General features: G+C 70.5%; 95 protein-coding genes and 7 pseudogenes (2 of these 102 running past the window's edge). 55 read left to right on the plus strand and 47 right to left on the minus strand.

Annotation, left to right across the window (positions count from 1 at the left end):
* The 4 genes in view from OG588_RS48785 to OG588_RS48800 are tightly spaced (each overlapping or abutting the next) and all read left to right on the plus strand, a layout consistent with a single transcriptional unit that may run on beyond the window.
* On the plus strand, window positions 1–789 hold the 3' portion of the coding sequence (locus OG588_RS48785) for an aspartate aminotransferase family protein (RefSeq protein ID WP_405952958.1). 468 nt of this gene lie to the left of the window's left edge; the window shows 789 of its 1,257 coding nt (coding positions 469–1,257); its start codon lies off the left edge, out of view; it ends in the stop codon at window positions 787–789.
* A complete protein-coding gene (locus OG588_RS48790; RefSeq protein WP_405952959.1) occupies window positions 786–3,671 on the plus strand; it encodes an FAD-binding and (Fe-S)-binding domain-containing protein in 2,886 nt (961 codons plus the stop codon). Before OG588_RS48785 ends, OG588_RS48790 begins: the two co-directional genes overlap by 4 nt.
* Window positions 3,671–5,185: an NAD-dependent succinate-semialdehyde dehydrogenase gene (locus OG588_RS48795; protein WP_405952960.1), complete on the plus strand. Its 1,515-nt coding sequence runs from the start codon at window positions 3,671–3,673 to the stop codon at window positions 5,183–5,185. Before OG588_RS48790 ends, OG588_RS48795 begins: the two co-directional genes overlap by 1 nt.
* Window positions 5,178–6,167 (plus strand): D-2-hydroxyacid dehydrogenase, encoded by a 990-nt coding sequence (locus OG588_RS48800; RefSeq protein ID WP_405952961.1) that lies wholly within the window; start codon window positions 5,178–5,180, stop codon window positions 6,165–6,167. The genes OG588_RS48795 and OG588_RS48800 overlap by 8 nt, the downstream gene beginning before the upstream one ends.
* Before the next feature lie 29 nt (window positions 6,168–6,196).
* Here the strand turns inward: OG588_RS48800 and OG588_RS48805 are convergent, their stop codons facing one another.
* Window positions 6,197–6,943 (minus strand): IclR family transcriptional regulator, encoded by a 747-nt coding sequence (locus tag OG588_RS48805; RefSeq protein ID WP_405953408.1) that lies wholly within the window; start codon window positions 6,941–6,943, stop codon window positions 6,197–6,199.
* Window positions 6,944–7,085: 142 nt separating this feature from the next.
* On the opposite strand from OG588_RS48805, the gene solA reads away from it, so the two are divergent.
* From solA to OG588_RS48870, 13 genes are all read left to right on the plus strand, one after another.
* Complete coding sequence (gene solA / locus OG588_RS48810) at window positions 7,086–8,219, plus strand: N-methyl-L-tryptophan oxidase (RefSeq protein ID WP_405952962.1); 1,134 nt, start codon at window positions 7,086–7,088, stop codon at window positions 8,217–8,219.
* A 5-nt stretch (window positions 8,220–8,224) separates the two neighbouring features.
* Window positions 8,225–9,220, plus strand: a complete 996-nt coding sequence (locus OG588_RS48815) for a succinylglutamate desuccinylase/aspartoacylase family protein (protein ID WP_405953409.1) — start codon at window positions 8,225–8,227, stop codon at window positions 9,218–9,220.
* Between the two features lie 272 nt (window positions 9,221–9,492).
* On the plus strand, window positions 9,493–10,593 hold the full coding sequence (locus OG588_RS48820; protein WP_405952963.1) for an ABC transporter substrate-binding protein: 1,101 nt from the start codon (window positions 9,493–9,495) through the stop codon (window positions 10,591–10,593).
* Entirely contained in the window at window positions 10,586–11,752 is a 1,167-nt protein-coding gene (locus tag OG588_RS48825; protein ID WP_405952964.1) for an ABC transporter ATP-binding protein, read from the plus strand. The genes OG588_RS48820 and OG588_RS48825 overlap by 8 nt, the downstream gene beginning before the upstream one ends.
* A 2-nt stretch (window positions 11,753–11,754) precedes the next feature.
* Window positions 11,755–12,687, plus strand: a complete 933-nt coding sequence (locus tag OG588_RS48830) for an ABC transporter permease (RefSeq protein ID WP_405952965.1) — start codon at window positions 11,755–11,757, stop codon at window positions 12,685–12,687.
* Window positions 12,684–13,547, plus strand: coding sequence for an ABC transporter permease (locus OG588_RS48835; RefSeq protein ID WP_405952966.1), 864 nt, complete (start codon window positions 12,684–12,686; stop codon window positions 13,545–13,547). Before OG588_RS48830 ends, OG588_RS48835 begins: the two co-directional genes overlap by 4 nt.
* The gene (locus OG588_RS48840; RefSeq protein ID WP_405952967.1) at window positions 13,547–14,941 is read left to right on the plus strand and encodes an aminotransferase class III-fold pyridoxal phosphate-dependent enzyme; all 1,395 of its coding nucleotides are present in this window, start codon (window positions 13,547–13,549) and stop codon (window positions 14,939–14,941) included. The genes OG588_RS48835 and OG588_RS48840 overlap by 1 nt, the downstream gene beginning before the upstream one ends.
* 26 nt (window positions 14,942–14,967) lie before the next feature.
* Window positions 14,968–15,921: a succinylglutamate desuccinylase/aspartoacylase family protein gene (locus OG588_RS48845; RefSeq protein WP_405952968.1), complete on the plus strand. Its 954-nt coding sequence runs from the start codon at window positions 14,968–14,970 to the stop codon at window positions 15,919–15,921.
* Window positions 15,918–17,390: an aldehyde dehydrogenase family protein gene (locus OG588_RS48850; protein ID WP_405952969.1), complete on the plus strand. Its 1,473-nt coding sequence runs from the start codon at window positions 15,918–15,920 to the stop codon at window positions 17,388–17,390. The genes OG588_RS48845 and OG588_RS48850 overlap by 4 nt, the downstream gene beginning before the upstream one ends.
* Window positions 17,387–18,331: an aldo/keto reductase gene (locus OG588_RS48855; RefSeq protein ID WP_405952970.1), complete on the plus strand. Its 945-nt coding sequence runs from the start codon at window positions 17,387–17,389 to the stop codon at window positions 18,329–18,331. Before OG588_RS48850 ends, OG588_RS48855 begins: the two co-directional genes overlap by 4 nt.
* 76 nt (window positions 18,332–18,407) lie before the next feature.
* Window positions 18,408–19,073, plus strand: coding sequence for a haloacid dehalogenase type II (locus OG588_RS48860; RefSeq protein ID WP_405952971.1), 666 nt, complete (start codon window positions 18,408–18,410; stop codon window positions 19,071–19,073).
* Between the two features lie 14 nt (window positions 19,074–19,087).
* Window positions 19,088–20,371: an NAD(P)/FAD-dependent oxidoreductase gene (locus tag OG588_RS48865; protein ID WP_405952972.1), complete on the plus strand. Its 1,284-nt coding sequence runs from the start codon at window positions 19,088–19,090 to the stop codon at window positions 20,369–20,371.
* A gap of 143 nt (window positions 20,372–20,514) precedes the next feature.
* Window positions 20,515–20,958: a DUF3592 domain-containing protein gene (locus OG588_RS48870; RefSeq protein ID WP_405952973.1), complete on the plus strand. Its 444-nt coding sequence runs from the start codon at window positions 20,515–20,517 to the stop codon at window positions 20,956–20,958.
* 44 nt (window positions 20,959–21,002) lie between these two features.
* Here OG588_RS48870 and OG588_RS48875 read toward each other — a convergent pair whose 3' ends face one another.
* The gene (locus OG588_RS48875) at window positions 21,003–23,939 is read right to left on the minus strand and encodes a SpoIIE family protein phosphatase (RefSeq protein ID WP_405952974.1); all 2,937 of its coding nucleotides are present in this window, start codon (window positions 23,937–23,939) and stop codon (window positions 21,003–21,005) included.
* A gap of 261 nt (window positions 23,940–24,200) precedes the next feature.
* On the opposite strand from OG588_RS48875, the gene rutA reads away from it, so the two are divergent.
* From rutA to OG588_RS48890, 3 genes are read left to right on the plus strand one after another with little or no spacing between them, the layout of a single operon-like run.
* Entirely contained in the window at window positions 24,201–25,274 is a 1,074-nt protein-coding gene (gene rutA, locus OG588_RS48880; RefSeq protein ID WP_405952975.1) for a pyrimidine utilization protein A, read from the plus strand.
* A gap of 31 nt (window positions 25,275–25,305) precedes the next feature.
* Complete coding sequence (locus OG588_RS48885) at window positions 25,306–26,817, plus strand: MFS transporter (protein WP_405952976.1); 1,512 nt, start codon at window positions 25,306–25,308, stop codon at window positions 26,815–26,817.
* Complete coding sequence (locus OG588_RS48890) at window positions 26,814–27,443, plus strand: isochorismatase family protein (protein ID WP_405952977.1); 630 nt, start codon at window positions 26,814–26,816, stop codon at window positions 27,441–27,443. The genes OG588_RS48885 and OG588_RS48890 overlap by 4 nt, the downstream gene beginning before the upstream one ends.
* A 57-nt stretch (window positions 27,444–27,500) precedes the next feature.
* On the opposite strand, the gene OG588_RS48895 is transcribed toward OG588_RS48890, so the two are convergent.
* The 5 genes from OG588_RS48895 to OG588_RS48915 all read right to left on the minus strand — a co-directional run bounded on the left by OG588_RS48895 (window position 27,501) and on the right by OG588_RS48915 (window position 32,910).
* Window positions 27,501–29,519: an ATP-binding protein gene (locus OG588_RS48895; protein ID WP_405952978.1), complete on the minus strand. Its 2,019-nt coding sequence runs from the start codon at window positions 29,517–29,519 to the stop codon at window positions 27,501–27,503.
* Window positions 29,520–29,820: 301 nt separating this feature from the next.
* Complete coding sequence (locus tag OG588_RS48900; RefSeq protein ID WP_405952979.1) at window positions 29,821–30,753, minus strand: 2,3-dihydroxyphenylpropionate 1,2-dioxygenase; 933 nt, start codon at window positions 30,751–30,753, stop codon at window positions 29,821–29,823.
* Window positions 30,750–31,628 carry an alpha/beta fold hydrolase gene (locus OG588_RS48905; RefSeq protein WP_405952980.1) on the minus strand — a complete coding sequence of 293 codons (879 nt, stop codon included), beginning with the start codon at window positions 31,626–31,628 and terminating at the stop codon, window positions 30,750–30,752. The genes OG588_RS48900 and OG588_RS48905 overlap by 4 nt, the downstream gene beginning before the upstream one ends.
* Complete coding sequence (locus OG588_RS48910; protein ID WP_405952981.1) at window positions 31,625–32,128, minus strand: cupin domain-containing protein; 504 nt, start codon at window positions 32,126–32,128, stop codon at window positions 31,625–31,627. The genes OG588_RS48905 and OG588_RS48910 overlap by 4 nt, the downstream gene beginning before the upstream one ends.
* Complete coding sequence (locus OG588_RS48915; protein WP_405952982.1) at window positions 32,128–32,910, minus strand: SDR family oxidoreductase; 783 nt, start codon at window positions 32,908–32,910, stop codon at window positions 32,128–32,130. The genes OG588_RS48910 and OG588_RS48915 overlap by 1 nt, the downstream gene beginning before the upstream one ends.
* Before the next feature lie 98 nt (window positions 32,911–33,008).
* Here OG588_RS48915 and OG588_RS48920 point away from each other — a divergent pair, with 98 nt between their 5' ends.
* From OG588_RS48920 to OG588_RS48930, 3 genes are all read left to right on the plus strand, one after another.
* Entirely contained in the window at window positions 33,009–33,794 is a 786-nt protein-coding gene (locus tag OG588_RS48920; protein WP_405952983.1) for an IclR family transcriptional regulator, read from the plus strand.
* A gap of 324 nt (window positions 33,795–34,118) precedes the next feature.
* The gene (locus tag OG588_RS48925; protein ID WP_405952984.1) at window positions 34,119–34,583 is read left to right on the plus strand and encodes a cupin domain-containing protein; all 465 of its coding nucleotides are present in this window, start codon (window positions 34,119–34,121) and stop codon (window positions 34,581–34,583) included.
* A 2-nt stretch (window positions 34,584–34,585) separates the two neighbouring features.
* Complete coding sequence (locus OG588_RS48930; protein WP_405952985.1) at window positions 34,586–36,181, plus strand: flavin-containing monooxygenase; 1,596 nt, start codon at window positions 34,586–34,588, stop codon at window positions 36,179–36,181.
* A 6-nt stretch (window positions 36,182–36,187) separates the two neighbouring features.
* Here OG588_RS48930 and OG588_RS48935 read toward each other — a convergent pair whose 3' ends face one another.
* From OG588_RS48935 to OG588_RS48965, 7 genes and pseudogenes are all read right to left on the minus strand, one after another.
* The gene (locus OG588_RS48935) at window positions 36,188–39,397 is read right to left on the minus strand and encodes a TIM-barrel domain-containing protein (protein ID WP_405953410.1); all 3,210 of its coding nucleotides are present in this window, start codon (window positions 39,395–39,397) and stop codon (window positions 36,188–36,190) included.
* A gap of 261 nt (window positions 39,398–39,658) precedes the next feature.
* Window positions 39,659–41,146 (minus strand): MFS transporter, encoded by a 1,488-nt coding sequence (locus OG588_RS48940; protein ID WP_405952986.1) that lies wholly within the window; start codon window positions 41,144–41,146, stop codon window positions 39,659–39,661.
* Window positions 41,147–41,352: 206 nt separating this feature from the next.
* Entirely contained in the window at window positions 41,353–42,099 is a 747-nt protein-coding gene (locus OG588_RS48945; protein WP_405952987.1) for an MBL fold metallo-hydrolase, read from the minus strand.
* A 46-nt stretch (window positions 42,100–42,145) separates the two neighbouring features.
* Entirely contained in the window at window positions 42,146–42,952 is an 807-nt protein-coding gene (locus OG588_RS48950; protein ID WP_405952988.1) for an alpha/beta fold hydrolase, read from the minus strand.
* 79 nt (window positions 42,953–43,031) lie between these two features.
* Window positions 43,032–43,490 carry a cupin domain-containing protein gene (locus OG588_RS48955; protein ID WP_405953411.1) on the minus strand — a complete coding sequence of 153 codons (459 nt, stop codon included), beginning with the start codon at window positions 43,488–43,490 and terminating at the stop codon, window positions 43,032–43,034.
* Window positions 43,491–43,660: 170 nt separating this feature from the next.
* Window positions 43,661–44,038, minus strand: a complete 378-nt coding sequence (locus OG588_RS48960) for an SDR family NAD(P)-dependent oxidoreductase (RefSeq protein ID WP_405952989.1) — start codon at window positions 44,036–44,038, stop codon at window positions 43,661–43,663.
* A gap of 58 nt (window positions 44,039–44,096) precedes the next feature.
* Window positions 44,097–44,438: pseudogene (locus OG588_RS48965) on the minus strand (SDR family NAD(P)-dependent oxidoreductase); the annotation flags it as partial.
* A gap of 262 nt (window positions 44,439–44,700) precedes the next feature.
* On the opposite strand from OG588_RS48965, the gene OG588_RS48970 reads away from it, so the two are divergent.
* Complete coding sequence (locus tag OG588_RS48970; RefSeq protein WP_405952990.1) at window positions 44,701–45,714, plus strand: helix-turn-helix domain-containing protein; 1,014 nt, start codon at window positions 44,701–44,703, stop codon at window positions 45,712–45,714.
* A gap of 37 nt (window positions 45,715–45,751) precedes the next feature.
* Here OG588_RS48970 and OG588_RS48975 read toward each other — a convergent pair whose 3' ends face one another.
* The 10 genes from OG588_RS48975 to OG588_RS49020 form a co-directional block, all read right to left on the minus strand.
* Window positions 45,752–46,897: a Gfo/Idh/MocA family protein gene (locus tag OG588_RS48975; RefSeq protein WP_405953412.1), complete on the minus strand. Its 1,146-nt coding sequence runs from the start codon at window positions 46,895–46,897 to the stop codon at window positions 45,752–45,754.
* A 77-nt stretch (window positions 46,898–46,974) separates the two neighbouring features.
* Window positions 46,975–48,117, minus strand: coding sequence for a Gfo/Idh/MocA family protein (locus OG588_RS48980; protein ID WP_405952991.1), 1,143 nt, complete (start codon window positions 48,115–48,117; stop codon window positions 46,975–46,977).
* Window positions 48,114–48,947 (minus strand): ThuA domain-containing protein, encoded by an 834-nt coding sequence (locus tag OG588_RS48985; RefSeq protein ID WP_405952992.1) that lies wholly within the window; start codon window positions 48,945–48,947, stop codon window positions 48,114–48,116. Before OG588_RS48985 ends, OG588_RS48980 begins: the two co-directional genes overlap by 4 nt.
* Window positions 48,944–49,810 (minus strand): carbohydrate ABC transporter permease, encoded by an 867-nt coding sequence (locus OG588_RS48990; RefSeq protein ID WP_405952993.1) that lies wholly within the window; start codon window positions 49,808–49,810, stop codon window positions 48,944–48,946. The genes OG588_RS48985 and OG588_RS48990 overlap by 4 nt, the downstream gene beginning before the upstream one ends.
* A gap of 7 nt (window positions 49,811–49,817) precedes the next feature.
* The gene (locus tag OG588_RS48995; protein WP_405952994.1) at window positions 49,818–50,798 is read right to left on the minus strand and encodes a carbohydrate ABC transporter permease; all 981 of its coding nucleotides are present in this window, start codon (window positions 50,796–50,798) and stop codon (window positions 49,818–49,820) included.
* The gene (locus tag OG588_RS49000; protein ID WP_405952995.1) at window positions 50,791–52,020 is read right to left on the minus strand and encodes an extracellular solute-binding protein; all 1,230 of its coding nucleotides are present in this window, start codon (window positions 52,018–52,020) and stop codon (window positions 50,791–50,793) included. Before OG588_RS49000 ends, OG588_RS48995 begins: the two co-directional genes overlap by 8 nt.
* 106 nt (window positions 52,021–52,126) lie before the next feature.
* Complete coding sequence (locus OG588_RS49005; protein WP_405952996.1) at window positions 52,127–53,152, minus strand: LacI family DNA-binding transcriptional regulator; 1,026 nt, start codon at window positions 53,150–53,152, stop codon at window positions 52,127–52,129.
* A 339-nt stretch (window positions 53,153–53,491) separates the two neighbouring features.
* Window positions 53,492–55,297 (minus strand): RecQ family ATP-dependent DNA helicase, encoded by a 1,806-nt coding sequence (locus tag OG588_RS49010; protein WP_405952997.1) that lies wholly within the window; start codon window positions 55,295–55,297, stop codon window positions 53,492–53,494.
* Between the two features lie 154 nt (window positions 55,298–55,451).
* Window positions 55,452–56,048: an NADPH-dependent F420 reductase gene (locus OG588_RS49015; protein ID WP_405952998.1), complete on the minus strand. Its 597-nt coding sequence runs from the start codon at window positions 56,046–56,048 to the stop codon at window positions 55,452–55,454.
* 86 nt (window positions 56,049–56,134) lie between these two features.
* Entirely contained in the window at window positions 56,135–56,974 is an 840-nt protein-coding gene (locus OG588_RS49020; RefSeq protein WP_405952999.1) for an inositol monophosphatase family protein, read from the minus strand.
* Between the two features lie 134 nt (window positions 56,975–57,108).
* Between OG588_RS49020 and OG588_RS49025 the strand changes: the two genes are divergently transcribed.
* Entirely contained in the window at window positions 57,109–58,032 is a 924-nt protein-coding gene (locus OG588_RS49025) for a LysR family transcriptional regulator (protein ID WP_405953000.1), read from the plus strand.
* Window positions 58,033–58,312: 280 nt separating this feature from the next.
* Here the strand turns inward: OG588_RS49025 and OG588_RS49030 are convergent, their stop codons facing one another.
* From OG588_RS49030 to OG588_RS49040, 3 genes are all read right to left on the minus strand, one after another.
* A complete protein-coding gene (locus OG588_RS49030; protein ID WP_405953001.1) occupies window positions 58,313–59,935 on the minus strand; it encodes a cellulose binding domain-containing protein in 1,623 nt (540 codons plus the stop codon).
* Between the two features lie 257 nt (window positions 59,936–60,192).
* Window positions 60,193–60,612, minus strand: coding sequence for a hypothetical protein (locus OG588_RS49035; RefSeq protein ID WP_405953002.1), 420 nt, complete (start codon window positions 60,610–60,612; stop codon window positions 60,193–60,195).
* A gap of 52 nt (window positions 60,613–60,664) precedes the next feature.
* A complete protein-coding gene (locus OG588_RS49040) occupies window positions 60,665–60,832 on the minus strand; it encodes a hypothetical protein (RefSeq protein WP_405953003.1) in 168 nt (55 codons plus the stop codon).
* On the opposite strand from OG588_RS49040, the gene OG588_RS49045 reads away from it, so the two are divergent.
* On the plus strand, window positions 60,831–61,919 hold the full coding sequence (locus OG588_RS49045; RefSeq protein ID WP_405953004.1) for a ricin-type beta-trefoil lectin domain protein: 1,089 nt from the start codon (window positions 60,831–60,833) through the stop codon (window positions 61,917–61,919). The genes OG588_RS49040 and OG588_RS49045 overlap by 2 nt on opposite strands.
* 243 nt (window positions 61,920–62,162) lie before the next feature.
* Here OG588_RS49045 and OG588_RS49050 read toward each other — a convergent pair whose 3' ends face one another.
* The 4 genes from OG588_RS49050 to OG588_RS49065 all read right to left on the minus strand — a co-directional run bounded on the left by OG588_RS49050 (window position 62,163) and on the right by OG588_RS49065 (window position 68,107).
* Complete coding sequence (locus tag OG588_RS49050) at window positions 62,163–63,176, minus strand: NAD(P)H-dependent flavin oxidoreductase (RefSeq protein WP_405953005.1); 1,014 nt, start codon at window positions 63,174–63,176, stop codon at window positions 62,163–62,165.
* Between the two features lie 52 nt (window positions 63,177–63,228).
* Complete coding sequence (locus OG588_RS49055; RefSeq protein ID WP_405953006.1) at window positions 63,229–64,383, minus strand: acyl-CoA dehydrogenase family protein; 1,155 nt, start codon at window positions 64,381–64,383, stop codon at window positions 63,229–63,231.
* Window positions 64,367–66,490, minus strand: coding sequence for an acetate--CoA ligase family protein (locus OG588_RS49060; RefSeq protein ID WP_405953007.1), 2,124 nt, complete (start codon window positions 66,488–66,490; stop codon window positions 64,367–64,369). The genes OG588_RS49055 and OG588_RS49060 overlap by 17 nt, the downstream gene beginning before the upstream one ends.
* A gap of 78 nt (window positions 66,491–66,568) precedes the next feature.
* Window positions 66,569–68,107 carry an APC family permease gene (locus OG588_RS49065; protein ID WP_405953008.1) on the minus strand — a complete coding sequence of 513 codons (1,539 nt, stop codon included), beginning with the start codon at window positions 68,105–68,107 and terminating at the stop codon, window positions 66,569–66,571.
* Between the two features lie 158 nt (window positions 68,108–68,265).
* On the opposite strand from OG588_RS49065, the gene OG588_RS49070 reads away from it, so the two are divergent.
* Together OG588_RS49070 and OG588_RS49075 are read left to right on the plus strand one after the other, a co-directional pair.
* Window positions 68,266–69,660 (plus strand): flavin monoamine oxidase family protein, encoded by a 1,395-nt coding sequence (locus tag OG588_RS49070; protein ID WP_405953009.1) that lies wholly within the window; start codon window positions 68,266–68,268, stop codon window positions 69,658–69,660.
* A 29-nt stretch (window positions 69,661–69,689) separates the two neighbouring features.
* Window positions 69,690–70,577, plus strand: coding sequence for a TetR family transcriptional regulator C-terminal domain-containing protein (locus tag OG588_RS49075; RefSeq protein ID WP_405953010.1), 888 nt, complete (start codon window positions 69,690–69,692; stop codon window positions 70,575–70,577).
* A 68-nt stretch (window positions 70,578–70,645) separates the two neighbouring features.
* Here OG588_RS49075 and OG588_RS49080 read toward each other — a convergent pair whose 3' ends face one another.
* Window positions 70,646–71,761 carry a serine hydrolase domain-containing protein gene (locus tag OG588_RS49080; RefSeq protein WP_405953011.1) on the minus strand — a complete coding sequence of 372 codons (1,116 nt, stop codon included), beginning with the start codon at window positions 71,759–71,761 and terminating at the stop codon, window positions 70,646–70,648.
* A gap of 171 nt (window positions 71,762–71,932) precedes the next feature.
* On the opposite strand from OG588_RS49080, the gene OG588_RS49085 reads away from it, so the two are divergent.
* The 5 genes from OG588_RS49085 (at window position 71,933) to OG588_RS49105 (ending at window position 78,249) form a co-directional block, all read left to right on the plus strand.
* The gene (locus OG588_RS49085) at window positions 71,933–72,814 is read left to right on the plus strand and encodes a GyrI-like domain-containing protein (protein WP_405953012.1); all 882 of its coding nucleotides are present in this window, start codon (window positions 71,933–71,935) and stop codon (window positions 72,812–72,814) included.
* 220 nt (window positions 72,815–73,034) lie between these two features.
* Window positions 73,035–74,264: an MFS transporter gene (locus tag OG588_RS49090; protein WP_405953013.1), complete on the plus strand. Its 1,230-nt coding sequence runs from the start codon at window positions 73,035–73,037 to the stop codon at window positions 74,262–74,264.
* Between the two features lie 1,014 nt (window positions 74,265–75,278).
* The gene (locus OG588_RS49095) at window positions 75,279–76,688 is read left to right on the plus strand and encodes a diacylglycerol/lipid kinase family protein (RefSeq protein WP_405953014.1); all 1,410 of its coding nucleotides are present in this window, start codon (window positions 75,279–75,281) and stop codon (window positions 76,686–76,688) included.
* Window positions 76,681–77,307, plus strand: coding sequence for a phosphatase PAP2 family protein (locus OG588_RS49100; RefSeq protein WP_405953015.1), 627 nt, complete (start codon window positions 76,681–76,683; stop codon window positions 77,305–77,307). The genes OG588_RS49095 and OG588_RS49100 overlap by 8 nt, the downstream gene beginning before the upstream one ends.
* 147 nt (window positions 77,308–77,454) lie before the next feature.
* On the plus strand, window positions 77,455–78,249 hold the full coding sequence (locus OG588_RS49105) for a transglutaminase domain-containing protein (protein WP_405953016.1): 795 nt from the start codon (window positions 77,455–77,457) through the stop codon (window positions 78,247–78,249).
* A 38-nt stretch (window positions 78,250–78,287) separates the two neighbouring features.
* Here the strand turns inward: OG588_RS49105 and OG588_RS49110 are convergent.
* Window positions 78,288–78,632: pseudogene (locus tag OG588_RS49110) on the minus strand (transposase); the annotation flags it as partial.
* A 72-nt stretch (window positions 78,633–78,704) separates the two neighbouring features.
* Between OG588_RS49110 and OG588_RS49115 the strand changes: the two are divergent.
* Window positions 78,705–78,866: pseudogene (locus tag OG588_RS49115) on the plus strand (IS5/IS1182 family transposase); the annotation flags it as partial.
* A 79-nt stretch (window positions 78,867–78,945) separates the two neighbouring features.
* Here the strand turns inward: OG588_RS49115 and OG588_RS49120 are convergent.
* The gene (locus OG588_RS49120) at window positions 78,946–79,491 is read right to left on the minus strand and encodes a LuxR family transcriptional regulator (protein ID WP_405953017.1); all 546 of its coding nucleotides are present in this window, start codon (window positions 79,489–79,491) and stop codon (window positions 78,946–78,948) included.
* 947 nt (window positions 79,492–80,438) lie between these two features.
* Window positions 80,439–81,338, minus strand: coding sequence for an alpha/beta fold hydrolase (locus OG588_RS49125; RefSeq protein WP_405953018.1), 900 nt, complete (start codon window positions 81,336–81,338; stop codon window positions 80,439–80,441).
* Between the two features lie 56 nt (window positions 81,339–81,394).
* Between OG588_RS49125 and OG588_RS49130 the strand changes: the two genes are divergently transcribed.
* Window positions 81,395–82,003 carry a TetR/AcrR family transcriptional regulator gene (locus OG588_RS49130; protein WP_405953019.1) on the plus strand — a complete coding sequence of 203 codons (609 nt, stop codon included), beginning with the start codon at window positions 81,395–81,397 and terminating at the stop codon, window positions 82,001–82,003.
* Between the two features lie 80 nt (window positions 82,004–82,083).
* Here OG588_RS49130 and OG588_RS49135 read toward each other — a convergent pair.
* From OG588_RS49135 to OG588_RS49155, 5 genes and pseudogenes are all read right to left on the minus strand, one after another.
* A pseudogene (locus OG588_RS49135) lies at window positions 82,084–82,507 on the minus strand (transposase); the annotation flags it as partial.
* 21 nt (window positions 82,508–82,528) lie between these two features.
* Window positions 82,529–83,395: an FkbM family methyltransferase gene (locus OG588_RS49140; RefSeq protein ID WP_405953020.1), complete on the minus strand. Its 867-nt coding sequence runs from the start codon at window positions 83,393–83,395 to the stop codon at window positions 82,529–82,531.
* Window positions 83,396–84,290: 895 nt separating this feature from the next.
* Entirely contained in the window at window positions 84,291–85,583 is a 1,293-nt protein-coding gene (locus OG588_RS49145) for an IS256 family transposase (RefSeq protein WP_405953021.1), read from the minus strand.
* Window positions 85,584–86,462: 879 nt separating this feature from the next.
* The gene (locus OG588_RS49150; protein WP_405953022.1) at window positions 86,463–87,491 is read right to left on the minus strand and encodes an aminoglycoside phosphotransferase family protein; all 1,029 of its coding nucleotides are present in this window, start codon (window positions 87,489–87,491) and stop codon (window positions 86,463–86,465) included.
* Between the two features lie 576 nt (window positions 87,492–88,067).
* Window positions 88,068–88,237, minus strand: a pseudogene (locus OG588_RS49155) (dihydrofolate reductase); the annotation flags it as partial.
* A gap of 21 nt (window positions 88,238–88,258) precedes the next feature.
* Between OG588_RS49155 and OG588_RS49160 the strand changes: the two are divergent.
* The gene (locus OG588_RS49160; RefSeq protein WP_405953023.1) at window positions 88,259–88,477 is read left to right on the plus strand and encodes an ABC-2 family transporter protein; all 219 of its coding nucleotides are present in this window, start codon (window positions 88,259–88,261) and stop codon (window positions 88,475–88,477) included.
* Here the strand turns inward: OG588_RS49160 and OG588_RS49165 are convergent.
* Window positions 88,424–89,455, minus strand: coding sequence for an ArsR family transcriptional regulator (locus tag OG588_RS49165; RefSeq protein ID WP_405953024.1), 1,032 nt, complete (start codon window positions 89,453–89,455; stop codon window positions 88,424–88,426). The two genes, OG588_RS49160 and OG588_RS49165, sit on opposite strands and share 54 nt — an antisense overlap.
* A 108-nt stretch (window positions 89,456–89,563) precedes the next feature.
* Between OG588_RS49165 and OG588_RS49170 the strand changes: the two genes are divergently transcribed.
* Both OG588_RS49170 and OG588_RS49175 read left to right on the plus strand, forming a co-directional pair.
* On the plus strand, window positions 89,564–90,082 hold the full coding sequence (locus OG588_RS49170) for a peptidoglycan-binding protein (protein ID WP_405953025.1): 519 nt from the start codon (window positions 89,564–89,566) through the stop codon (window positions 90,080–90,082).
* 146 nt (window positions 90,083–90,228) lie between these two features.
* Window positions 90,229–90,621 (plus strand): annotated as a pseudogene (locus OG588_RS49175) (cation:proton antiporter); the annotation flags it as partial.
* 1,039 nt (window positions 90,622–91,660) lie between these two features.
* Here OG588_RS49175 and OG588_RS49180 read toward each other — a convergent pair.
* Together OG588_RS49180 and OG588_RS49185 are read right to left on the minus strand one after the other, a co-directional pair.
* On the minus strand, window positions 91,661–93,268 hold the full coding sequence (locus OG588_RS49180; RefSeq protein ID WP_405945466.1) for a cation acetate symporter: 1,608 nt from the start codon (window positions 93,266–93,268) through the stop codon (window positions 91,661–91,663).
* On the minus strand, window positions 93,265–93,663 hold the full coding sequence (locus OG588_RS49185) for a DUF485 domain-containing protein (RefSeq protein WP_405945465.1): 399 nt from the start codon (window positions 93,661–93,663) through the stop codon (window positions 93,265–93,267). Before OG588_RS49185 ends, OG588_RS49180 begins: the two co-directional genes overlap by 4 nt.
* 1,747 nt (window positions 93,664–95,410) lie before the next feature.
* Between OG588_RS49185 and OG588_RS49190 the strand changes: the two genes are divergently transcribed.
* Both OG588_RS49190 and OG588_RS49195 read left to right on the plus strand, forming a co-directional pair.
* Window positions 95,411–96,673, plus strand: a complete 1,263-nt coding sequence (locus OG588_RS49190; RefSeq protein ID WP_405945464.1) for a glycine cleavage T C-terminal barrel domain-containing protein — start codon at window positions 95,411–95,413, stop codon at window positions 96,671–96,673.
* A 1,390-nt stretch (window positions 96,674–98,063) separates the two neighbouring features.
* Complete coding sequence (locus OG588_RS49195) at window positions 98,064–98,405, plus strand: chorismate mutase (protein ID WP_405945463.1); 342 nt, start codon at window positions 98,064–98,066, stop codon at window positions 98,403–98,405.
* Here OG588_RS49195 and OG588_RS49200 read toward each other — a convergent pair.
* A complete protein-coding gene (locus tag OG588_RS49200) occupies window positions 98,398–98,547 on the minus strand; it encodes a hypothetical protein (protein WP_405945462.1) in 150 nt (49 codons plus the stop codon). The two genes, OG588_RS49195 and OG588_RS49200, sit on opposite strands and share 8 nt — an antisense overlap.
* Between OG588_RS49200 and OG588_RS49205 the strand changes: the two genes are divergently transcribed.
* From OG588_RS49205 to OG588_RS49240, 8 genes are all read left to right on the plus strand, one after another.
* Window positions 98,537–99,382, plus strand: a complete 846-nt coding sequence (locus tag OG588_RS49205; RefSeq protein WP_405945461.1) for a menaquinone biosynthesis protein — start codon at window positions 98,537–98,539, stop codon at window positions 99,380–99,382. The two genes, OG588_RS49200 and OG588_RS49205, sit on opposite strands and share 11 nt — an antisense overlap.
* Window positions 99,379–99,672: a Dabb family protein gene (locus OG588_RS49210; RefSeq protein WP_405945460.1), complete on the plus strand. Its 294-nt coding sequence runs from the start codon at window positions 99,379–99,381 to the stop codon at window positions 99,670–99,672. The genes OG588_RS49205 and OG588_RS49210 overlap by 4 nt, the downstream gene beginning before the upstream one ends.
* Window positions 99,673–99,758: 86 nt before the next feature.
* Window positions 99,759–100,175 carry a DUF2000 domain-containing protein gene (locus tag OG588_RS49215; protein WP_398842500.1) on the plus strand — a complete coding sequence of 139 codons (417 nt, stop codon included), beginning with the start codon at window positions 99,759–99,761 and terminating at the stop codon, window positions 100,173–100,175.
* Window positions 100,176–100,516: 341 nt separating this feature from the next.
* Window positions 100,517–101,941: a phenylacetate--CoA ligase family protein gene (locus tag OG588_RS49220; protein WP_405945459.1), complete on the plus strand. Its 1,425-nt coding sequence runs from the start codon at window positions 100,517–100,519 to the stop codon at window positions 101,939–101,941.
* Window positions 101,938–102,936, plus strand: coding sequence for a branched-chain amino acid transaminase (locus OG588_RS49225; RefSeq protein ID WP_405945458.1), 999 nt, complete (start codon window positions 101,938–101,940; stop codon window positions 102,934–102,936). The genes OG588_RS49220 and OG588_RS49225 overlap by 4 nt, the downstream gene beginning before the upstream one ends.
* Window positions 102,937–102,997: 61 nt before the next feature.
* A complete protein-coding gene (locus OG588_RS49230; protein WP_405945457.1) occupies window positions 102,998–103,591 on the plus strand; it encodes a prephenate dehydratase domain-containing protein in 594 nt (197 codons plus the stop codon).
* Window positions 103,592–103,750: 159 nt separating this feature from the next.
* Window positions 103,751–104,737, plus strand: coding sequence for an ornithine cyclodeaminase family protein (locus tag OG588_RS49235; RefSeq protein ID WP_405945456.1), 987 nt, complete (start codon window positions 103,751–103,753; stop codon window positions 104,735–104,737).
* Between the two features lie 27 nt (window positions 104,738–104,764).
* Window positions 104,765–105,958 (plus strand): histidinol-phosphate transaminase, encoded by a 1,194-nt coding sequence (locus tag OG588_RS49240; protein WP_405945455.1) that lies wholly within the window; start codon window positions 104,765–104,767, stop codon window positions 105,956–105,958.
* Window positions 105,959–105,985: 27 nt separating this feature from the next.
* Here OG588_RS49240 and OG588_RS49245 read toward each other — a convergent pair whose 3' ends face one another.
* Window positions 105,986–106,438, minus strand: a complete 453-nt coding sequence (locus OG588_RS49245; protein WP_366095571.1) for an Lrp/AsnC family transcriptional regulator — start codon at window positions 106,436–106,438, stop codon at window positions 105,986–105,988.
* A gap of 160 nt (window positions 106,439–106,598) precedes the next feature.
* Here OG588_RS49245 and OG588_RS49250 point away from each other — a divergent pair, with 160 nt between their 5' ends.
* Window positions 106,599–107,636: a DMT family transporter gene (locus tag OG588_RS49250; RefSeq protein WP_405945454.1), complete on the plus strand. Its 1,038-nt coding sequence runs from the start codon at window positions 106,599–106,601 to the stop codon at window positions 107,634–107,636.
* A gap of 294 nt (window positions 107,637–107,930) precedes the next feature.
* Here OG588_RS49250 and OG588_RS49255 read toward each other — a convergent pair whose 3' ends face one another.
* The gene (locus tag OG588_RS49255; RefSeq protein WP_405945453.1) at window positions 107,931–108,788 is read right to left on the minus strand and encodes a TniQ family protein; all 858 of its coding nucleotides are present in this window, start codon (window positions 108,786–108,788) and stop codon (window positions 107,931–107,933) included.
* Window positions 108,789–108,847: 59 nt separating this feature from the next.
* A pseudogene (locus OG588_RS49260) lies at window positions 108,848–109,261 on the minus strand (ATP/GTP-binding protein); the annotation flags it as partial.
* A 1,231-nt stretch (window positions 109,262–110,492) separates the two neighbouring features.
* Here OG588_RS49260 and OG588_RS49265 point away from each other — a divergent pair.
* The 6 genes from OG588_RS49265 to tap form a co-directional block, all read left to right on the plus strand.
* The gene (locus OG588_RS49265) at window positions 110,493–111,218 is read left to right on the plus strand and encodes an AAA family ATPase (RefSeq protein WP_405945452.1); all 726 of its coding nucleotides are present in this window, start codon (window positions 110,493–110,495) and stop codon (window positions 111,216–111,218) included.
* Window positions 111,219–111,321: 103 nt separating this feature from the next.
* The gene (locus OG588_RS49270) at window positions 111,322–112,980 is read left to right on the plus strand and encodes a Mu transposase C-terminal domain-containing protein (protein ID WP_405953027.1); all 1,659 of its coding nucleotides are present in this window, start codon (window positions 111,322–111,324) and stop codon (window positions 112,978–112,980) included.
* The gene (locus tag OG588_RS49275) at window positions 112,977–113,729 is read left to right on the plus strand and encodes an ATP-binding protein (RefSeq protein WP_317775403.1); all 753 of its coding nucleotides are present in this window, start codon (window positions 112,977–112,979) and stop codon (window positions 113,727–113,729) included. Before OG588_RS49270 ends, OG588_RS49275 begins: the two co-directional genes overlap by 4 nt.
* 75 nt (window positions 113,730–113,804) lie before the next feature.
* Window positions 113,805–114,416 (plus strand): hypothetical protein, encoded by a 612-nt coding sequence (locus OG588_RS49280; protein ID WP_405945451.1) that lies wholly within the window; start codon window positions 113,805–113,807, stop codon window positions 114,414–114,416.
* Between the two features lie 148 nt (window positions 114,417–114,564).
* Window positions 114,565–114,951, plus strand: coding sequence for a hypothetical protein (locus OG588_RS49285; RefSeq protein ID WP_405945450.1), 387 nt, complete (start codon window positions 114,565–114,567; stop codon window positions 114,949–114,951).
* A gap of 17 nt (window positions 114,952–114,968) precedes the next feature.
* Window positions 114,969–115,029, plus strand: the beginning of a protein-coding gene (gene tap / locus OG588_RS49290) for a telomere-associated protein Tap (protein WP_405945449.1). Its footprint extends 2,210 nt past the window's final position; only the first 61 of its 2,271 coding nucleotides appear in the window; the start codon lies at window positions 114,969–114,971; its stop codon lies beyond the right edge, outside the window.

Raw genomic sequence — 115,029 nt, forward strand, 5'->3', positions numbered from 1 at the left:
ACACCGTTCCCGCACGCGTTCTACTACGGCTGGGACGAGGAGACGGCGACCCGGTTCGCGCTGCGCGAGTTCGACCAGCTCCTCCAGACCGTCTCCGACCCGGACGACACCGCCGCGATCTTCGTCGAGCCGGTCCTCGGCGAGGGCGGCTACGTCCCCGCCAACTCGGCCTTCCTGCAAGGACTCCGGGAACGCGCCGACCGGCACGGCATCCTGCTCGTCCTCGACGAGATCCAGACCGGCGTCGGCCGCACCGGCCGCTTCTGGGGTCACGACCACTTCGACGTCCGCCCCGACATCCTCATCACCGCCAAGGGCCTGGCCAGCGGCTTCCCGCTGTCGGCCATCGCCGCCTCCGAAGAGCTGATGCGGAAGGCACGCCCCGGCTCGCAGGGCGGAACGTACGGCGGGAACGCGGTCGCCTGCGCCGCGGCCGTCGCCACCCTCGACGTCGTCGAGGAGGAGAACCTGGTCGCGAACGCCGCCGCCATGGGCACCCGGCTGCGGGCAGGGCTCGACGAGGTCGCCGCCAAGAATCCCGCGATCGGTGACGTGCGCGGTCTCGGCCTGATGCTGGCGAGCGAGTTCGTGACGGAGACGGGCGAGCCCGACCCGGGGACGGCAACTCGCGTGATGCGGGCGGCCGTTGACGAGGGGCTGCTCCTGCTGCCCTGCGGCCCGTGGGGCAACGTCGTTCGTATGATCCCGCCGCTGATCGTCGACGCGGGCGCGATCGACGAGGGGCTGCGCGCCTGGTCGGCCGCCGTCGCGGTGGGCACGGCCGGATGATCGACGCCCGCTCCCTGGTCGACCTGCTGGCCCGGACGGCTCCGGGCCTGGAGGTCGACACGGGGGAGGGGCAGCGCGCCGCGTACGCGTACGACGCGTCCAACTACCGGGTGCCGCCCCTCGCCGTCGCCTTCCCGCGCTCCGCCGAGGACGTGGCCGCGCTCGTACGGGCCTGCCGCGACCTGCGCATCCCGCTCACCGCGCGCGGGGCGGGCACCAGCATGGCCGGCAACGCGATCGGACCCGGCGTGGTCCTCGACTTCTCCCGCCACCTCAACAAGGTCATCGCCGTCGACCCCGACACCCGCACCGCCGTCGTCGAACCCGGCGTCGTCCTCGACGACCTCCAGCGCGCCGCCGCACCGCACGGCCTGTTCTTCGGCCCCGACCCGTCCTCCCACAGCCGCTGCACCCTCGGCGGCATGATCGGGAACGACGCGTGCGGCAACCACTCGGTGCGCTACGGCCGGACGGTCGAGCACGTCGAGGAGCTGGAGATCGTCACGGCCACGGGCGTACGCGCGGTGGCCGGAGCCGGCGGACTACGCGCGGTCGAGCCCGAGAACGCGGCCGAAATCACGGCCCTGGACTCCGAGTTGACCCGACTCGTCGATGCCAACCTCGCCGCCCTGCGCACCGAACTCGGCCGCATCCCCCGCCAGGTATCCGGCTACCAGCTCCACCACCTCCTGCCGGAACACGGCAAGCACACCGCCCGCGCCCTGGTCGGCACCGAGGGCACCTGCGCGATCGTCACCCGCGCGACCGTACGACTGCACCCCGTGCCCGCCGCCACCACACTGCTTGCGCTCGGCTACCAGGACGTCGTGGACGCGGCGGCGGACGTCCCGGCGATCCTGCGCCACCGGCCCACCGCCGTCGAGGGCATGGACGAGGCCATCGTCGCGACCCTCCGCCACCGACGCGGCCCGCACGCCGTCACCGGTCTGCCCGAGGGCGCCGCCTGGCTCTACGTCGAACTCGACGGCACCGACCAGACCGACGCCGACACGCGAGCCTCCGAGGTCCTCGCCGAACTCCGCGCCGGGGAACGGATAATGGCGGGCCGCGTCATCGACGACCCCGCCGAACGCCGCTCCCTGTGGCGCGTACGCGAGGACGGCGCGGGACTCGCCGCCCGCCTCGTCGACGGCGGCACATCCTGGCCGGGCTGGGAGGACGCGGCCGTAGACCCGCACCAACTAGCCGACTACCTAAGGGACTTCCGCACCCTCCTCGCCAAGCACGACTTCACCGGCGTGCTCTACGGCCACTTCGGCGCGGGCTGCGTCCACGTCCGCATCGACTTCGACCCGGCGACGCCGGAGGGTGCTGCGGCTATGCGCGCCTTCCTGGAGGAAGCCGCCGCGCTCGTCGTCTCGCACGGCGGCACCCTGTCCGGCGAACACGGCGACGGCCGCGCCCGCAGCGAACTCCTCGCCACCATGTACACCCCGCGCATGCGGGCCGCGTTCGCCTCCTACAAGCGGTTGTACGACCCCGACGGCATCCTCAACCCGGGGGTGATCGTCGATCCGGCGGCCGTCGACGCCGCCCTCGCGCTGTATCCGATCAACTCGCGTGCGCCGGTCAACTCCCGTGTGCAGCACGGTGGTTTCACCTTCCCCGACGACCCGGGCGGCCTCGCCGAAGCCGCGAGTCGGTGCATCGGTGTGGGGCGTTGCCGCAGCGACACCGGCGGGGCCATGTGCCCCAGCTATCGCGCCACCCACGACGAACGCGACTCCACGCGAGGCCGCGCCCGGCTGTTGCAGGAGATGCTGCGCGACGGCCCCGGCACCGTCATCACCGACGGCAGCCGCTCGACGGAGGTACGGGACGCCCTCGACCTCTGCCTGTCCTGCAAGGCCTGCGCCGCCGACTGCCCGGTCGGCGTCGACATGGCGACGTACAAGTCGGAGTTCCTGCACCGGCATTACCGGCGCCGACTGCGCCCGCTCAGCCACTACAGCCTGGGCTGGCTGCCCTGGTGGGCGGCGCTGGCCCGCTGGTTCGCCCGCCCCGTGAACGCCGTACTCGGTGGACCGTTGGGCCGACTGGTCGCACGGCTCGGCGGAGTGACCACCGAGCGCACCCTGCCACGCTTCGCCCGACGCCGTGACCTGCAAGCACAGCTGCCTCCGCAACCGGCGACTCCGGCCGCCGTACTACTCGTCGACTCCTTCACCCGCGCCTTCCGCCCCGACGTCGCCGGAGCCGCCGCCCGCGTCCTGGCCGACGCCGGTGTCCCCGCGACCGCGCGCGAGGGGCTGTGCTGTGGGCTCACCTGGATCAGCACCGGCCAACTGGGCATCGCACGCCGCGTGTTGACCCGTACCGTCGAACAACTCGACGCCGAGGGCGATGGGGAGTTGCCCATCGTGGTCCCCGAACCGAGTTGCGCAGCCGCACTCCGCCACGACGCACCCGCCCTCCTCGGCACGGACTCCGCTCGCCGGGTCGCCGCCCGCGTCCACACCTTCTCCGGCGCGCTGACCGAACTCGCCGACCCCGACTGGAAACCCGCGGCCGTCCCCGACCGCGTCACCCTCCAGACCCACTGCCACGAGTACGCCGTCTTCGGCGAGACCACCCAGAGCACGCTGCTGCGCCGCCTCGGCGTCGGAGAGGTCGACGAGGCGAACGGCTGCTGCGGCCTGGCCGGCAACTTCGGCTTCGAGGCCGAGCGTTACGACACCTCGATGGCTGTCGGTGCCCTCTCGCTCGCTCCGAAACTCGCCGCACTCGACCCCGACGCCAAAGTCCTTGCCGACGGCTTCAGTTGCCGTACCCAGGCAGCCCATCTCACCGGGCCCGACGGCCCGCAGGCCCGGCACCTGGCCCAACTGCTCGACCCGAACCCGCCCGGAGGCACCCGCTGATGACCACCACCACGTCTGCGTCCACGTCTGTCGTCGACACCGTGTCCGTCGTCGAGACCGTCCCCAAGCAGCTCTTCATCGACGGGAGTTGGCAGGACGCGAGCGACGGTGGCCGTTTCGCCGTGGACGACCCGGCGACCGGCGAGCGGCTGTGCGAGGTCGCCGACGCCTCGCCGGCTGACGGTCAACTAGCCCTGGATGCCGCGGTGGCGGCACAGGTGGCCTGGGCCGCCACCGCACCCCGTGCCCGGAGCGAGATCCTGCGCCGCGCCTACGAGATCATCCTCGAACGGCGGGAAGAACTCGCCCTGTTGATGACCCTGGAGATGGGCAAGCCCCTCGCGGAGGCGCGCGGCGAGGTCGGTTACGCGGCGGAGTTCTTTCGCTGGTTCTCCGAGGAGGCGGTACGGATCGAGGGCGGGTTCACCCGGACCCCCGACGGCGCCAACCGCGTCCTGGTCATGCGGCAGCCAGTGGGCCCCTGCCTCCTCATCACCCCGTGGAACTTCCCCCTTGCCATGGGCACCCGCAAGATCGGACCCGCGATCGCGGCCGGCTGCACGATGGTTCTCAAACCGGCCCCGCAGACCCCGCTCTCCAGCCTGGCCCTCGCCGGAATCCTCACCGAGGCGGGACTGCCCGAGGGCGTCCTCAACGTCGTGACCACGACGGACGCCGCCGGAGTGATCGAGCCGCTGCTGCGCGGCGGGGGCGTGCGCAAGCTGTCCTTCACCGGGTCGACTCAGGTCGGGCGGCTGCTCCTTGCCCAGTGCGCCGACACCGTCGTCCGCACCTCGATGGAGCTGGGCGGCAACGCGCCCTTCATCGTCTTCGAGGACGCCGACCTCGACCGGGCCGTCGAGGGTGCCATGGTCGCGAAGATGCGGAACATGGGCGAAGCCTGCACCGCCGCCAACCGCTTCTTCGTGCACCGCGCGGTCGCGGACGCGTTCGCCGCGCGGCTCGCCGAGCGCATGTCCGCCCTCGCCGTCGGTCCCGGCACCCAACCCGCCTCCCAAGTGGGCCCGTTGATCGACGCCGCCGGACGTGCCAAGGCCGACGGTCTCGTCCAGGACGCCGTGACACGCGGCGCCAAGGTGCTGACCGGCGGTGAAGTCCCGGACGGGCCGGGCCACTTCTACCCGCCGACGGTCATCACCGAGGTCCGCCCGGACTCCGAACTGATGCGGGCCGAGATCTTCGGCCCGGTCGCCGCGATCCTCACCTTCGACAGCGAGGAGGAGGTCGTCCACGCCGCCAACGACACCGAATGGGGCCTGGTCGGCTACCTGTTCACCCGCGACCTCGACCGTGCCCTGCGCGTGGGGGAGCGGCTGGAAACCGGCATGGTCGGCATCAACACCGGCCTGGTCTCCAACCCGGCCGCGCCCTTCGGCGGCGTCAAGCAGTCGGGGCTGGGCCGTGAGGGCGGACGGGTCGGCATCGACGAGTTCCTGGAGTACAAGTACCTCGCCATTCCCGTGGTTTCCGTAGCGGCGGACGGCCGTGGCTGACCGGCTCGTCGTCCTGCACCAGGGCACCCTGCCGCCGAACGCCGAGCACATCGAAGCGCTCGCGGACACGGTGTACGCCACCGAGGAGGAACTCCCGCTCCTCCTGCCCGGCGCGGACATGCTCCTCTGCTGGCACTCCATCACCCCTGCGGTCGCGGCGAGTTGGCCGAAGGACCCGGCCCTGGCCCCCGCCTGGGTCCATGTGGCCGCCGCCGGAGTGGACTCGCTGCTCTTCCCGGCGCTGGTCGACCACCCGGACGTGGTGCTGACCAACTCACGGGGCGTCTACGACCGGGCCATCGCCGAGTACGTCCTCGGCCTGATCCTCGCCCTGGCCAAGGACTTCCCCGGCAGCTGGGAGCATCAGCGTCGCCGCGAGTGGCGGCCGCGAGACAGCGAGCGCATCGGCGGCCGTACGGCACTGGTGTGGGGGACCGGGCCCATCGGCCGTGCCGTCGCCCGGATGCTGTGCGCCGTCGGCATGCGGGTGTGCGGCGCCGGGCGCACCGCACGCGCCGACGACCCGGACTTCGGCACGGTGCACGAGGGCGCGAGCCTGCGGACCGCGCTGGCCGAGGCGGACTACGTGATCCTCGCGGCCCCGCTCACCCCGGCCACCCGCTGCATGGTCGACGCGTCCGTCCTCGGCGCCATGAAACCCGGAGCCCGGCTGGTCAACGTCGGCCGGGGAGGCCTCGTGGACGAAGAGGCACTCGTCAAGCACCTCGCGGACGGGCGCCTGGCCGGAGCCGCTCTGGACGTCTTCGCGCAGGAGCCGCTGCCCGCCGTCTCACCGCTGTGGGACATGCCCGGGGTGATCGTCTCCCCGCACACGGCCGGCGAAGTGACCGGCTGGCGCGCCGAGTTGGCGGACCTGTTCCTGGAGAACCTCACCCGCAGGGCGGAGGGCCGGCCATTGCGGAACGTGGTCGACAAGGCGAAGGGCTACGTGAGGGACGGAACTGCCATGGAACCGTGCTGAGTTCGCGCGCCGGCGGTCACCGCGGGGGCTCACGTCCCCATGCGCCGCCCGGCGATCTCCGCGGCCGTGTCCGCCACCAACTGCCCCAACTCGGGAAGCCGTTCGGCGTCGTAGCGCGAGTCCGGCATGGACACGGCCACGGCGGCGAGGGGGGTGCCGTTCTCGTCGAGGATCGCGGCGGCCACCGCGCACACGTCCGGCCGGTACTGGTTGCGGTTGACCGCGTAGCCGTCGGCTCGCACGCGCTCCAACTCGGCCCGCAGCAGGTCGGGTTCGGCCGGAGTGGACTCGCTGTAGCTCTCCAGCCCGCGGTCGATCAGCTCGTCCACGTCGGCCCTCGGCAGATGGGCGAGGATCGCACGGCCCGTGGCGGTGGCGTGCAGCGGTGAGGTGTCGCCGATGGTGTGGAACGTCCGTACCGCGTGATCGCAGTCCACCCGGTCCACGACCACCATGCACTGCAGCGCGTCCGGGACCGAGAGGTGAATGGTCTCGTTGACCGCGTCCCGCAGCCGGATCATGGGTTCCCTTGCTGCCGCGAACAGGCTCGATCCCTGGAGCGCCGCCGGCCGTACGGCCAGCACCCGGGCGCCGATCTCCCAGCGCGTGGTGTCCTTGCGGTTGGCCCGCAGCCACCCCGCCTCGTTCAGCGTGACCAGCGTGCGCTGCACCGTCGACTTGGGCAGTCCGAAGAGCTTGGTCAGTTCCCCCACCGTCACCGGCTGGTGCTGGGCCACCGCCTCCAGGATGCGCAGTGACCTGGTCACGCTCTTCATTTCCATCTGGTTTCCCCCTGTTAATCCTGCGAATGGTCTGACGGCAACCTCTTGACCCCCGTCAGCGACACTGCCATTCTCGTGCCAGATTCTAGCACAGCATGCCACATTGTGGCACGGTCTCCAGGGAGAGGAAGCCCTCGTGTCAGCCAGCAAGCGCGTCGCCGTCGTCGGCGTCGGAACGATGGGCAGCCAGACCGCCTGGCGCCTGGCGGCCCGCGGAGCCGAGGTCGTCGGGTACGACCGCTTCGCCCCGGGCCACGACCGCAGCGCGGCCGGCGGTGACACCCGGATCTTCCGCAGCGCCCACTTCGAGGACTCCCGCTACGTCCCGCTGCTCAAGCACGCCGACACTCTGTGGGAGTCACTCCAGCGGGAGACCGGCCGCGAACTGCGCCGCCTCACCGGCTGCCTGCTGATGGGCCCCACGGAACACCAGCAGATGGCGACCGTCCTGGAGTCCATCGCCGAGCACGGCCTCGACCACGAGGTCCTCGACACCGAGACGCTCGCCAAACGCTTCCCGCAGTTCCGCATCGAGGACGGCGACGCGGCCGTACTGGACCGCCACGCGGGCTTCATCCGGCCCGAGTTGACGGTCCTGAGCGCCGCCCGCCGCGCGGAGGAACTCGGCGCCCGCATCCACCGCTACACCCCGGTCCGCGAGATCGTGCCGGTCGCGAACGGCGTGGAGATCCGCACCGACACCGGCGCCGAACGCTTCGACACGGCCGTGGTCACCGTCGGCCCATGGGTGAACGACCTGCTGCCGGACCTGCCGTGGGAGGTGGACATCAGGCGGCTCATCAACGCCTGGTACGTGCCCACCGCCGACGACTGGTCCGGCCAGGAGCGCCCGGCCTTCATCCGTACGGCACCCACCCACTGCTACGGCCTGCCCTCCCCGGACGGCGTCTCCGTCAAGCTCGGCCTGTCCCGCGCCCTGCACCGCCCGGCCGGCGACCCGAACCGGCTCGAACGGACCGTGGAACCGGGTGAGTTGGACATCTTCACCGAACTGCTGAGCCGCTACATGCCCGGCCTGCACCCCGACCCGATCCGCCTCTCCGTCTACATGGAGGGCTACACCGAGAGCAGCCGCCCGCTCGTCGGCCCGCTGCCGGGCCACGACAACGTGGTGCTGCTCGCCGGGTTCTCCGGCCACGGCTTCAAACTCTCGCCCGCCATGGGCGACATCGCCGCGGACCTCGCGCTCGACGGCGCCTCGCCGCGGCCCATCGACTTCATCTCCACCCTCGACCGAGCGGAGGCGTGAGCGCCATGACCGACGACCTGCTGACCGTGGGCACGCTGAGCGCGGCACCCGGCACCAAGACCCGCGGCACCGTCCCCGCCGACCTGGGCGCCCTCACCGTGGACATCCCGCTGACCCTGGTCAACGGCGCCCGCCCCGGCCCGCGCGTCCTGATCACCGCGGGAGTCCACGGCGGCGAGTTCACCGGCATCGAGGCCGCCACCCGGCTCGCGTCACTCCTCGAACCCTCCCAGGTCCACGGCCAGGTGATCATCTGCCCCGTCGCCAACCCCCCGGCCGTCTACCAGGGACGCCTCGGCATCTCCCCGCTCGACGGCGTCAACATCAACCGCGTCTTCCCCGGCGACCCCGACGGCGGCCCCACCGAACGCCTGGCCGCCTGGCTCTTCGCCCACCTGCTGGACGGCGCCGACGCCTACGCCGACCTGCACGCCGGTGGCATCGACGAGGTCCTGCGGAACTTCGTCGGCTACCGCCTCACCGGCGACGCCCCACACGACGCCAAGACCGCCGACATGGCCCGCTCGCTCGGCATCGAGGACATCGTCATCGGCCTCGACACCAAGGGCGGCAACAGCCAGGCGGCCGCAGCCCGCGCCGGCATCCCGGCGATCCTCGTCGAGACCGGCCAACTCGGCGAACGCGACCCGGCCGCCGCCCGACACCTGGTCGACGGCCTGCACGGCCTGCTCCGCGCGCTCAAGGTCCTCACCCCCGACGCCACAACGGCCGCCCCCGTACGCGAATGGGTCTGGGCCGCCGGCATCGCCTCCGAACAAACCGGCCTGTGGTACCCGGAGTTCACCGCAGGCGACGACGTGACCGAGGGCCAGATCATCGGCCGCGTCATAGCCCCCGCCGACGGCCAGGAACACAAGGTCCACACCCCGTCCGGCGGACGCGTCTTCTACGGCATGCACGGCCTGACGGTAGCCCCCGGCACAGAACTGGCAGCCATCGCCATCCCCCGCCCGCGCGCTGACACCCGGGCTCCTTCCTAGTCCCCGCCAACCGCCACCCCGTAAGGGGCGCGGGGAACGGCGCGACAAGCCCCCACCGGCCCGCACGGAAGAGAACGCCCCAGCTCCCACCCGCACACCGGGCCCTCCCGGTCCCCGCCAAACCCCAACTCCGCAGGGGGCGCGGGGAACGACGCGACAAGCCCCCACCGGCCCGCACCCAAGAGACCCACCCCAGCCACCCCACCCGCACCGAAGCGAGCCCCACCCGCAGACCGCCCCTCATCACGCACCGCACCACCAGGAGGCCCCCGGTGAGAGAAGCCCGGATAGACCGCAGAGTGTTCCTGCGCGGAGTAGGCGGCGTGGCCGCAGGCATCGCAGCCACTTCCCTCACCGCCTGCGGCACCGGCACCAGCCGGTCCGTCGACAGCGGCGGCAAGAACTCCAAGACACTCGTCGTCCGCGACAGCGGCGGCACCTACGGCGACGCCAACCAGAAGGCGGTCTACGAGCCGTTCACCAAGGAGACCGGCATCCAGGTCAAGGTGGTGAACATCGAGTACGCCCAGATGCTCGCCCAGATCAAGCAGGGCCGCCCCCAGTTCGACGTCATCGACGACTCCATGGCCGACTTCGTGCTCTTCAAGCAGCAGGGCGCCACCCAGGCCCTGGACTACGACCATCTGAAGAACTCCAAGAACGCCGGCATCGCCAAGTCCCTGCTCACCACCCACGCGATCGGCAAGAACTACTGGGCCAGCGTGATGGCGTACCGCACGGACGCCTTCGGCGGGAAGAAGCCGACCTCGTGGGCCGACTTCTGGGACACCAGGACGTTCCCCGGCAGCCGCGCGCTCCAGGCCCTGGACGCCGACCTGCCCGAGCTGGAGTTCGCCCTCCTCGCCGACGGAGTGGACCCGGACAAGCTGTACCCCCTCGACGTGGACCGCGCCTTCAAGTCCCTCGACGCGATCAAGTCACACGTCAAGAAGTTCTGGGACACCGGCGCCCTGCCCGGCGTACTCCTCGGCCGTGAGGAGGTCGTCGCCTCCAGCGTCTGGCACGGCCGCCTCGACGCCCTCATCAAACAGGGCTCCCCGCTTGCCTACCAGTGGAACGGCGCCCGCCGCCAGAGCAACGGCCTCGCCATCCCCAAGGGCACCGACAACCTCGATGCCGCCTACCAGCTCATCGACTTCTCGCTGCGCCCCGAAGTGCAGGCCGCCTACGCCGAGTTGTACCCGATGGCCCCGACCGTGCCCGCCGCCTACAAGAAGCTCTCCACGACCACCGCCGCCAACTTGGCGGGCTCGGCGGCCCACTTGGAGTCCGGCTTCGACCTGGACGTCGAGTGGTGGATCAAGAACCAGGACGCCGTCTCCAAGCGCTGGCAGGAGTGGTCGCATGCCTGAACTGGACGTGAAGGCCCCGACGATCACCCAGCCACCGGACACTGGCGCCGGCACTGGAAAACCCTTGTCCGTGACGGGACTTCGCAAGACGTACGGCGGTGTCACCGCCGTCGACGAGGTCTCCATGGAGATCGCGGCGGGCGAGTTCGTCACCTTCCTGGGGTCCTCCGGCTCCGGCAAGACCACCACCCTGATGATGATCGCCGGGTTCTGCGAACCCGACTCCGGCAGCATCGTCGTCGGCGGCCGTGACGTGACCCGGCTGGCCCCGCAGAAACGCGGCCTGGGCTTCGTCTTCCAGCAGTACCTGCTCTTCCCGCACATGACGGTCTGGGACAACGTCGCCTTCCCGCTCCAACTGCGCGGCACACCCAAGGCGGAGCTGCGCCGCCGGGTCGGCGAGACCCTGGAGATGGCCGGGCTCAGCGGCATGACCCGCCGCCGCCCGCGTGAACTGTCCGGCGGCCAGCAGCAGCGCGTCGCCCTGTGCCGGGCCCTGGTCTACCGCCCGCCGGTGATCCTCATGGACGAACCGCTCGGCGCCCTCGACAAGAAACTCCGCGACCAGCTCCAGACCGAGATCAAGCGCATCCAGCGCGAACTCGGCCTCACCGTCATCTATGTGACGCACGATCAGGAAGAGGCCCTCGTCCTCTCCGACCGGATCGCGGTCATGCGGGACGGCCGGATCGACCAGTTCGACACCCCGCGGGAACTCTTCGAGGTCCCGCGCACCCCGTTCGTCGCGGACTTCCTCGGCGCCGCCAACTTCCTTGCCGGCAGCGTCGAGGAGCGCACCGCGGAGCACACCCGCGTACGGCTCGACACCGGCGGTCTGCTGACGGCCCGCCCCCTCGCGCACGGTGACGGCGGCCGGGTCCGGGCCGCGGTCCAGCCCGGCCGGATCGGACTCTGTCCCGCCGACACCGGCTTCTGTACCGGGACCGTGGAGACGGTCACCTACGTCGGAACCCTGGTGCGCGTCACGGTCCGCCCGGTCGGCGGCGCCGAAACCGACGTCGTACGCCTGGAGCTGCCGGCCGGACGGGCACCGGCTCCCGGTGAACGCGTGGGCCTGACCGCCGAGTTCGCCGACGTCAGCGTGTTCCCCGACACGGATGACACCCCCGTGTTCCCCGACGCGGAACACGGGGAATGAGCATGGCCGGAACCGTCCTCGCCACGCAGCCGCAGCCCGCGCCCACCGCGACACCCGGCCGCATGAACCGTCTGCGCCGTGCGCTGGCCGAACGTCGCACCCGCTACGGCCTGTTGAACGCCGCGCCGGTCGTCGTCTACCTCCTGATCCTCTTCGTCTACCCGATCTTCAGCACCCTCCTCCTGAGCCTCAAGGGCGAGGAAGGCGGCTGGACCCTGCACTGGTACGCCGACGCGTTCCAGGGCGCGAACCTGGAGATCCTGCTCACCACCCTGCGCATCTCCGCCGAGACCTCCCTGCTCAGCCTCGTCATCGGCTTCCTGCTCGCCAACGCGGTGACCCGGCTGAAGCCCCTGTGGGCCGGCCTGGTGATGCTGGTCGTGATCGTTCCGCACTTCATCAGCGCGCTGGTGCGCACCTACGGCTGGATCATCCTGCTCGGCGAACACGGCGTCGTGAACAACGTCCTGACGGACCTTCACATCCCGGGCGCTCCCTTTCAGTTGCTCTACAACGAGATCGGCGTCGTCATCGGCACCACCTCCGTGATGCTCCCGTACACCGTCCTCCTCCTGTACGCCGTGATGCGCGCAGTCGACCGCAGGCTGCTCGCCGCGGCGGCCAGCATGGGCGCCGGACGGATCACCATCTTCCGCCGTGTGTACCTGCCGCTGGTCGCTCCCGGACTGGTCAACGCCGGGGTGCTGTGCTTCATCCTCTGCCTCGGCTACTACCTCACCCCGGCCCTGATGGGCGGCCCGAAGCAGACCATGGTGGCCTCGCTCATCGACGACCAGGTCATGAAGCAGAACCAGTGGAACGGCGCCTCCGCACTCGGCATCATCCTGCTGCTGCTCACTTTCGCGGGCCTCCTGCTCCTCCGCCTCCTCAAGTCGGCGGGCGAGGCGTACCGGAAGCGGGGTACGGCATCATGATCGGCCTCCGTCCCACCCTCGCCGGACGCGTCAGCCTGGCCGCCTTCGCCACGCTGATCCTGCTCTTCCTGGCCCTGCCGATCGTCGTCATCGTCGTCACCTCCTTCGGCAACGACGCCTTCGGCTCCTTCCCACCCCACTCCTGGACCCTCGGCTGGTACAGGCACCTGTTCGCCGACGGCAGCAAATGGCCGGCCGCCCTCTCCCTGAGCGCCCTGGTCGCCGCCATGACCACGGTGTTCTCACTCATCCTCGGCGTGACCGCGGCGACCGCGCTGGTCCGCAGCGAACTCCCCCTGCGCACCGCGGTCTACGGCCTGGTCCTCGCACCCCTGGTGATTCCCCAAGTCGTCATCGCGCTGGGCCTGTTCCTGCTCTTCGAGCCCGCCTCGATGCTCGGCAGCCCGATCGCCATCGCGCTCGGCCACACCGTGCTGGCCTCACCCATCGCCGTGATGATCCTCATGGCCACGCTGAAGGGCATCGACGAACGGCTGGAGGACGCCGCGGCCAGCATGGGCGCCGGCCGCCTCACCGTGGCCCGGCGCATCACCTTCCCGCTGGCCATGCCCGGCCTGGTCGCCGCCGCCGTCTTCTCCTTCATCACCAGCTTCGACGAGTTCTTCGTCTCCCAGTTCCTGTCCTCCGTGGACACCGTGACCCTGCCGGTCCAGGTGTTCAACGTCCTTCAGTACGACGTCGATCCGTCCGTGACGGCCGTCAGCGCGCTGCTCATCGCGGTCGCCGTCGTCGCCCTCGCACTGGTCGGCGTGGTCCGTCGGCTCGGCGGCTCCGGCCGGCAGGACGGTCTGCTGCCGACGGAGACCACCGTGGGCCTACCCGCCGGAAACGAGACCTGATGACCACCAGCACCACCCGCACCTCGGCAGGCGAGCTGTCGGCCTCCGCGTCCCGGCACCTGCTGCTGAACATGACCCCGAACGGCTCGGTCGGCACCGACGGCGACAACCTCTTCGTCGTACAGCGAGGTGAGGGTCCCTACGTCGACGACGCGGACGGCAGACGCTACATCGACGGCCTCTCCGGCCTGTACTGCTGCCAGCTCGGCTACTCCTACGCGGCCGAATTCGCCGAGGCAGCCGACCGACAGCTCCGCGAACTCTGCTTCAGCCCGCTCTGGTCCGCCTCCGCCCACCCCACGGCCATCGAACTCGCCGAACGGCTGTCCCGGATCGCGCCCGTCGACATCGAGCACACCTTCTTCTCCGGCGGCGGCGCCGAAGCCGTCGAGGCCGCCTGGAAGATCGCCCGCAAGTACCACGCCCTGCGCGGCGACACGGCCCGCACGAAGGCGATCGCCCGCCGCGGCGCCTACCACGGCCTGACCGTCGGCACCCTGTCGTTCACCGACGACCCCGGCCTGAAGGAGCCCTACGGCCCGCCCGCGATCGAGACCCGGTTCGTGTCCCACACCAACCGCTTCGGGCTGCCGGGGGAGTTGGCGGACGACGCCGCCTTCACCGCCCACCTGCTGCGGGAGTTGGAGGACGCGATCATCGCCGAGGGCCCGGAGACGATCGCCATGCTGATCGCCGAGCCGGTGCAGAACCGCGGCGGCTGCATCACCCCGCCCGAGGGTTACTGGCCCGGCCTCAGAACGCTCGCCGACCGCTACGGCTTCCTGCTCGTCGCCGACGAGGTGATCACCGCGTTCGGCCGCCTCGGCGAGTGGTTCGGCGGCGACCGCTACGGCGCCCGCCCCGACATCGTCACCGTCGCCAAGGGCATCACCGCCGGCTACGCCCCCATGGGCGCCACCCTCGTCGGCACCAAGGTCACCGAGGTCCTCAACCGTCCCGGCGCGATCCTCAACCACGGCTACACCTTCGGCGGACACCCGCTGAGCGCGGCCATCGCCCTGCGCAGCCTCGACATCATGGAACGCGATCGGATCCTGGACAACGTCCGTGCCCTCCAGGATCACCTCGCCACCCGCATGACCTCCCTCAAGACCCTGCCCATCGTCGGCGACATCCGAGGCGCCGGCTTCTTCTACGCCTGCGAACTCGTCGGCGACCTGGACGACGGCGGCTTCAGCGACACCGCCCGCGCCGCACTCGTCGCCGACCTCATCCCGCGCAGGCTGCGCGAGGCCGGCCTCCTGGCCCGCGTCTACAACCGCGCCGCCCCGCTGGTCCAGATAGCGCCCCCGCTGATCAGCGACCGCCGGCTCCTCGACCGTATCGCCGACATCATCGCGGACACCCTCGGCGAAGCGTCCGCCCGACTGTGACCCCCGCATCCGAAAGGCAGCAACTCATGTACTCCATCGGTCCGTTGACCGTCGCCCCCGGCGAGCGCGCCCAGGGCCTGATCCCGGTCGGCACCAGCACCTACGGTGTGGAACTCGGCATCCCGCTGATCGTCGTCAACGGCACCGAGCCCGGCCCGGTGCTCTGCGTCGACGCGGGCGTCCACGGCGACGAGTACGACGGCCAGGAGGCCATCCGCCGCGTCCTCGCCGAGACCGACCCGGCAGGTCTGCGCGGCACGCTCGTCGGCATCCCCTGCATGAACACCCCCGCCTTCGAGGCCGCCGCCCGCAGCAGCGGCCTCGACCACCTCAACCTCAACCGCATCTTCCCCGGCGACGCCGAGGGCTCGTACTCCCTGCGGCTGGCCGCGACCTTCGTCGAGCAAGTCGTCCCGGCCATCGACGCCCTCGTCGACCTGCACACCGGCGGCACCTTCGGCGAGATCGCCCCGCTGGTCATCGTCCAGGGCGGCTACGAGGACCTGGCCACCGGTATCGGTCTGGCCGCCGGACACCAACTCGTCTGGAAGGGCGGCAAGTGGGGCGGCACGGTCCGCCACCCCACGCTCGCCGCGGGCAAGCCCGCCATCACCATCGAGGCGGGCGGCGGGACGTACCGAGAGTCGACCGTCGAGCTGCACATGAACTCCGTCCGCAACATCATGCGCCAACTCGGCATGACCGACGGCGAGCCCGAACTGCGCGACACCTACACGGCGGTCACCGGAACCTTCGCGCGCTCCGCGGCCGGCGGCTTCTTCGTCGGACACGCCGACCCGGGGGAGAGCTGCAAGGAAGGCGACCTGATCGCCCATGTCGTGGACCACTACGGCAACACGCTGGAGGAGGTCCGCGCCCCGCAGGACGGCATCGTGCTCTGGGTCCGCCGGATCCGCACGGTCCACCCCGGCGACGAGGTCGTCATCTTCGGCACGGTGGAGGGGGAGATCCGGCCATGACATCGGAAGCGAGTGGCGAACTGCCCCTGCGCGAGCTGCTGTTGGACGGCAAGCAGGTGCCCGCCGCCGACGGCCGCACCTTCACCGTCCTCGACCCGTCGAACGGAACGGCCCTGGCCCAGGTGGCGTTGGCCGGTGCGGCCGACGTGGACCAGGCGGTGGCCGCGGCCCGCGCCGCCTTCACGGCACCCGAGTGGGCCCGGATGCGCGCCGCCGACCGGGGACGCCTGCTCAACCGCATCGCCCAGGCGATCCGAGCCGAGGCCGAGCAACTGGCCCACCTGGAGAGCCGCGACGTCGGCAAACCGCTCGGCCAGGCGAAGGCCGATGTCGAGGCAGCCGCCCGCTACTTCGAGTTCTACGCGGGCGTGGCCGACAAGCTCGGCGGCTCCACCATCCCGCTCGGCCCCGGTCTCCTCGACTACACCGTCCGCGAACCGATCGGCGTCTCCGGGCAGATCATCCCCTTCAACTACCCGCTCCAGAACACCGCGAGGGGCTCGGCCCCGGCACTGGCCGCAGGCTGCACCGTCGTCCTCAAGCCCTCACCCGAAGCACCCCTCACCCCACTGGAGATCGGCCGCATCGCCCTCGAATGCGGCCTCCCGCCAGGGGTGTTGAACGTCCTCCCCGGCGACGGCGAGACCGGCGCCGCCCTCGCCGGACACCCGGACATCGACCAGGTCACGTTCACCGGCTCGGTGCCGACCGGCATCAAGGTCGCACAGGCCGCCGCGGCCAACGTGGTGCCCTCGGTGGTGGAGTTGGGCGGCAAGTCACCCGTCATCGTCTTCGCCGACGCGGACTTCGACCTGGCCGTGGGCGCCGTCGCGGGCTCCGCCTTCGGCAACGCCGGACAGACCTGCTCGGCCGGCACCCGCATCCTGCTCCAACGCGGCGCCGAGGAGTTCCTGGACAAGCTGATCGCCCATGCCGCCTCGCTGAAACTGGGCCCCGGCCTGACCGACCCCGACATCGGCCCCCTGGTCGCCGCCCGCCAACGCGACCGCGTGCAGGGCTACGTGGACCTCGCCCGGCAGGAGGGCGCCGACGTGCGCACCGGCGGCGGCGCCCCCACCGACCCCGCGCTCGCCGACGGCTACTACATCGAGCCGACTGTCCTCACCGGCTTGACGAACCAGTCCCGTTGCGCTCGCGAGGAGATATTCGGCCCCGTCGTCACCGTCATCGCCTTCGACGACCCCGAGGAGGCCCTCGCGATCGCCAACGACACGCCGTACGGCCTCAGTTCGTACGTCTGGACCCGCGACCTCGACAAGGCGCTGCGCATGGCCGAAGGCATCAGGGCGGGCCAGGTCTACGTCAACGCCACCGGCGTCGGCACCGGCATCGAGCTGCCCTTCGGCGGCTACAAGCACAGCGGTTGGGGCCGCGAGAAGGGCCTGGAGGCACTGGCGAGCTACACCCAGACCAAGAACGTCTGCATCGGATTCGGGAACGGATCATGAGGTACCGCACGCTGGGGGAGCGCGGGCCGACCGTCTCGGTGGTCGGTCTCGGCGGCAACAACTTCGGCTCCCGGCTCGACGAGGGGGCCACAACAGCCGTCGTCCACGCGGCACTTGACGCCGGGATCACCCTGTTCGACACGGCCGACATGTACGGCGGCTCCGGCGAGCGCGGGGGAGTGCGCGGCGACGGCGAACGGCTCCTCGGCGCCGCCCTCAAGGGCCACCGCGACGACATCGTCCTCGCCACCAAGTTCGGCATGGAGATGACCCCCGACGCGGAAGCCGCCCGGCTCGGCCCGCGCGGTTCCCGCCCCTACATCCGTCACGCCGTCGAAGCATCCCTGCGACGCCTGGGCACCGACCGGATCGACCTGTACCAGTACCACGAGCCCGACGGCGTCACCCCGCTCGACGACACCATCGAAGCCCTGCGCGAACTCGTCGCCGAAGGGAAGATCCGCCACCTCGGCTGCTCCAACCTCCCCGCCGCCCAGCTCACCGCCCCTTTCGTCAGCACCCAGGCCCGCTACCACCTCCTCGACCGCAGCGCGGAGACCGACCTGATCCCCGCCTGTCTGCGCACCGGCGTAGGCCTGCTGCCGTACTATCCGCTGGCCAACGGCCTGCTCAGCGGCAAGTACCGGCGCGGCGAACGGCCCCCGCCCGGCAGCCGCCTGTCCTGGCGTCAGGGCTGGCTCACCGACGCGGCCCTCGATCGCGTCGAGGCACTCACCGCGTACGGCACCGCGCGCGGACTGACCCTGCTGGAGGTGGCCGTCGGCGGACTCGCCGCGCTGCCGGCCGTCGGGTCGGTCATCTGCGGCGCGATGACCCCTGAACAGGTCATCGCCAACGCGGCGGCGGCCGACTGGATCCCCGACGCGACCGACCTCACGGCACTCGACGAGATCGTGCGCCCCGGCGAACAGGTCGTCTGACGCCGGGAGTTCGACCACCAAAGCCCGTTCCCCCCAATGTGCGTCCCCCAACTGCCCAGAAACGAGGCTGAACTTCATGCGAGAGATCGTCACCTTCGACGCCTACGGCACCCTGGTCGACTTCCAGCTCGGCCCGACCACCCTCAAGGTCCTGGCCGACCGGCTCGACCTGGACGGCCTTGACGTCGACGAGTTCCTCGACGACTTCCGCGTCATCCGCTTCCAGGCCGTCCTGGAGCCCTACCGCCCGTACCACCAAGTCCTGCACTCCAGCCTGGAGATGGCGATGCGCCTGCACGGCCTGGAGTACCGCGCGTCCGACGGCGACGCCCTCGTCGAGGCCGTCCCGACCTTCGGCCCGTTCCCCGAAGTCCCGGACGCGCTGCGGGCGTTGAAGTCCCGCTACGAGATCGCCATCATCTCCAACACCGACGACGAACTCATCGCACGGAACATCGCCAACATCGGCGTCGAGTTCGACCACGTCATCACCGCCCAGCAGGCGAAGGCGTACAAGCCGGACCGCCAGACCTTCGAGCATGCCTACCGGACCATCGGGGTCGAACCGTCCCAGGTCATCCACACCGCGCAGGGCTGGGAGTACGACCTGATCCCCACCCGCGACCTCGGCCTGAGGCGCCGGGTGTGGATCAACCGCTACGGCCGCCCGGGCAGCACCGCCTACCAGCCGTACGACGAACTGCCCGACCTCTCCGGCCTGCCCGCCCTCCTCGGCTGCTGAACAGGAGCCCCGCCATGAAGCAGATCCCGTACTGGCTGGACACCGCTCCGCCGCTGCCCGACCGCTCGGGCAAGGACCTTCCCGAGTCGGCAGACGTGGTCGTCATCGGCGGCGGCCTGACCGGCCTGTCCACCGCCTACCACGCCGCCGGTAAGGGCGCCGGCGTCGTCCTCGTCGAGAAGGACAAGGTCGGCTCCGGCGCCTCCGGCCGCAACGGCAGCATGTGCACCCAGGGCATCACCATCGGCGTGGGGGAAGCCCGCAAGCGCTACGGGCAGGAACGGGCCCGCGAGTTGTACGACGCGTTCCGTGAAGCCGTCGACGTGGTCGAGGAGTTGACGCAGAAGGAGCGGATCGACTGCGACTTCAACCGCTCCGGCCGGCTCGGAGTGGCGTACAAACCACAGCACTTCGAGGCGATGAAGGCCACCCAGCGCGACCTGGCCGAGAACTTCGACCACGAGACCACGTTGCTGAGCCGCAGCGAGCTGCGGACCGAACTCGGCTCGGACTTCTACCACGGTGCCCTGCTCGACCCGCTCAGTGCGGGACTGCACGTCGGCAAGTACGTCCATGGCCTCGCCGAGGCCGCCGAACGCGCCGGGGCGCAGATCCACGAACGCAACGCGGCCACCGGCCTCACGCGGCTGCCGGGCGGCGGCTTCCTGGTGGAGACCCTGCACGGCACCATCCGCGCCAGGCAGGTCATGGCCGCCACGGACGCCTACACCGACAAGGCGATGCCGTGGTTCCGCAAGCGGCTGATCAACGTCGGCAGTTTTGTCGTCGTCACCGAGCCGCTCGGTGAGGTGCGCGCCCGCGAACTCATCCCGAACGCCCGCCTGGTGGTCGACTCCAAGAACATCGGCCACTACGTCCGGCTCACCCCGGACCACCGTCTCGCCTTCGGCGGCCGGGCCCGCTTCGCGCCGTCCAACCCCGCCTCCGACGTCAGGAGCGGAGACGTCCTGAAGCGCGAACTCACGGAGATCTTCCCGCAGTTGGCCGACGTCCGGATCGACTACGTGTGGGGCGGCAACGTCGGCTTCTCCTGGGACCGCATGCCGCACGCGGGCGAGGAGAACGGCCTGTACTACTCCATGGGCTACTGCGGCCACGGCGTCCAGATGGCCACCTACATGGGCCGGGCGATCGCCGAGGTCATGGACGGTCACCCGGAGGCCAACCCGCTGCGCGGCCTGGGCTTCCCGAAGGTCCCCGTGCCCTTCTACAACGGCACCCCATGGTTCCTGCCCTTCGGCGGCGCCTACTACAAGGCCAAGGACCGGCTGCGCTGAGCGTGTCCTGCCGATGGGACGCGAGTCCGCACTCGTACGTGGTTCCACCGATGACACCCACGGGTATGGCCTCCCGGACTTGTGGCATCGGCCCGGAGCGGCGGTGGTATGCCGTCCGAGTGCCATCGGGAAGGAGACTCGAATTGAGCTGGTTCCTGCCTCTGGTGGGGGCGTGGGCTGCGTGCGTGGCCCTGGTCACGGTGGTCGCGGTTCTGATGCGGATGCGTCTCGCGTTCGTGCGGCCCCATCTGAAGGACACCACCGGGGTGGTGGTCGAGCAACGGTGGGTCCGTGGGGACGAGAGCGACCCCGAGGGTTACGTGCCGACACTCGATTTCACCATCGAGACAGGCCGGTTGGTGCGCGCCAAGGCGAAGGGGAAACCGAAGAGCTTTCCACCGGAGGAGGGCGTTGAGCTGCCCGTGCTCTATCGGCGGGACCGGCCCGACACGTGGTGCTACCTCGGCAACCTGGCCGACTACGAGAGTGAAGTGACCGTCGGTGTCGGGGAGATGTTCCTGGGCACGGTCATGGTCATCGGTCTGTTCGTCGGGGTGATCGGCCTGGTGGCGGTTCTGTGGCCATAGGGGCGGTCGGCCGAGCGACGGCCTGAGCGCTCGCGACGGGTCTGTCAGTCCTCGTCGCCGAAGGGCAGCGCGTCGAGGTCTCCGGTGAAGTCCTCCATGTTCGGGAACGCCAACTCCAGGGCATCGGACGGCAGTTCCTGCCCCACGCCTGACGCGTGCAGCGCCTGCTCCGTCCAGATGCACTTGCCGGTCGGTGTGTAGCGCGTGCCCCAGCGCTGGGACAGGGCGGTGATCAGCTGCAGACCGCGCCCGCCCTCGTCCGTGTCCGTGGCGCGGCGGATGCGGGGCATCGTCAGGCTGCCGTCGAAGACCTCGCAGATCAGCTCGGCGCCGTGCAGCAGACGCAGGCTGAGCGGGCCCTTGGCGTGGCGGACGACGTTGCCGACCAGCTCGCTGGCCAGGAGTTCCGTGGTCGGGGTCAGATCGTCCAGGCCCCAGGTGCGCAGCTGCTCCCGGACGTGGCGGCGGGCCTGGCCGGCCGCCCGCGGATCCTCCGGGAGCGGCCAGGACGCGATGTTGTCACTGGTCAGGGCGTGCAGCCGGGCGATGAGGAGGGCGGCGTCGTCGGCCGTCGAGTGCTCGGCGGGGAGCAGGCCCGCGGTGATGGTGTCGCAGAGGTCTCCCAGGTCCGCCTCCGCGCCGGACTCGGTCCGGTACGCCGAACTCAGGAGGCGGGCCAGGTCAGCCATGCCCTCGTCCATCTCGCGCTTCGACGACTCCACCAGACCGTCGGTGTAGAGGACCAGCAGGCTGCCCTCCGGCACCTTCAACTCGACCGTCTCGAACGGCGGTTCCGCCGCGCCGAGGGGCGGGTCGGCCGACAGTTCCGGGAAGTGCACGGTGCCGTCCGGGTGGACCACCGCCGGCGGTGGATGACCGGCCCCGGCGATGGAACAGATCTGCGTCGTCGAGTCGTAGAGCGCGTACAGACAGGTCACGTACGACTCCTCGCCCATACCGGCGACGAGTTCGTTGAGGTGGCTCATGATCTCGTCGGGCGGCAGTTCCAGGTCGGCGAGGGTGTGCAGCGCGGTGCGCAGCCGGCCCATCGTCGCCGCCTCCGGGAGGCCGTGGCCCATGACATCGCCCACCACCAGGGCGACCTGGCCGCCGGAGAGCGGGATGATGTCGTACCAGTCGCCGCCCACGTCCATGCCCTGGCCCGCGGGAAGGTAACGGGCGGCCGCGGTGCACGCCGGCAGGTCGGGCAGGGCCCGGGGGAGCAGACTGCGCTGGAGTTCGCGGGACCGGGTGTGCTCGGCGTCGTAGAGCCGGGCTCGTTCCAGGGCCTGGGCGACGAGGGCGCTGATCGTGGTCAGCAGGGTGCGTTCCTCGTCGGTGAGCCGGCGGGCGCGGTCGAAGGCGACGACACAGACGCCGAAGGTTTTGCCGGACGCGGTCAGCGGGAGGAACGCCCACGCCTCCTTCCCCGCCCGTTCCGGTCTGGCGGCCAGCTCCGGGTAGTGGGCCGCGTACTCCTCGGTCGAGGAGAGGAACATCGGCACACCGGACGCGATCACGTCCCAACCCGGCTCACCGGGCGTCCGGACGCGGCCGTCGACGGTGGCCAGGAACTCGTCCGGGTAACCGTCCGCGCCCACGGTGTGCAGCCGGTCGCCCTCGACGGCCTGCACCAGGAGGCCGGCCGCGGCGAACGGCGGCAGCACCCGGCGGGCGACCGCGGCCACCACGTCCTGCGAGGTGGTCGCCTTGGCGAGCGCGGCCGTCAACTCGCCCATCCGGACCGCGCGTCGGGCCACCGCCAGCTCGGACGCCCGGCGCTCCTCCTCGTGCTGCCGCTTCTCGGTCACGTCGGTGAGATAGAGGGTGACCCCGTCGGGACCCGGAACCAGCCGCAGGTGGTGGCGCCGACCGGTGCCCCCCAACTGGGCGTCGAAGCCGACGGGCGTCTCCTCGGCCGCGGCCCTGCGGCAGCGGTCCTCCAGACCAGGGACGTTCAGCACCGCGGGCAGCTCCCACAGGAGGCGCCCGAACAGCTCCTCCTCCGAGAGGCCCAGCGTGCGCTCCGCCTCCAGGTTGGCGAAGGTGATCCGCCACTCCTCGTCCACCGCGAGGAACCCGTCGCTCATGTGGCGCAGGGCGCGGCTCAGCGCGTCCCGGGCCGACCGCGACTCGTTGCTCTCCCAGCCCACGCCGATCATCCGGTGGGGCTCGCCGTGCTCGTCGTAGGTCGCCCGGCCGCGGGCCTGCGTCCAGCCGTACGTGCCGTCCAGGCGCCGTACCCGGTACTCGGCCTCGTAGACGCCGTGGTCGCGGATCGCCCGTCCGGCCGCGTCCAGCGTGGGCGCCAGGTCGTCGGGGTGGACGATCCGCATCCAGTTCTCGATCTTGCCGGTGTAGTCCTCCGGCCTGGTGCCGTACAGCTCCAGGGCCTCCTCGTCCCAGATCAGGTCGCCGGTGCGGATGTTCCAGTCCCACGACCCGACGCTGACCTCCTTCAGCGCCTGCCGCAGCCGGTCACGGTCGCCGCCCGGCTCCGACTGGGAGGGACCGGTGGGCGGCGGCGCCTGGCTCATGCGCTCTTCCGTCCACGCGACGAGGTCGCGGAGGAAGTCCCACTGCCGAGGGGTCGGCTCGCCCTGCTCGCCCATCAGGACCGTGAGCGCGCCGATGCTGCGGTCCCCGCCGGACACCGGCACGGCGGCCAGACCGGTGCCGGGCCAGGCCAGATCCTGGTCCGTGGGCGCGGCCGACACGGGCACCCACACACCACTGCCCTGGTGCAGGGCCCTGGCCGGGGCCGTCGGGCCCTCCTGGTCGATGATCTCCCACGGGCGGGTCAGAGCGGGCGGCAGACCGGTCGACGACACCAGCCGCAGCGCCGACATCGGGCCACGCAGATGAATCGCTCCCCCGAGCGCGCCCAGCTCGCCCACCGCGTGCTGCAGCGCCAACCGGAACACTTCGCTCTCGGTGACGCCGGGGTCCACGGTGCCGAGCAGAGCCAGACGTGCGTTCATACCGTAAATTTTACCGTTCCCGCCTCACATAACGCGGTCCTGCGCAGGACTCTCACCTTGGACTCCAGCTCTCGCACATGTCTGTCAACAGGCAGCGCTCCAGACCGAGTTGCGTCGGTGTTCCACCTGTGTGCGCTCGGGTGACAATACTCGGCATCCGGGGGAACGGGTCGTCGTGAACGGGTATGGAACCCCTTGATCATGCCCGCACGTTGTCACCCCGTCAGGCTCACCCCCGCCCACCCGTCACACAGGAGCGGCATGGACATCGGCGTATTCATCCCCATCGGCAACAACGGCTGGCTCATATCGAAGAGTTCACCCCAGTACCTGCCGAGCTTCGAGCTGAACAAAGCCATCGTGCAGAAGGCCGAGGAGCACGGGCTCGACTTCGCGCTGTCGATGATCAAACTCAAGGGGTTCGGCGGCGAGACCGAGTTCTGGGACCACAACCTGGAGTCGTTCACGCTGATGGCGGGCCTGGCCGCGGTGACGGAGCGCATCAAGCTGTACGCCTCCACCCCGATCCTCGTCCTGCCCCCGGCGATCGTCGCCCGCATGGCCACCACGATCGACTCCATCGCCCCCGGCCGCTTCGGCATCAACATCGTCACCGGCTGGGCACCCGGCGAGTACTCCCAGATGGACCTGTGGCCCGGCGACGAACACTTCGGCAACCGCTACGCCCGCGCCGCCGAGTACGTCAATGTGATGAAGGAGCTGTGGAGCGAGGGCGTCAGCAACTTCAAGGGCGAGTTCTACGAGATGGACGACTGCGTGCTCTCACCGCGCCCGACGGACGGGCACATCGACATCGTCGCGGCCGGGCAGAGTCCCACGGGCATCCGGTTCGCCGCCGAGCACGCCGAGTACAACTTCATCCTGGGCAGCGGCGTCAACACCCCGCTCGGCCTGTCGGACACCACGGCCTCGCTCGTGGACGCGGCCGCGGAGACCGGCCGGGACGTCGGCGCGCTCTCCCTCTTCATGATCATCGCCGATGAGACCGACGAGGCCGCCCAGGCGAAGTGGCAGGACTACCACGACAACGCCGACCACGCCGCGCTGGCGTACATGGCCGGCGAATCGGCCACCGACACCACCGCCGACGACACCTCCACCGCCCGCACCATCGTGCTGCCCGAGGGCGCGGTCAACTTCAACATGGGCACGCTGGTCGGCTCGTACGAGACCGTCGCGAAGCTGCTCGACGAGGTCGCCGAGGTCGAGGGCACCAAGGGGATCATGCTCGTCTTCGACGACTTCCTGGCGGGCCTGGAGAACTTCGGCACCCGCATCCAGCCGCTGATGAAGTCACGGTCGCTCGCCGGGTGACCGGCGCTCCGGACGGTCCGGGCGTGCGGTCGTGACCGTCGGCCGAAGTCCGTGGCGGGTGTTCGCGGCCACCGCCGTGGGGGTGGTGGCCGTGTTCCTCAACATGAGCGGACTCGCCGTCGCGCTGCCCACGATCACCCGGGAACTGGGGGCGGACCCCGGGCAGGCCGACTGGATCCTGCTCGGCTACATGCTGGTCACCACCGCGCTGATCCTCGTCTTCGGCCGGATCGCCGACATCGTCGGCCGCCGCGGCCTGTATCTCGCCGGGCTCGTCGTCCTCACCACCGGGACCGGGCTCGCGGCGCTCTCCCCGTCGGCGGGATTCCTGATCGCGGCCCGGCTCGTGCAGGCCGTCGGTGCCGCCGCCGTGATCACCAACAACACCGCCCTGCTGACCGACGTGTTCCCCGCGCGCACGCTGGGCCGGGCCCTCGGCTGGAACGTCACCGTGGCCGCCACGGCCCAGGTCGCCGGACCGGTCGTCGGCGGCGCGGCGACCGAACTCCTCGGCTGGCGTGGGCTGTTCGTGATCTGCGTACCGATCGGGCTCGTCGCGATCGGCGCGTCGGTACTGGCCGTTCCGGCGAGCGGAGCGCGGGTCGGCGGAGGCCGTGAACCGTTCGACCTGCCGGGCGCGCTGCTCTCCACGGCGATGCTGACCACGCTCGTCCTCACCCTGACACCCGGCGTCACGGCCACCGTCGCCGGCTGGCTGCCATGGGCCTGCGGCGCTGCGACCGTCGCGCTGTTCGCGGCCTTCGTCGCCGTCCAGACGCGGCGCGAGCACCCCCTGGTCGACGTGACGCTGCTGCGCACCCGCGCGATCGCCCTGGTGCTCGCGGCCGTCCTCGCCAACGCGGTCGGCAGCTACGCCGTCGTCCTCCTGGCGTCCCTGCACGAGCAGGCGGTCGGCGGTGCCACCTCCCTGGAGGCGGGGGTGCTGGTGACACCGGTCGCGGCCGGCACGCTGATCACCTCGGCCGCCGCGGGTTCCCTCTTCGACCGCTTCACCCCGCGCACGCTGACGACGACAGGCATGGCGGTCACGGCGTGCGGGCTGCTGGGGTTCTCGCTGACCCTCTCGACGACGACCGTGCCGTTCCTGGCCGTGGCCCCGTTCCTCTTCCTCGTCGGGGCCGGCACCGGACTGTTCATGACACCGAGCACGAGCGTGCTGATGCTGTCCGTGCCGGCCGACCGGCGCGGAACGGCCAACGGCCTGCGGTCCACCACCCAGAACGTGGGCTATCTGCTCAGTACGGCCCTCGCGCTCGCGTTCACGACGACCGGGCTGAGCGAACCGGCCCGGCAGGCCGCCTACGACGGGACACTGAACACACTGAACGTGCTCGCGTCGGGGGAGCTGCACCGCTTCGTCGCCAACCTCCGCGCCACCGGGTTCCTCCTCACGGGCATCGCGGTGCTCGGGGGACTCGTCTGCCTGGCGTTCCCCACATCGCTGCGGGCACCCCGTACCGCCGAGGACGTCGCCATCAACACCCCACCGGAGTCCGCCACTTCACGAAGGACGTCGCCATGACCGCTTCCCCGCAGGAGGACTACGAGCGCGCCGGGTTCGACGGGCGCCTCACCCCCGGCACCTCCCCGGCACTGATCCTGGTGGACCCCGCCCGCGCCTACGTCGACCCGGACTGCCCGCTCTACGCCGGGGTCGAACCGGCGGTGGACGCGATGAGGCTCCTCCTGGCCGCCGCACGCCTGGCCGGGATCCCGGTGATCGTCACGCGGGTGCTGTTGCGGGCGGACGGCAGCGACGGCGGCCTCTTCCTCCGCAAGGTGCCCGTCCTGCGGGTGTTCGCCGAAGGCAGCCCCTTCGGTGAATTCATCGACGGCCTGGCCCCGGCACCGCACGACCTGAGCGTGACGAAGCAGTGCCCAAGTGCCTTCTTCGGCACCTCACTTGCCGCCCGCCTCACGGTCGACGGCATCGACACCCTGTTCATCGGCGGACTCTCGACGAGTGGCTGCGTCCGGGCCACCGCGCTGGACGCCCTGCAGCACGGATTCGTGCCGATCGTCGTCGAGGAGGCCGTGGGCGACCGGGATCCGGACGTCCACGCGGCGAACCTCTTCGACATCGAGCACAAGATCGGCGAGGTCTGGCCGCTCGGGCGCGTGCGGGAGCACCTCGCGTCGCTCGGCTGAGCCCGGCCGGTCCTGACGGCCTTTCCGTGGTGTCGGGTCAGGGTCTGTGCTGCCGGGTCAGGAGGGGAGCGGGCCGTGCATCACGGAGGCCAGGCCCTGTTCGGCGTCGTCGTTCAGCGCGGTGCGGAAGGCCCTGTCGTAGGCGTCGTCACCAACTGCCTTGCGGGCCTGCAGTTCCCATTGGTCGCGGACCTCGGAGAGTTCGGGTGTGCCGTGGTTCGGATGGCCGAGCATGCGCCAGAACGTGTTCCCGGTGCCGGACGTGCGCGCGGCCGCGATGCCGTTGCCCTGGACCGCGTTGGCTCCGGTGAGGAGGTCGAGCGCGAGGGCGATCCCGAGATTGTCGTTGAGGTTGTGCTTGCTGGCGAGCATGTCCCGCGCATGGCGCTCGGCGTCGTGCGCGCGGCCCTGGAGAAGGTCTATGAAGGCGAGTTGGTGGAACGCGTACGACCGCGCCCAGTGCTCGCCGTAGCGGACGCTGAGCCGGCGCAGGGCGATGGCCGCCTCGTACGCCTCGGACAGCCGGCCCAGCGCGGAGTGCGCGAAGGTCCGGATCACCATGCAGCACAGCTGCGGCGCGCCCGACGGCGCTGAGGTGCCGTGGGTGATCAGGGCGTGGTCGCACACGTCGTACGCGAGCTCGGGGCGGCCGGCCATGAGGTGGGTGAGGCCGAGGGTGTGGGCGGCGAAGAGCACGGACTGCGGTGTGCCGTCCTGTCCCGCCGCCTCGGTGCACTCCTCCCCGATACGCAGGGCGGTCCCGTGGTCGCCCTGGAGGGTGAGCGTGATGCCCAGGGCCCAGAGCGCGCGGGTGCGCGAGGGGCCCGGAGGGGTGTCGAGGGCGAGGACGCGTTCGAGATAGTCACGGGACTCGTGGAGGTGCCCGCAACAGGGCCAGAACAGGCCCGTACGGCCGGCCATCTCGACGGCGGCCTCGGGATCCGCCTCGATCAGGTGGTCGAGCGCGGCGCGTACGTCGGCGTGGGTCGCCGCGATCCGCGCGTACCAGGCGACCTGCCGGTCACTGAGCCAACCGGCCTCGGCCTCGCCCAACATGGCGGCGAAGTGCGCTGCGTGGCGCCGGGCGAGGGCGTTCTCCTCACCGAGCTCCGCGAGCCACATGGCTCCGTACTCGCACAGTGTGTCGAGCATCCGGTAGCGGGTGCCCACCTGTTGGAGGACCGACTGGTCCACCAGCCGCTCCAGCAGCCACGGGATGTCGTCCTCGTCGAGCGGGCCGCCCGCGCAGACGGACATCGCGTCGTCCGCTTCGAGGGGGCCGCGGAAGACGGAGAGCCTGGCCCACAGCAACCGCTCCAGCGGGGAGCACAGTTCATGGCTCCAGCCGATCGCCGTACGCAGGGCGCGGTGGCGCCGCGGCCACACCGTCTCGTCCACGAGCGTGTCGAGCCGTGAGCCGAGACGTTCGGCGATCTCCGTGAGGCTGTTCTCCCGCAGGCGCGCGCAGGCGAGTTCGACCGCGAGGGGGATTCCCTCCAGACGCCGGCAGATGGCGGAGACGGCCTCGGCCGAGCCGGGGGCGTCGAGGGACAGCGCGGGCGCGGCCGTGGCACAGCGCTCGCGGAACAGGCGTACGGCGTCCGAGCCGCCGTCCTCGTCCGTGGAGAGCGGAGCCACCTCGATCCGGTGCTCGATCCGGACCCCGATGGCCTGTCTGCTGGTGGCGAAGACCGTCAACTGCGGTGCGGCGGCGAGGAGTTCACTCACCAGCAGCAGACAGGAGGCCAGCACCCGCTCGCAGCAGTCGAAGACGAGGAGGACCTGCCGACCGGCGAGCCACTCGCACAGCGCCTCGACCGGGGCGCGCGGATTGTGGTCCAGGAGATCGACCGCGTCGCAGACCGTGGCGGTGAACAACCGGTCGTCGTAGAGGTTGGACAGGTCGATCCACCAGACCCCGTCGGCGTACTGCCCCCGGACCTGCTCCGCGACACGCAGCGCCAGCCGGCTCTTGCCGACACCGCCGCCACCGGTGAGCGTGACGCAGCGCCGCTGGGTCAACGCCGTTTTGACTGTGTCGAGTTCGCTTTCGCGGCCGACAAAGGTGGTCGTCATCACTGGGAGGTTGCCTAACACGGTCCCATCCTGCACGGCCCGGACGGCGGGCTAAACCCTCTCCTTGAAAACGGTCACAAGCGATCGGAATTGGCGACTGTTTGATCGGACGGGTGCTGTGGCCGACGGGGTGAAGTGCGGCTGCGGGTGTATCGATTCGCCGGTCTCCCGTCGGCCTGCGGCGACGGCCGCCCGCGCGAGGTGGGACGGCTCGACGGGCGCCGGGATGCGTGGACGCGGGCACGGATTTTCGGAGCGTGATTCCTTCGTCTTCCGTACACCCGTCACCGCTTCGGGCATGTCAGCGCACCTCGAAGGTTGCCCCGATCCCCATACCCGTGATCCATTCCGGGACCGGTTCGTACGCGGTCCACACCAGCGGTGTCCGTGCCGCGGCCTGTCCGATCAGCCAGGTGCGGACCTCGTGGCCGCCGCTGCCCGCCTGCTCCTCAAGGCCCGCGTCGCCGAGGGCCGCGATCGGCTCGGACTCCCCGGTACCCAGCTGCTTGAGGAACCAGCGGTCCCAGGCGCTGTTGACGTGGGCGTGCGGGTCGCCGCCCATCGCCCGCACCCGGGGTTCGCGCGCTGCCGCGAAGGCGCGGGCGTCCTCGCGGCCGTGGATCACCGAGTGCCGACGGTCCTCGGCCATTGCCGGATCGCGCGGGTCGTTGGTGGGCAGCCAGTGGGAGAGTCCGCCGCTCGCGACGACCAGCACGCGGCCGGCGCCGCTGCCGCGCAGGGCGTCGCCGAGCGCCCGGCCGAAGCCGATGCAGCGTTCCATGGTCGGCAGCGGGGGAGCGGCGGTGTTGACGACGAGCGGCACCATCGGAATGTCGGTGCCGCCGCAGACCATCTCGTAACTCTGCACGAGTCCGTGGTCGACGGTCAGGGAGTAGGACAGCGACAGGTCGAAGCCCGCGCGGGTGAGCCCGTCGTACGCGGACCAGGCCAGTTCGCCGGCGACCGGCAGCGGGCCGGGCCGACTGCCGAAGTCGCCGAATCCGACGGCGTGTTCGACACCGATGAGGAACGGCGGCATCGCGTCGTAGAAGTTCGCGTGGAAGTGGTCGGGACCGATGACCACGACCGCGTCCGGCGCGAGTTGCGCCACTGTCCGGGAGAGCCGGGCCGCCTCGGCGAGGAAACGGCCGCCGGGCTGCTCGGGGCCGTCGGGCGGCAGCAGGGTGGCGAACGGGGAGTGGGACATGGCGACCAGGCCGAGGATCTCGCTCATACCGGGTCCTTGCCGAGGAGAAGGAAGTCGCGGTGGGCGCGCAGGAATTCGGCGGGCTTCTCCCACTGCGGCCAGTGGCCGGCATCCTCGATGACGTGCAGGCGGGCGTCAGGGAGCCAGCTCTGGAGCAGCGCCGCCTCGTCGAGTCCGCCGGTCGGGTCGTGGTCGGTCCACAACAGCAGCGTGGGCGCGGTGATCCGGCCGACCCACGTCGGGTCCCACGCGAAGTCCTTGCGCACTACGGGGTCTTGGAGCACCAACGTGTTCTCGATCGCGCGCAGGAAGCCGGGGCGGCCGTAGACCGCGCGGCGCAGGTTCACCAGTTCGTCGGTGACCATCGAGGTGTCGTGGAAGAGGAACTCGACGCGGCGGCGCACGGTTTCGTCGCTCGGGTCCCGGACGGCGGCCAGGGTGCTCTCGCGCATCCGGACCATCACCTCGGGCTTGTTGGCGATGTTTCCGGGGGTGTTGAGCACGAGCCGTTCGACGCGCTCAGGGTGGTACGCCGCGGTCCACGCGGTCACCCAGCCACCGAGCGACTCGCCGGACAGATGCGCCGAGTCGATCCCCAACGCGTCCATCAGGCCCAGGAGATGAGCGGAGAGCACGTCGATCGTGTACGGCCGGTCCGGCAGGTCGGACCAGCCGTGGCCGACCATGTCGTAGGCGGTGACACGGAAGTCGGCGGCGAGCCCGGCGATGTCCCGGGCGTAGGCCTCGAGATGGCCGCCGGTACCGTGCAGCAGGATCAGCTCGGGGCCGGAGCCCGCGCGCAGCACCCGGGTGCGGACGCCGGCGACGTCGACGAAGCGCAACTCGTGCTCCACGTCGGAGAGTTCGCCCCAGATGCCGATGTGGGCGGGCAGCGGGCTCATGCCTGCTCCTCCTTGAATCGTGCGCGGGCTTCCGCGACCGTGACCAGGCCCGCGCTCTGCCGGCGGCCGACGCCGAGCAGGTTCAGCAGACGGGAGTTCTCGATGGTGAGGAACTCGACCGGCTCGGTCTCCGAGTCGTTGTAGTGGCGGTGCCAGGTCCAGGGCGGGGTGTAGATGAAGTCGCCGGTGGCCCAGGGTTCGGTGTCGTCCTCGACCTCGCTGTGGCCGCGCCCGCTGATGACGAAGTGCACCGTCTCGTGGTGGTGGCGCTGCATGTCCGAGCTGAGACCTGCCGGGATGGTCTGCCGGAAGAGTTCGAAGCTGGCTGTCGGCAGCAGTCCGGCGATCGCCAGCACGGTGGGGTTGTGCACCTGGTCGGCCGGCAGGGGCGCGAGTTCGTCGGCGTGCACGACGACCGGCCGCGCGGCGCCGGGCTGCACGGTGTCGTGGATCGAGCCGAGGAAATCACCCATGGTGAAGCCGGATCCTGATTCCGCCATCAGATCGTCTCCGTCCTTCCGCCGTCGACCGTGAGTACGGTCCCGTTGATGTACGCCGCGTCGTCGGAGGCCAGGAACGCCACGGCCGCCGCGATCTCCGCCGGGCGCGCGGCGCGACCGGCCGGAATGTGCGCGAGGTCCTGCGCGTCGAGTTCGTCGAAGCCGAGGTTCGCGGCGCGCGCCCGGTTGGTCAGGATCTGCGTGCGCCGCTCGGTCGAAGTGGCGCCGGGAGCAACACAGTTGACGGTGACTCCCGCGGCCGCGAACTCGCGGGAAAGCAGCTTGGCCGCGGCCGTGACCGCCGAGCGCAGCACCACCGACGCGGCCAGGTCGGGCTGCGGCTGCCGTACCGCCGTGGACGTCACGAACACCACCCGCCCGAACCCCCGCTTCGCCATGCCCGGCATCGCAAGGCGCGCCAGCCGCAACGGGCCGAGCAACAACAGCTCGGACGCCTCCCGCCACCGCGCGTCGTCGAGGTCGAGGATCCCGCCGGGCGGCGGACCACCGGCGTTGAGCACCAGCACGTCGAGACCGCCGTACCGGTCGTCGACCTTGTCCATCGCCGCTGCGGCCGCGGCCGGATCGGCCATGTCGCTCACCAGGGCGTGCACCTCGCGCGCCGGACCGTCGCCCACGGCGCCGCTGAGCCGCGCGGCCGCGGCTTCGAGGGCGTCGGCACGCCGACCGGTGATCACCACCCGGTCGCCCGAACCCGCCAGCCGCTCCGCGACCGCGTGCCCGATACCGCTCGCACCGCCGCCGACCAATGCTGTCCGCATGATGTTGGCATCCTCCCGAGTCCGCCCCGTGTCCGCCGGCCGGGACAGCCGAGCCTTCCCCTTGTCCGGCGGGCGGGGACAGCCTTAGCGTGACCGGCATGACCCCCGGCGAACAAGGGACGAGTCCCACTGCGCGGGACGGCAAGGCCGAGACCTCGGGCCTTGAACGCGCGGCGGCGATCCTCGGCGCCTTCGACGCGGCGCACCGCGAGCTGACCCTCTCCGCGCTCGTGGCCCGCTGCGGACTGCCCCGGTCGACCACCCACCGCACCGCGGACCGGATGATCCGGCTCGGCTGGCTGGACAAACCCCAGGGCCACTACCGGATCGGCAACCGGCTCTTCGAGATCGCGAGCCTGGCGCCGATCCGGCTCGAACTGCGCGAGGCCGTGCTGCCCTACCTGCAGGACCTGCACAGCGCGACCAGGACCACCGTGCAGCTCGGCGTCCTGGACGGCGCGCAGATCCTGGTCGTCGAGAAGATCACCGGCCACCGTCCCATGCCGATGCTCTCCCAGGTCGGCGGGATCGTCCCGGCGTACTGCTCGGCGCTGGGCCGGGCCATCCTCGCCTACAGCGAGACCGAGACCATCGACGCCGTGCTCGACGCCGGAATGCCGCCGCGCAATCCGCGCACGCTGACCACCAAGGAGGCCGTGATCCGCGAGCTGACCGCCGTCCCGGCCAGGGGCTGGGCGGTGGAACGCGAGGAGGGCAACATCGGCGTGAGCTGCGTCGCCGCCCCGATCTTCGGCCCGTCCGGCGGGGTCGCCGCGGCGCTGTCCGTCACCGGTCCCACCGCTCTGGTGCGCGCCGACCGGGCCGGGCCTGCGGTGCGGCTCGCTGCGGCGGCGGCTTCTCGGGCCTACAGCACGCGCCGCTGAAGTCAGCCCAGTGGGTGGGACGGTTGATTGTGCGTCGACCGCGTTCAACGGCGCTGCGTTGCGGCCCCGATCTTCGGCCCGCCGGGCGGGGTCACCGCGGCCCTGTCCGCCACCGGTCCCACCGCTCTGGTCCGCGCCGACCGGGCCGGGCCCGCGGTGCGGCTCGCTGCCGCTGCCGCCTCGCGGGCCTACAGCACCCGCCGCTGAAATCGTCCCAGCCGGTGGGACGGCTGATTGCGTATCCGCCGTGCCGAACCGACGCTGATCGCAGCGGACCAGCGCCGCGGTCGGACGGGCCGCGGTGGCGACCGGAAGGAGACGACGGTGACTCTAGGCGGTGGCTACATGCTGCCCTCCCGCGAAGGACACAAGATCGCGGCGCTCGGACTGGGCATCACCCTCAAGGCGGACGGCGAGGCGACGCACGACGCGTACTCGCTGTTCGAGTACACGGTCCCGCCGGAGACCGACGGACCGCCGCCCCATCTGCACACCCGTGAGGACGAGTCCTTCATCTGCCTCGCCGGACGGCTCGACGTGCACCTCGGCGGCAGGGACTTCGTCCTCGAACACGGCGACTACCTGTACCTGCCGCGCGATGTGATCCACGCCTTCCGCAACCCCTACCCGGAGGAGTCGCGCGTCATCTCCGTCGTCTCGCCCGCCGGCCTGGAGGGCTACTACCAGGCCCTCGCGGAGATGCCGCCGGGACCGAAGGACATCGGGCTGATGAAGAAGATCATGGCCGACTTCGGCATCGAGCTCCAACTGCCCCCCGAGGTCGCGTGACCATGAGGATCGCCATCATCGGAGCCGGCCTCGCGGGCCTCGTCACCGCGAAGGTACTCACCCAGGCCGGACACCGCACGGACGTGTTCGACAAGACCCCGGACGTGGGCGGCGTATGGAGCCGCACGCGCCGCTACCCGGGCGTCACCACGCAGAGCCCGAAGGCGCAGTACTCGTTCTCCGACTTCCCCATGCCCGCGGACTTCCCGGAGTGGCCCGACGGCGCCCGGATCCAGTCCTACCTCGCCGACTACACCGCCCACTTCGACCTCGAACGCACGCTGCGCCTGAGCACCGAGGTGCTCTCGGCGCGGCCGACGGCCGACGGCGCCTGGAGCGTCGAGTACCGCGACTCCGCGGGCACCCACGCCTCGGAGACCTACGACCGACTCGTCGTCGCCAACGGAGTGTTCTGCGAACCGGCGGTACCGAAGTTCGACGGCCTGGCGGAGTTCACCGAGGCCGGCGGCCAGGTGTGCGCGGGCACCGAGTTCCACGACGCCGAGCAGGCACGGGACCGCAACGTCCTCGTCGTCGGCTACGGCAAGTCGGCCTGCGACGTGGCCGTGCCGATCAGCTCCGTCGCGGCCCGCACCGACGTGATCGCGCGCCAACTGCTGTGGAAGGTCCCGCGCAAGATCGGCGGCAGACTCAACTTCAAGATGCTGCTGCTCACCCGGCTCGGCGAGGCGCTGTTCCGGTACATCCGCCCGCGCGGCTTCGAACGCTTCCTGCACGGCCCCGGCAACGGCCTGCGCCGCCGGATGATCAACTCCATCGGCACGGTGTCGATACGTCAACTCGGCCTGAAGCGCCTCGATCTCGTGCCCCGGGGAACGATGGAGGACATCGTGCGCGGCGCCATCGGCCTCGCGACCGAGGGCTTCTTCGAGGCCGTCGAGGCGGGCGCCATCACCGTCCGCCGGGACCGCACCATCGAGCAGCTCCTCGTCGTGGACGGCAAGCCATCCGCCCGCCTGTCCGACGGCACCACACTGCGTGCGGACCTGGTCGTCTGTGCCACCGGCTTCACCCAGGACGTCCCGTTCCTCCCCGAGAAGGTGCGCGAGCAACTGTTCGACGAGCGCGGCAACTTCATGCTCTACCGCCAGATCCTGCCCCTTGGCATTCCGGGCCTGTACTTCAACGGCTACAACTCCTCCTTCTTCAGCCCGCTCAACGCCGAGATCGCCGCCCTGTGGATCGCCGCCGACCTCGCCGACGCGGTGGAGACACCCGACACCGAGACCATGCGAGACGCGGTCGTCGAGCAACTGGCCTTCATGGACGTCGCCACCGACACCCACCACTGCCGCGGCACCAAGATCATCCCGTTCTCCATGCATAACGCCGACGAAGTCCTCGGCGACCTCGACCTCAACATCAACCCGCTGATCCGCGCTGCCCATTGGCTCGGACCGGTGGATCCGGCCGCGTACCGTCGGCTGACCCCGATGCTGCTCAAGCGCCTCGCGTCGGGCGAGTGCAGAGACCGGGACCAGCCCCGCCCGCTTCCCGTCCCGGGCTCCCCGGCCTCGGATTCAGGGCCGGGGAGTACGGCGCGGGAGCGCCTGACGAAATCTCCGTCGCAGGGCTGAGGCCGGTCAGCCGTACGTCACGGTGATCGGCGTGCGCGCGCTCCGCACCGGGAGCGTGACGGTCAGGGTGCGGGTCGTGCTGTCGAAGTGGTTGGCATCGGCGGGGAGTTGAGCCCCTCCCACTCGGACGGTGCTCGGGGCGGCGACACCGATGAGGGAGACGGTCCACTGCCGGCTCTTCACCTGGCCGTGGAAGGTCCCGGTCGGAGGGGTGATCGTCACCGTGTGCCGGGTGCCGTTCTCCCGGTACCGGATCTTCGTGAGGGCGCTGTGGCCGCGCCCGGTGCCGGTGGTCCCGTCGTCCTCGTAGAGGGCGGTGGAGCCGGAGGCACCTGCCGCGACGGTGAGCGTGACCTTGGTCAGCGGGTTCTTGTCGTTGCTGGTGACGTCGTTCGTGCGGGTCGGGATGACGGCGCCCGCGCGGACGAACACCGGCATGGTGTCGAGGCCGTTGGTGATGTTCTGGGTGGTGCCGCCGGCGTAGGTCTGCCCGGTGAAGTAGTCGGTCCACTGACTGCCCGGCGGGAACCACACCGAGGTCGTCGCCGTGGTGCCGGGTGTGGTGACCGGCGCGACGAGCATGTCGGGGCCGTAGAAGTACTCGCTGCCCGAAGTGGCGTACGCCTGCGGCTCGTTCGGGTACTGGAGGTACATCGGGCGGGTGACCGGGACGCCGGTCGTGTTGGCCTGCTGCGCGAGGGAGTAGGTGTAAGGCACCAGGTTCTCGCGGAGGTTGAGGAACCTGTCGGCGGAGGCGCGGGCCGCCGTGCCGTACTGCCAGGGCAGGCGGTCGCTGTGATTGCTGTGCAGGCGGTCGATGGGCTGGAAGGTGCCGAGCTGGACCCAGCGGGCGTACATGTCGTCGGGGAGTTTGTGCGTGGTGTGGGTTGTGCCGTCGGCGGTGTAGGTCTCCGAACCGGTCAGGTTCGTCGTGTCGTTGTGACCGCCGATGTCATGGCTGATCGCCGACATGCCGGTGGCGGCCGCCTCGCCGGGGGTGTAGCCGACCTCGGCCTTCAGGGTGCCCCAGGTGGAGGAGGTGTCGCCGGTGAAGTGGACGGTGGTGCGCTTGTCGGCCCACGGCCCGGTGGGCAACCCCTGCTGGCCGCTGTAACCGCCCGCCTGGAGCGAGCCGTAGGCACGGGAGACGGCGAAGCCCCGGCCGATCGTCTTGTCGGCGTCCGTGGCGTACTGCTGGTTGATCCACGCGTCGGGAGTGACACCGGGCAGCGAGGACTGGGAGGCGTCGCAGCACCAGTCCAGCCACCAGAAGTCGTTGCCCTGCTGGTCCATCGTCTGATGCAGGTCCATGTACGCCTTGAACTGGTCGGGGTCGCCCCAGTCGAAGGTGTAGCAGTCCCCGGCACTGCTGCTCGCGGCGGGCGCGCAACCCCCCTTGTGCAGCTTGCCCTTGGCGGTCGCCTGGGCCGGCGCGAACTGCGGGTCGCTGCTCAGGATGCTCGGGTGGATGTTGAGCGTGTTGTGCAGCCCCTGAGACGCGGCCCAGTCGAAGAACCCCTTCGGATCAGGGAACTTGGACTGGTCGATCTCCCAACCGCTCCATGTATTGGGCGACTTGAAGTCCGTGTCGGTCACCAGAACGTCGAGCGGCACACCCTCGGCACGGAAGGCGGGCAGGATCCGGTTCTCGTAGTCGGCGGCGGTGCGGTCGATGTACTCCGAGTACCAGACGCCGTAGGCCCATTGGGGAAGCAGTTCGGGCGGACCGGTGAGGGTGGCCAGGTCGGTCAGCGCCCGCTGGTAGTCGTGGCCGTAGCCGAAGACATAGCCGTCCTGGTACGGCGCGCCGCCGTGGGAGGGGCGCTGGGTGACCTGATGGGTACCGGTGTCGTACAGGGCGGAGGCGGTGTCGTCGAGGAGGTACCAGCCGTCCTTGTACAGCAGGCCGGGCGTGGTGGCCGGCGCCCCGTTGTCGCCGTCGACGCCGTCTAGGCTGCGGCGGTAGCCGCCGAGCGCCAAGTGCGGTTGCGGGGCTGGGGAGTTGGTGGCGGTGACGGAGGCCGTGTCGAGATTGACATGGCAGCTCGCCGCGTCCGGACAGCCGAGGGCGATGTCGTTCGCTCCGGCCTTCAGAGTGATGGGGACGGTGGCGGTGCTCCAGGTGTCCCAGTTGGCGGTGACGGGCAGCGACAGCGTCCGCGTGGTGCCGCCGGAGGACACCGTCGCCGTACGGGTCTGGTAGAGCCCGTCGCTGCCGGTGGCGTTGGCGTAGCGGACCTGTAGCGCATAGGTGCCATCGGCCGGTACGCCGACCACGTGGGTCAACGCACCCGCGCCCTGGTTCAGTTCGGCGAGGAAGCCGCTGCCGGAGTAACCGGTGTGATCGGTTGCGGTGATCGCCGTACCCGAGACGCGGTCGGCCTCGGCCTCGCAGTTCACGCCGTACCCGCAACTGGTGATCGCGGTGGTGGAGATGGGCGGGAAGCCGCTGCCCCGGTTCACCAGGGCGACGCTGTCGAGGTTGACGTCCCCGGAGTCGGCGGCGGTCCTCGTCAGCGTCAACGTGTGGTGCCCGGCGCCGAGTTGGACCGCGCTGCTCGCCAGCCCCCAGGTGTCCCAGTTGGCGGTCGTGGGCAGGCTGAGCGCGCGGCTCGCGCCGCCGTCCACCGAGAGGGTGAGGGTGCGGGTCGTGTTCTGGCCGTCCCCGCCGACGGAGTTGGCGTACCGCGCGTCGAACGTGTACGTCCCCGCCGTGCTGACGTCGACATCGGCCGACACGGAGTCGCCCGTCCCCTCGAATCCGGCGAGGAACCCGGACCCGGTGTAGCCGTCGTGGTCCGTGGCGACACCGGCCCCGCTGTGGGGCAGTTGCTCGGCCTCGCACAAAGCGCCCAGGCCGCAGGTCAGCCGGTGCCACGGGCCGGCGTCGACCGCCGACCCGCCGGCCGACAGGTGCACGGAGAGGTTCTGCGCGTCGAACGGCCCTGAATCCACTTGGTACTTGAGGGTGAGCGCGCTCGTGGTGATGGTCAGCCAGCCGTTGGAGGTGCTCGATGTGTACGGGGGCGGCGTGAACGCGGTGCGGCCGATCGCGTTGAACGTCGCGCTGTCGGTGAACTTCCCGTCCTGCGCGTACTCGGTGCGGATCAGGGTGGGGGACAGGACCTGGAAACGCGCGTTGCCGGACGTCACCGACGTGGTGCGGTGGCCCGACACCACATGCGCCGAGGCCTCCCCGGCGCCGGTCACGAGCATGGCGGCCAGGGTGCTGATGAGGGCGAGGACCGTGACGCGTCTTCGCGGGATGCGGGTGGTGCCCAACGCCGATCGTCTTCTCACGGACAGCTCCGTCCTGGTGTGGGGCCACCTGGGCCCGTGGTGGAGGTGTGCCGGTTCCCGTTCGCGCGTGGTGGAATCTGCCGCTGCCCGACATCGTTGTCAACCCTTGCGGTTGAGGGTTCCTGTGCGCATCCGATCTGCCGGGCCGGGTTGTGCACAACGACTGTTGACGGAGTGTCAGGTCTGGGTGCCTCCGCGTACTGCGGGCGTGCTGCTCACCGCTGGCACCGGGTCGGCCGGGAAGCGTACGGCGACGCGGCCGGCGGTGGCGAGGGCGCGGGCTGTGGTGGTCGCCAGGCCTATCGCCGTGATGACGAGGCCGCCGACAGCGAGGATCCACCAGCCGGGGTGGCTGGCGGTGGCGAATCCGGCCCCGCCGGGGGCGCGGGTGCGGGCGGTGACGATCGAGCCGAGGACCGCGACGCCGAGGTTGTTGCCGACCTGGCGGCCGGTGGTGGTGATCGCGGCGGAGACCCCGGCCTGGGCGCGCGGCATACCGGCTACGGCGGTGCTGGTGATCGGGGCGTTGACCAGGCCGAATCCGATGCCGAGGAGGACGTAGGCGACGAGCAGGATCGCCCATGGCGTGGTCGGGGTGAGCGTGGTCAGCGTCAGTGCCGCGGCGGCGATCAGCAGACCCGCGGCGATCAGGGGCGGGCGCGGGCCGCGCGCGGCGGTGAGGCGTCCGGACAGCGGCGAGGCCAGCGCGGTGCCGACGGCCATCGGCATGGTCAGCAGGCCGGCTTGGAGTGCGCTGCAGCCGCGTACGTCCTGCAGATAGAGGGTGTTGAGGAACAGGAACCCGGAGAGCACGAGGAACGCCGTGACGGCGGCGACGAAGGACCCGGCGAACGGCACCGAACGGAAGAACACCGGGTCCACCAGCGGCTGTTGGCGACGCCGCTCGTACCCGGGCAGCGCTACGGCCGCGCCCGCGGCCAGAGCGAACAGGGCGACGATGGGCGTGCTTCCGTAGCCCCGATGGGAGCCCTCGATGATCGCGAAGATCAGCGAGGTCAGGAGCGTGACGACGAGTACCTGACCGACCGGGTCCGGGCGCCGCGGCGCCGCGGCCCTCGACTCGGGGACGAACATCGCGGTGAGCACCAGGGCGGCCACTCCGATCGGGATGTTGATCCAGAAGATCGAGCGCCAGCCGGCCGAGGCGACCAGCAGGCCGCCCACCACCGGGCCGGCGGCCAGAGACAGGCCGACCGTGGTGCCCCACAGCCCGATCGCGCGGGCGCGCTCGCGTGGATCGGGGAAGGCGTGCGTGATGATCGACAGGGCGACCGGGTTGAGCATGCTGGCGCCCAGTCCCTGGGTGACACGGAAGGCGATCAGCCAGCCGAGGCTCGGAGCCAGCGAACAGGCCAGCGAACCGACGGTGAAGAGGACCAGCCCGGCCTGGAACACCCGCCGCCGTCCGATCCGGTCGGCACTGGATCCGGCGAGCATCATGAAGGCGGCGACCGCCAGGGTGTACCCGTCGACGGTCCACTGCAGCCCGCTCACCGGGGCGTGCAGATCGTGCCCTACGGCAGGTAGGGCGACGTTCACGGCGGTGGTGTCCAGGGCGGTGATCAACAGGCTCAGGCAGCACACCGCGAGGACGAGCCCGGGCCGACGACGGGTGTCGTCCGGCGGGGGCGTGTGCGTCGTCATGGTCGTTCTCCTTGATGGGCGGTGGTGCGTTCCGGATTCCTGGCGTGACGTGCGGGGTGTCCGCCGGGACGCGCGCGAATGGCTCGGCGTGGCGTGGCGTGGCGTGGGGAAATGGGTCGGCGCGCGCGCTCGTACTTCGGCGGGGAGTTGCCGTGGCGGTGGGCCGGGATGCCCGAGGTGGAGCCGGAGTTGGGGTCGGGCGTGGGTCAGAGTTCGACCCTGATGCCGGGTTCGACGATGCGGACGCTGGTTTCGGGGGCCAGGTCGTGGGAGGCGTTGCGGTAGCGCAGCGGGTCCTTGTCGCTGTGGGTGATCAGCCGGTCGCCCAGGAAGCCCTTGGTGAAGGCGTAGTGGTGCGGGACAGCAAGGTCGGGCTTGAGGAGCGCGGTCAGTTCGGCTGCCTCGTCGGCGTTCATGACGACCTGTTTGTTGCCGGCCGGCCGGATGTGCAGGCCGTTGGTGGGCAGCAGGGCGAGCGAGATGTGCCCCAACCGCCGGGGAATCTCCGCGAGTTCGGGGATGAGCATGGTGTCCCCGGCGAAGTACACCGCGTCGGCGCCGGCACGCAGGACGAAGGTGACCTCGTAGACGCCGTGCTCGGCGGGGGCGGCGGTGATGGTCACGCCGCCGACCTCGGCCTCCTGCCAGGGCGCGAGCGCCGTGACGTTCGTGAAGCCGTGCTTGCGCGCCGCCTCGACCACGGTCCCGGCGACGAACAGCGGGACCGTACGGTCGCGGTAGGCGGCGAAGGCGTCCAAGTCGCAGTGGTCGTAGTGCTCGTGGCTGATCAGCACGCCGTCGAGCCGGGGCAGGTCGGGGATGCCGATGGCGATCGGCTCGCCCTGGTAGTAGCCGGGCCTGGTGCTGAACCAGGGGTCGGTCAGGAAGGTACGACCACCGATCTCTATGAGGTGGCAGCTGTGCGTGATGCGGGTGACCGCGGTCTTGGGCATGGGGAGGGGCTCCGTGGGTCGCGAGAGGGAGGGGAGGGGGCGACGCTCAGCGGGCGAAGGCGGAGAAGTCCGTGTCGGCGCTGTCCCAGATCGCCTGGATGACCTGGTCGGGGGTTTCCAGCTGCGGGGAGTGGCCGGTTTCGGGGAGCAGTTGGAACTGGGCCATGGGGATCGCGGCGGCGTAGACGCGGCCGTAGTCGACGTCGACGATCCCGTCGCTCTCGCCCCACAGCACGAGGGCGGGGACCTCCAGGGATCCGAGACGCCCGGCGAGGGTGGGGTCGGCCATGGCGGAGCCCGCGTAGACAGCGATAGCGGTCCGGTTGCCCGCGGCGATCGCCTGCGCCGCGGGAGGCAGGGTCGTGGGGTCGATCCGGAACGGCTCGGGATCGTGGAAGGTGAGCCGGAAGACCTCGTCCATGGTCAGGGAGAAGAAGTCGGCCACCGGATGTCCGGGCACCTCGATCCCGACGGCGTCGATCAGGACGATGCCGCTGACGCGCGGCGACTTGAGCAGCGCGATCTCGGCGGTGATCCAGCCGCCGATCGAGTTGCCGATGACGGTGACGTCGGTCAGCGCCAGTTGGTCCAGCAACGCGCCGTAGAGCATGGCCAGGCCGGACACGGAGGCCAACGCCTCGGGGCGTACGGTGCCGGCGAAGCCCGGGTGGGTCGGGACCAGCACGCGCACGTCGTGAGCGGCGGCGAACTTCTCGGCGAACCCCGTCACCGACTGCGGGCCGGCCCCGCCGTGCAGGAGCAGGAACGGCTGTCCGGAGCCGTATTCGGTCACGGACACCTCGACCGGGCCGATTCCTTCGAGGCTGACGGTGTGTTGGGTGGTGGTTCCCACGGTCTATCTCCTTGAACGATTCTGGTGAGTGGGTCGGAAGGGGGGAGGGGTGACGGGTGAGGGGCGCAGATACGGATGTTCAGGCGAAGTCGGTGGTGGGCTCGGTGGCGTACCGGCTCATCGCCTCGATCGTCGCCTCGGGGGTCAGCGGGCGGCCGGCGGCGATCATGTCGCGCAGTTCCCGGAAGTAGTCGACGTACAGGTCCGGGGTGAACGTGTTGAGCAGGACCGTCGTGCCGTCGGTCGGGTTGGCGAAGGTGTGCGGGGCGCCGGGCGGGATCATGACCAGCGTTCCGGCGGGCGCGTCGTGCACGGTCTCGCCGACGGTGAACCGGGCCGCGCCGGACACGACGTAGAAGCCCTCGTCGTGCCGGGCGTGCCGGTGCTGCGGTGGACCGTCGGTGTGCGGGGCGAGCGTGATCTCGCCGATGCCGAGGCGGTGATCGGTCGTGGTGCCGTCCTCCAGGATCCGCATCCGGGTCGGGCCGAGCTGGATCGCCTCACCGGAGTCCGGGCCGACCACTGAGACGTCTTTCATCTGAGCCTCCGCGTAAGAGAGTGGGCTGTGTTCGTTGGGGTTGACTCTCATGAATGTAGGCGAGTCGACTCCTTTGTGCAAGTCAACTCTCACGATGAGAGTTGATGCTCGGATGTTGTCGGGAGTGATGTGCAGAGCCGTGCCGTGTTGTGGTTCGGCCTGTCGTGGCGCTACGCGAGGTGGGGATTGCCGTTCGACGCGCCGAGACCGCCGTCGACGCGGGTATGGGCACCGTTCACGTAACTCGCCGCCGGACTCGCCAGAAACGTGATGACGTCGGCCGCCTCGGCGGGCTCGCCGAAGCGGCGCATCGGTAGGCGGTTGAGCGTGGCGGCGACGATCGCCTCGCTCCGCAGGAATCCCGCGGTCATGTCGGTGGAGATCATGCTGGGATGAACGGCGTTGACCCGCACGCCTTCCGCGCCGTGGTCGAGCGCCATCGCGTTGGTCAGGTTGGTCGCCGCGCCCTTTGCGGCGTCGTAGGCGGCCAGGCCCCAGTCGCCGCCGAGCCCGGACGCCGAACCGACGTTCACGATGCTGCCGCCCACGGCACGCAGAATGGGGGAGTGCGGCCCTGGAGGCGTAGAAGACCCCGTCGACATCGGTGGACGTGACGCGTCGCCAGCCCGCCGCGTCCATGTCGGACACGGTGCCCAACGGCTCGACGGTCGCGGCATTGTTGACCAATGTGTCCAACCGGCCGTGGTCGTGTGCCACGGCGTTCACGAGCCTGGTGACCCCCTCCTCGTCCGAGACATCACCGACCCGGGCGATCAGCGTCGAGCCCGTCGGCGCCTCGGCCACCACTGCGTCCAACTTGGCCTGCGTCCGGCCGATGATCACCACCGTGGCGCCCTGCGCGGCGAAGCGGTGAGCGGTGGCCGCGCCGATGCCCGACCGCCCACCGGTGACGATGACGACCTTGCCGGTGAATGTGTTCTCAGCCATCGGGGAACTTCAACTCCTCATGTATTGAAGGCAATGGACCGGAATGTGGGACACCGATACGTACGACGTGCGGTTACGGCAGCGGCATTCCGTGCGCTCGCGAGGAACTCCTCCTACGTAACTGCCGGGCTCGGGGCGGGGGTTGTCCCTGCCGACGAAGCCTAGGAAGATCGCTGCAGCACAGGCTTGAACCAGAGCGTCATCCCGGCGGAACATCTGCGCCAGATGACGCCGGCGCGACGAAGGCTGGGGACGACCGCAGATGGACCGCACGGGAGTGGAGGCCGACGGTTCGGTCCGGGCGCCCTCCAGGGACTCCGGCCCTTCAGGTTCAGGTTCAGGCTCGGGTTCGAGTGCCGAGCCGGGAGCGTTCGACGCCTTCCGCGACGGTTGGGAGACGGAGATCGGCGACGGCTTCCCGTTGCCGACGTTCAGTCCGGCCACGATGCGTGACTTCCGGGTCAGGAGCCGCGCCACCAAGGTGGGTGACGTGGCCGTCACCGACCTCCACGGTGCGTCGGCGATCAGGACCGAGGGTCCCCTCAACGGGGTCGAGGACCAGGTGCGGATGTACGTCGTACGCAGCGGCTCCTGGTCTCTGGGCGCCCCGCTCGCCCGTGACGAACAGACCGTACCGGCGGGGCAGTTCCTCATCCGCCACATCGGCCGGCCCGTGCACTTCGGGACGGTGCCCGACACGCGGGCGAAGGTTCTCGTCCTGCCCGCCGCCACGCTCAGACCACTGCTCGGCGAGCGACAGAGTGTCAGCGGGCCGGCGGACTCCGCCGAGGTGCGCCTGCTGGTTGCCCACTCGAACATGATCTACGAGACGGCCGCCGACCTCGGACCGGCCGGAGTGCAGGCCGCCCACAGCACACTCATCGAGTTGGCCAAGGCGGTGGCCAGGCGCCGGGTCGACGACACGGAACCCCAACTGGCGTCGGCCCTCGCCCAGGCGGCGAAGGACCTCGCGGACAACCACCTGACCGACCCCGAACTCTCCGGCGCGATGCTGGCCCGTGAACTCAACGTCTCCGCGCGCAGCCTGCAACGGGCATTCGCCGCGGCGGGAGAATCGGTGACCGCCTACATCCGCCAACGGCGCCTGGAAGAACCCCGACTCGCCCTCACCACACCCTCCGGCCGGCTGAGCGTCTCGGAACTCGCCGCCCGCTGGCAGTTCGCGGACAGCAGCCACTTCATCCGCGCCTTCAAGAAGCACTACGGCCGGACGCCGACCGACTACGCCCGCTCGACCACTGCGGCGCGGAACTGACCCGCACGGCGCGCCCGCCGTGGCCAGTGACATGCAATCAGCCGATGCTCGTCCAGCGAGAGGAGTCCGCGGCGCTGCGCTCGACGGCCCGCATGACGTACTGGACCTGCAGACCATCGGCGAACGACGGGCGTGGCCCGTTCCCGCCCTCCGCCACCGATGTCACGAAGTCGTGGACCTGGTGGACGAACGCGTGCTCGTAGCCCAGACCGTGACCGGGCGGCCACCAGGCGCCCAGGTAGGGGTGCCCGGGCTCGGTGACCAGGATCCGCCGGAATCCGGCCTCCGTCTCCGGGGCGTCGGCGTCGTACAGCAGGAGTTCGTTCATCGACTCGAAGTCGAAGGCGACCGACCCGCGTGAGCCGTTCACCTCGATCCGCAGCGCGTTCTTGCGCCCCGTGGCGAAGCGCGTCGCCTCGACCACGACGAGTGCGCCGCCTTCGAGCCGGCCGGTGAACGCGGTCGCGTCGTCGACGGTCACCCGTCCGCGCTGGTCCCCGGCCTGCGCCGAGAGCCCGCTGGATTCCGTCGGCAGGGGGCGCTCGGTGACGAACGTGGCCTGCGTCGCCGACACCCCGGTGAGGCGTTCGCCGGTCAGGTGCTGGAGCAGGTCGATGACGTGCGAGCCGAGGTCCCCGAGCGCGCCGGAGCCGGCCCGTTCCTTTCGCAGCCGCCACACCAGCGGGAACTCGGGGTCGACGATCCAGTCCTGGAGGTACTGGGCCCTGACGTGCCGCACCTCGCCGATCCGGCCCTCGGCGATGAGACGGGCGGCGTGTGCCAGTGCGGGCACGCGCCGGTTGTTGAAGCCGACCATCGACCGGACACCGGCCTCGCCCGCGACCTGCGCCGCGGCGGCCATCCGCTCGGCCTCCTCGACCGTGTTGGCGAGCGGCTTCTCGCACAGCACGTGCTTGCCGGCGGCCAGCGCGGCGATCGCGATGTCGGCGTGGGAGTCGCCGGGCGTGCAGATGTCCACGACGTCCACGTCGTCGCGGCGGACCACCTCCTGCCAGTCGGCCGCCCAGTCGCCCCACCCCAGCCGTTCGGCAGCCCGTGCCGCGCCCTTCGGGTCACGGCCGCAGACAACGGTCATGTCGACGTCGAAAGGCAGGTCGAACACCCGGGGCGCGGTGCGCCAGGCCTGGGAGTGCACGGCTCCCATGAACGAGTGGCCGATCATCGCCACCCCGAGGCGGGGGCGGCCGGACACGGGGTCGGGCGAAGGGCGGGGCACAGGGTCTCCGTATCGGTAGGGCGTCAGGCGGACGCGGCGGCGGGCGGTGCCTGGTGCGGGGCGAGGGCGCTGCGCACCGACGGCCAACTGGCAAGGGCTGCACGGACGTTGGCACGGCCCTCCTCGCGCAGCGCCGTCGCGTACGCCTGGTCGAGGACGTCGTCGACGAGCACGCGTTGTCCGGTCCGGGCCGACTCCACCGCGGCCTCGACCATCGCCAGGCTCATGGTGTTCTCGTGCACCTCGCCCATGGGCACGCTGCCGGTCCGCAGCGACTCGACGAAGACCCGCAGCGCTCCGGCGATGTCGGAGTACGGGGAGCGGGGCCGCTCGGCGGGTTGTACGTCCGCGACGAGCACGGGCTCGGTGTCGCCGTCCCACTGCGCCGAGCCCTTCTCGCCGCTCGCCCGCCACACTCCGTTCCACGAGGTCTCGGCACCCGGACTGCACCAACTGCCGTTGTACGTATAGCGCGTGCCGCCCGCCATCTCGAAGACGGCACTCGCGGCGGCGTCGCCGTCGTACCAGCTCCACGGCGGGTTGTACGCCTGGCAGTAGGCGGAGACCGGGTCCGCGCCGAGCAGGAAGCGCGCCGAGTCGAAGGCGTGGATCGCCATGTCGATCAGCAGCGGGTACGCCATCTCCTCGCGGAAACCGCCCATGTGCGGCGCCTTGAAGAACTCGGTCGTCAGCGTGCCGATCGCGCCGAGGTCCCCCAACATCCCGCGCAGGGCGAAGAGTTGAGGGTTCCAGCGCCGTGACTGGCTCACCATGAACAGCTCGCCGCTCACCTCGGCCGCGGCGGCGAGGGACAGGGCGTGGGCCAGGGTGTCGGCGATCGGCTTCTCGCCGAGGACGGGCAGCCCGGCGAACAACGCGGCGGTGGTGACGGGATGGTGGGCCACCGGAACGGTCACGTTGACGATCGCCTGAGCACCGGTGTCGGCCGCGAGCGCGACCGCGTCGGAGCCGACGGGAAGGTCCGGCCGGCCCAGATCGGCCGCCGACCGCCGGGCCGCGTCCAGGTCGAGGTCGACGATGCCGGCAAGTTCGGTCTCGGGCGCGGCGGTTACGGTGGTCAGCCACTGCTGTCCCATGGAGCCGGCCCCGACCACCAGCACGCGCAGGGGGTTGTCGGGCCCGCAGGGGATGGTCCGGTGGGTCATCGAAGCGGCCCCGAGTAGTCCACGCCGTTGAAGAAGTCGTCGGTGTCGTAGCGCAGCAGCACGGGGTGGCTGCGCGCGGGCCGGTCCGTGCGCGCCCACTGCACGCCGTTGGCGATCACCCGGCGGATGTCCTTGTTGTGGTAGACGGGATAGTCCTGGTCGCCGGGGCTGAAGTAGAAGATCCGGCCGTGGCCGCGACGGAACGTGCAGCCGCTGCGGATCACCTCACCGCCGGTGAACGAGCTGACGAAGACCAGCTCGTCCGGGACGGGGATGTCGAAGAACTCCCCGTACATCTCGTCCTCCTCGACGACGAGCGGATGCGGAACTCCCTTGGCGATGGGGTGCGTTGGGTTCACCGTCCACACCAGCTCGCGGTCGTGCTCGTTGCGCCAGCGCAGGGTGCAGCTGGTCCCCATGAGCTTGACGAAGATCTTCGACCAGTGGCCGGAGTGCAGGACCACCAGGCCCATGCCCGACAGCACGTGCCGGTGCACCCGTTCCACGACCTCGTCGGACACCTCGGCGTGGGCGGCGTGTCCCCACCAGGTGAGGACGTCCGTCGAGGCCAACACCTCTTCTGTCAGGCCGTGTTCGGGGTCGTCCAGCGTGGCGGTGCGTACGGTGCACGCGTCGCCGAGGTTCTCCTTGATGCCCTCGGCGATCGTGCTGTGCATACCCTGCGGGTAGATCTTGGCCACGTGCTCCTCGATCTTCTCGTGGCGGTTCTCCCCCCACACGGTCACGTGGATCGGGGCCGGGGGCGGTGCGGAAGACGTGGTCACAGGGGTGTTCTGCCTTTCTCCGAAGTCGCCCTGGGGGCGGGTCATTTGACGGCTCCGCCGGTCACGCCGGTGGCGATGTAGCGCTGTGCCACCAGCAGCAGCACGAGAGCGGGTACCGAGGCGAGCGTCGCGGTGGCCATCACCGCGTTCCAGTCGCTGACGTGGGAGCCGAGGTACTGGTAGAGGCCGAGGGTGACGGGGCGGACGTCCTCGGTCGTCGTCAGGGTCAGCGCGAAGAGGAAGTCGCTCCAGGTGAACAGGAACGTGAACAGCCCTGCCGTGATGAGGGCGTTCCTGCTCATCGGCAGGACGATCGACACGAACGCCCGCACCCTGCCCGCCCCGTCCACCCGGGCCGCCTCGATCACCGAGGCGGGGATGTTGCCCATGAAGGCCCGCAGGATCAGGATCGCGAACGGGATGCCGGCGGTGGAGTCGGCGAGGATCAGGCCGGGGATCGAGTTGAGCAGCCCGACGTCGTTGTACGCGCTGTAGAGGGCGTTGGCCACGACGATGCCGGGGACCATCTGGCTGATCAGGATCCCGAAGAGCACCGGACCGACCCAGCGCGCGTTGACATGGGCGAGCGCGTACGCGGCCGGGCTCGCGATGATCAGGCTGAACACCACGCTCCCCACCGCAACGACCATGCTGGTCAGGAGATTTGACCCCTGCTGGCTCAGCGCGGTGGCGTAGCCGTCGAAGTTCAGGTGGGTCGGGAACCAGGGCGTGCTCACGGCGGTGTTGGCCGGCTGGAGGGAGACGTTGACCATCCAGTAGACCGGGAACAGCATCACGGCCAGGATCAGCGCGCCGATGACGGTGTATCCCCATGGCCGCCGGGAGCGCCGCCGTTGGACGGGTGTGCGCGTGGTCGGTCGGACGGATGTGTGCGTGACGGTTGCCATGACGGCCTCACTGCTCGACGGCGCGGCGGTTCGCGCGCAGGTAGAGGACGGCGAAGACCAGCGAGATGACGATGAGGATGTTGCCGAGCGCGGCACCCTGCCCGAAGTCGAACTGCTGGAAGGAGAGTTGGTAGGACTGACTGGCGATGGTCTGTGTCGCGTTGGCCGGTCCGCCGTTGGTGAGCCCGAGGATGACGTCCAGCACCTTGACCGTGTAGACGACTCCGAGGACGAGCACCACGCTGACCACGGGACGCAGCAGGGGCCAGGTCACGTGCCGGAACGCCCGCCAGCCCGTGGCGCCGTCCAGCGCCGCCGCCTCGTACAACTCCGCGGGGATGTCCTGGAGTCCGCCGTAGAGGATCGCGACGTTGAACGGGATTCCGATCCAGATGTTGACCACGATCACCGCGAACAGTGCCAGCGAGGTGCTGGTCAGCCAGCCGGGACGGTCCTGTACGAGGTGCAGGGCGCCGAGGAACCGGTTGAGGACGCCGTTGTCCTGGTCGAGGATCCAGCGCCACACCGCACTGGAGACGATCAGCGGGACCAGCCACGGCAACAGTAGTAGGGAGCGCATCACGCCGTTCAGCGGGAACCGGCGGCGGAAGAACAGGGCGATCGCCAGACCGGTGAGGAACTGCCCCGCGATCGAACCCACCGTGAACAGCACCGTGTTGAGGAGTGCCTTGTCGAAGACGGAGGACGAGATGACGGCCCGGTAGTTGGCGAGGCCGACCCAGGGCGCCTGGCCGGTGTAGAAGGTGGTCGTCGTGTAGTGCTGGAACCCCATGACGACGTTCTTGACGACCGGGTAGCCGAAGAAGGCCACCATGTAGACGAAAGCGGGCAGGAGGAACAGCAGGTGGGACTGGTGGCGTCGGCCGCGTTTCCCCAGCCGCCCGAGCGTCCGGCCCACGGGGGCGCTGTCCGTGATCGGCACCGTACGCCCTTTGGCTCGCACCGCGCGGCGCAGTACGTCAGCCATCCTGGGCCTGCTTCAGTGCCTTCGCCGGAGTCGCCCCCTGGGTGAGCGCGGTCTGTATCGCGGTATAGATCTTGGTGGCTGCCTTCGGCCAGTCCTTGCCCAACTCACCTGTGCGGGCACGGGCGTTGCGCACCTGGTCGGTGAACGCCTTCATCCGGGGCTGCTCGGCGGCGAACTTGTCCATCAGCGCTGTCTTCGTCGGCACGGTCTGGCGCTGCTGGGCCAACGACAGCTGGTTCTTGTCGGAGTTGAGGCACGCGACGACCTTGGCCGCCTTGGCCTGGCGTTGCGCGTTGCCGGTCTGCGGGACGGTCCAGGTCTCACCGCCCAGCGGGACGACGGGAGTTCCGCCGGCCTTGGGTACGGGGATCTGTACGACGCCGTAGTGCAGGCTCGTCTTTTTGTCGAGGATCGGGAACTGCCAGGGGCCGTTGATCATCATGGCCGCGTTGCCCGCCGCGAACTGGTCGTTGGCGTCGGCCTGGGCCCAGCTGACCACCGACTTCGAGGCCGATCCGTCCTTGACCAGGTCCACCCACAGCTGAAGTGCCTGTGCGGTCCGGGGAGTTGCTATGTCCTTCTCGTCGCCGCCGTTGGACCACATGAAGGGCAGGAACTGCCAGGTGCCCTCGTAGGTGGCCGGTGCGGCGAAGGCGATGCCGTACCGCTTGCCCGAAGTGAGCTTCTTGGCGGCCGACTTGAGCTCCGCCCAGGTGGCGGGCGGCTTGATGCCCGCCTTGTCGAGCATGTCCTTGTTGTAGAAGAGGCCGAGCGTGTTGGTCACCGGTTGCAGGCCGTAGAGCTTGCCCTGGTAGGTCGAGGCGTCCACCACACCCTTGGCGTATCCGTCCGCCTTCAGGCCGAAGTCGCTGAGCGGGGCGAGGGCGCCGCCGGCGGCGATCTGTTGCAGGTCGGGGTTGTCGAGCATCAGCACGTCGGGCAGGGTCCGGGACGAGGCCTGTTGCAGCACCTTGGGTATCAGCGACGGTCCGGCCACGGCCTCCCGCTTGATCTTCACGCCGTTCTGCTGCCCGCACGCGTCCAGGACCTTCGCGTAGATCCCCTTGTCGGGCTGATCGGCGTAGTAGTCCATCACCCGCAGGGTGTCGGCGCCGCCGGACGATCCGGTGCTCGAACCACAGGCGCTCAGGGAGAGCGGCGCCAGGAGTGCGAGGGCCACCGGCAGTGTCGTTCTGCTGAGGATCGCTCGTCGTTGAGCCATGTTCGTTCTCTCCTCGGTCGGCGCCGTCTCGGGTGGACCGCGCGGGAGTGTCGATGCGTATCGACAGCAGTGACGCGTCATCCCCCTTGGCACGAAACAGTGGGGATCAGTGGGCGGGCAGGCTGGTCTGACGCAGGGTCAGACGTGGGGTGACCAGTTCGACGGTCGAAGTGGTGGGCACGCTCTTGCGGTTGAGCAGCCGGAACAGGATCCTCATCGCGCGGCGCGAGACGTCCCTGGGTTCCAGCGAGAGGTTGGTGACGGGGGGTGTGGAGGTCTCGGCGGTGCGGTCCGTGCACAGTCCGATGACGGACAGGTCGCGGCCCGGAACCAGACCGCGGTCCAGCAGGCTCTGCAACGTCGGCTGGATCAACTGGGGATCGGGGATCACGAGACCCAACCTGCCGCCGCCGGGCCCTCGTTCGGCAAGCGCCTCGTCCAGGGCGGCCTCCGCCCCGGCGCGGCTGGTGTCCGGCGGGCTCACCTCGGCGTAGGCGATACCGTGCGCGGCGGCCGCGTCCTCGGCTCCGCGCAGGAAACGGCGGACGAAGTTGACGTCGCGGGCCAGCACGTCACGCGGGTAGCCGAGCAGAACGACACGGTCGTGCGCGGAGTCGGCCAGTTCGTCCACCGCCATGCGTCCGGCCAGGGTGTAGTCCAGGTCGACGCAGTACAGGCCCTCGGGGTCGTCCGGCACGCCGATCAGGATGACGGGCACACTCAGCCCGGCGGCCACGGGGATGCGCGGGTCCTTGGACCCGACCTCCATCAGCACGATCGCGTCGCAGAGGGACTGGTCGCTGAGCCGGGTGAGTCCCTCGGCGCCCTCGTCCTCGGTGGCCAGGATGACGTTGTGGTCCTCTTCCCGGGCGCACTTGGTGATCGTCTCGATGAAGGGCAGCACCCCCGTCATGTCGGCCCCGGGCGCGAACGGCACGACCAGACCGATGACTTGACTCCGCTGACTCGCCAACGCCCGTGCCCCCGCGTTGGGTTGGAACCCCAACGTCTCGATCGCCTCCTCCACCCGACGCCGGGTCTCGGGGGATATCGAGCGGCGCCCGCTCATGACATAGGAGACGGTGCTCTGGGAGACGCCCGCCAACCGGGCCACGTCCCGGCTTGTCACCATGCGAGCACCTCCCTCGGTTCCCTCGGTGTCGATACGCGGTGTCGATACGTATCGACTGACTGGGACGAGACTGTAGGGAGGGGCCGCCAACGACGGCAAGGGTCGTGCACGGAAAAAGTTCCGCCGGCCCGGGACTCCGACCTCACGGGCAACCGAGGCCACGACGGCCGGCTTCCGGGTCAGGTGCGTCCTGGCCACCAAGCTCGTCGACGAACTCGCCGAGTCGTTCAGCGCCTACATCCGCCGTCGACGCCGCCGGCTGCCGGTGAGGTGACGGGCGCGGCCCGCTAGGGCGGGGCTGCATCGGGACCGGGACACCCGGGACCCGCGGAGCCTGCGTCAGCGCGGTGCGTCGGGCAAGGCGACGAGCAACTGCTTGTCCGTCACCACGGCCAGCGACAGGGTGCGATAGCCGACCGACTCGAACAGGATGGTGATCTTGCCGTCGCCCTCGCTCATGACCTCGCCCCGGCCCCACTGGTCGTGGTTGACGCGGACGCCCGGCAGGTAGGCGTGGTCGTCCGTCGCGGGGCGTGCAACGGTCTCCGCCGCCCGGACGGCACCCGCTGTGGCGTTCGAGCGGGCACCGGCCCGGGGCCACCAACGTTGCCGTGCGGTGGCCTTGTCGGGCCGTCCCGCGTCCACGGACCGCTCGCGCCGCAGTCCGCTCGCAGGCTTGGTCACCGGACCCGTGCAGTTGTCGCACGCCCCGCACGGGACGGGGACGGAGTCGCCGAAGTAGCCGAGGAGGAACCGCCGCCGGCAGTCGGTCGTCTCGGCGTACCCGCGCATCATGTCGACCCGGGACTGTTCGAGCTTGAGGTGTGTGGCGTGGACGGCGAGGGCGCTCCGCACAACGGCGTCGACATCGTCGTCCGCGGAGGTGCCGTCGGCGCCGATCGCGCCGGTGAAGCGACTGCCGTCCCGTCCGGTACGGACGGCCCCGGTCTCCTCCAGCAGGTTCAGCACGGCGGACAGTGCCGTCGCGCCGAGGTCGCACTCGGCCCGGAGCCGCGTCGCGCTCACGGCGGCCGCCTCGCCGCGCAGGAGTTCGGCGACGCGGCGCAGTGCGTCGGCGTCGGGAGCGCCGGTGGCGAAGAAGCGTTGCAGGCCCAGATCCTGCGGGCGGTAGGCGAGGATCGCCCTGGCCGGCGCCCCGTCGCGGCCGGCCCGGCCGATCTCCTGGTAGTAGGCGTCGAGCGAGCCGGGGACGGACGCGTGCAGCACGAACCGTACGTTCGCCTTGTCGATGCCCATCCCGAACGCCGAGGTGGCCACGACCACGTCGAGTTCACCGGAGCTGAACCGGTCCTGGGCCTGGCGGCGTTCGGCGGCGGAGAGGCCCGCGTGATAGCTCGCGGCGGCCAGTCCGAGGTCGCTCAACTGCTCGGCGTAGCTGTCCGCCGCCTTACGCGTCCCCGCGTACAGGATTCCCGGCTTCTCCTCGACGGCCGTCCGCTCCAGGACGAACCGCTCCTTGGCGGCCGCGTCCTGAAAGGCCGTCACGTCCAGGTGGATGTTGGGACGGTCGAAGCCGGCGACTATCTCCACCGGGTCGGTCATGCCGAGACGTTCGGCGATGTCACGCCGTACCGGGGCCGCCGCGTTCGCGGTCAGGGCGAGCACCGGCGGGTTGCCGAGTCGCTCGCGCGCGTGGCGCAGCCGCAGGTAGTCCGGCCGGAAGTCGTGCCCCCAGGACGACACGCAGTGCGCCTCGTCCACCACCAGCAGCCGGGGACGGACGGCGGCGAGCCGGTCCGTGACGTCCGGCTTGGCGAGCTGCTCAGGAGCGAGGAAGACCACGTCGACCGAGGAGGCGCTGATGCGGGCCCATGCCGTCTCGTTGTCGCTCCGGCGCTGCGCGGAGTTGATGGCGGCGGTGCGCAGCACGCCGGATCCGAGCAGACTCTGCATCTGGTCCCGCTGCAGCGCGATCAGCGGCGAGACAACCACGACCGGACCGCCGAGCAGGACCGCGGGCACCTGGTACACGGCGGACTTGCCCGCGCCGGTGGGCATGACGGCGAGTACGTCACGCCCCTTCATCACGGCCTTCATCGCCCTCAGTTGGGCCGGACGCAACTGCTGCCAGCCGAAGACCCGACGGGCGGTGCCGCGCAGACGACGGGACGTGAGTGCGAACATGGTTCTCCTTGAAAGGGGGCGTCCAACCGCCGTGTGTCTGGCGGCTACCCCGGTTCGCCGGGATATCGCCTCGCGACGGGGCCGTGTCTCCCAACGCCGTTTGCTCGCTGGGTGAAGCTGATCGACTTCGAGACGACCGCGCCGAGCACGTGGATCAGCGGGCGATCGAGATCGCGAAGGGCGCGAATCCGCTGGACCGGATGACATGCGGTACGAACAGGATCGCGCTCTCGGCGGCCCGGGCCGTCTCGATCCCGCCGAGGTCCGTGATCCACTCCTGCCGCCACCCGAGGTCCACGAGAAGTCCACGCACGACCTGCTTGGCCTTCGGGTCCGCGCCGGAGAGGAAAGCGGTGGGCGGCTGGGCGAGCGAGGAGGGCGCGGTCATCACCGAGTGGAGCATCGTGTTGAGCGTCTTGACGACGAGCGTCTCGGGCAGCGCCTCCTGAAGCTGCTCCGCGAGACTCGAACCGGGGTAGAGCAGGTCGGCGGGCAGTCCGTCCGGTCCGTCGACGGTGGCGTTGGAGACATCCACGAGGATCTTGCCCCGCAGTTCCGTGCGCAGCGCGGCGAGCCGCTCCAGCGAGCCTGCGCCGGGGGTGGCGTTGATGACGACGCGCGCTGTTCGTACGGCGTCCGCGGTGGCGTCCGGCGTGCGGGTCGCCACGGTCACCTCGTGTCCGGCCCGGGTGAGGGCGGTGGCCAGGCCGCCGCCGACGCGGCCGCCGCCAAGAACGGTGATGTCACTCATATCGATCCGGTCCTTCAGTTTCTCGAAAGTGATCAGTGCTCAGTGGTACGTGGGCTCAGTGGTAAGCGGGCTAGGGGTACGTGGGCTCAGCGGGAGAGCGTGGCGACGGCATCGGCGTGCACGTCGGGTGCGGCGGCCAGGAAACTCGCGCTCTCCGGAGTCCAGGGGCGGCCCTCGACGTCGGAGATCCGTCCGCCGGCCTCGGTGACGAGCAGGGCCCCGGGAAGCAGGTCCGCGCGGGCTCCGGCGAACTGCCAGAAGGCCTCGATCCGGCCGGCGGCCACGTTCAGCAGGTGCAGGGTGGCGGGCACGGAGGTCCGCACCACGAGAGCGTCGACGAGCATCTCGGTGATCGACGCGCCGACGCGCCGCACGACCTTCTCGTCCTCGTCCGGTCTGGCCTGGCTCGTGGCCACGATGCTCAGACCGAGTTCCGGGGTCCGGGACACGTGCAGCGGCCGGCCGTCGAGGTGAGCGCCGGCGCCCACGAGCGCGGTGTACGTCTCGCCGGTCATCGGCAGGTGGACCACGGTGAGCACCGGCTGGTTGTCGCGTACGAGGGTCGCGGTCACCGCCCACTCCGGCAGGCCGTGCAGATGGTTGACGTTGCCTTCGGCCGGGTCCACCACCCACCATTCGCCGGCCGGGAGGGCGCCACCCGCCAACTCCTCCTCCACCCAGCGGGCGTCCGGGCGCAGGGCGGTGAGGCGGGGGCGCAGGATGTCGAGAGCCGTGTCGTCGTTGGCGGCGAGCGCGCGCATCAGCTCGTCGAAGGTCCGGTAGGGGACCACGTCCCCGAAGCGGTCGCGCAGCGCCGTACCCGCCGTGCGTACGACGATCTCGGTCCGCGCGAGCAGGTCGGCGTCGGAGGGGACGGCGGGGTCGGTGGTGGTGGCATCGCCGGTGTTCCGCATCGATTCGGGCATGGCGGTACTCCCATCTGAGCAGGGGGATTGAGGTCGACCGGGCGAGAACCTGGTTCGTCCGCGCCCGCAGTTCGAAGGTAGGAGAGGCCATCGTTAACATCAAGTGCATGTAAAGCACGGCTAGCATGACTCCCATGCAACTGGATCTGAATCTGCTGGCCGCACTCGACGCCCTGCTGGAGGAAGGCAGCGTCGCCGGTGCCGCCGACCGCCTGCACGTCACCGCCCCCGCGATGAGCCGCAGCCTCGGCCGGATCCGGCGGACGACGGGGGATCAGATCCTGGTGCGCACAGGGCGCACGATGACCCCGACGCCGTACGCGATCGCCGTGCGGGAACAGGTGCACGACCTGCTCCAGCAGGTCCGGGGTGTGCTGGCGCCGAGCCGTGAGCTCGACCTCGCGACACTGGAACGCACCTTCACGCTCCGCTGGCACGACGCGCTGGTCGCCCTCGGCGGGCCCGCGCTGCTGGCTGCCGTGCGCGCGCAGGCACCCGGTGTGCGGCTGCGCTTCATCGCGGAATCGAGCATCGACACACCGGAGTTGCGTCGCGGCGAGGTCGACCTCGCCGCGAACGCCGACCGCCCGACCGCACCCGAGATCCACGCCGACCGGGTGGCCGAGTCCCAACAGGTCGTCGTCGTACGGCGGGGGCATCCGCTCACCCGCGTCAAGACCGTCACCGCCGCGCGGTACGCCGAGGCGGAGCACATCAGCGTCTCGCGGCGCGGCAGGCTCGGAAACATCCTCGACGACGCTCTCGCGCGCCTCGATCTCACGCGACGTGTGGTGGCCACCGCACCCACGGAAAGCGCCGCGTTCGAGTTCGCGCGGGGCTCCGATCTCGTCGTCACCGCTCCCGGGTCCACGGCGCGTTCGGCTGCCGCGGATCTCGGCATGGCCCTGCTCCCGCTCCCGCTCGACCTTCCACCGGCCCCGGTGTACCTGTCGTGGCATCAGCGCTACGACACCGACCCCGCGCACATCTGGCTACGAGATCTTGCGCGGACCGCGCTGACCGCTGCGGTGAGCGGAGAGGGGCGGACGGCACGGTGACATCCCTTGTCGGGCGCCGGTCGCGGGTGCGTCGCGCACGAAGATCTCGTCGAGGGGGACGCCCTTGGCGGACAGGGAGGGGTGCGAAGGCCGCGAAGACTGTCAGGACGAGGGCGGTCACCACTCAGGTCGAACGCGGTCGCGCGTCCACGGCCGCGCCGACCCGCCCCCCCCCACATACACCGTGCGCTTCCACTGAACGTGTCCGCGGCTTGTGCGGGCCGAGGTGAGTCTCGGCCCGCACAAGCCGCTTTGTGTGGGCGCGGGTGGCCCCGCGGACTCAGCCCGCGTAGGTCGCGAACAGTTTGGAGAACTGGTACGGGGTCTGCGGGATGTTCGTGCACTTGCTCAGGGCGCCGGTGCAGGCGTTCCCGTCGCGGGTGACGTCCCAGAAGCCCAGTTCGCCCAGGTGGTTCTGGCGGGCGAAGGTGAGCACCTGCTGTGCGTCGGCGGCGGTGAACACCTCGCTGGCGGTGTCGTTCTGGCCGAGCATCGGGGTGAGGCCGACCATGGCCCAGGTCTGGGCGGTGGTGAGGTTCGGCCACACCGAGGCGATCTGGGCGCGGGTCGAGGTCGCGGCCTGGATGGCGTAACTGCCCATCTTCCCGGACGGGTTGGGCGCGGCGCTGTCGCCGTAGTCCATGGCCATCAGGTTGACGGTGTCGACGTTCAGGTTGTGCGACTTGGCGGAGTTGAGGATGTAGACGCCGTCGGCGGTCAGGCCGCTGGGCAGGACCGGGAGGGTGAGCGTGACCTTGAGGTCGCGGCCCTTGGCGCGCTGCGCGGCCTGGACGGCGGCCACGGCCGTCGAGCGCCGGTCGATCGAGGCGTGGTCGACCGCCGCGGCGCCCTCGATGTCGAAGTCCACGCGGTCCAGGGCGTAGGCGTCCACGACCTTCTGGTACTGAGCCTGGAGCGCGGTCGTGCTGGTGCAGGCGAGGGCCAGTTCGGTGCCGGACGCGCCACCGAAGGACGGCCGGACGTCACCGCCCATCGCGCGCAGCGAATCGAAGTCCGCCCGGTCCCAGGCCGCGCCCGGGTCGAAGGAGTTGAACCAGCTCGCGTTGCAGCCGGTCGACCCGGCGGTGATGAAGCCGAGCGAGAACTGGCGCAGCCCGGTGTTCGTGGCGATCTGCGTGAGGTTCGGCGTCGGGTAGGCGCCGAGGTCGATGAAGGGGGCGGCCACGCCGGGCGCGGTGCCGCTGCCCGCGGTCGCGGTGAGCGTCGCGGAGTGCGCCGACTCGTTGTTGGAGTCGTCGAGTGCGGTCACCGAGAAGCTGTGACCGCTGCCGGCGAGCAGGCCGATCACCGTGAACGTGGTGCCGGTGCCGGAGGTGGTGGCGATGACGTTGCCGCCCTCGTAGACCCGGTAGCCGACCACGCCGACGTTGTCGGTCGAGGCGTTCCAGCCCAGCGTGACGCTGCCGGGGCCACTGGCCCGGACGGCGAGGCCGGAGGGGGTCGAGGGTGCGACGGTGTCGGCGGGGACGCCGTCGCAGGGGCCGTTGTTGATCAGGCAGGCGCTCGGCGGGACGACCGAGCCGGTGTAGCTGAAGTCCATGCCGACGACGGGCGCGGAGTCACCGGGGGCGAGCGGGGCCTCCCAGGTGGGGGAGGTGATCGTGTACTGCGTCCCGCTGTGGGTGAGCGTGCCGTTCCATGAACTGGTGACGGCCTCGGTGGCGGGCAGGGTGAAGGTGATGGTCCATGAAGTGACCGTGTGGGTCGACTTGTTGGTGACCGTGTAGCCGCCCTCGAAGCCGGCACCCCAGGTGGAGGTGATGCCGAAGGAGGCGATCAGACCGGTGTTGTCGGCCGCGTGGGCGGCCGGGGCGGCGATCGTGGTCATGCCACCGACCATCAGGGCGGCGGTCAAAGCGGCGCGCAGCGACGCACGTCTCATGCGGATGCTCCTCCGTGGGGCGAGGCCGCGCACGGCGTCGCGCCGGTACGCGGATTGCGGTGCCCTGCACGCCCGTCGCACGGTGGAGGGGTGCGGGTGGGGAGGAGCCGTGCGACGTGGTCAGGGCGGGGTGAAGCAGGGGGAAACCGTCGAACGGCGAGTCGTGAAGTTAATGGGAAACTTTCCTTACATCTGCCTGCGTAGCGAAGCGTGGCTGCCCGCGTCGGCCGGCGTCAAGAGATCCGGGAAAGATTCGTCTAGACCAATTCCGGTCCCGGGGGTGCGAGTTGCCGCCTGAGGCGGTCGCGGACGATGTCCTCGGCGTCCGCGACGATCGCCACGATGGTGGGGACCACCGTCTCGCAGCTCTCCACCCGACCGGCCCACCACATGCCGCCCTCGACGTCGCCCTCACCCGGCACCCGTTGCCTGCCGTGCTTCCCGGAGGCGAGTTGGGCGACGTCGGAGAAGGCGGCTCCGGGGCGCGTGCAGAGGCGGGCGATGTCCTGCGAGACCGAATTGCGTGCGACCCGGGCGGTGTTGCCGAACTTCCGGAAGGTGACCTTGACCCGGTGGGTGTCGGCGCCCTGCTCGGCCCCGCCGATCTGTTCGTGGCCGGAGGCGTCGGCGGTCGGAACTGCCGTGGCCCACAGGTTCGTTGATGTCCTGTGCGGCACGCCGACGCCGTGAGCTCCCGGCGCCGGACGGCCACCGCGTGTCGCCCTTTGCCTAGGCGGTCGTGGGCACGACAGAATCGCCCTCGGGCACGAGGACGGTGATCGTCGGCGCCCGCTCTACGCCATCGCGGACCACCGCAGGCCACCACGACGTCTTCGGCACTTCGACGCCGTACCGGCCGCGCGGGAATCCACCACCCCAGTACCGGAAGGACGACATGACGGCCTCCTCCGAGGATCCGACGGCGGAGGCCGCCACGGCCCGGACCGACCAGCCCGACGCCGCGTCGCTGCCCCTGCCACGCCGGTCGAAAGGGCCCTCGGTGATCGCCGAGGCCGCCGCCTCGCTGGGGCCTGCTGCCGCCTCCGAGTCCGAGGCTGTACCCGACCCCGGGCCCGTGTTCCCGCCGCCCATGTCCGCGGTGGCGGCCGAGTTCGCGGCACTCACCGAGCATGCGCCGGACACCCGGGCATCAGGCGGGCGTACCGATGCCCTCGCTGGGGACGTGACCGACCATCGCGCCGACATCACGGCCGTTCCGAGCCGGTCCGCGCCCCGACCCGTACGGCGCCGCAGGATACTGATCGCCGCTGCCGCCGGCGTCGGTGTTCTGCTGACCGGCACTCTGTTCCTCATGGACGGCGATGACGGCAAGGGACGTTCGGCAGCCGGTGCCGGATCGGACACCGTCCGGGGCAGCGGACAGGCCGGGGACGTCACCGACTCGTCCGATTCCGCCTCGCCGTCGGGTGAATCCTCCGCACTCGAAGCCGACTCCACCCGGCGGTCCAGCAGGCAGCCGACCCCGAAGACCGGTCTACCGACATCTGGTGGGGCCACAGCCACCGCGAAGGGCGGTGCCAAGAACAGCGGTGCGCCGTCCGGGAGTTCCTCGTCGGCCGCCGGTTCCAGCGACACCGCCAAGGGCGTACTGATCCGGGGTCAGGGCTCCGGCCGCTGTATCGACGTCACCGGGGGCAGCTCGGCGGACAACACCCGCCTGCAGATCCGGGACTGCACGAGCGCCGCCCGGCAGACATGGCAGTTCGCGTCGGACGGAACAGTGCGCGCCCTGGGTAAATGCATGGACGTCGACGGCGGTTCGCGGACGGACGGCGCGTGGATCAAGCTTGTCGCCTGCAACGGAACCGGGGCTCAGCGGTTCCGGCTCAATGCCGCGCACGATCTGGTCAACCTCCAGGCCGACAAGTGCGTGGACGTCACCGATGCGGGGACCGGCAACGGCGCGGAGCTGCAACTGTGGAGCTGCACCGGCGGGGACAACCAGAAGTGGAGCACCGGCTGACGGCATGCCCCCACGGGCAACGCCGTTGCTCTACCGGGCTGTTGGCCTGGGTGGGGGGTGGTGAGGGATGGATGGTGACGGTGTCGTCGGGTGTTCTGGTGGGCTGGGTCCGCGTGAGGGGATCGGAACGTTCGGCCCTTCGGATCAGCCCCAGGAGGCAGGTCGTTCCCGGCAGTGCGCCGAAGGTGCGCCGGGTTGCCCGCCCGCGACGGCATCGGACGGTGTCAGTGCCGTATGAACCGGTCAGCCCGCCACCGTCGGGGTCATGTCGGCCGACGGTACGAGCTGCCGCCGGAGACGGTCGCGGACGATGTCCTCGGCGTCCGCCACGATCGTCCGGACCACCGTCTCGCAGCTCTCCACACTGTCGATGAGACCCTGCGCCTGACCGGCCCACCACATGCCGCCCTCGACGTCGCCCTCACCCAGCACCCGTTGCCTCCCGCGCTTCCCGGAGGCGAGTTCGGCGACGTCGGAGAAGGCGGCCCCCGGGCGCGCGCCGATCCGGGCGATGTCCTGCGAGACCGCGTTGCGCGCCACCCGGGCGGTGTTGCCGAACTCCCGGAAGACGATCTGGGTACCGCGCTCGTCGTTCGCGACGATCCGGGCTTTCACGTTCGGGTGGATCGGCGCCTCCGCGGTCGCCTCGAACCGGGTCCCCATGTTGATCGCGCAGGCCCCGAGCGCCAGGGCCGCGACGAGCCCGGCGCCGGTGGCGAAGCCGCCGGACGCGATGATCGGGATACGCAGCCTGCGGGCGGCGGCCGGAATCAGGACGAGGCCGGGGACGTCGTCCTGACCGGGGTGCCCGGCACACTCGAACCCGTCGATGCTGACGGCGTCGACGCCCAGTGCCTCCGCCTTGAGCGCGTGCCGGACTGCGACGGCCTTGTGCACGACCTTCACCCCGGCCCGCCGGAACGCGGGCAGGTGCGGTGCGGGGTTGCTGCCCGCTGTCTCCACCACCTTCACGCCCGAGTCGATGATGACGGCCCGGTAGTCGTCGTACGGCACCGGCTCGATGGTGGGCAGGATGGTGAGGTTGACGCCGAACGGCCTGTCGGTCAGTTCGCGGCAGCGCGCGATCTCCCGTGCGAGCGCCTCCGGGGTGGGTTGGGTCAGCGCGCTGAGGAACCCCAGCGCACCGGCGTTCGCGACGGCCGAGATCAGCTCGGCGGTGCCCACCGCGAGCATTCCGCCGCACACGATGGGATGTTCGACTCCGAACATCTCCGTGAACTCGTTCCGAAAGGTCATGTCACTCCTGTTGCCGGGCCACGGTCGAAGACGTCACGGGGAAGCGGCTCCGTCACAGGCGCCGCGAGATGATCAGCCGCATGATGTCCGAGGTGCCCTCCTCGATCTCCTCCAGCTTGGCGTCGCGCATCCACTGCTCGACCGGGAACTCGCGCGAATAACCCCAGCCGCCGAGGGTCTGGACGGCGCCCCAGGTCACCGCCATCGCGGTCTCCGAGGCCTGGAGCTTCGCCATGGCGGCGAGCTTGGTGGCATCCGCCCCGGCGTCCATCCGGCGTGCCGCGTGCAGGGTCAGCAGCCACGCCGACTCGATCCGGGTCGCCATGTCGGCCAGCCGGAACGCGACGGCCTGGTGCTCGATGATCGGCTTGCCGAACTGCTTGCGCTCACGGGCGTACTTGAGCGCGTACTCGTAGGCCGCGCGGGCCGCTCCGGTCGCCGCGGCGGCCAGCACGATCCGGGAGATGCCGAAGGTCCTCATCAGACCGCGGAAGCCCTGCCCCTCGTCCCCGAGCCGGTCGGACTCGGGCACGAAGACCTCGTCGAAGAAGATCTCGCGGCACACGATGGCGCGCTGGCCCATCTTCCGCATGGGCTCGCCGAACCTCATCCCCTCGGCGCCCTTGCGCAGCAGGAAGGCGGTCACCCCGGAGGAACCCCGGGTGGGATCGGTCTTGGCGAAGACCACGTACTGGTCGGCCAGGCCCGCGTTGGAGATCCACACCTTCTGCCCGCTGATCGCATAGCCGCCCTCGACCCGGACGGCGGTGGTGGCGATGGAGGCGGCGTCGGAACCCGCCTCCGGTTCGGTCGTCGCCAGCGCGGTGTAGAGGGGGTTCGGACCGGCGAGCGGACGCAGCCACTCGGCCTTCTGCTCGTCGGTGCCGAGCGCGAGCAGCGGGTCGGCGAAGAACCCGTTGGAGCAGACGAAGTTGCCGATGCCCGGGTCGCCCCAGCACATCTGCTCCTGGACCAGGCACTGGGTCACGACATCGGTGAACCCGCCCCCGCCGTACTCCTCGGGCAGCATGAAGTCGGTGATGCCGACCTTGGCCGCGGCCCGGAAGATGTCCAGCGGCGACTCGATGTCACGCTCGTCGACCTCGCGTCCGCGCGGCCGGATCTCGTTCGCGGCGAACTCCCGGCACAGCTCGACGATCGCCCGCTGCTCATCGGTCAGCGGCCAGGGCTCAGTGGACGTGCTCACGTGATGTCTCCTGCTCCTCGGTGGTTTCCCGGTGGCCGTTCACCCCGGTTGCTTCACGTGCAGCCTTCGCTACGAAGTCCTCGGCGCGCGGGACGACGAGCGCGTCCACGGCCAGGGCGCCCTCGGGCCCGACCCGGATGGGGTTGATCTCGATATCCGCCACGCCGGGGGTGGCCGCGATCGCCTCGGACACGGTGACGACCGCGTCGATCAGCGCGTCGAGGTCGACCGCGGGCTGTCCCCGCCAGCCGTCCAGCAGTCGGCGTGAGCGCAGACGGTCAAGCATCCCGGCAGCCGTCCACCGGTCGACCGGTGCCAGTTCCACGGACACGTCATGCCAGAGTTCGGCGAGGACCCCGCCGTGCCCCACGGTCACGGTCGGACCGAAGTCGCGGTCCCGGCGGGCGCCGATCAGCAGCTCGACGACGCCCGGCCGGGTGTCCTGTTCCTCGACGACGTACTCGCCCGGTCCGAGCCGCTCGTACATCTCGCGGAACACCGCGTCGGCGGTGTCCGGGCCCAACCCCGTTCTGACGGCCCGGTGTTCGCTCTTGTGCTCGATCCAGCCGGCCTTGAGCACCAGCGGCGCTCGCAGCGACGCGCAGGCCGCCGCGAACCCGGCCGCGTCGGTGACCCGCCTCGCCTCGGGCATCGTGATGCCGAGTGCGGTGAGGAACGTACGAGCCGCCCAGTAGCCCGGCGCCGGGACGGTTGCTTCGGTCCGTACGGTCATCGGCGCCGGGCGGGGCCGCCCGCCCAGCTGGGTCAGGTGGCCCAGCGCGCCCAGGGCCGCGTCGACGGTGTCGAAGACCGGGACGCGTTGCTTCCGCAGCCGGGCGACCGCGGGCGAGGCGGCGCTCATGCTGTGCACGATCAGGGGCACGCGCGCCGCGTCCGTCCGCCGGCGTCGGCCGAGGCGGTCGATCACTGCGGACTCGGCGTCCACGAGGCTCGGCGAGTCCTCGCCGTAGCAGCCGAGATATCCCGACAGGACGATCGAGTCGACCTCGCCGGAGGCGGCCACCAGTTCGGTGACCCGCGCGTAGACCTGGAGGTCCGCCTCTCCCGCTCCCGCGAGGTCCACCGGATTGGACACCGTCGCTGCGGCGGGGAGCAGATCACGCAGGCGCGCCTGGAGCGGTTCGGTGAAGACCGGCGCCCGGAGGCCCCGGTCGGCGGCGAGGTCGGCGGCGATCCCGCCCTGCCCGCCGCTGTCGCTGACGATGGCGACCCGGCGTCCGCCCGGGGGAGTGGTCGCGTCCAACACCCTTGCCGCGTCGACGAGTTCACGCGGGGTCGCGACCCGGAGGGCTCCGGCGGCGCGGCACGCGGCGTCGACGACGTCGAGGGCGGAGGTCATCGAACCCGTATGGGACCGCGCGAGAAGACGGCTGCCCTCGCTGGCACCGGTGGTGAGCACCAGCGCGTGTTTGCCGGCGCGGTGGAGGGCTTCCAGGGCGGTGACGATCCGTGCTCCGTCGGCGAAGCTCTCCAGGTAGAGCGCCACGGTGCGGGTGTGTTCGTCGGAGACGAGCGATTCGAGTACGTCGACGGCTCCCACGTCGAGCTGGTTGCCGACCGAGTAGAAGCGCGACACACCCAGACCGGCCCGGGCGCCGAGGCCGGCGATCTCGGAACCGAGCTGACCGCTCTGCGAGACGATCGCCAGCCTGCCGGGTGTGAAGTTCCCCCAGGCGAGCCGGAGTTCCGCGGCGGCGTTGAACAACCCGAGGCTGTTCGGTCCGATCAGCCGCGCGCCCGACTCGCGCAGCAGCGCGGCGAGTTCGGCCTCGTCGGCGCCGAGTCCCGCGGTGATCGAGAGGAAGGCGCGGCACCCCTTGGCGAGTGCGTCGCGGACGACGGGGAGGACGTGTCGTGGCGGCACGCACAGGGCGACGAGGTCGGGGGCCTGCGGCAGGTCGTCCACCGTTGGACGGCAAGGCTGGCCGAGGACCTGTGCGGCACGGCGGTTGACCAGCCACACCTGTCGCCGGCCAGCTCCGGCGAGGGCGCCGGTGGCGAGCCAGTAGCCCCATTTGGCGTGGTCCTCGGTGGCACCGACGACGGCGACGGACGAGGGGTCGACGAAGGCCTGGGGAAAAGACACGGACGATCTCCCGGATGCGGGGGCGCGGGGTGAGGAAATCCTGGGCGGGCGGCGGAAGTTCGGGCAGCGGGCCCGGAGTCAGGTGCGGGCCGCGACGGCCGGCCGACGGGCGAAGAACGCGGGGTACAGGCGCCGACAGACCAGGAGGGCGAGCAGCCCCAGCACGACCGTCCCGGTGCCGATCACGAACGTGCCGCCGATGCGCGATCCGGAGGAGAACGGGAGGGTCCAGCTCGTCCCGCTGTTGATCGGATCCCACGCCTGCACCAGGCTCCAGGCACCCGCGCCGAGCAGGACGACCCCGCCGATCGCGGGCAGGACCACGGTCAGCCAGATGTCCGCGGCTCGGTCATGCGGCCCGGCGCGGTGCACCCAGGCGGAAGTGAGTCCGGTGAGCCCGTAGTAGAAGGCGATCAGCACCCCGCACGCGGACACCGCGTCGCCGAGGACGAGACCGTGGCCGAGGAAGTTCAGCGCGACGTACACCACCGCACCGACGACGCCGACCGCGATCGTGCCCACGTGCGGGATGCGGAAGCGCGGGTGCACCCGGGCCAGTGCGCGGGGGAGCGCGCCCTGGTCGCCCATCGACAGCATCGTGCGGCTCAGGGTCAGCACGGTCGTCTCCGTCGAGGCGGCGGCGGAGGTGAGGACCATGAGGATCAGCAGGTGCCACAGCACCGAGCCGAAACCGCTCGACCCGAACACCGCGGTGCCGAAGCCGTACAGGACGTCCCCGGAGTTGTCCGGGTTGTTCAGTCCGATCCCGGAGTCGCCGATGCCGGCGAAGGAGAGCGCGGCGAACGTGGCGAGGAGGTACAGCGCCACCAGCAGCACCGTGGACCAGGTCGCGGCCCGGCCGGGGACGCGGTGGCGGTCGGTGGTCTCCTCGTTGACGGTGAGTGCGGTCTCCCAGCCCCAGTAGATGAACAGCATCAGCACCAGCGCGCTGACGAACGCGCTCAGGGACGCGCCCTCGAACGGGTTGAGCCAGGACAGGCTCGGCCGCCGGGCTCCCGTCGGCGCGGAGCCGCCGTAGGCCTTGACGAGCGCGACGACGGAGAGGGCCACGAGCATGCCGAACTCCAGGAAGAGCAGAGCGCGTTGGACCGCGGCCGCGATCTCGATACCGCGGTAGCAGACCAGGGTCATCAGCGCGAGCCAGCCGAGGCCGGCCAGCAGCACGCGCCAGTCCGCCGGTGCGGAACCGATGTCCTCCGCGCCGAACAGCAGGAACACGTACTGTCCCGCGACCTGCGCGAGGCTGCCGATCACCAGGACGAAGGACGCGATGATCGCCCAGCCGCCGAGGAAGCCGAGGCTCGGGTTCAGTGAGCGCGTGGCCCAGGTGAAGATCGTGCCGCAGTCCGGATCGCGCTTGTTGAGCGCGGCGTAGCCGAAGGAGACGAACAGGATCGGGACGAAGGCGAGCACGACCACGGCTGGGGCCTGGAAGCCGACGTATCCGACGACGAAGGCCAGCGTCGCGGTGAGGCTGTAGGCGGGCGCCGCGGACGCCACGGCGAGGATCAGGCTGGTGGCCATGGAGAGCGCGCCGGAGCGCAGGCCCTTGTCCGTCTGGGCCTCGCGCACTTGGAGTTGCGAATCTGAGGTCATTGCCACTCCCGATCTAGTGGTCTACGGGTAACGACAAGAAAACGCAATGACTGATTGGCGAGTCAGACTGGCTGTGGCGGGAGGTGCTGTCAAGACCTCGATCGCAATTTTGTGGAGCATCTTGACTCGCGAGTCAATGTTGCGGCACGGTGGCCGGCGTGACACCACTCGAAACTTCTGCCATCGACACCGAGGTCGTCGTCGTGGGCGCCGGATACGCGGGACTGACCACCGCGTGGCGGCTGGCCGACGCCGGGATCGACGTGGTCGTGCTGGAGGCCGCCGACCGCGTGGGCGGCCGTGTGTTCAGCCAGGTGACCCCGTCCGGGGTGCGCGTCGACCACGGAGGACAGTGGATCGGGCCGAGCCAGCGACGGTTCCACGCGCTGGCGGCCCGGTTCGGCTGCCGGACGTTCCCGACCTGGGAGACCGGCCGGCACGCCGAGATCCGTGCCGACGGCACGCGCGTGGACTACGCGGGCGGCGCACCGGACGCCGGACCGGGCATCGAGGAGTACGAACGCTTCACCGCCCTGCTGGACGATCTCGCCCGCACCGTCGACCTCGAACTGCCGTGGTCCACACCGCGGTTCGCCGAGTTCGACGCCCTGTCGGCCGAGGACTTCTTCCGCGCGCAGACCGACGACGAGGACGCTCTGGCGCGCCTGGCGCTCGCGATCCAGGGCGTCTGGTGCGCCGAACCGCGCGAGATCTCCTTCTTCCACGTGCTGTTCTACCTGGCCTCGGGCGGCGGCTACGAGCAACTGATGGAAACCCGCGGCTGCGCCCAGGACGCCCGTTTCACCGACGGCGCGGACGCGGTGGCCCACGCGCTCGCCAAGTCGCTGGGCGACAAGGTCCGGCTGGGCGAGCCGGTGCTCTCCCTGCGGCAGACCGCGCACGGAGTGGAGGCACACACCGGCCGCACTGCCGTCCGCGCGCGGCGGGCCGTGGTCGCCGTACCCCCGGCGGTGACCGAGCGCATCGCGTTCGACCCCGTGCTGCCCGTCGCGCGGCGCGGCTGGGTACGCCACTCCCCGATGGGACGGGTCGCCAAGGTGCATGCCGTGTACGAGGAACCCTTCTGGCGCACGGCGGGACGCTCCGGGATCGCGACGCTCTACGGCGACGGCTCGGTCGGCGTCGTCTTCGACAACTCGCCCGAGGACGCCTCGCGCGGCGTACTCGTCGCGTTCGTCTACGGCGACCGCCTCGACCGCTGGTCCGCCGGCACCGACACCGAGCGCCGCCATGGGGTGCTGGCCGCACTGTCGGCGGTCGCCGGCCCCCGGGCCGGACAGCCCGTCGACTACGTCGAGAAGATCTGGCCGCGGACCGGCTGGACCGTCGGAGGCTACGAGTGCTTCCTGACCCCGGGCGGCTGGACCCGGCACGGCAGGGACGGCTGGCGCGAGCCGTCCGGGCTCGTCCACTGGGCGGGGACCGAGACCGCGTCGGTGTGGAACGGCTACATCGACGGGGCGATCTCTTCCGGCGAGCGTGCCGCGGCCGAGGTGATCAGCGCCCTGGCGGCCGTCGGACATCTGGGGTGAACCGCCTTGGCTGACATACTGATCGGGTTATGACCAGCATCGAAGAGCGACCGGCCGAGACCGCCGACACGCTGCCGGAACGCGTCCGGACATCGATCCGCGCGGCCGCCGTCTCCCAGCGCGAGGTCGCCCACCGGGTCGGGATGGACCCGACCGCCCTGTCCAAGGCACTGCGCGGGACCCGGCGGCTGCGCGACGAGGAGATCGCCGCCCTCGCGAAGGCCTGCGGGGTGTCCACGGCCTATCTGGTCGAGGGAACCGGTCCCGAGCCCGTGCTCCCGCCCGAGACCGGACGGGACCGGGCGCAGCCGGTGACGGCACAGGAACGCCGGGACCAGATCCTGGAGGCCGCGACCGTCCTCATCGCCCGCCGCGGCTACCACAACGTGCGGGTCTCGGACATCGCCCGCTACTGCGGGACCAGCACGGCGACGGTGCACTACCACTTCCCCAGCAAGGAAGCCACGCTGCACGCGGCGCTCGAGTACTACGCCCAACGGTTCCGCACCCGGCTCGACGAGGAGTTCGGCCGGGCGACGTCGGCACGGGACAAGCTGCGCCGCCTGATCGAGGTCCAACTCCCGCTCGCCGCCGACGACATCGACGAATGGTCGGTGTGGATCCAGTTCTGGAACCAGGCGATGCTCGAACCCCGCCTGCGGCCCGCGCAGCGCCGGATCTACTCGGGCTGGTACCGGGTCGTGGTGGACGTGCTGCGCGAGTGCCGGTCCGAGGGCCTGGCACCGGAGGCGGACGTCGAAGCCCTCGCCGACCGGTTCACCGCCATGGTCGACGGCCTGGCGATGCAGATCCTCGCCGGCTCGACCGAGATGAGGCCGGACCGCATGCGCTCGCTCCTGCTACGGGCCTTCGAACCCCACCTCGACCTGACCGACCACCCGGGCACACCCGGCTGAAGGGCGGGAGGGTCTCGCGGCCGTAGCTCTCTCAGCCCGTGCGCACGGACGCCACCGCCCATGGGCTGTCACCGCAGTCCGCTGTAGGCGGCCATGATGATCTCCATGCCGCGGTTGTCCTCCTGCCGCTCCCGGTCGATCATCTGGTTCATCACGTAGGCCACCGTCATCCGTGCGTCGGGGTCGCTCACGACCAGCGAGCCGCCCCACCCGCCCCAACCGAAGGTGTTGCCGAACTTCCCGAAGCCCACGGTCCAGGCCATCGGCGTCCGCAGCACCCGGTCCTCGCCGCGGAACACCTCCTGCCACGCGGGCTCGCAGCCCTGGGGAGACAGCAGCCGCACGCCACCGGCCGAACCCCGGTTCGCCAGGACCGACTGGACGAGGGCGACGGACCGGGCGTTGCCGAAGCCGTTCACCGCCGGGATCTGTGCACGGCGCCAGGGCACGGAGTTGGCGTCCCTGACCCGGACCGTGGCACCGGTGTGCTCCCGACGTGTGCCGTCGGGTCCCAGCGGTGCGCCGGCGGTGAACTCGTCGGTTTGTGACGGCGGCGGGACGAGCGGGGCGACGCGGTGGTCGTCGGCGGCGGAGAGCCCGATGTGGAAGTCCGCGCCCAACGGTCCGGCGACTTCCTCGGCGAAGAAGTCGCCGAGGCCACGGCCGGTGACGCGGCGGACGACCTCACCGATCAGGAACCCGAAGGTGAGCGCGTGGTACCCGGCGGCCGTGCCCGGTTCCCATTCGGGGGCCTGCGCGGCCAGCCCCGCCGTCACGCACTGCCAGTCGTAGAGGTCCTCCACCGTCGTCGGCCCGGACAGGTCCGGCAGCCCCGCGGTATGGGACAGCGCATGGCGTACCAGCAGACGCTCCTTGCCGGCCGCGGCGAACTCGGGCCAGTAGGCGGCGACCGGCGCGGACAGATCGAGCAGGCCCCGGTCGGCCAGGACGAGCGCGCACAGGGCGGTCATGTTCTTGGTCGTCGAGTTCACGCCCGTGAGGGTGTCGCGCTCCCAGGCGACCGTACGGTCCGCGTCGGCGTACCCGCCCCAGAGGTCGACCACCGGTTCGCCGTCGAGGTGGACGGCGACCGAGGCACCCACGTCGTCCTTGCCGAGCGAAGCCGCGAGGGCCTCCTCGACCGCCGCGAACCGCGGTTCGCACAGCCCTTTAACATCAGTCATGTGCGCAAGCCTCGGCCAGGGCCGAGGCCACCCGCCCGACAATTCCCGCACGGCTTGTGTCGGGCAGGGCGCGAGGGAATCACCTACACCTGAAGACGGCCCGGCCGCAGGAGCTGCCGCATCGGGGTGCGCATTCCTACGGGGAGACGCGAGAAAGAGGGACGGATACACGTGCTGGACCGGCTGAACCAGGCGCTGGACCACCTGGAGAGCCGCCTCGACCAGGAGGTCGATGTGGCCGAGGCGGCCCGGATCGCCGCGGTGTCGGAGTACCACTTCCGGCGGCTGTTCTCCGCCCTCGCCGGGATGCCGCTCCCCGTGTACGTGCGGCGCCGGAGGATGACGCTCGCCGCGGCCGAAGTGCTGGCCGGGGAACGCACGCTGCTCGATGTCGCGGTGCGCTACGGCTACGGGTCGGGCGAGGCCTTCGCCCGGGCGTTCCGGTCGGTGCACGGCATCGGCCCGGGCGAGGCCCGGCGCACGGGTGCGCTGCTCACGGCACAGCCCCGCATGTCCTTCCGCGTCGTCGTCGAAGGCAGTACGACCATGCGGTACCGGATCGTGGAGAAGGAGGCGTTCCGGATCGTCGGCAGGAGGGCCCGGGTCCCGCTGGTGCACGAGGGGGTCAACCCGGGCGCCGCGGCGCACGTGGAAAACCTGGACGAGCGGGCGATCGTACGGATGAAGGAGCTGGCCGGCCGGGAACCGGAGGGGATCCTGTCGGCAGCGGTGTACCTGACCGACAGCCGGGAGGAGGGTGCCGAGGCGGACTACTGGATCGGCGTGGCCACCGGCCCGGAGACGACCGTCGAGGAACTCGACGCCCTCGAAGTGCCGGCCGGTACCTGGGCGGTCTTCGACAACGACGGGCCCTATCCGAGCGCGCTCCAGGAACTGTGGCGCGACGTGTTCACCCAGTGGTTTCCCTCGAACCCGTACACGAGTCGGCCAGGTCCGGAACTCCTGCGGACGCACCTGGTGGAGGTCGGCGAAGAGACCCACTCCCAGTTGTGGATCCCGGTCGAGCGGAACAGCGGGAACGCCGCCGCGTGACGTGTGACGCAGGCCATGATTCTCGTCGCCCGATCGTGGAATGCGTGAGCGCGCGCCGCGGCTGTAGCGCTCGTAGACCTTTCCTGCCCTGAGGGGCGCATCGGGCAACGGTGGTCGGCGCGACAGGCTACAGAAACAGGGCGAACGGCACGCATCACGGTCGTGCCCGTTCTCCCGCATCAGCACCCGAACCGCCGCCCGTGAAAGGTACTTGCGCTCCATGCCCCTGCTGGCCCTTGCCCTCGTCGCGTTCGGAATCGGTACGACCGAGTTCGCCACGATGGGACTGCTGCCCCAGATCGCCCACGGTGTCGGCGTGTCCGTGCCGCACGCCGGCAACCTCGTCTCCGCCTACGCGCTCGGTGTCGTCGTCGGGGCGCCCGTCCTGACCGGCATCGGCGCGCGTATCGCCCACAAACGGCTCCTGCTCCTGCTGACCGCGCTGTTCGTGGTCGGCAACGTCGCCTCCGCTCTCGCCCCGAACTTCGGCCTGCTGTTCGCCGCACGGTTCCTGGCGGGCCTGCCCCACGGAGCACTGTTCGGCGTGGGCGCCGTCGTGGCCTCCCGGCTGGTCGCCCCCGAACGAGCCGGGCGAGCCGTGTCGAGGATGTTCCTCGGACTCACCATCGCCAACATCGTCGGCGTCCCGGCCGGCACCGCCCTCGGGCAGCATCTCGGCTGGCGGTACGCCTACTGCGCCGTCGCCGTCATCGGCCTTGTCGCGCTGGCGGCACTGGCCGCCTTCGTCCCCCACCAGCCCCGCGGCAGCCAGGCCGGCATCCGGCAGGAACTACGGGCGATGGGCAACCGGCAGGTCGCCCTGGGCCTGGCCACCGCCGTCGTGGGATTCGGCGGTTTCTTCGCCGTCTACAGCTACCTGGTGCCGATCCTGACCCACGTGACCGGTCTCTCCGACTCCTCCACGACCTGGGTCCTCGCGCTCTACGGCATCGGAATGACGCTGGGCACACTGATCGCGGGTCCGCTCACCGACCGGGCCCTGCGCCCGACGCTGTACGGCGGCCTCTTCCTGCTCGGTGCGACGCTCGTGGCGTTCTACTTCACCGTCCACAGCACCGTCCCCGCCCTGGTGACCCTTGCCTGCATGGGCGCGATGGGCGCCCTGGTCACCACCCCCGTGCAGATGCTGCTCATGGCCAAGGCGAAGAACGCCCCGACGATGGCCGCGGCCTCCAACCACTCCGCCTTCAACCTGGCCAACGCGGGCGGCGCCTGGCTCGGCGGTCTGGCCATCTCCGCCGGCTGGGGCTGGGCCTCACCGGCCCTGGTCGGCGCGGCGCTCGCCGCAGCAGGCCTCGGCCTCGCCCTCCTCGCGGGCCTCACGGACCGCGACACCGGCAGCTCCGCACTGATCACTTCCGCACCGGCCCAGACCCCGTCAGAACCCTTGTCGACGACGTCTCCAGCGCGGACCGGCAGCGACGCGTAAAAGCCTCGAACACCGTGCCCGCGTCCATCCTCCTGCGGTGGGCCAGGGCCGCCTGATGCAACGGCAGCACCTCGTGGACGACCGTGCGCAGGTCTCCCTTTGCGGGGTGTGGGCGTTCACCGGTCCGGCCGGCGGGGCCGCATCACACCCGACGGTGGTGTCACCGAGTTCCCTGTCCTGCTCTCGGGAGCCCTCCCGGCAGCCATCGCCACCGGCCCGGACGGCCGACCGTGGTTCACGATGAACAGGTCGCGTTTCCGCAAGTCATCGAATTCCGTCGGTAGCCCCACGCCGATGTGGCCCTGTCGAGCAGCCTCTGAGGGTTCAGGGATGGCCAAGCCGAAAAGCCACATTGGCGCCCCGTAGGGACTAGAAGACGGCACCGGCCGTACTGGGAGAAGCGCTTGCTGGAGCCGAGCCGGCAGGATCCGCGATGGACAGCACGCCGATCATCGTGTGGCAGAGCGGTCGGCGCGGCGGGGCGGATCCAGCCCGGTGTGACACAGACCCTCCCGCCGGCCGAGGCGTCGAAGGCACACCACCTGCTGGAGACCGGCACGGGCCGAGGCAAGATCCTTCTCTCCCTCGCCCGACCACACGCGGACCGTTTGTCGAGAGCCAGAAACCGACGGATCACGGTTCGGCACGTGCAGGAGCCGTAGACGAGGGGTGCGGTTGCTGAACCCGGGCTTCATGGCGTCGCCGGGCACGGAGAACCCGAATCCGCTCCACCCGGCAAGGCGGTTCGGCGGATCCGGTGCCTGACACGGTCGGCGCGACCCGGCCTGTATTCTTGATCCACTTTGCCTGGCAGTCCGACCGTCGCGGACCAGCACGCCCCCAAAATCCGCTTCGCGGCTTGCACACGAGCCGCCGACCGCGCCCGGTCGAGGACGAGGCGGGGCACACCGCGTACGTTTCATGGACACCGACATGAATCGCGGTGTGACGGACAGGCGAAGTACCCGCCGCGCGATCGCGGCCGTCCGCCTCATTCATGACGGGGAATCGATAGTGAACGAGACCAGAACGACGCGTGAGACGGAACGCCACGGACCCGACAAGGGTCTCGGCTCGGCGCGAGCCCTGGCCCGTCTCGCCCTGCTGTGCATCGCGGGCGCGGTGGCCGCAGTGGTGGCCGGCACCAACCATTGGTTCATCCTGCTGTTTGGCCTGGCGGGTCTCGGACTGGCCGGCGCGGGCTTGTGGTGGGCGTTGGCGCACCGCGGATTCGCCCGGCTCCTCGGTGCTCTTCTGGCGATCACCGCACCCGTCGGCGTCCTGGTGCTGTACGCCGTGTCGGGCCTGTGGGTGGTCGCGGTGGTCGCCCTCGCGGCGTGGACGGCCGCGCTCGGCTGCGCGCGGAGTGCCCTGCGCCGTCTGCGTAAGCCGCACGGCATGCACACCCGCACGGTGCGCCCGCCCCGCCGGGCTGTGCTGATCATGAATCCGAAGTCGGGCGGCGGGAAGGTCGTGCAGTACGGACTCGTGGAGCGGGCCGAGGCACTGGGCGCGCGAGTGATCCTGCTCGACCTGGACACGGATCCGGATCCGGTGGCACTGGCCCGGCAGGCCGTGGCCGAAGGAGCCGACCTGCTCGGTGTGGCCGGCGGTGACGGCACCCAGGCCCTGGTGGCGGGAGTGGCCGCCGAACACGGTCTGCCGTTCATGGTCGTGACGGCCGGCACCCGCAACCACTTCGCCATGGACCTCGGCCTGGACCGGGACGATCCGGTGAGCAGCCTGGACGCGCTTTCCGACGGCGTGGAACTCCGTGTCGACCTCGGAGACATCGGCGGCCGGCCTTTCGTCAACACCGCCTCGTTCGGTACGTACGCGCACATCGTGCAGAACCCCGACTACCGCGACGCCAAAGCGGTCACCGCGCTCGACCAGTTGCCGGACCTGCTGGCGGGCGAGGCGGGCGCCGCACTCAGTGCCCGGACCGACGAAGAGCGGTTGGAGGCTCCGCAGGCGGTGTTGGTCAGCAACAACCCCTACGCACGGGCCGACCCCCTGACCGGTGGCCGCAGGGAACGGCTCGACACGGGCGAGCTCGGCGTGATCGCAGTCCACGTCGGGGGCGCCGTACAGGCCGCCGAACTGGCGCTGTTGGGGGAGCGGGCGAGCGGCATGACGGTCCTGACGTCCCGCAGCGTCGTCGTGGAGTCCGACGAGGAGGCGATCCCGGTCGCCGTGGACGGTGAGGCACTCGTCCTGCCGCCGCCCGTCGTGTGCTCCATACGGCCCGGCGTGCTGCGGGTCCGAGTGCCACGGGAACGTCCCGGGGCACCGTACGTCGCACCGACCGTCGACTGGTATCGCGTGATACGCCTCGCCTTCGACCTGTCGCCCCACGCACGCGAGAGCCACGACCGAGCAGCCCCCTCACGCGACAAGAACCAGGAGCAGAGCGATGATTGACCGTCGGACTCGGCAGCAACGAGTACCCCAGGGCCTGCTGCGCGACCTCGCCAGCCTCGACCAGGCCCTCTACGAGACCGTGACGGTCACCAGCACACCCGCACTGGACTCGGCGCTGCGCCGACTGTCCGCGGCGGCCGATCACTCCAAGATCTCCCTTCTGATCGCCGCCGCCCTGGCCCTGCGCCCCGGTCGCTCCCGCCGCGCCGCGGTGCTCGGAGTGGCAGCGATCGGCGTCGCGTCCACCACGGCCAACCTCCTGGGCAAGCGACTTGTACGGCGGCCGCGCCCGCACCGTGCCGAGGACTCGCCGTTCCCGGGTCGGCACGTCCCCATGCCGGCGTCCGCATCGTTCCCCTCCGGTCACACGGCGTCCGCCGTCGCCTTCGCCGCGGCGGTCGGGCCCGCGTTCCCGGCCGTCACGGTCCCTCTCGGACTGCTGGCCTGTGCCGTGGGCTACTCGCGCGTTCACACCGGGGTTCACTACCCGGGCGACGTCGTCGCCGGCGCCGTTCTCGGAACGACCGCGGCCGCGGCCGTCCTGGCGGCGGCCGCACACTGGGACGGCTCGGTCGGCGGCAGAGCTGTGCGCCTGACCTGTGGTTCTTCGGTCCGGTGAGGGCCGGTTGTCCGGGCGCTCGTGCGTCCGGACGGCAGGCATCTCCCGATACCCGGATCACCTCACCCCGTAGTTGAACGCGTTCAAAAATGCTGCCATGATGGGTCTCGCCATCCGGAGAGGATGCTGGGGGAGAGGATCACCGTCATGACGAGCTCACTTCTCATGCCGCGAGGCCGTGTCCGCACACGTGGCGCCGACATGGGAGGAGCGGCGGGCAGCACGGCTCCGACGCGGATTCTCGACTGGCGGCATCCGAACGTCTCGGCCCTGCTGCGCAGTCTCGACCTGCCGACGGACACGGAGGACGCCTCGGACGCCTTCCGAACGGCGGCCCTGCGGCAGGCCCACCGATGGATCGCCACGGCCGTGCGGCCGGTGTACTCGGTGCAGGACGAGCGACCCGTCTCGGAGGTGCTGCGCCGCGGACGGGGCTCGTGCAGTCAGCGGCTGGCGGTGCTGGAGGCGGTCGCGCGGGCAACCGGAGTCGCCACGCGCGTGCGCGGCCTGGTGGTCGACGGCAGCTTCTGGTACCCGCGCTTCCCCCGGGTCCATCGGCTGGTCCCGCACCAAGTCGTGCTCGCATGGCCGGAGTTCCACCTGGCAGGTCCGCCGAGGAACGGCCGTCCCACCGCACCGTGGCTGACGGTCTCGGAACTCTTCGGAGGCCTCGGCGAGTTGAACGAAGCCGGCGGCGGCGGCTTCACGAACACCGGCCCGGAGACACTCTTCGAGGCACTGTCCCGGACGGCGATCGACTGGGACGGCACGACGGTCTGCCCGGCCACCGGTCCCTCGTGCGACCTCTCGGCCCACGTCCTGACAGACCTGGGCCATTTCGACTCACGTGACGCACTCTTCGCCCAGCACGGCCAGAGCCTCTGCGGAGCGGCGAGAATGCTGGCCGAACCCATCATGAGCCGCCGTTCGGCAGGGGCTTGAAAGAGTGTTCTGTCCTGGTGATGGTGTTTGATTCGAAGTCAGGTGTCGCGCCAGTTCAGGGTGGATTCGCGGGTCAGCCGTCTGCTGATGAGGCCGATCATCGCGATGCGGATCATGGCTTCTGAGCGGTGTGGGTGGGATTCGTGGTCGCGGGCGAGGCGGCGGTGGTGCATGAGCCGGCCGAAGGCGCGCTCGACGACCCAGCGTCGCGGGATCACTTTGAATCCCTTTACGGCGGGGTCACGCTGGACGACGTGGACGTCGATGCCGAGGCGGGCGCCGTGCTCGATGACTTTGGTGCGGTAACCGGTGTCGGTCCAGGCCTTGGTGACGTGCGGGTTCGCGTTGGCGATCCGGGAGAGCAGGTGGATGCCGCCAGCGTCTGCGACACCGCAGCCGGCGTGACCCTGCTGTCCCGCATTTCCGCCGCCCACCCGCACATCACGAAGGCCTGGGTGGACGCGGGCTACCGCACCACCGCCATCGACCACGGAGCCCGCCTCGGTATCGACGTCCACCCCGTCCAACGCCCGCCCGGCGCCCGCGGATTCACGATCATCCGGAAACGGTGGACCATCGAGGGCGACATCGGCCGGCTCATGCACCACCGACGCCTCGCCCGCGACTACGAACGCCACTCGTACCGCTCCGAAGCGATGATCCACCTCGCCATGATCGACCTCATGGCCCGCAGACTCACCGGCGAAGCCACCCCGAACTGGCGCGGAACCGGTCGGAAGTACCCAGTTTGCGGTACAGCCGCTCCTGGTGCTTGGTCACCGTACGCGACGACAGCCCGAGCTGCCGGGAGATCGCCACTGCGCTCAGTCCCTCGCAGAGTAGGCCGAGCACATCGTGCTCGCGCGGGGTGAGTCGGACGGCGTCGGCGTGCGTGAGCCGGGCCCGCTCGATCGCTTCGTGCGGTCCGACCAGCGGCCGGACCATCCTCTCCAGCGCTTCCAACTGCGCGTCGGTCAGTACGGTGGCCCGCGACTCAACCAGCTCGGTCCACCGCACCGCCACGGAATCCGGTGCTTCGCCCCAGCGCCACAGTTCCCCGTGACGCGCCAGCTCGCCCAGTTCCAGCCCGCCTCGGACCAGCGCGTATGCCAGTGCGCTGTCACCCTGGGAGGCGGTCCACAATAGACGCAGCGTGTCGTCCGCCACCGGACCGCCGAGCATCGCCGTGATGTGTTTGTCTGCCTGCTCTCGGCTGTATGCCGATCCGTTCAGCGTTGTCATGCTTCCCCCGGTGCCTCGAAGCATCGTGTTTGATCAACTTCTGGTGTCCCGACCGGGACCTATTCGGTCCTCGGACTAGCGCGTTCTGCCGTCGTCACACAGCGAGTAACTCCCGGTGCCCGACGCTCGGGTTCGTGACACGCGAGCACGCGTCGGGGACGGGGGTCTCGTCAGGCGCGAGGCGCCGCTCGACGCCGTGCCACACCCCGGCGAGTGCCCAGGTGACGGGGCGTGCGGAACATCCATGCGACGTTGTGGCCCTGCGGCTTTGAGATGGCGGCGTCCAGTTGTCGACCACTGTGACGTGCTGTCAGTTCTTGCCGGCGGCCGTCGGTGGGCGGCTTCCGGCTCTGGCGGCACCAAGACTGTCGCCGTTGCCCTGGAACTCGGCAGCACCGGCTCGATCCATGACCTCGTCGCCCACGCCTCCCCTCACCGAGGGCACGGCGCAGACCGGGATACAGACCGCCGCTGGGCCCGGGCGGCCGATATGACCACCTCTCCAACTGCCTCACCGATGGGACCCCCCGTCCTCGGTACAAAGATTGGGTCGCCGCGAGTTCGATGTGGTTTCCTGTTCCGCTCAGTGGATCGCACCAGGTGATTCCGGCTGGCTTCCGCCGTTCCGGGGGCTGAAAGTGCACGAGTCCGGGCAGGTTCGCCCACTTATCACGGTCCCCGTGACTGCCCTCCAGGAGGGTGTCGATGCGCTGGCACGCGAGAGCGGGTTCAGCGGGGTCGTGTCGGTGCATCGGGGCGGCGAGCCGGTTTTCGCCAAGGCGTTCGGCCTGGCCGACCGGCGTCGGCGGTGTCCACGCGGCGGGCGACGCCTTGTTCCATGGATGGGCCTTTTTGAGGCGCCGCCAGCAGATGGCCTGCTTGACGATGGAGCGGAGTGTGTGAAGCTCCGCCTGTCGTTCGCGAAGTTCAGCCGTGTGGCGTGCCTGCTACCGGTTGGTCCCGAGAAAGTCCACCAGGATCTCGACGAACCGCGTCGGCTGCTCCTCGGCCGGGTAGTGGCCGCAGTCGTCGAGGACGACCCCCGTGACGTCGTCGGCCGCCAGCCGCATCGTCTGGGCGGCATTCGCGCCGCTCCACAGCGCGCCGCCGAGGGCGAGCACTGGCAGCGTCAGCCGGGTCTTGCCGCGCTGCTCGTTCTGCGCGATCGTCTCGTCCAGCGCCCGGTAGTACGCGAAGCTCGCCCGCAGTGCGCGGGGATCCGCGGTGATCGCGTCTACGTAGACGTCGACGGCGTACGCGGGGATCGCGGTCGGCGTGGCGGCCTTGGTGGCGAACTGCCAGCCGAAGAAGAGCCGTTCGCGTCCCCGGACCAGTTCCTCGTTGAGGTCGTCGAGCCGGTTGAAGCCGAACTGCCAGAGCCTCAGGTTGGCCGCGGCCGGGCCGAAGAGCGGCGGGGACGGAGTGAGGCCGGGGATCACCGCTTCGACGATGGCGAGCCGGCCCACCCGCTCGGGGTGATCGGCGGCGAGGGCGTATCCGGTCCACGTGCCGATGTCGTGGCCGACCACGTCGAACCGGTCGTGTCCGAGCGCGGCCATCAACGCGACCAGATCGGCGGCCGGCGTGCCGGCGTCGTACCCGTCGTCGGGCTTGTCGGAGAGCCCGGCCCCGCGCGAGTCGACGGCGACGACGGTGTGCTCACGGGCGAGCGCGGGCATCACCTCCCGCCACGCGTACCAGGTCTGGGGCCACCCGCCGATCAGCAGCAGCGCCGGGCCGTCCCCACCGGTGACCGCGTGCAGCCGCAGCCCGTTCACCTCCACGAGCCGGCTGGTGAAGACGTCGAGGAATCCGTCAGGCAGTCGCAGCGAACGCAAGGTTGTCATGCCGGCGACCCTACCCATCTTTGAACGATCGGTACAAGATGTGTACGCTGGTGGACATGGCAGGCCGCAAGCAGTTCGACGTGGACGAAGCGCTCCGACGTGCGATGCACGTCTTCTGGCGCTGGGGTTATTCGGAGGCCTCGATCGATCGCCTGACCGAGGGCACGGGCCTGGGCCGGGGCTCGCTCTACGGCACCTTCGGCGACAAGGGCGCCCTCTTCCGCAAAAGCCTCCAACGCTACGCGCAGACCTACCACCCGCTGTACGATCAGGCACTGTCCGGCCCCCACCCGAGCCCGAGCGCCGTTGTGGCCGCCTACCTGCAGGTCGCCCTGAACCGCATCGCCGACCCGACGGTCCCGGACGGCTGCCTGCTCACGGTGTCGGCAACGCAGTTCCCGGCGCTTGACGCGGAGGGCCAGGCGATGGTCCGCGCCATGATCGACGGTCTGCGGGCGGGGCTGGAGCAAGCCTTGCTGGCCGCCGGGGCCGATGATCAGGAGGCACCAGAGCTGGCGCTGTGCACGCTGGCGACGAACAAATCCCTGGCAGTGCTGAGCCGCGTCGGCTTCTCGGGCGAAGACCTGGCGACCGTCGCGGCAGCCGCCGTAAAGAATGCCGAGGCTCTGCCGAATCGACCGGCCGAACCGTCGGGGCCGCGATAGGCGGGAAGGCTCGTTCGCGCCCGTGCCGCCGCCGCGACACGAGGCTGGTGAACCCGTCTGATCAAAGGGCTCCGGGGTCAGTGGTGATTCGAGCTGGGTCGGCCCCGGTCGACCGGCGACGGCCCCGTGTGCCGCCCCCTCTTCAACGCCCGAACGTGGGAAGAGCCGACCACGCAGCGAGACCAGTTCAAGGAGTGAGGCCGCGTTCGGCTCGGCCAGCAGGACCTCGTGCAACCGCTGCCAGACACCGGCCTGGTTCCCGTCCCGCAACCCGCGCCAGCACGTCATGTCTGAGCCGAAGCCCAACTCCTGCGGCAGGTACTCCCACTGGTTCCCGGTGTACAGCACGTACCGGATCCCGCACAGTACCTCGCGGTCCGGCAATGCCTTGCGGCCCGGATACCGGAACCTGCGCTCGCGCTGCGCCAGCAACGGCTCCGGGCGGTCCCGCAGCTCGTCCGACACGATCCACGGCGACGTTCCCGCATCTGACCGAACGTCCAACTCCCGCCCCGGACAAGGGCATCAGGACCGATCCACCTCTTTGTGCCAGTCGTTGATACCGCCTTGAGGGCCGGGTGCTGCGCGTGGTCCGGGCCTGACCGCGAACACCATGCCGATGTCGCCGGCCCGCTGCACCGAGTCCTGCTCGGTGCTGACTGTGAAGCCGTGTGTGAGAAGGACCTCGCGGACCGTGTCGCGGTTGTGCTGCCAGCGCTCCACCTCGACGACTGCCTGGCGGACCAGCGGCCAATGCCGTTCCTCGATGCCTCTGAGTACCTCGAGTTCGGCGCCTTCCACATCGACCTTGAGCAGGTCGATGTGGTTGATGCCCTGCTCGTCGAGCACCGATGACAGGGGCCTGACCTTCACTCGGTGCGTCTCAAGCCGCCGCAGCACCCGCAGCTTGCGGCTGATGAGAAGAGTGAGGACGGGGGCGGGTACACGGCGCAGGACCGGTCCCAGGCCGCCCTGGCGGATCATTTCGACAACGCTGGCGGTGACCCGGCGCCGCTCGTCCTCGATGTTCCCCTGATCCCGCGAGGAGGACGAGAAGATCGTGGCGGCCGGAATGTAGCTGAAGTCGAGCTCGTCGTCATGGGAAGCCAAGCCGTAGGGGAGCGTGGTCAGACGTCCGTTGAAGAACTCGCGAGCATTGCGTTCGAGTGTCGCGTGGAGTGGCGGCACCGGCTCGAAGGCGTAGATCCGCACGTCCCCGTCCAGCCGCTCATACACGGCGGCCGAGAACACACCGATGTTGGCGCCCACGTCGAGTACCGTCGCGCCCGGTGTGCACTCGATGCCGTGGGCGAAGTAGCCGCCCACCTCCTCGCGGAGGAAGGACGCCTCCCAACGATTTATGCTGTGCAGTTCCATCGCACTCATGGCCATGACAAGGTGACTATCAGGGTTGGAGCCAACAATCCAGCTCCGAAGGTCGACACGACCGTGAGTTCCTGACCGATCGTCGCCGCATCGGCGCCGTCGTGGGACCGGCGCCGTTGGGGCGAACGGATACGAGCACGCGCAGCCGGAGTTCGTCTCGTGAATGGCGTGGTGATTCTCGCCCCGGAGACGCCTGACGGCTTCCGGAAGGTCTCGTACAGCCCGGTGGTGAACGGCTGCCCCCTGTGTCTCCCGAGCAATAGTCAAGACTTGTGGATGAGCTGCAAGGCTTGGGTCGTTCACCGGACTGCGTGATGGTGGTCCGGGTGGTGCTGGAACCGAGTGTTTCCCGGCTCAGTCCGTGACCGGTTCCACGTGAATGGGCTCAGCTCCGCCCAGGTAGAGCATGCACCCCGCGTCCTCCATGTCCACGTTCATCCTCTCCGGTGGGACGACGTAGATTCCTGCGGTGGGTGCGGGAGCCCAGCCGAGGCTGCGTGGAGGGTCATATGCCTCGTAGTGCCCCACGTAGAGCCGGGTCGGCGGGATGTGCACGGTACAAAAGCCTCCGGCATGGAGGGTGGAACCTACCGGTTCGAGACGATATGGACTCCATTCCTGATGGGAATCGCTGTGCGGGAGAGCGACTTGCCCGTTCCACCGGAAATTAGAGGAATTATCGATCGTTCCCCACGGCCATTCCAGCGTGATGTAGCGATCTACCTCGACCACCCGAGCGGTTGTCAGCTCACAGGAGACGATCACTTCGTCGCCTATCCGAGGAACCATGTCTGATCACCTTGTTCCGGTCACGGGATGGAGGAATGGTCAAGGCCTATCAACTGGACAGCTCACTGGCAGTGCGGGGAGACAGGCCAGATTCTGGACCTCGTCCTCCCACTCAGGCGGCCTGCTCCTGACGCTCGACCAGGACCCCATTCTCAAACCTGGCACCAGCCCGGACCAGGGGCACCAGGTGTGCTCCGGTGATCGCCCGCCAGCGGGCCTGCGCGGACTCCACCAGCTTGAACACCATCGCTAGGGCCGCGGCCGGGCTGCCTGCGCCACGGGTGACCTCGGTGCGCACGTTGACCGTGGAGAACGTGGACTCAACGGGGTTGGTGGTTCTCAGGTGGATCCAGTGCTCGGCGGGGAAGTCGTAGAACGCGAGCAGTTCCTCGGCGTTGTCGGTGATCTTCGCGACGGCCTTGGGCCACTTGCCACCGTAGGTGCGCGCGAACGCCTCAATCGCCTTCTCCGCGTGGGCGCGGTCCTCGGCGTTGCAGATCTCCTGCATCGCCTTCGTCGCCCCCGGCTGCGTAGACTTCGGTAGGGCGTTCGTGACGTTGCGGGCCTTGTGGACCCAGCAGCGCTGGTGACGCGCGACAGGAAAGACCTCGGCGAGCGCTTTCCATAATCCCATGGCGCCGTCGCCGACAACCAGCTCGGGGGCGCGCATGCCGCGGCGGCGGCAGTCACGCAGCAGGTCAGCCCACGACTCGGTGGACTCGCGCAGTCCCTCGGCCAGGGCGACGAGCTCCTTGGTGCCGTCCAAGCGGACGCCGAGCAGAACCAGGACACAGGAGTGGGCCTCGCCGAGCCGGACCTTGGGGTGGACGCCGTCAGCCCACACGTAGACGTAGTCGGTCTGCGACAGGTCGCGGTCCTGGAAGGCAGCGTGGTCGTCCTGCCACTGTCTGGTCAACCGAGTCACCGTGGCAGGTGGCTGGTGGCTGGTGGCTGGTGGCTGGTGGCTGGTGGCTGGTGGCAGGCCGGCCGTACCGCCGAGGAATTGCTCCAGCGCGGGCACGAAGTCGCCGGAAGACAGACCGTGCAAGTAGAGCAGGGGCAGCACCTCGGAGACCTTCGGGGACTTGCGGCACCACGGCGGCAAGATCTTCGAGGAGAACCGCTTGCGCTCGCCACTGGTGTCGTCGACGCGCCGGTCGTTCACACGCGGGGCCCTGACCTCGACCGGTCCAGCTGCGATGACCACGGTCCGGGGCCGGTGGTGCCCGTTGCGGACCGCCAAGCGGCGACCAGCCTCGTCGGTCTCGGCCGCCAACTCGGCTATGTACTGGTTGACTTCCGCCTCCAGCGCGGCGGCCAACATACGGCGGGCGCCCTCGCGGACGATCTCGTCGATCAGGGAGCCGGACTGGGTGGAACCGTCGTCGGTGACTACGCTGAGCACGGGGCGTGCCTTCCCGACCCGCGCTGCGAACGCGGGCCTACTCGCTGACCATCACAGGATCATGCGGGTAGGTACGCCTTTCGCTTGCCCTCCCGGAACCGATCCACAAGTCCTGAGCATTGCTCGTTCTCCCGCCATGCGGAAGTTCGGGGGCAACCTCTTGAAGGATCAGGCCCGTTGGGCCGGGAGAGCACGCCAGGAGGCCGCTTGGCGGGGAGGGTGGCACGGTCACGACTCCATGAAGTACTCCTCGGAGCTTCGCTTCTCCGGCGGCGACCTGGCTGCTCTCGTCCCCCGGCCAGGTCTGGGCGGGGGAGAAGCCGATGAGCCGGGAGGACTGGGACGACCTGGTGGGTGACCAGCGCTGAGCCCCGGCGAGTTCGTGGGGCTCGCCGAGGCCGGGCGCGGGGCCTATCGCTCGGTGTGCCTGTTCCCGGCGATTCCTCGATCCTCGTGCGCCGGAGTCGAGTAACTCAGGTGCGTGTACACGTTTTCGGTGTCGTTTTCCTCTTCTTGGTAATCGCATAGCGAGCCTCGGGAGGCCAACGTCGTGACACCGCAGTGGAGTTGGGTGATAGTGGGCACCGGAGCGACGGCTGCTGCTGGTGCCGCCGTACGGACTTGCGGTCACCTGCTGAGGGAATACACACGTGCTCGGGTCATGGCCCTGATGGCGCGTGAACTGTCCGTCCGAGGAGGGCTGGCCGAGGTGAGCGACCAGGACGGCACCGCATGGAGTGTCCGCCTGGACGTGCAGGAACCTCAATGACGGCCCCGCCCGAGGAGGAGTTCGAGGCGCTGTTCCGCCAGTGGTACCGGCCCTTGCCGGCACAGGCGATCTTCGTCTCCGTCGACGGTTCCGGGGGTGTCAGTCGGCCTCTACGGTCGCTTTGTCGGGACCGGCTGAAGCGTGGGCCAGCGAGCGAGCATTCGTTGGCGCATAGCGGTGCTGAGGCTGCTCACGCCGCCAAGACAGGTGTGGTCGGCCGTCATCTGGCCAACGACACCGAGCCGGTGGACGAGCCGTTGCCGGGCGGTCGCGGTGCCCCACTTCCAGTCCCGGTGCGGGATCCGGGCCAGGTGATCAGTGCTTTCGCGGCGTGCCCGCTCAACCAGCGCGTCGCCGCGGAGCAGCCAGCCGGCGCATGCGTCCGCGAGTCCGTCCTGGGCATCGGAGCCGGTCAGGGTGCGCCACTCGGTGCGGTATGCGCTCTCCGCCCGTTCCAGTAGCGGCTCCGACGCTGAAGTGACACACCAGCAGGTCGGAAATCCGATGCGCAGGTAGGCGAGCTCCATCAAGCCGCTGCCCAGTGACGCTTGCTCGAAGTCGATGAATCGGATCCCCGTGGCGGTGTGGAGATCGTTACCGGGACAGGGGTCCCCGTGGAGAAGGGCTTGCCCGGATGCCTGGCCGAGCCGGTTCACGAGGTCATCAAGTTCGCCGGACATGCCAGAGGTGACAGAAACCTCCAAAGCCTCGGCCAGCCGAAGGAAAGACTCGATATCTGCCTGGTTCGGGCCCTGCCACCGGGGAAGTACCCCAACATCCTCCGGGCGCGCGGTGGCATGCAGACGTGCCAGCGCGGCTGCATAGTCGACGATCCAGTCGCCGGCCGGGCGTCGGTGTTCCAGATGCTCCAGCACCAAGACCCGCTCACCGGGATCGGTGGCCAGCAACACGGGCACTACGGGAATGCCAGCCCGGGCGGCGAGCCGCAGGGCGGCCACCTCGCGGGCGTATCGCTCGTCGGCATCAGGGCCGTCGACGATCTGCTTCACCACCGCCGTTGCCTCCGGCAACTCGACGCGCCACACGCGCGAGCGAGGGCTGCTGTCCAGTCTGCGAGAGCGCCTGGGCGATCCCAGCTGGGCCCGTAACTCGTCCCCGAACGGCAGTCGCAACCACATCCGCTCATCCTTCCACGGAGCCGAACGAGCATGCGGCCACTGCGCACAACTGGCCGTCCTGCTCCACGCCGCCCAGGACCGTGAACTCGCAGTGAGGGCGAGGAGACAGCCGGGACCGCCTCCGGGGTACTGCCAGTCCTCATCAACATTCCTGGACAGCTCGATCACGAAGCGGTGCTGGCCACGATCAACGATCGCGCTCCGTTCTCGGCTCTCACCTACAAAGCCACGCTGCCGTTCGCCATCGCGGTCCGCTCACTGCAGCGCGAGGCGATCCGCTGTGGCCCGCACTGGAACAAGGGGCGTTACGGCGACACAGCGTATCCGTGCCGCGGCATGATTACTGCCCGCAAGCTGGGCATGATGACCTACCGCTCGGCCCAGGAGCGGGGACACCCGCTTCGGCCGCAACCGCATCGCCGAGGAACACCGCACCGACCAGGACCCCTTCGGTCCCCAGTTCGACGTCGAGGGCTACCTGGGGTTCCAGGCCCAGCGTTTCGTGCACCACTTCGACCCCAACAGTTACCTCTACCGCGGCCGTTGCATGGACGGCTTCGACCTCGTTGCGTCCAGCGGCACGACGACCGAGTAGGACGTCTGCGGCATCTTCAGCTCGCCGCTCTCGGCTCGTCCAACGGGACGTTACCGCTGGACAATCGGTCGAACAGCGGTCCGGGCTGGTCATTCTCGTCCGCGACGAAGCCGTCCACCGACACCGAGCTGTACATGACCACCTTGCCCACGGGGCTCTCCTCTGCTTTGGGGTGCCCCAAAGCAGGCGGTTGTCCTGGCTGCTGACGTTCGGGCTGCCGCTGGCCTTCGTGGCGTACTTCCCGGCCGGGGTGATCACCGGGCATGGTTCGACACTGTGTGGGCCGGTATGGCTGGCCGAGCTGTCGCCGCTAATCGGCCTCGGCCTGTATCTCCTCTCACGACTGCTGTGGTCGTGGAGCCTCAAGCACTACATGGGGGTGACCGGCTGACCGCAGCAGTGCTGCGCCCGTGGGAGTCAGGGTGTGCAGAACGGTCTGGCCCTGGCGGTGGCTGATGAGCAGACCCGCGTCGCGCAGGACGGTGGTGTGGCGGCTGGCGGCTGCCGCGGAGACACCTGCGGCGCGGGCGAGTTCACCGGTCGTCGCGCCGGCCGTGGCCGCCCGGAGTATGACGGCGCGTGTCGTGCCGAGGAGCGCGGAGAGCGGTGCCCGTGGCTCCTGGGCACCGGCGGTGTCGGTGTCGGTGCGGGGGGCTTCGTGGCGCAGCGGATAGGCGAGGACGGGTGGGAGACCAGAGTCGGCCAGCGACACCGGGCCGCCCCAGCAGAAGTACGAGGGTACGAGCGTGAGGCCGCGTCCCCGCAGATACAGGTCGCGGTCCTCGGTGTAGTCGACCTCCAGCACGGGATACCGCCAGCGCATGTACGGCCTCAGCCCGGCCAGTAGGCCGTCGGTGCCGCCGTCGAGCAGGGCTCGGGCGCGGACGGAGCGGTCGGCGTCGATGTGTGCCTGTATGTGATCGCTGTGCGGAAGGATCGCGACGTCGTAGTAGGTCCGGACCGTCCGGACGAATTCCTTGCGTCCTCTCTGGTCGGCCAGACCCTGCGACCAGGCGGGAGCGCCGCTCACCCGGTCCAGGATGTTGAGTTCACGCAGGATCCGCGGCCGGGGGATGGCGAGGATCGCGTCCAGGCCGGCGTCCAGGCCTTCGGATGCTTCGCCGGGCGTGAGGAAATCCGGGAAGTAGGCGCCGCGCGGATAGAGGGGTAACAGCACGTCGCGGACAGCGGGTGCGAAGCCTTTGCCGTGCACGGCCGCGCGAGCGGTGCGGTGCCAGTCGGCGTACGACCACCGGCCTCGGCGGCTCTGGAAGCGGAGCAGGCTGAAGAAGATCTCCCAGAGCGGATCCGGTCTGGCTGCCACCCGGACGCGCGCGAGATCGGCGTCCGTGAAATGGATACGGAGCATGCAACTCCCCTTGATGAGCTGGGCATTTGCGCTCGGTCGCAAAAGTATGTCGACGCCGCGTGGGACATGACAAGGTCCTCCTCAGCAACTTCGACAGGGGAGGAACCAGTGAGCGGTTTATCCGTGTTCGGTACTTGGGTACGACGGGGCGCGGTCACGGCCGCGGCGGTCATGCTGGCGGGAGTGGTGCTGGCGCCGTCGGCGCAGGCGAGTGTGTCCCAGGGCGGCATATACGGCTCCGGAGTGGTGACGGACGACTGGGGGGACGAAGGGCCGCTCTCCACCACGAGCAACTCGCACAACATCGTGGTGGGCCTCTGGCAGTCCGTCCTGATAGCCGACGGTTACCTGCCGGGAGGCGGCGCCGACTGCTATTTCGGGGCCAACACGAAAGCGGCGACGATCAGATGGCAGGAAGACCGCAACCTCGGTGCTGACGGGATCGTCGGCCCGCTGACGTTCGGCAGGGCGGACAACAACCTCTACTGGGTCGGGTCCGAAATCCGGTACGACGGAAGCGATCTGAACCTTTACAACATGCACCGGACGAGTTCCGGCCGGTGGTACGCCGACGGCGGCGGCAGCACGGTCTACTTCAGCTACACCAGCACCGACGGTTGCCCCTGATCTCCGACCGACGGGCCCCGGCCGCCACCGGATCGTGGCCGCCGGGGCCTGTCGCCCTGCCCGGCACCATGGCCGCCACCTACCTTGGAGAAGACGTCGTGCGCACCCGCACCCACCGCTCGGCCCTCGCCTTCGGCACAGTCGTACTGGACGCCGGCGGGCTGGGCACGCTGGGACTGATCCTGCTGGTGGCCGTCGGCGGCAAGTTCACCGGCGCGTTCGCCGCCGCCCGGCTCAACCGGATGCCGCTGCGGCAGTCCGCCGCGCTGGCGACGCTGATGAACACCCGCGGCCTCACCGAGCTCATCGTCTTGAACGTGGGCCTGCAACTGGGCTACTTGGGCCGGGACCTGTACTCGCTGATGGTCGTCATGGCAGTGGTCACGACCACGATGGCGGGCCCGCTGCTGAGCTGGATCATCGGCCACCCCACGGACGGCGTCCTGCCCCGCCCGCCCGGCCACCCCGCCCCCGCGACGGCCACCGCGACCGCGCCCGGAACCGGGCATTCGGCGGGAACTGCTGGCACGGCCGCATAGGGGGGCGGTCCGGCTGCTCATGCCGCGGACGTGGGGTGCGGCTTCGCCTTGCAGCCGCACGCACCGCACTATGTGTCTGTATCATCCCGCGTCCGTGACACCGATCAGTCACCGCCCCATTGCCGTGACCCGATCTGCTGGACACACCCAGGGTGTCTGCCGTCTCGCAGTCTGCCCTGCCCACCGGACCCGCTAGCGCTGGCCATACCCCCGCCGGACCGCCGGAGTCCGCTCACTGGTCCGGCCGGCCGCCACCGGTCCGCCCCCTGGTCGTCTTCCGGTTGTGGGTTTGTGTGTGGCTGGTGTGTGCGGCCGTCTGCACGTGGGATGCGCTGGGTGAGGCGGCGCGTGCTGGTGGCGGTGTCGTGTTCCTTCCCGGTTTGGTCGCAGTCCTCTCGGGTTGAGGGGGCGGACCGATCACCGTCTGTTCACGACTTCCCCGGCCCCGGCGTCAGTGAGTTCTCCAGTGGTTTCGCGCGGCCCCTGTGCTGGGTTCCTGAAGGCGGGGGAGAGGAGACGGTCCGGCTGGTTGGGGCGTTCTTCACCACGTTCACCGTCCCGAAGGAACGGACCAGTTCCTTTGGCGTCTGAGGCGGTGCCGTGGCCGACGGCTCGGGCGTGGGGCTGGTCCCAACGGCGATGCGCCGGCCTCCGGACCGGGCCGGCGCTGGTGTGTACGTCAGCCTGCTGCTCGCCGCCGTCGCGTTCGTCGGAGGCATGACGCTGCTTCACGGCCGGCCCAAGTCGCGACTGGCCGAAGTCGGGCGCTCGGATGGGCATGGGGGGTGTTGCTCGCCTCGGTCGGGATGTTCGCCGTGGTGCTGGGTTTCTCCTGCGCGCGCAACGGCTGGGGCGGGGCCTCCGTCGGGGATTCTTCGCCCTGGGTATCCGCTCCTGCCGCTCCGGATCATGTTCAGCTGTGCCTGTGGTGCCGCCTGCGGGGGGGGGTCTGTGTCGCCGTGCTCCTCGTCGGCAGTGGCCGGCCCCCGCCGTGCACTGTGCGGAGATGGCACTGTGCGGAGATGGCGTGCGGTTGGGGTCAGCCGTTGTGGGGGTGTGGTGGTCCGGTGAGGACGGTGGCTTCGACGGCTTCGTAGTGGTGGCGTTCGCGGGTGCCGGCCCTCCTGCCCGACAGGACCGTCCCCAGCACGCCGCAGAGGAAGCCGGCGGGTACCGACACCAGGGCGGTGGTGGTGAAGGGGAACCAGTTGAAGTCGGCGCCGGGGAAGGCTGATTGGGGGGAGCCGGAGACGAGGTTGGTGCCGGTGATGAGGATGAGGACGCTGAGGGTGCCGCCGATGAGTGTGCTGAGGAGGCCGGCGTGGGTGTAGCGGCGCCAGAAGAGGGTGAGGAGGAGGGCGGGTGCGATGGCGGATGCGCCGAGGCAGAAGGAGATGATGGCCAGGGGCTGGAGGCTGTGGTGCTGGGCGAGCACGGCGAGTGTGATCACGGGTGTTCCGACGGCGAGTGCGGCCAGGCGTGCGTGTGCCATTTCCCGCAGGGGTGGTGTGCCGGGGCGGGTGAGGACGTCGTGGGCGAGGGAGTTGGCGCAGGCGAGTGTCATGCTGGCGACGGAGGCGAGCAGGGTCAGGAAGATGGCTGTGGTGACGGTGGTGAGCAGCAGGCCTTCGGCGCGGGAGAGGTGGGTGCCGAAGGCGGCGCGTGCGCCGAGGAGGTAGGCGGTGTTGCCGCGGGGGTCGGCGGCGGCGATGGTCCTGGCGCCGATGAGGGCGGTGGCGCCGACGGTGACGACGGTCATCACGGCGATGAACAGGGCGACGGCGCAGACCGCCCAGGACATGGCGCGGCGTACCTGGCGGGTGCTGCCGGCGGTGTACATGCGCATGGTGACGTGGGGCAGGCAGGCGCCGCCCAGGACGATGGCGCACTGGGTGCTGATCATGTCGAGGGCGGGGTGTTGTCCGCCGGTGAACTGCAGGCCGTAGCGCAGGTAGGCCGGTCCGGCGCCGCTGTTGTGTGCGGCGGAGGTGAACAGGGTCTGCGGGCTCCAGCCGAAGGTGTGCAGGACGAGTGCGGCCACGACCAGTCCGGAGCCGAGGAGGATGACTGTCTTGAGGATCTGGATGAGTGCGGTGCCGCGCATGCCGCCGATGGCCGCGTAGGTGATCATCAGGGTGCCGGCGCCGATGATGCAGCCGGTGCGCATCGCGCCGGCGGAGAAGCCCAGGACGAAGGCCAGCAGCTGTCCCACGCCGGCGAGTTGGACGACCATCATGGGGGCCAGGGCTGCGAGGGTGACGGCGCAGGCGGTGATGCGTACGGCGCGTCCGGGCATGCGGTGTGCCAGGACGTCGCCCATGGTGAACCGGCCGGTGTGGTGGAGGGGTTCGGCCAGCAGGAACATCAGGAGCAGCAGGGAGAGCAGGGTGCTCAGGGCCAGGACGACGCCGTCGTAGCCGCACAGGGCGATGATCCCGCCGACGGTGAGGACGGTGGCTGCGGAGATGTAGTCGCCGGCGATGGCCAGGCCGTTGCGCAGGGGGGAGAGGGAGCGGTAGCCGGTGTAGAACTCGTCGAGGTCCTCGCGGTCGGGGCCGGTGATCACGCACAGCAGGAGGGTGAGGGTCACGACGCTGCAGAACGCCACGAGCGACCAGGACTGTGCGGGGCCCGCGAAGTCCGTCACGGCCGGGCCTGTGCGTCGCGGGTCTGGCGCCGTACCCGGCGGGCGAGCGGGTCGACGAGGCGGTGTGCGGTGAGTTCGTAGAAGATGACCGCGAGCCAGGTCACCGGGAGTTGTGCCAGGGCCAGGAACAGTCCCAGGGGCAGTCCGCCGGGGGCGGGGCGGGCCATGAGGGAGGGTGTCTGGACGGTCAGGGTCAGGAAGACGGCGAAGTAGCCGAGTGCGGTGAGGGCGGCGATCCGCCGCTGCCACCGGCAGGCCCGGCGCAGCAGGCGCAGGTCCCGGTGGGGTCCGGTCCAGGGGCGGGTCCGGCCGGTGGCCCATCCGGGTGTGACAGCGGAAGCGTGCCGTGCGGCCCGGTGCGGCAGCGGACGTAACTCGGAGCTGTCGGAGGACATTCCAGGGTCTCCTAGAGGGTCGTGGGCCCCACGAGGCACGGACCGTGGAGGCGCGGGGAACGGCCCGGTCATCGCACGCTATGCGCCTGCCGCACCCGGCGCAGCACTTCCGGTGAACTCCCTGATGAAACCCGTCTCGATGCTCTGACCTCGGGTGTTGCGGATGGGGTGGGGGTGGCGGGGGAGTACGGCAGCGGCCCGTGGGTGACGGGGGCGGCGGACCGGGGGCGGGTTTTCGCGGCGCCCCTCGCACCCTCGACGAGAGAACGGAACGCTGTCTTCCTCGACGGGGCGACGGAACGGTGTTTCGTCGCCCCGCGGCGGCAGGGCACGCGGCCCCCGCCGGCAGGTCCGGCGGGTCCGGCAGGTCCGGCGGGTCCGGCGGGTCCGGCGGGTCCGGCGGGTCCGGCGGGTCCGGCGGGTCCGGCGGGTCCGGCGGGTCCGGCAGGTCCGGCAGGTCCGGCGGGCATGTGGCCGCCTGTCCGTGTTCGGGGGCGGATGCTCCTGCGGCGGGCACCGGTGCGGCGTGTGGTCCGGAGAAGGATGCCGCGCCTCCAGGCCGCACCGCCGGGTCCCGACGACGACCTGGGGTTCCCAGCAGGTCCAGCCGGTGCCGCCCGGACTCGAACAGACCGACGGCCGCACCCACACCGGCCGGCGCCGCGCCCGGCGCCCGCCCGCCACCGTTCTGGTCACCGGTCACCGCCGCCGGCAGCCGCCCCGGCAGCGCGGCAGATCGCCGGCCGGCGGGGTTCCGGGTTCCTCCCGGGCCTGTGACGGCCTTAGGACTCGCCGGATGAACCAGGACGGGAGGCGATGGCGCAGCGGACCCTGCCGCGCGGGCTGCGGGTTCTCGTGGAGCGCGGCCCGAGAGCGGGACGACATGTCCGGTGCCTCACTCGCGGGCGGGGCGGCGGGGGGAACTCGTGGGCGGCGGCCGTTCTCGTCTGCTTCGTGTCTCGGTGTCCCGAGGCCGGGGGGAACGGCCGCCTCCGCTGTCCCGGGAGGAGGCGGAGGTCAGCGGGCCGGGTGGCCTGCGAGGCCGGACGTCAGGCCGGGGCCCCGGGGTTGGGGCCTGGCCGGGGCCCCGCCCGCGGACGGTCCCGCAGGCCGGCGGGACCGAACCGTCCGGCGGGACCGAACCGGCCTGCGGGACCACGGCCCGGCCGTCCCCCCCGGGACGTGGAGAGGGGGAGGGGGAGGGGGAGAGGAGAGCCGGTAGGCCTCTTCGCCTGGGAATGTTCCTGCTGGTGGAGCGCGGGGCTCGTGCTGTTGCCGGGCCGCTGTCGGGGCTTCAGTGCGTACCGGTGGGGCGTGGGGCCGGTTGTCGCGAGGCGTCGCCCGCACGGTGTTGACGCGGCGCCGTGCCGGTGCCGGTGCCGGTGCCGGTGCTGTCTGGGTTTTACGCGGCGTGTTTACCGTCGGTATATTTGCGATGGTAATGATCATGCGAATCGTCTGGACGGTTCGCAGTGGTTGCCGCGGAGTTTTGGAAAATGCCGCGGGGGGCTGTGGCTGTGGCGCCGGGGTTTGTGGAGATTGCCGCTGATGCGAGCGGAATCGCGCGGTACGGGTGTCTGGCCGGTATGGGGGGTGAGATGGTCCGGGGGAGTACTTGGCCGCCGGATCGGGCCGTGTTAAATTCGGGAATACGTCATGTTCGATTCGCCGGCTCGCAGCGGGTATCGCTGCTGCCGCGTACGTCGATGAACCGGCACCGAGTCAGGTGGCCGCGGGAGGGGATAGCGTGACGAACGATTCCGGAAAATGGGCGGATCCGAATTTCTCGTCGGTCGATCAGTCGGATCGGACGGTTCCTGTCAATCTGCGTCAGACGGGCCGGCCGGACATCAAGCTTCTGATATCGACGCGCGCGCGGAAGTCGCCGTATTGGCATCTGGCGGTCGAGGCGGGGTGCTGGCGTGCGGAGGTGTACAACCGTATGTACCTGCCCAGGGGTTACGGCTCCGAGGGGGACGGCGGGTCCGCGGCCGAGTACGAGGCGTTGACGCAGCGGGTGACGTTGTGGGACATCGCGGCCGCACGGCAGATCCGGGTGCGGGGACCTGAGGCCACCGAGTTCGTCAACTACGTCGTGACCAGGGACGTTACGCGGCTGGCGGCCATGCGTGCGGCGTATGTGGTGCTGTGTGATTCCGGTGGCCGGATGATCAATGATCCGCTGCTGCTGAAGATTTCCGCCGGTGAGTACTGGTTCAGTATTTCCGACTCGGATCTGTCGCTGTGGCTGAAGGGGGTGAATGTCGGCAAGGGGTTCGATGTCGAGATCGAGGAGATCGATGTGTCGCCCGTCCAGATCCAGGGGGCGGAGGCGGACGGGTTGATGGCCGATCTCATCGGTGATGTGGCTTCCGGGATGCCTGTTTTCGGGCTGGTGGAGGCGGAGATCGGCGGGCTTCCGGTACTTGTTTCGCGAACCGGGTTCTCCGGTGAAGCCGGATATGAAGTCTACCTGAAGAATTCGAGTATTTACGCGGAGCGAATGTGGGATGCGATTGTTCGGGCGGGGGATAAGTATGGGCTGGCGGTGACCGGTCCTATTCAGCCGCACCGGATCACGTCAGGGATACTCGCGTGGGGTCAGGACGTCGACAGTGAGATGGTCCCTTTCCAGGTCGGGTTGGCGGCCCATATTCCGCGTGACAAGGCGTCGGACTACATCGGCCGGGATGCCATCGAACGGATGCGGACCGAAATTGCTGCCGGAAACCATCCGTACAGACTCACGATGGTGGGGTTGAGGATGGAGGGGGATCCGATCGCGGACTATCTGTCCGACTTCTGGCTGGTCGCGCCGTCGCCGGACTCGGAGCCGGTGGGTTTTGTGACGTCGGCTTCGTACGCCCCGAAACTCCAGACGAACGTCGCTCTGGCCCGCCTGCCGGTCGAGCTCGCGGTTCCGGGGACGCGGGTGTACGTGTCCGATCCGGCCGTCGGCTCGGCGGGCGGGAGCGTCCCGGCGGTGGTCTCGGCCTTTCCCATCGAGTGACGCGTCCTGACCTCTGACGTGTCCTGACCTCGGTTTTTCGTGACGGTCCGCCGGCTTCTTCGGCGGGCCGTTCCGGTTGTCCGTTCCGGTTGTCCGTTCCGGTTGTCCGTTCCGGTTGTCCGGGCCGGTGGTGGGGATGCCGATGGGCCGGCTGCCGTGGCGGCTGCTGTGCCCGGTTCCACGGCTGCCGGCGGCGGGGGAATCCCGGGTGCCGGGGGCGGGCGGCCGTGCGGGGCCGCCGGCCCGGCCGCGGCGGGGGTGTCGATGAGAGGGGGGCGCCGGGTGGCGGGCCGCCGGCCCGGACACGGCCGTGTCCGGGCCGGCCGTGTCCGGGCATCCGTGAGGCGGTACCCGCCCGGCGCGGCCGTGAGGTCGGCGTCCGGCGGAACCCTGCCCGGACCGTGCACCGCCCGGGGACACCGCCGGGATGCCGGCGCCGCCGATCCCGCCGATGTTGCCCGGTCCGGTCCGGCTTCGCGGGCGGTCCCGGCCGGGAGCACGGCACCGGCCGGGTATGCCGCCGCGCGGCCGGTGCCGCCCGCGGCGGGGACGCGTGGAGCGGGGCTGATGCGTGTCTTCACCTGGGAAGTGCCTCCGACGGTGGCGGGGACAGCGGGGACAGCGGGGACAAGGGCCTCGGCACTCCTCGTTCCTGCCGGCCGGAGGCGCCTTTTTGCTTGTCCGGCGCCCCGTCGGACGGCCCGCTTCGTGAAGGCGCGGGGCGGGAGGGGGTGCCGGGGACCGGCAGCCGTAGGGGCGGGGCCGTGGGCGGACGGGTGGCCGCGGTGATGTGTTCGGGCGGATGACCCGGCGCCGGCGGGCGGCCGCAGGACGCGGCCGGGACCGGGTGTGTCACGTCCCCCGGTCTGGGTGTCACCTCCCCCGGTCCACTCACCTCCCCCCGGTCCACGAGCGGTGGATCACCGGCCGGAAAGCCGCCGGCGTATCGGGCCATATGTTAGGGGGACCGGCGGCGTGTTTACCGGGATCCAAACTTAGTTCGGAAAGCTGTGGTGGAAAGCGTTCGTGGATGAACTTAATTCGATGGCCGTGCGGCTCCTGCGGGGAGACGGTCGGCGGGCCGGCTGCGGTTTTGGTCCGGGAGCCGGAAGAACGGGGCGCCGGTGTGCCTTCGGCGGTTGAGTCTGCTAAAGGCGCGGTGTTCTCCGGGAGTTCACGCGGAGGCCCGGACGCCGTGAAGATTCGGGAACTTTCCGCGACCGGCCGGCGTTCCCGGCGGATTGCTTCATACCGCTTCCGTCTCACGATCCGAGACAGGGGCTCGGGGGCCTTGTGTAATCAAGTGAGGGCATGAATAGGATTCAGGTGTCTGATGAACGTCACTGCTCACCCGTGCCCCATTCCGGGGCGGCTGAAGGAGTTTGCGTACATGACACAGCAAAGCACGGGGGACTTAGCGGCGGATGCCGTTGAGATTGATTTACGCAACGCAATAGAAAACGACCGGCAAGAGATCGACGCTCTCGACTCGAAGATTATCGAGCTGATTCAGAGCCGCCACCGGGTCTCCTCCCGGATCCAGCGGCGCCGCCAGAGCGGCGGCGGCCCGCGGACCGAGCTGGCGCGTGAGACGGTCGTCATCGACCGCTACCGTCAGGCGCTCGGCCCCGAAGGCACCACACTGGTGACGGACATTCTGCGACTGTGCCGGGGCCCCGCCCCCGAGGCCGGCGCACCGGCCGCGGCCGGCCGCGGCCGGCAGCTCACGTGACCGTGGTCCACGCCGTCTCCCGGCCGCCGGCCGCTTCCCGTACCGCCTCAGCCTCCGCCTCAGCCTCCGCTTCCGCCTCGGCTTCCGTTTCCCGTCGTGCCGTCTCCGCGGCCCGGTCCGCCCGGCTGCGGGTGGGGGACATCTCCTTCCTCAACTGTGCCCCGCTGCGCTGGGGCCTGGCGCACAGCGGGGCCGGTGAGGCGTTCGGCATGGTGTCCGGGCCGCCGGAGTGGCTGGCCGAGGAACTGCTCGCGGGGCGGCTGGACGCGGGCCCCGTCAGTCTGGTCCGGTATCTGCGGCACGCGGATGCCTGGGAGCTGCTGCCCGGCGGTGTCGCGGTGGGCAGCGACGGGCCGGTGCACTCCTGCCACCTCGTCTCCCGCGCCCCGCTGGGCAGTCTCGACGGGGCTGTGGTCGCCCTCTCGGAGGCCAGCCGCAGCACGGCCCTGCTGGCCAGGATGCTGCTGGAGGACGCCGTGGGTGTGCGTCCGGTGTACCGCTGGGTCCCGCAGGACCTGGACGGCATGCTGGCCGTCGCGGACGCCGCCGTCCTGATCGGGGACGACGCGCTGCGGCTGCACGCCCGGCCCCCGGCGGGCCTGCGGGTGCGGGACACCGGCGCGCTCTGGCGCGAGTGGACCGGCCTGCCCATGGTCTTCGCCGTCTGGGTGGTGCGGCGCGAGGTCGCGCGCGAGGACCCCGAGCGGGTGCGGGCGGTGGCCGCGGCGCTCACGGACGCGGCCGGGCGGGCCCGCGCGCACCCGGAGGAGGTGGCCGCCTCGGCGGCCGCCGAGGCGGCCCGCGGCCCGGGCGGGCGCCTGTCCGAACAGGTGCTCCTGGACTACTACCGGGTGCTCGACTACTCCCTGGGCGAGCGGCAGCTCGCCGCCGTGCGCGAGTTCGCCCGGCGCGCCGCCGCCCGCGGCGAGGTCCCCGAAAACCGCTCCCTTTCGCCCGTACCAGGAGGCCGTCCGTGATCCGCCACTATGTGCTGTTCAAGTTCAAGCCCGGCGTTTCGTGGGACGACGCCAGGGCCCAGCAGGCCGAGCAGACCGCGGCCAAGGTGGGCGGCGAGGTGCCGGAACTCCGCGAGTGGAAAATCGGCCGTAACATATCGACCCGGCCGGTCGCGTACGACTTCATCGTCGTGGGTCTGCTGGACGACATGGACGCGGTGGAGCGCTATTTGGTGCACCCGTTCCATCAGGAAGCCATCAGGGCCTGGCGGGAGATCAGCGACTGGGTGATCGCGGATGTCGAAGAATGATTTCCGGATAAACCTGAGAAGAATTCTGTCACCTCTCCGGTGAGTGGCGTCCGAATTCTGTACGAGTACATGAGATGGGGAAAAACGTGGGGTACCAGTTCGAGAAGTGCGCCATTGTCGTCGACAAGGAGCTTCCCGCAGGACTGGCGATGAACACCGTCGCCGCACTCGCCCTGTCGGTCGGGAAATTCACCGACGACATCGTCGGCGACGACGTGAAGGACGCCGACGGCCGGCTGCACACGGGTATCACCTCGATCCCGCTGCCCGTCCTGAGGGCCGACGCCGGGGAACTGCGCGACGTCGCGGTCCGGGCGCTGGGCGCGAGCGACGTCTTCGTCGTCGACTTCACGTCGGTGGCCCAGTCGTCGCGTTCCTACGACGAGTACACGCGCCGTACCGCCGAGATCCCCACCGGTGAACTCCCCTACATCGGCGTGGCCCTGTGCGGCAGCAGGAAGGCGGTGGACCGGCTCACCGGGAGCCTGCCGCTGTACCGCTGACCGCAGCCGCACCGGCGCGCCCGCCGGCCCGGCACCCCGGCCCGTGCGGCACCCGGCCGGTGCGGCACGGCGGGCCACCGGGCACTCCGGCGGGCCCGGCCGGAGCATGCCCGCACGCTCCGGCCGGGCCCCGGAACCGGAACCGGCGCCGCGCCGCCCGCCTCGGCCGCCGCGCCCGCCTCGGCCCGGCACGGCCGGCGCGGGCACCGCACGCAGGATCACCGCCCCGCCCCGCCCCGCCCCGCCCCGCAACGCCCCGCCCCGCCCCGCCCCGCAACGCCCCATGTGAACGAGACAGCGAACGAGACACGAGACACGCGAACGAGACGCGAGAGGAAGGCATGTTCACAGTTTTCGACGACGAACTCGCCCGCACCGCCCGTGAGATACGCGACCGGCACCGCTCCTACGCGGCGGGCCGGTGGACCGAGGACGAACTGGCCGCCCATCAGGCGGACGCGTTCCGCGCCACCGTCGAGTACGTCACAACGCACTCCCCCTTCTACGGCCGTCACCTGGCGGACGTGGACCCGGGGGCGATCACCTCGCTCGCGCCCGAGCAGCTGGCCGCCGTGCCGTTCACCACCAAGGACCACCTGAGGCAGGAGTTCGCCGACGTCCTGTCGCTGCCGCTGCACAAGGCGTGGATCTTCTACGAGACCACCGGTACCACCGGCCGCAGCACCCCGTGCCCGCGCGACAACACCGACTCCCTGCACAACAACACCGCGCTGACCGTGTACTACGACACGATCTTCCGGCAGTACGGCGACGAGCAGATCATCGGCGTCTCCGGCCCGACCGAGCTGCACGCCTTCGGCGACACCTTCGGCGACGTGTGCCGCAACCTGGGCCACGCCGTGGCGAAGATGTGGCCGCACTCCCCGATGGTCGGCTTCGACCGTGCCCTGGACACCCTGCGGACGCTGCCCGTCACCGGCCTGTTCAGCACGCCCGGCATGGCCCTGACCCTCGCCAAGAAGGCCCGCGCGGCCGGCCTCGACCCCCGGCGCGACTTCCGCCTCGACGTCATCATGTGCACCGGCGAACTCGCCTCGCCCAGCCTGCTGGAGAACATCGGCGAGGTCTGGGGCGCCCGCGTCTACAACGCCCTGTACGCCTCCCAGGAGGCCTCCGTGATGGGAGCGGCCGGCGCCGACGGCCTTCTGTACACGGCCCCGCTGCTCAACGTCTACGAGGTCATCGACCCGGACACCGGACAGGCTGTCGCCCCGGGCGGCGACGGGGTGCGCACCGGCGAGCTGGTCGTCACCTCCCTCTACCGGGGCAGCAAGCCCCTGGTGCGCTACCGCACGGGCGACCTCGTCCGGCTCGGCCCGCCCGCCGCCGGCCGCGCCCTGCCGGCGCCCACCCTCGAGGTCCTCGGCCGCACCCGCGACGCCCTGCGCATCGGCGGCCGCGAGATCAGCGGCTACGACCTCGAAGAGCTGCTGCTGACCCACCCGCGCGGCTACCTGGACTACCAGATCGTCATCGACGCCGTGGACGGCCGCGACGAGCTGACGCTGCGCCTGGAACTCCCCGACGACCGCCGCGCCGTACGCCTCGACGAGGACGAGATCAGCCGCGCCGTCGACGGCCGGCTGGAGGTGCCGCTCCGCTTCGAGTACGGCCCGCTCGGCAGCGTCACCACCACCGGCGCCATGGTCAGCTGGAAGGCCGCCCGGGTGGAGGACCGCCGGCTGGCCGTCCCCGACGAGGAGCAGACCGCCGCGCTCGCCGTGGCCGGCGGGAGGGCCCAGTGACCGTCGCACACAACGGCGCACCGGCACAGGTCCCCCCGGCACAGGTTCCCCCGGCGCAGGTCTCCCCGGCCGTCGCCCAGATCGCCTACCACGACGGCGAGTTCATGCCGCTGGAACGTGCCGTCCTGCCCGTCACCACGCAGGCCCTGCAGTACGGCACCGGGGTCTTCGAGGGCATCCGGGCCTACGCCCAGGACGGCGGCGGCCTCGCGGTCTTCCGCGCCCACGACCACTACCGCCGGCTGCTGCGCAGCTCCCGCACCCTGCGCATCGACGTCGGCGGCACGGTCGAGGAACTGTGCGAGCTCACCGCCGAACTGCTGCGCCGGATCGGCGCGAGCGAGGACACCTACATCCGGCCGCTGGCCTACAAGCGGGCCCTGCTGCCCGGCCAGAAACCGGGCGTCAGCCTGTCGGGCGTCTCCGACGCCCTGTCCGTCAACGCCTTCCGGATGGGCTCCTACACCGACCCGGCCGGCATCCGCTGCGCCATCAGCTCCTGGCGCAGGCCCGCCTCCGACGCGCTGCCGGTGCGCGCCAAGGTCACCGGCGGGTACGTCAACAACGCGCTCGCCGTGGACGAGGCCCGCGCGGCCGGCTGCGACGACGCGATTCTCCTCAACAGCAGGGGACAGGTCGCCGAGGCCAGCACCTCCAACGTGTTCGCCGTCATCGGCGGCCGGCTGGTGACCCCGCCGGTCACCGCCGATCTGCTGGAGGGCATCACCCGCGACACCGCGGTGACGCTCGCCGCGGACCTGCTGCGGACGCCGACCGACTTCCGCGACCTGGGCCGTGACGAACTCGCGGGCGCGGACGAGGTCTTCCTCACCGGCACCGGCACCGAGATCGTCCCGGTCACCGAACTCGCCGGCCGCCCCGTCGCCGGGGGCACCCCCGGCCCGCTCACCACCGCTCTCATGAGCGCCTACCAGGACGTCGTCCGCGGCCGACAACCGCGCTACGACGGCTGGCTCCACCCCGTTCACGTGTGACCGAAGACAGGCTCCGCACCAGCAGCACAGCTACCGGCAGCACAGCTACCAGGGGGACAGCATGACCACCGAGGCACCCGGCTGGATAGACACGGCACTGACCAACGGACCGTCCATCGACACCATCGGCACGCTCGGCCCCGCCGGCACGAGCAGCGAACAGGCCGCGTTATACCTGTGGGCCGACCGGGGCAAAGACGTACCGGAGATCCGGCTGTACGACTCCTACGAGGAGGTCGGCGAGGCCCTGCGCGAACGCACGGTGAGCCACCTGGTGATCGCCAACGCGTACGCGGGCGTGCACAGTTTCTACATGGACCCCGGGCTCCGCTTCGCCGGCGCCTTCCTCTTCGACACCCCGCACTACGGCATCGCCGTCGCCCCCGGCCACGCCATCCCCCAGCGGGCCCGCATCGCCACCCACCCCGCGCCGGTCGCCCTCGTCGAGGAACTCCTGCCCGAGGGGTACGCGGTGGAGGAGATCCTCTACGCGGCCTCCACCAGCGCCGCCGCCGGCCAGGCCCGCCGCCGGGAGACGGACCTGGCCCTGACGACCCAGCCCGCGGCCAAGGCCAACGAGCTGGAGTTCATCTCCCGGACCCGCCCGATCCGCATGCTCTGGTCGGTGTTCACCCTCGCCGCTCCGACGTCCTGACCCCCGGCCGGGACAGGGACGCCGTACAGGCCGCTTCCCCCGCACCACCCCCGCACCGCCTCTGCCCGGCCCCCGCATCACCCCCGCATCACCCCCGTACCACCTCTGCACCACGCCTGCCCCGCCCCCGAGGAACACCGAGGAAGGAAACGCCCGCACATGCTCTTGATCGACCGTGCCACGGTCCGCCGGGTCTACCCCCTGGAGCGCGCCACCGAGGTCATGGCCGAGGCCATGCGCCGCTACAGCTCCGGCCTCGTCGACCAGCCGCTGCGCACCATCCTGCGCCCCGAGCGCGACAGCGGGCTGCTCGGCACCATGCCGGGCTTCGTGGCCGGTGCGGACCTGGCCGGATACGGACTGAAGGCCATGGTGCTCAAGCCGGAGAACCTGGCGCGCGGCCTGGACCTGCACATCGGGATCGTCATGGTCTTCGACCCGGAGACCGGTGCCCCGCTCGCCCTGATGGACGCAGGCGCGGTGACGGCCGTACGGACGGCCGCGGTCTCGGCGGTGGCGACCGCCGCACTGGCCCGGCCCGACGCCGGTGACCTGGCGATCCTCGGCTCCGGGGTGCAGGCCCGCAGCCACCTGGAGGCCATGGCCGTGGTCCGCGAGCTGCGCCGGGTACGGGTGTGGAGCCGGACTGCCGCCAACGCCGAGGCCTACCGCCAGTGGGCCGCCAAGGAACCCGGCATCGAGGTCGAGGTGATGGACCGCCCGGCCGCCGCCCTGGCCGGGGCCGACATCGTGTGCACCACGACCGCCGCCAGGGAGCCCCTCGTCGAGGCCGGCGACCTCGCCCCGGGCGCCCATGTCAACGCGGCCGGGGCTTCCTTCGTGGACCACCGCGAGCTGTCGGCCCAGACGGTGGCGCGGTCGGCGTTCTTCGTGGACAGCCGCCGGTCGGCGCTCGCCGAGTCCGGCGACCTGAAGGCGCCGCTGGACGCCGGGCTGGTCGGGCCCGACCACATCCTGGCCGAGCTGGGCGAGGTGCTGCTCGGCCGGCATCCGGGCCGCCGCGACGAGCGGGAGATCACCGTCTTCAAGTCGCTCGGGCTCGGCGTGCAGGACATCATGTCCGGCTTCGCGATCGCCCGGGCGGCTGCCGCCCAGGGGCTCGGCCAAGCCTGGGACCAGGACTGACACGACCGAGAGGACACCGAATCCGTCATGAGCACAACCAGCACAGCCGGCACAACCAGCACAGCCGGCACGACCGGCACGACCGGCACAGCCGGCACAGCCAGTACGGCAGATGCCCCGGGCGCACCCCGCACCCGGGGTACCCCGGGTGCGGCCGCCCCCGCGCCCCGCACGGTGCTCGCCGGCATCCCGGCCTATGTGCCCAAGCCGCCGGCCCCGCCCGCCGAGGGCCCCTCCCACCGGCTGTTCCTCAACGAGAACCCCTACCCGCCGCTGCCCTCCGTGCGGGAGGCCATCGCCCGGGCGGCGGCGCAGAGCAACCACTACCCGACCATCCACCCCGAGCGGCTGACGGACGCCCTCGCCCGGCGGCTCGACGTCCCGCGCGGGCATCTGGTCACCGGCCCCGGCTCGGTCGGCATCTACCAGCAGGTCGGCCAGGCCATGCTGGAGCCGGGTGACGAAGTCGTCTACGCCTGGCCGTCGTTCGAGGCGTACCCGATCGTGGCGCGGATGGCGGGGGCCGTCCCGGTGGAGGTGCCGCTCGCCGAAGGCGTGCACGACCTGGACGCCATGGCCGCCGCCATCACCCCCAGGACCAGGGCCGTCTTCCTGTGCGAGCCCAACAACCCCACCGGCACCGCCGTCGGCACCGCCGAACTCGAGCGGTTCCTGGACCGGGTGCCCGGTGATGTCCTGGTCGTCCTGGACGAGGCGTACTTCGAGTTCTACCGCTCGCCGGGCGCTGCCGACGGTGTCGCGCTGCACCACGAGCGGCCCAACCTGCTGGTGCTGCGCACCTTTTCGAAGGCCTACGGGCTGGCCGGGCTGCGCGTCGGCTACGGCGTCGCCCAGCCGGTGATCGCCGAGGCGCTGCGCAAGTGCGCCGTGCCGTGCGGGGTCGGCCGCATCGCCGAGGAGGCCGCGCTGGCCGCGCTGAGCGTGGAGACGGAGCTCTTCGAACGGGTGGAACGGATCGTGGCGGAGCGGGAGCGGACCCGTGAGGCGCTCCTGGGGCTGGGCTGGGAGGTGCTGCCCAGCGAGACCAACTTCCTGTGGCTGGCGACGGGCGAGGCGGAGTCGGTGGCGGCGCGGTGGGAGCGGCGCGGTCTGCTGGTCCGGGCCTTCCCGGGCAGCGGTCTGCGGGTCACCCTGGGCAGCCCCGACGCCAACGACCTGCTGATCACGGCGGCGAAGGAGACCGCACCACCGGCCCGCTGACCCGCCCGCGAGGGGTCCCCGCGGGCGTCAGGCCGGCCCGATGACCTTCTTGCGCATGTGCCCGTAGACCACCGAGGTCCGTACGTCGGCGAGTTCCGGACGCTTCGTCAGCTTGTCCAGGACCACCGCGTGCAGATGGTCGGTGTCGCGGACGGCGACGTGCACCAGGAAGTCGTCGTTCCCGGTGAGGACGAAGAGCGATATCACCTCGGGCATCTGCTCCAGGAAGGTCTGGAAGGCCTCGATCACCGCACGCGTCGGCGGCCGGACCCGTACGGCGATCACGGCCTGCAGGCCCCGGCCGATCGCCGCGAGGTCGGCCTCCGCGTGAAACCCCGTCAGGATGCCGCGCTCGCGCAGCGACCGGATCCGCTCCAGACAGGTGGACGGGGCGATGCGGAGCGCCTGGGCCATGTCCCGGTTGGTGCGCCGTCCGTCCTCCTGGAGCATCCGTACCAACGCCGAATCTAGTTCGTCCACACGTGCCTCACTCTGCAAAATCCGAAGGTAATTCGGATTGTACGCAGCTTATTTGCGAATCTTGTTAGCCTCCTGATGGATCGGCTGATTTTTGTTCGGACGCTGGCTGTATGTCTGCGTGTCCGGCGGTGGTAGCGGTGGTAGAGGGAGGCGACTTCGGATGCGTGAGCGAGGGCCCAGCGCGAGGGCGGTCTGTGCGGTGGTGGCGGCCGCCCTGTTCTGGAGCAGTTCGTACGCGGTGACCAAACAGCTGCTGGACGAGGTCGGCCCGCTCAGCATCGGCGCCATCCGGTTCACCCTGGCGGCCCTGCTGCTGGGCCTGCTCATACGCCTGAACCGGCACCGCCCCGCCCGGCCGGACGCCCGCCAGCGCCGGCAGCTCTACCTGAGCGGATTCCTCGGCATCACCGTGTACTTCGTCCTGGAGAACGTCGGCGTCGATCTGTCCACGGCCTCCGACGCGTCCCTGATCGTGGCCACCTACCCCATGATGACGATGCTGCTGGAACTGGTCCTCCTGCGCACCAGGATGCCGCTGCTGCGGGTGACGGGCGTGCTGCTGGCCACCGCCGGCGCCTTCCTCGTCGTACGCAACGGAGCCGAGGTCGGCGGAAGCTCACGGTGGGCGGGAGACATCCTCCTGCTGCTCGGCGGACTGGCCTGGGCCGGGTACAACGTGCTCACCAAGCGCGTGAGCGCCGGCCAGAACGCCGTGAGCGTCACGTACTACCAGACCCTGGCGGGCGCGGCGGGATTCCTCCTCGCCTCCCTGCTGGAGGCCGGCGACTGGCGGATGCCGGGCGCGACCGCCTCGTCACTGCTCGTCTACCTGGCCGTGGCGTGCTCGGTCGGCGGCTTCCTGCTCTACAACTACGGCCTGCGCCGGATGCCGCCGAGCGTCGCCGTGAACATCCTCAACCTGGTTCCGGTCATCGGCGTCATCGGCGCCGTCGTGATCAACGGGGAGACGATCCGGCTGGCCCAGGCAACAGGCGGCGTCATCATCGTCACCGGGGTGGCACTGGGGCTGATCGAGCGGGGGGAGAGGGCCCCGGCGCCGGACGCGGACAACGGCGACGGCGAGACGCCCGCAACCGCGACCGTGACCCCCCGGGCCCGGACAGCGGCCGGGTCTGCGCCCGGCGACCCCGAAACCACCGCACCGGCCGCCGAGTGCGCGATCGACGCGGCCCGATAACCCCCCTGCCTGCCTGTGGCGTAGCTGGTGCTGCTGCTTAGTGATCTTGGTTGTGGCCTGCTGTTGTTCAGCTGTACTGAGCGGTGTGTTCGCCTTGTCGGAACGGCTGGTGCGGGGCTGGTGGGTCGGTGACGCGTGGTGCGTGGGCTGAGCTGGCTGTTTGGTGTTGCGCAGTGTGCTGGGTGGGGCAGTGGTTTTTGCGCAGGGTGGTTGGCGCGCCTACAGGTAGGGGGACTTGTCGGCCGATTTGCTGAGGTCGGGGCAGCAGGGGCACGTGGGTGGTTCAGCGGGTGGTCAGGCGTTTCCAGAGCAGGTCGTGGTCGGCGGGTGCGAGGCGGGGAGTTGGAGGCGGCCGGCGAGTTGGTGGAGGAAGGCGGTCTGCTGTGTGCGTGTCAGGGGGTTGGGGGGCAGGCGGTCGAGGGCCGTGGCGAGGGTGAGGGTCTCGGGGTAGGTGATCAGTTCGCGGCAGGTCAGGGCGGGGGAGGCCGGGCCCGGGGACATGCGGGGGTTGGTGGCGGTGAGCCGGTGCAGGCGTGTGTGCCAGCGTTCGTGTAGGTGCTGTTGGTGGTCGTACCAGCGTGTCGTGATCGTCGATGCCCAGCTCAGGGAGACCGGTGTGGCCGGGCGGCGCGCGCTCAGGTGGGCTTGGGTGAGTTCGGGGACAGCTCGGATGTCGAGGGGCGCGGGATGCCGGGGGTCGCTCGATGCCTGCTGGTGGCGGGTGCAGATCATGATCCGGGGCAGGCCCGGCGACGGGTGGATCCACGCGGGGGCTGCCGTGTGCGGGCTGCGGCGGATGGTGCAGGCGATACACGCCGGCAGCGGCTGCAGGGCGGGTTCGACCACATGCCAGTGGGCGGTGGCGGTGCCGTGCGCGCCGGTGTGGGCCGACGAGGGCGCGGGCGGGCGCAGATGGGGCAGGGCGCGGGTGAGGTGTGTGATGGGGATGCGGGTGAAGCCGGACAGGCGGCGGGCGGCTTCGGCGTTGAGGCGGATCTCGGCGGCGGGCGGGGCATGCTCGGTGCCGGTGACGGTGATGCAGAGACCGTCGAGGAGCTGGGCGGGGCTGAGGCGGTAGGTGGCGGCGAGGCGGGTGAGGTAGGAGGCGGTGGCCTCGCCGGGCAGCGGCCGTACGCGCAGCGGGCCGGGCACGGATGGCCACATGGTGGCGGCCCGCACCGGGGGCGATGGCCTGGTTGCGGCCGGGGAGGTCACCGGCCGCTGGCGCGGGTGCGGCGGCGGGCGGGGTTGCGGGGGCGGTAGTGCTCTTCGGCGAGGTGGTCGAGCGCGATGCCGTCCAGGAGTGTCTTGGTGATGCGTTCGCTGCTGTCGAGGATGGCTTCGATGGCGGCTTGGCGGATCAGGCGGGAGAGGCTGCCGATCCGGCCGGCGGTCCGCTCGTGCAGGTAGGGGGCCAGCTTCGGCAGGCTGCCCGCCCGGTGGGCGTGCAGGTCGAGGGCCTGCTCGAGGGAGGCGATCAGCTCCCGGAACGGCTCTCGCTTGCCGGCGCGTGCGGGCAGTGCCCCGCAGTCGATCAGGGAGGCGCGCCCGGCCAGCTGCGCGCCGCGCACCCCGGTGAACACGGCGCTGTCGGTGACGTCGATGCCCGCGTAGACGAACGTGGCCCGCGCGCCCCCGCCGTCGTGCCCGGGTGGGTAGTTGCGCCAGTGCCAGCACGACCGCAACACCTTCGCTTCCATCCCATAGCGGCTTGCGATGCGGCAGATCAGCGACGAGGTTGTCTCCGCCCGCAGGGGAGCGTCCGCAGCAGGCCGGGGTGATGGGTCACTCCACCCCGGTCTCGTGTCCGCCGTCCCGGCGGGCGCTTTCGCAAGGGATGCCAGCGGAATCCAAGCAAACCGGTTCCCCGAGAACGGCTGAAGAGCTGATCTCTTTCGCAAGCTGCCTCTCGGCTCCTTCGCCAAGCCGGAGGTCACCTGAGGTCACCTCAGCCGGTTTCAGTCCCAGTGCACGGATCCGTTTCTGCTGGTCCTCACAGTGGCCTCGGCACACGGGCCCAGGGTGCCGCGAGGACGGACGGGCCACTGGGCGGGACCAGCTTCGGTGCGATGTGCCGGTTTGGTGTCAGTGGGTGGGTGTCAGTGACGGGGTGTCAGGCTGGTGTGTTTTTGCTGGTGGGCGCTGAGGCTGAGCGGGGTCACTGACGTGGGGTGGTATTTGTTGCCGATGCCACTGCCGTGGGGTGGTACACCCCATCTCGTGTCGCTGTCATGGGAACGGTGCTTTTGATCTTTTTGCGGGGTGGGCGGGTTCACGGTGGTCTTCTGTCGGGCGGGTGGCCGGGGAGGGCCGTGTGGGGGAGTGGGAGCTTGAGGGTCTGGCGTCGGTGTCGCGGCCGGTGTTGGTGGGGCGGTTGCTGGAGCTTGATGCGGCTGGTGGCGTGACGTCGGCGCATGTGCGGGCGGGGGCGCGGTTGGCGGGGGTGCATCCGCGGACGGTGTGGCGGTGGGTGGAGGCGGCGCGCAGTGAGGGTCGTGTGGAGCGTCGCAGGCGTTCGCGGTTTGAGTTGTCGGAGCAGGCGTGGGAGGTGCTGGCGCAGGCGGGCGGCAATGTGTCTGTGCTGTACCGGCATTTGGAGGAGTGCGGGGACGGGGTTGCGGTGGTGTCGCTGGCCTCGGTGTACCGGGCGGTGCAGCGTGAGCTGGCTGCGGGGCGGGTGTTGCCGGAGCGTGCCGCGGTATCCCGGGCGCGGACTGAGCGGGAGACCCGGCAGGCTCTGGCAGACCTCGCCGTCGCGGGTGTCGGTACCGGCGCGCCGTCTGCTTCTGCAGCGGCTGGTCCGGCTGGGCTGACGCCCGCAGCGCGGGAGGCGGGATTGGTGGCGGGGCGCCGGGCGTGGTGCTGCCGGTGGGGGCTCAGGCGGTGCGTACGGCGTCGGTGCGTGCGGTGGCCGAGGCGGTGGGGCAGGCGATGGCGGCCGGGGGCGCGGCGTGTGTGTTCGGGGATGCGGGGCGGGGAAAGACGGTGGCGCTGCGGATGGCGCTGTCGGGTCCGCCGGTGGGCTGGGGTGTGTCGTGGGTGCGGGTGCCGGTGCGTGCGTCGGTGTCGGAACTGCGGCGGGCGGTGTTCGAGGCTCTGGTGTTGCCGGGCCGGTTTCCGCACCGTTCGGCGGAGGCCGATGAGCGGATCGCCGGGGTCCTGGACGGGGCTCGGGTGCTGGTGGTGGATGAGGCGCAGCGGTTGCCGGTGCCGTGTCTGGAGTATCTGCAGTCGTTGTGGGACCACCCGCATGTCCGGATGGCGCTGGTGCTGTGCGGGGCGGGCAGCGAGCGCTCGGTGGCGCGTGTGCCGCAGCTGGCGTCGCGGGTCTGCGCGTGGCAGGAGGTGGGGCGTCTTGCCGCGGGTGAGGTGGCTGCGGTGGTGTCCGCCTTTCATCCGCTGTGGGCCGGCGTCGGTGGCGGGGAGGTGGCGTGGATCGACGAGTCCTGCACGCACGGCGTCTTCCGCACCTGGGCCGCCTTGACGACGCACCTGCAGAACGCGCTGCTGACCGTGCCGGATGCGACGGTGGACCGGGCGCTGCTGCGTGGTCTGTTCCGGCGTCTGAGCCCCCCGGCCTGAGCGGATGTGCGGACAGGAGGGGGAGAGGGAAGACAGCGGTGCGGCCGGCGCTGTACGGGGCGGGCTTCCGGCGGCGTCGCGTACCGCGCTGCGCGGTGTGGCGGTGCGCCGGCTGCTGGCTCTGCGGGTGCGGGGCGGGCTGACGACCGGTCATGTCCGGGTGGCGGCGGATGCGCTGGGGGTGTCGGAGCGCACGGTGTGGCGGTGGCTGGCCGAAGCTGGCCTCGACGAACGGGCGGCGGACGAGCCCGGCGCACGGGCCCAGACCAGGACGAGGTTCACGATCACGCCGGAGGTCCGTGCGCTGCTCGCGTTGTGGAAGGGCAATGTCGCCGCGGTGCAGCGTGAGCTCGCTGCCCGTGCGGCCGGGCGCCCCGTAGCTGATGCCGGTGCACAGGCCGGGGCGCCACCCGGTACTTGTCTGCCGTCGGATGTGCCGTCGCTGACGACGCTGCACCGGGCGATCCAGCGGGACCTGACGCCGGGGGAGCGGGCGGGGCTTGCGGGTGGGGAGCGGGCGGCGCGCAAGCACGATGTGTTTCTGGCCCGGCCGCGGGGCTGGCGCAACCAGGTGTGGGAGACCGACCACGTCCAGGCCCCGGTGCTGGTCGAAGTCGACGGTGTGGCGCGGCGGCCGTGGATCACGTGGTTCACCGACTGCGCGACGAACGCGATCACAGGGGTGGCCGTCACGCCGGGGGATCCGTCGCGGGAGTCGGTGTTGTCCGCGCTGCGTTCCGCGGTCCTGCGCGAAGAGCCTTACGGTCCGTTCGGGGGTCTGCCGGAGAAGGTACGCGTCGACCGCGGCAGGGACTTCCTGTCCCGCACGGTGACCGCCGCGTTCGGTCTCCTGGACGTGACGGTGGAGGACCTGCCCGCCTACACCCCCCACCTCAAGGGCACGGTGGAGGGCCTCAACCGGGCGGTGGAGAGCATGTTCCTGGCCGCGCTGCCCGGCTATGCCCGCCAGCCGCGTCCCGGCAAACGGGCTTCCCGCCCGAAGGACGAAGTGCTGCTCGGCTTCGAGGACTTCACCACCCGGCTGCTGGATTGGATGCTCTGGTGGAACACCGAGCACCGCCCGGCGCCGTTGCGGGGCAAGACGCCGCTTGAGGCGTGGCAGGACGATCCCACCCCGCTGCGGGACGTGCCGGCCGCGGACCTGTGGACGTTCACCCTGGAGGACGCCGGCACCCGCACGCTGACCACCCGCGGCATCCGCTTCAAAAAGCGCGACTACGTGGGGCCGTGGATGACCGGCCAGGCCGGGATCCAGGTCCGGGTCCGCTTCATGCCCCACCACGACCACCGCATCGAGGTCTACCACGCGGCCACCGGCCGCTACCTCGGTCCTGCGGACCTGGCCGACCAGGCCACCGACGAACAGATCAGCGCCGTACGGCGAGCGCGGTCCGCCCGTGTTCGCCGTCTGAAGAAGGACCTTCAGGCTTCCCAGCGCGAGCGCTACGCCGCCGCCACCCAGCCCGAGGCGCCCCGGCGGCTCGGCGCGCTGACCACCGCGCAGGCCGAGGCCGAACTCGCCCAGGCCACCGGTACCGACCTGTCCGATCTGGCGCTGCGGGACCTCATCCCGCCCGCCGCGCCGCCGGCCGGGTGGCGCACCCCTGCTTCCCTGGCGGTGCTGACTACACCAGGTCTGCCTGCCCCCGTGCCATCCGGCCGTGATTCCGATTCCGCTCAGCCCGGCCCGGACGGGCGGACCGTACAGCCCACTACCGATGAAGACGGAGATGCCTTGTGAGCGCGGCCTCCTACCAGTACATCGATCTGCCGGACGCGTCCGTGGTCACCACCCGCGCTCTGCTCACCGCGCGGGAGAACATCGCCGACACGGTCGCGGCCCGCGCGATGATGTGTATCCACGGCGGGGCTGGCTTCGGCAAGACCCTGGCCGTCAACATGTGCCTGGGTGAGCTCGAACCTGGCGAGGATGTCCGCCGGCTTGCTTTCCGTGCCCGTCCCACCGCCCGCGCGGTGCGCTACGAGCTGTTCACCGCGCTCGACCTGCCCGGGGCACCGCCGCGCCACCCCAGTGAGTTCGACCGCCTGCTGAAGACGGCCCTGGCCGAGCGCCCCCGCACCTTCCTGGTGGATGAGGCCCAGTGGCTCAACGGGGAGGCGTTCGAGTACTTCCGCTATCTGTGGGACGACCCCGCAACCCGGCTCGCGGTTATCTTCGTGGGCGGCGAGGGCTGCCACACGGTGCTGCGCCGCGAGCCGATGCTGTCGTCGCGGATCTTCATCTGGCAGCACTTCACCCGCCTCACCCCCGGCGAGGTCAGCGAGACGATCCCGCTGTTCCACCCGGTGTGGGCCGACGCTGACCCGGACGACATCACCTTCGCCGACCAGCATGCCGCGCACGGTAACTTCCGTGACTGGGCCCGCCTCACGGCCCACGTGCGTCTGGCGCTGTCCCGCACCGGCCGGCCACGGGTGGACCGGGAGGTGCTGCGGTGGGCGTTCGGCCGGCTGGGCGGCTCCACCTGATACCCGGCCGCACGCGGCCCATGACCCATCGCCGGTACGGGGGAGTAGCAGTGGAATGCGAGGAGGCGGACTGCGGTGGGGCTGCTGGACCCGATCAACCCGCTGGGTGAGATCGCCGTGGATGTTCTGGTGTGCGGCCGGGCTGCCTCCAGGCGTTGCCCGCCCGGCAAGGCGCTGCGTACGGCGAACCGTTCGCCCTTCACCGTGGTCGTGGACCGCGCAGACGACGTGCGCTTCACCCGCACTGTGCTGGCCGCCCACCACCCGGCGGCGGGACGGGTCGTCATCCACCCCACCGTCGGCGGGGGCGACCGGCTGCTGTGGCACGACGTCCTGCACGCGGTGGCCGACGGCAGGCCCCTGAGAGCCCCGTCGTGCGCAGCCCGCGGCAACACATCCGCGCAGGAGCGGGCGGCGCGCGCCGCCCTGAAGGCCGCGGCCATGCACCGGATGACCGTCCTGCGCGCGCACCGTATCGGATGGGGCGTATGGGCGGACCTGATGGCCCTGCACCACAGCACCGGCACGGACGTGACCGTGGTACACCATGCCGAACTGCCCGTTGACCTGGCGCATCTGCTGCGCCACTGCGACCACCGCATCCTCACCGCCTACGCCACCGTGCGGGCGCTGCACCCGCCGGCGGAGACATCGGGCCAGTCTTGCGTGGACAGACGGCACCGGTGACCGACAGCTCCTGGGTGCTGACCTGTGCCGGGCCGCGGTAGAGCCGTTGCGCGCGCCCTTCGCTGCTCCCCGGGGCTACGCGTCAGCCCACGACATCAATCAGACAACGAATCGTTGTTTAATTGTCTGTATGGGGTACGGTGGCCGTATGCCACGAGACTCCCGCCAGCAGGCCCGTGACCGTCTGGCCGCGCTGGAGGATGCTCCTGCGTCTGGCACCACTGCGGCACGCCGTCTGGAAGAAGACGCCTTGTTGCTGGGGCGGCTGCTGGCGTCTGCTGCAGGCGGTCGGGGAAGCGGTGGGCGGGAGCTGGCGGTGACGGCGGATGATGTGGCTGCCGCACTGGGCTTGTTCGAGGAGATGCGGGAGCAGCTGGACCGGCTGGAGACCCAGGTCGTCATCGAGGCGCGGCGGTGTGGCATGGACTGGCGCCAGATTGCCGGGCATCAAGGGCTGAACTCCTCCCAGGCCGCTTCGCAGCGTTATCAGCGGCTGATGACCCGGCTCGAAGAGATCCGGCAGGGCGTGCGGTGACAGAGGAAGAGCTGCAGATGACGAACCAGCCGCCGGAGTTGTTCTCCGCGGTCGATGCGCTGCTTGCTGCCGTCGACG

This window comes from Streptomyces prunicolor, assembly GCF_045162825.1.
GTDB classification, from domain to species: Bacteria; Actinomycetota; Actinomycetes; order Streptomycetales; family Streptomycetaceae; genus Streptomyces; species Streptomyces prunicolor.

What these genes read in the sequence shown, in the direction of transcription:
- OG588_RS48790 (WP_405952959.1), top strand. Translation starts at nt 786, where the DNA reads ATGATCGACGCCCGCTCCCTGGTCGACCTGCTGGCCCGGACGGCTCCG.
- OG588_RS48795 (WP_405952960.1), top strand. Translation starts at nt 3,671, where the DNA reads ATGACCACCACCACGTCTGCGTCCACGTCTGTCGTCGACACCGTGTCC.
- OG588_RS48805 (WP_405953408.1), bottom strand. Translation starts at nt 6,943, where the DNA reads ATGAAGAGCGTGACCAGGTCACTGCGCATCCTGGAGGCGGTGGCCCAG.
- OG588_RS48815 (WP_405953409.1), top strand. Translation starts at nt 8,225, where the DNA reads ATGACCGACGACCTGCTGACCGTGGGCACGCTGAGCGCGGCACCCGGC.
- OG588_RS48825 (WP_405952964.1), top strand. Translation starts at nt 10,586, where the DNA reads ATGCCTGAACTGGACGTGAAGGCCCCGACGATCACCCAGCCACCGGAC.
- OG588_RS48830 (WP_405952965.1), top strand. Translation starts at nt 11,755, where the DNA reads ATGGCCGGAACCGTCCTCGCCACGCAGCCGCAGCCCGCGCCCACCGCG.
- OG588_RS48835 (WP_405952966.1), top strand. Translation starts at nt 12,684, where the DNA reads ATGATCGGCCTCCGTCCCACCCTCGCCGGACGCGTCAGCCTGGCCGCC.
- OG588_RS48840 (WP_405952967.1), top strand. Translation starts at nt 13,547, where the DNA reads ATGACCACCAGCACCACCCGCACCTCGGCAGGCGAGCTGTCGGCCTCC.
- OG588_RS48845 (WP_405952968.1), top strand. Translation starts at nt 14,968, where the DNA reads ATGTACTCCATCGGTCCGTTGACCGTCGCCCCCGGCGAGCGCGCCCAG.
- OG588_RS48850 (WP_405952969.1), top strand. Translation starts at nt 15,918, where the DNA reads ATGACATCGGAAGCGAGTGGCGAACTGCCCCTGCGCGAGCTGCTGTTG.
- OG588_RS48855 (WP_405952970.1), top strand. Translation starts at nt 17,387, where the DNA reads ATGAGGTACCGCACGCTGGGGGAGCGCGGGCCGACCGTCTCGGTGGTC.
- OG588_RS48860 (WP_405952971.1), top strand. Translation starts at nt 18,408, where the DNA reads ATGCGAGAGATCGTCACCTTCGACGCCTACGGCACCCTGGTCGACTTC.
- OG588_RS48865 (WP_405952972.1), top strand. Translation starts at nt 19,088, where the DNA reads ATGAAGCAGATCCCGTACTGGCTGGACACCGCTCCGCCGCTGCCCGAC.
- OG588_RS48875 (WP_405952974.1), bottom strand. Translation starts at nt 23,939, where the DNA reads ATGAACGCACGTCTGGCTCTGCTCGGCACCGTGGACCCCGGCGTCACC.
- rutA (WP_405952975.1), top strand. Translation starts at nt 24,201, where the DNA reads ATGGACATCGGCGTATTCATCCCCATCGGCAACAACGGCTGGCTCATA.
- OG588_RS48890 (WP_405952977.1), top strand. Translation starts at nt 26,814, where the DNA reads ATGACCGCTTCCCCGCAGGAGGACTACGAGCGCGCCGGGTTCGACGGG.
- OG588_RS48895 (WP_405952978.1), bottom strand. Translation starts at nt 29,519, where the DNA reads ATGACGACCACCTTTGTCGGCCGCGAAAGCGAACTCGACACAGTCAAA.
- OG588_RS48900 (WP_405952979.1), bottom strand. Translation starts at nt 30,753, where the DNA reads ATGAGCGAGATCCTCGGCCTGGTCGCCATGTCCCACTCCCCGTTCGCC.
- OG588_RS48905 (WP_405952980.1), bottom strand. Translation starts at nt 31,628, where the DNA reads ATGAGCCCGCTGCCCGCCCACATCGGCATCTGGGGCGAACTCTCCGAC.
- OG588_RS48910 (WP_405952981.1), bottom strand. Translation starts at nt 32,128, where the DNA reads ATGGCGGAATCAGGATCCGGCTTCACCATGGGTGATTTCCTCGGCTCG.
- OG588_RS48915 (WP_405952982.1), bottom strand. Translation starts at nt 32,910, where the DNA reads ATGCGGACAGCATTGGTCGGCGGCGGTGCGAGCGGTATCGGGCACGCG.
- OG588_RS48920 (WP_405952983.1), top strand. Translation starts at nt 33,009, where the DNA reads ATGACCCCCGGCGAACAAGGGACGAGTCCCACTGCGCGGGACGGCAAG.
- OG588_RS48930 (WP_405952985.1), top strand. Translation starts at nt 34,586, where the DNA reads ATGAGGATCGCCATCATCGGAGCCGGCCTCGCGGGCCTCGTCACCGCG.
- OG588_RS48935 (WP_405953410.1), bottom strand. Translation starts at nt 39,397, where the DNA reads ATGCTCGTGACCGGCGCCGGGGAGGCCTCGGCGCATGTGGTGTCGGGC.
- OG588_RS48940 (WP_405952986.1), bottom strand. Translation starts at nt 41,146, where the DNA reads ATGACGACGCACACGCCCCCGCCGGACGACACCCGTCGTCGGCCCGGG.
- OG588_RS48945 (WP_405952987.1), bottom strand. Translation starts at nt 42,099, where the DNA reads ATGCCCAAGACCGCGGTCACCCGCATCACGCACAGCTGCCACCTCATA.
- OG588_RS48955 (WP_405953411.1), bottom strand. Translation starts at nt 43,490, where the DNA reads ATGAAAGACGTCTCAGTGGTCGGCCCGGACTCCGGTGAGGCGATCCAG.
- OG588_RS48970 (WP_405952990.1), top strand. Translation starts at nt 44,701, where the DNA reads ATGGACCGCACGGGAGTGGAGGCCGACGGTTCGGTCCGGGCGCCCTCC.
- OG588_RS48975 (WP_405953412.1), bottom strand. Translation starts at nt 46,897, where the DNA reads ATGATCGGCCACTCGTTCATGGGAGCCGTGCACTCCCAGGCCTGGCGC.
- OG588_RS48980 (WP_405952991.1), bottom strand. Translation starts at nt 48,117, where the DNA reads ATGACCCACCGGACCATCCCCTGCGGGCCCGACAACCCCCTGCGCGTG.
- OG588_RS48985 (WP_405952992.1), bottom strand. Translation starts at nt 48,947, where the DNA reads ATGACCCGCCCCCAGGGCGACTTCGGAGAAAGGCAGAACACCCCTGTG.
- OG588_RS48990 (WP_405952993.1), bottom strand. Translation starts at nt 49,810, where the DNA reads ATGGCAACCGTCACGCACACATCCGTCCGACCGACCACGCGCACACCC.
- OG588_RS48995 (WP_405952994.1), bottom strand. Translation starts at nt 50,798, where the DNA reads ATGGCTGACGTACTGCGCCGCGCGGTGCGAGCCAAAGGGCGTACGGTG.
- OG588_RS49000 (WP_405952995.1), bottom strand. Translation starts at nt 52,020, where the DNA reads ATGGCTCAACGACGAGCGATCCTCAGCAGAACGACACTGCCGGTGGCC.
- OG588_RS49005 (WP_405952996.1), bottom strand. Translation starts at nt 53,152, where the DNA reads ATGGTGACAAGCCGGGACGTGGCCCGGTTGGCGGGCGTCTCCCAGAGC.
- OG588_RS49010 (WP_405952997.1), bottom strand. Translation starts at nt 55,297, where the DNA reads ATGTTCGCACTCACGTCCCGTCGTCTGCGCGGCACCGCCCGTCGGGTC.
- OG588_RS49015 (WP_405952998.1), bottom strand. Translation starts at nt 56,048, where the DNA reads ATGAGTGACATCACCGTTCTTGGCGGCGGCCGCGTCGGCGGCGGCCTG.
- OG588_RS49020 (WP_405952999.1), bottom strand. Translation starts at nt 56,974, where the DNA reads ATGCCCGAATCGATGCGGAACACCGGCGATGCCACCACCACCGACCCC.
- OG588_RS49025 (WP_405953000.1), top strand. Translation starts at nt 57,109, where the DNA reads ATGCAACTGGATCTGAATCTGCTGGCCGCACTCGACGCCCTGCTGGAG.
- OG588_RS49030 (WP_405953001.1), bottom strand. Translation starts at nt 59,935, where the DNA reads ATGAGACGTGCGTCGCTGCGCGCCGCTTTGACCGCCGCCCTGATGGTC.
- OG588_RS49045 (WP_405953004.1), top strand. Translation starts at nt 60,831, where the DNA reads ATGACGGCCTCCTCCGAGGATCCGACGGCGGAGGCCGCCACGGCCCGG.
- OG588_RS49040 (WP_405953003.1), bottom strand. Translation starts at nt 60,832, where the DNA reads ATGTCGTCCTTCCGGTACTGGGGTGGTGGATTCCCGCGCGGCCGGTAC.
- OG588_RS49050 (WP_405953005.1), bottom strand. Translation starts at nt 63,176, where the DNA reads ATGACCTTTCGGAACGAGTTCACGGAGATGTTCGGAGTCGAACATCCC.
- OG588_RS49065 (WP_405953008.1), bottom strand. Translation starts at nt 68,107, where the DNA reads ATGACCTCAGATTCGCAACTCCAAGTGCGCGAGGCCCAGACGGACAAG.
- OG588_RS49075 (WP_405953010.1), top strand. Translation starts at nt 69,690, where the DNA reads ATGACCAGCATCGAAGAGCGACCGGCCGAGACCGCCGACACGCTGCCG.
- OG588_RS49080 (WP_405953011.1), bottom strand. Translation starts at nt 71,761, where the DNA reads ATGACTGATGTTAAAGGGCTGTGCGAACCGCGGTTCGCGGCGGTCGAG.
- OG588_RS49090 (WP_405953013.1), top strand. Translation starts at nt 73,035, where the DNA reads ATGCCCCTGCTGGCCCTTGCCCTCGTCGCGTTCGGAATCGGTACGACC.
- OG588_RS49100 (WP_405953015.1), top strand. Translation starts at nt 76,681, where the DNA reads ATGATTGACCGTCGGACTCGGCAGCAACGAGTACCCCAGGGCCTGCTG.
- OG588_RS49105 (WP_405953016.1), top strand. Translation starts at nt 77,455, where the DNA reads ATGACGAGCTCACTTCTCATGCCGCGAGGCCGTGTCCGCACACGTGGC.
- OG588_RS49120 (WP_405953017.1), bottom strand. Translation starts at nt 79,491, where the DNA reads ATGACAACGCTGAACGGATCGGCATACAGCCGAGAGCAGGCAGACAAA.
- OG588_RS49125 (WP_405953018.1), bottom strand. Translation starts at nt 81,338, where the DNA reads ATGACAACCTTGCGTTCGCTGCGACTGCCTGACGGATTCCTCGACGTC.
- OG588_RS49130 (WP_405953019.1), top strand. Translation starts at nt 81,395, where the DNA reads ATGGCAGGCCGCAAGCAGTTCGACGTGGACGAAGCGCTCCGACGTGCG.
- OG588_RS49140 (WP_405953020.1), bottom strand. Translation starts at nt 83,395, where the DNA reads ATGGCCATGAGTGCGATGGAACTGCACAGCATAAATCGTTGGGAGGCG.
- OG588_RS49150 (WP_405953022.1), bottom strand. Translation starts at nt 87,491, where the DNA reads ATGTGGTTGCGACTGCCGTTCGGGGACGAGTTACGGGCCCAGCTGGGA.
- OG588_RS49165 (WP_405953024.1), bottom strand. Translation starts at nt 89,455, where the DNA reads ATGCTCCGTATCCATTTCACGGACGCCGATCTCGCGCGCGTCCGGGTG.
- OG588_RS49185 (WP_405945465.1), bottom strand. Translation starts at nt 93,663, where the DNA reads ATGTCCTCCGACAGCTCCGAGTTACGTCCGCTGCCGCACCGGGCCGCA.
- OG588_RS49195 (WP_405945463.1), top strand. Translation starts at nt 98,064, where the DNA reads ATGACACAGCAAAGCACGGGGGACTTAGCGGCGGATGCCGTTGAGATT.
- OG588_RS49200 (WP_405945462.1), bottom strand. Translation starts at nt 98,547, where the DNA reads ATGTCCCCCACCCGCAGCCGGGCGGACCGGGCCGCGGAGACGGCACGA.
- OG588_RS49220 (WP_405945459.1), top strand. Translation starts at nt 100,517, where the DNA reads ATGTTCACAGTTTTCGACGACGAACTCGCCCGCACCGCCCGTGAGATA.
- OG588_RS49230 (WP_405945457.1), top strand. Translation starts at nt 102,998, where the DNA reads ATGACCACCGAGGCACCCGGCTGGATAGACACGGCACTGACCAACGGA.
- OG588_RS49235 (WP_405945456.1), top strand. Translation starts at nt 103,751, where the DNA reads ATGCTCTTGATCGACCGTGCCACGGTCCGCCGGGTCTACCCCCTGGAG.
- OG588_RS49240 (WP_405945455.1), top strand. Translation starts at nt 104,765, where the DNA reads ATGAGCACAACCAGCACAGCCGGCACAACCAGCACAGCCGGCACGACC.
- OG588_RS49250 (WP_405945454.1), top strand. Translation starts at nt 106,599, where the DNA reads ATGCGTGAGCGAGGGCCCAGCGCGAGGGCGGTCTGTGCGGTGGTGGCG.
- OG588_RS49285 (WP_405945450.1), top strand. Translation starts at nt 114,565, where the DNA reads ATGCCACGAGACTCCCGCCAGCAGGCCCGTGACCGTCTGGCCGCGCTG.